This window comes from Dokdonella sp. (genome assembly GCF_035511235.1).
Classification (GTDB): Bacteria; Pseudomonadota; Gammaproteobacteria; order Xanthomonadales; family Rhodanobacteraceae; genus Dokdonella.
The window spans coordinates 1-115343 of sequence record NZ_DATKFQ010000038.1 but is presented as its reverse complement, the minus strand read 5'-3'; the positions used below and the strand labels follow the sequence as shown (position 1 = coordinate 115343).

Genomic DNA, 115343 nt, shown 5'->3' with positions numbered 1-115343 from the left:
TCCGGATCGTCGGCGAAGGCCTTGCGGTCGACGTCGACGCGGCGCACCTCGTGGCGGCCGGTCATGACGACGGTCGCCAGGCCGCCGCCGGCCTGTCCGGTGACCTCGAGCGTCGCCAGTTCGTCCTGTGCGCGCTTGAGCTCTTCCTGCATGCGCTGGGCCTGCTGCATCAGGCCGGCTAGGGGTCCACGCATCGTCGGTCTCCTCGTAGATGGATCAGCTGCCGGACGGACGGATGCTGCTGGGCACCAGCCGTCCGGAGAAATGCTCGATCAGCGACTGCACCTGCGGATCGCTGCGCAGCGCATCCTCGGTTTCGCGCAGCCGCGCCGCTTCGAGGCGCGCGCGGCGTGCCGCCGGGCTCTCCGCGTCGCCGCCCTGCGTCTCGAAGCGCACCCGGACCGGCCGGCCGAGCGCGCCGGACAGGCGGTCCTCGAGCATCTCGACCAGGGATCCGACGGCCAGATGCTCGTGCTCGGCGCGCAAGCCCAGGCGCACCATGCCCTCCTCGATGCCGAGCAGCACCGAGTGCTGCGCGAGCTGGCCGAGCGGGCCGCCGAGCCGGGCGCGCTCGATCAGCGCCTCCCAGGACTCGACCGGTGCGCCGGCGGATGGAGCGAAAGGCTTCATCGCGGGCGCCTCGACCGGCGCCGCTGCGCTCGGCGATGCCGGCGCTGGCGTTGGCGTTGGCGTCGGTGCCGGTGGCTGCCCGGCACGCACCGGCTCGGCCACGGCCGCGGCCGGCCGCGATGCGGCCTCGAACGCAGCGGCGGCCGGCTTCGGCGCCGAGGCGCTGCGCTGCGGCGACGGCGACCCGGCCGGTGCCGGTGCCGCGGACGTCGTGCGCACCGGACCACCGCCGCGCTCGGCCGCGGCCGGCGCGAACGCGAGCATGCGCAGCAGGCACATCTCGAAACCGGTCCGCGGCGTCGGCGCGATCGGCAGATCGCGGCGGCCGCCGATCGCCATCTGGTACCACAGCTGCACGTCCTGCGGATCGAGCCGGTCGGCCAGCGCGGCGGCCGCGGCATCGTCGTCGCCGGCATCGGGCACCAGCTGGCGCAGCTGGATCCGGTGCAGCAGCGCGGCCACCTCGTCGAGCACCTGGCCGAAATCCGGCGCGAACTCGGCGATGCGCCGGATCTCGGCGAGCAGGCCGGCGCCGTCGCCGTCGGCGATCGCCTCGATCAGCACGCGCACGCGGCCGCGCTCGACCGTGCCGAGCATCGCGTGGACGTCGGCCGCGTGCACCGCGCCGCCGCCGTGCGCGATCGCCTGGTCGAGCAGCGACAGGCCGTCGCGCAGCGAACCGTCGGCCGCGCGCGCGAGCGCGTCGATCGCCTCGCCGTCGCCGTCGATCGTCTCGGCGGTCAGGATGTGGCGGATCTGGCCGCCGATCTGCTCGGGCGTCAGCCGCTTCAGATTGAACTTGATGCAGCGCGAGAGCACCGTCACCGGCAGCTTCTGCGGGTCGGTCGTCGCCAGCAGGAACTTGACGTGGCCGGGCGGCTCCTCGAGCGTCTTGAGCAACGCGTTGAACGCCGACTTGGACAGCATGTGCACCTCGTCGATGAGGTACACCTTGTAGCGGCCGCGCGTCGGCGAGTACTGCGCGTTGTCGATCAGCTCGCGCACGTTGTCGATGCCGGTGTTGCTGGCGGCATCGATCTCGAGCAGGTCGACGAAGCGTCCGGCGTCGACCTCGCTGCACACGCCGCACACGCCGCAGGGCTCGGCCGACTGGCCGCGCTCGCAATTGAGCGACTTGGCGAAGATGCGCGCGATCGTGGTCTTGCCGACGCCGCGGGTGCCGGTGAACAGGAACGCATGATGGATGCGGTCGCGGTCCAGCGCGTGCGTGAGCGCCCGCACCACGTGCTCCTGGCCGACCAGTTCGGAAAAGCGGCGGGGCCGCCACTTGCGGGCGAGGGCTTGATACGACATCGGGGGGTCCGCGAAGGGGAGCGCGATTGTGCCACTGCGGCCGGCCGCGGGACAAAGGCGCGATTTCGTTCAGTCTCCTGGCACTTTATGCGCTGCCCCGCATATGAGAGCCTTCGTAGTTCGGAAGGGCCCGGATCGCGCTTCCGAGCGCGCCGTCCGTGCCGAGCGCCCGGACAGGCCTTCTTCTTTCGTCTACGGGGACCACCATGCATTTCGATCAATCCAAGAAGGCGATCTTCGCCTGGCTGGCGTTGCTGCTGTTCGCGATCGGCAGCGCGCACGCCGCCGATACGCGTACCTACTGGCAGGACGCGCAAGCCCGGCCGCTCGCCGCCGAGGCGCCGCAGCCGGCCGCCTACCGCGCGCTGCAGCTCGACGTCGCCGGCCTCAAGGCGGCGCTGGCGGCCTCCGATGCATCGCTGTCGCTGCCGCATCCGGACGGCGGCTTCGCCGACTTCACGCTGACCGACTCGGGCACGCTGCCGGCCGAGCTGGCCGCGCGCTACCCGCAGATCCGCAGCTACGTCGGTGTCGACGGCCGCGGCAACCGCGCGCGCATCGACGTCTCGCCGCTCGGCGTCAACGTCATGGTGTTCGAGCGCAGCAGCGGCAACGGCATCTGGGTGATCCGTCCGGACGTCCCCGGCGACGGCAGCGGCTACCTCAGCTTCTACCGCAAGGAACTGGCCGTGCCCGACGGCATGTTCAGCTGCGGCGTGCACAGCGAGATCGACCCGTCGGGCCAGAATCTGATCGATGCGCCGGCCACGCAGACCGGCGTCGTGCGGCGCACCTATCGCGCTGCCGTGGCCGCCAACCGCCAGTACACCAACGCCGTCGGCGGCGGCACGGTCGCCGGCGGCTTGGCCGCGGTGGTGGTCGCGATGAACCGCGTCAACGAGGTCTACGAGAACGATTTCTCGGTGCACATGACGCTGATCCCGAACAACGACCAGATCATCTACACCGACGCCAATCCGGGTCCGTACAGCAACAGCTCCAGTGCGATCAACCAGAACCAGACCAATCTGGACAGCGTGATCGGCAGCGCCAACTACGACATCGGCCACGTCTTCACGACCGGCAGCGGCGGCGTCGCCGGCCTCGGCGTGGTCTGCCGCGCCAACCAGAAGGCGCGCGGCACGACCGGCCTGGGCAGTCCGCTCGGCGACGTGTTCTACATCGACTACGTCGCGCACGAGATGGGTCACCAGTTCGGCGGCAACCACACCTTCAATGCGACCACCAGCAGCTGCGGCGGCGGCAACCGCGCGGCGTCGGCCGCCTACGAGCCGGGCAGCGGCTCGACGATCCAGGCCTACGCCGGCATCTGCGGCTCGCAGAACCTGCAGTCCAACTCCGATGCGTACTTCCACGCCGAGAGCCTGCGCGAGATGGGCAACTACATCAGCACCGGCGCCGGCGCCGGCTGCGCGGTGACCGCGGCCAATCCGAACACGCCGCCGATCGTGACCACGCATGCCGCGCGCACGATTCCGGCCAATACGCCGTTCGAGCTGACCGGCGCGGCCAGCGGTGGCGGCAGCGGCCTGACCTACACCTGGGAGCAGTACGACCGCGGCGCGGCCAACAACGACTTCAACGTCGATCCGGGCACGGGCCCGATCATCCGCTCGCTGCTGCCGACGACCAGCCCGAACCGCACCGTGCCGCGGATCGACCAGCTGCTGGCCGGCACCCATCTGCGCGGCGAGATCCTGCCGACCACCAACCGCACGCTGACGTTCCGGCTGACCGTGCGCGACAACGCGACCGGCGGCGGCATCACCGAGAGCGCCGACGTCGCGCACACGGTCGTCAACAGTGCCGGTCCGTTCACGGTCACCGGCCCGGCCGGCGGCACGACCTGGAACTACCTGGACGGCGCCGGCACCGGCAGCGTGAGCTGGAACGTCGCCAATACCGACGTGGCGCCGGTCTCGTGCGCCGCGGTCGACGTCAAGCTCTCGCGCGACAGCGGCCTGACCTATCCGGTGACGGTCGCCACCGGCCTGCCGAACACCGGCAGCGCCACGGTGCCGGTGCCCAACGAGATCACCACGCAGGCCCGCGTGCGCGTGCAGTGCGCGGACAACATCTTCTTCAACGTCTCGCCGGGCGATTTCACGATCGCCGGCGGCAGCGACGTGCTGTTCGCCGACGGCTTCGACGGCGCGGGCGGCCCGGTCGCGCCGACGCTGGCCAAGGCCTTCGCTCCGGACACGATCACCGCCGGCGCGACCAGCACGCTGACGATCACGCTCGGCAACGGCAACGCCACGGCGGCGACGCTGAGCGCGGCGCTGACCGACACCTTCCCGGCCGGCCTGGTCGTCGCGGCGACGCCGGCGGCATCGACCACCTGCAGCGGCACGCTGAGCGCGGTGGCCGGCGCCGGCTCGATCAGCCTCGGCAGCGGTGCGGTGATTCCGGCCTCGGGCAGCTGCCAGGTCCAGGTCGACGTCAGCGCGGCCACGGCCGGCAGCTACCTCAACACGCTGGCCGCCGGCGCGCTGCAGACCGACCTCGGCGCCAGTGCCGAGGCGGCGAGCGCGACGCTGACGGTGACCGAAGGCACCGGTGCCTGCCCGGCCCAGCTGATCGAGGACACCAGCTTCGAGGCGACGACCAGCGATGGCGGTGCCAATCCGTTCTGGAACTCGACCACGACGCAGGGCGACTCCACGTTCTGGAGCACCGGCGGCGGCGCCACCGTGCGCACCGGCAGCTGGGCCGCGTGGTTCGGCGGCTACGGCACCGTGACGACCGAGACGCACGAGTTCTCGCAGACCGTGACGATCCCGGATGCCGGCGGCGCCACGCTGAAGTACTGGCGCAACATCGGCCGTACCGGCGCGAACACCAACACCGTCAGCTTCAGCGTCGACGGCACCGTGCTGCGCACCGAGAACCTCAACACGCTCGGCGTGTCGGGCTGGACCGAGCAGAGCCTGGACCTGTCGTCGTTCGCCGACGGTCAGCCGCATCTGATCAAGGTCAGCTACACGCACAGCGGCGGCGGTCAGGACGCGAACTACTTCCTGGACGACATCACGCTCGACTGCAGTCCTTGACCCGGCGGGCCCGCGGGCCCTGACGATCCGCGGCGGCGGCCATCGGCCGCCGCCGCCCGAACCGAAGGCGGGGAACTCCCCGCCTTTTTCGTGCCCGAAACGTCCGTCCGTCGCGAGGCGGCCGCCGTGCTTCGTGCACAATCGCCACCGACCGTTCGAAAGGAGACGTCCGATGCGCATCGCGATCACCCTGGCCCTGCTCTCGCTCGCCGGCTGCGGCGCCCGCCCATCCGGCAATGCGCCCGCCGCCGCCGAATCCGCCACCGAGGCCGCCGGCGCGCCGCGTGCGGTCGCCGCGGCGGCGACCGAATCGATCGCCAGCGAACAGGGCCGCTTCGGTCTGACCGAACTGGTCACCGGTCTCTCGCATCCGTGGAGCCTGGCGTTTCTGCCGGACGGCCGCATGCTGGTGACCGAGCGCCCCGGACGTCTGCGCCTGATCGCCGACGGTGCCGTATCGGCGCCGATCGCCGGCGTGCCGGCGGTCTATACCGAAGGCCAGGGCGGCCTGCTCGACGTCGCGGTCTCGCCGAAGTTCGCCGAGGACGGCTGGATCTATCTCTCCTACGCCGAAGCCGAGGGCGGTCGCGCCGGCACGGCGGTCGCACGCGCCCGCCTGGACGGCCAGAGCCTGCGCGATCTGAGCGTGATCTACCGGCAGACGCCGAAGCTTTCGTCCGGCGCGCATTTCGGCTCGCGCCTCGTGTTCGACGACGCGGGTTTCCTGTTCGTGACCCAGGGCGATCACAACCAGCGGGCGATGGCGCAGGATCTCGACAAGCTGCAGGGCAAGCTGGTGCGCATCCGCCCCGACGGCAGCACGCCGGAGGACAATCCGTTCGTCGGCCGCCCCTATGCTCGCCCGGCGATCTGGTCCTACGGCCACCGCAACATGCAGGGCGCCGCCCTGCATCCGCTCACGCGCGCGCTATGGACCAGCGAGCACGGCCCGCGCGGCGGCGACGAGCTCAACATCCCCCGGCCCGGCAAGAACTACGGCTGGCCGCTGATCACCTACGGCATCAACTATTCGGGGCTGCCGATCCCCGAGGCACGCGGCGAGGCCGCCGACGGGCTCGAGCAGCCGCAGCACTACTGGAAGGTCTCGCCGGGCCTGAGCGGCATGGCGTTCCTGAGCGAACCCGGCTCGCCGTGGAACGGCAACCTGTTTCTCGGCGCGCTGGCTACGCGCGAGCTGATCCGCGTCGAGCTCGACGGCGACCGCGTCGTGCGCGACGAGCGCCTGCTCGGCGATCGCAAATGGCGCATCCGCGACGTGCGCCAGGGACCGGACCGCAAGCTGTATCTGCTGACCGACGAAGACGACGGCCGCCTGCTGCGCGTGGATCCGCCGGGCACCGCCTCGTGACCGTGACGCGAAGCGAGTGCGTTCGCTCGAGGCCGGCTCCGCGCCACGCATGAGTGGCGGTGTGGTGATCGTCGGCGGCGGTCCCGCCGGCCTGATGGCGGCCGAGACCGCAGCCGCGCGCGGCCTGCGCGTGGACGTCTACGAGCGCATGGGCTCGGTCGGACGCAAGTTCCTGCTGGCCGGCAAGGGCGGACTCAACCTGACCCACTCCGATCCGCGCGGCCGCTTCGACGCGCGCTACGGCGCGCGGCAGGCCGAGGTCGGCCGCTGGCTCGACGCATTCGACGCCGATGCGCTGCGCGCCTGGGCAACCGCACTCGGCGTGGAGACCTTCGTCGGCAGCTCCGGGCGCGTCTTTCCGAGCGACCTCAAGGCCGCGCCGCTGCTGCGCGCCTGGCTGCGCCGGCTGCGCGCCGGCGGCGTCGCGTTCCATGTCCACCATCGCTGGCTCGGCTGGAACGCCGACGGCGCGCTGCGCTTCGCGACGTCGGCCGGCGAGGTCGCCGTGTCAAGCGCGGCCACGGTGCTTGCGCTCGGCGGCGGCAGCTGGCCGGTGCTCGGCTCCGACGGCAGCTGGCTGCCGCTGCTGCGCGCGCGCGGCGTCGTCGCGGCCGATCTCGCGCCGGCCAACTGCGGCTTCGACGTCGGCTGGTCGGCGCATTTCGCCGAGCGCCACGCCGGCGCGCCGCTCAAGCCGGTCGCGGTGCTCTGGCACGACGACGACGGCGCCGAACAACGCCTGCAGGGCGAGTGCGTCGTCACCGCGAACGGCATCGAGGGCAGCCTGATCTACGCGATCTCGGCGACGTTGCGCGAGCGCTGGGCCGCGAGCGGCGAGGCGCGCATCGCGCTCGATCTGGCCCCGGGCCGCAGCGAGGAACGCCTCGCGCGCGATCTCGCGCGACCGCGCAACGCCCGCTCGCTCGCCGAGCAGCTGCGCCGGCAGGCCGGCATCGGCGGCGTCAAGGCCGGCCTGCTGCGCGAAGTCCTGGACGCAGCGGCGCTGGCCGATCCGCAGCGGCTCGCCGCGACGATCAAGCACCTGCCGCTGGTGCTGCGGCGGCCGCGCCCGCTCGCCGAGGCGATCAGCACGGCCGGCGGCGTGCGCTTCGATGCGCTGCGCGAAGACCTGATGCTGTCCGCCCTGCCCGGCACGTTCTGCGCCGGCGAGATGATCGACTGGGAAGCGCCGACCGGCGGCTATCTGCTGACCGCGAGCTTCGCGAGCGGCCGCATCGCCGGCGCGGGCGCCGCCGACTGGGTCCGCAGGAGCGATCGCGGCTGACGCGGTTGCGCGGCGCCGGCGCGGCGCTGCACGAGGTGCGACGCCGGACCCGCCCTGCCGCGACGGCACCGGGCGCCCAGGACGGCCACGTCAGATGCGCCGCGCGCCGGCCCTCAGGCCGGTCGCGCCGCGTCAGTAGATCGGCGGTTCGCCGGGCGGGCGCGTCTTGAAGCGCTTGTGGATCCACAGGTACTGCGCCGGCGCCTCGCGCACCATGCGTTCGATCGCCTGATTGATCCGCGCCGTGTCGGCGACCGGATCGGCACTCGGAAAGTCCGCGAGCGGCGCTTCCAGGCGCAAGGCGTAGCCGCCGCCGGGCAGGCGCCGGTGGAAGAACGGAATCACGACCGCGCCGCCGAGCCGCGCCAGATGATGCGTGGCGGTGATCGTCGAGGCCGGCACGCCGAAGAACGGCACGAAGACGCTGTCCTTGCCGCGCATGTCCTGATCCGGCGCGTACCAGATCGTGCCGCCGTCGCGCAGATGGCGCACGGTCTGCCGGATCGCTTCCTTCGTGAACATCGTCACCGCATAGCGCAGGCGCGCGCGCAGCACGGCGCGCTCGAACACCGGGTTGTCCATGACGCGATACATGCCGGCGATGCGCAGCCGCTGCGAGACCAGCCGCGCGCACAGCTCCAGATGCGAGAAATGCGCGCCGACCAGCAGCACGCCGCGCCCGGCGCGATGCGCAGCCTCCAGATGCTCCAGACCGTCCAGCGTCATCGGCACGCGTGCCAGCGCACGATCGGTGCCCATCCAGGCCAGCGTGAACTCGGCCAGCATGCGGCCGCTGTCGCGCAGGTTCTCCTCGAGCAGGTCCGCGCGCGCCTGCTCGCTCAGCTCCGGAAAGCAGATCGCCAGATTGCGCTCGGCGACCCGCCGCCGCGAGCGCAGCGTACGCGCGGCCAGATAGCCGGCCGCGCCGCCGAGCGCGAGCAGGATCCGGTACGGCAGACGCGCCAGCAGCCAGATCGCGGCGACGCCGAGCCAGGACAGCCAGTGGCGCGGATGGGCCAGCGACGGCGGAGATTGGGAAGCGGCAGTCATCCGCGGCGATTATCGCCGCCGCGCGCCACGGCGGATAGCGGGCGCAGACGGTCGCGGTACCGTCCGCGTGTGGCGCGACGCGCCTTGCGCAGGCCGCGGCGAAGGGCCGGCAGCCGATATACTCGCCGTCCGCCGAACGCCTCCGACCCGTGCAACGCTTCTTCTACACGCTCACGATGTACCTGCTGACGCCGGTGATCCTGTACCGGCTGGCGGCGCGCGGCCTGCGCTATCCGTACTACTTCGAGCGCTGGCGCGAGCGCTTCGGCTTCTTTCCGGACCCGGGCATCCGCGACAGCATCTGGATCCACGCGGTGTCGGTCGGCGAGGTCAACGCCGCGGTGCCGCTGATCGAGGCGCTGATGCGCCGTTACGCCGACACCCGCTTCGTGATCACGACGGTCACGCCGACCGGCTCCGAGCGCGTGCAGAACCTGTTCGGCGATCGCGTCTTCCACGTCTACCTGCCCTACGACCTGACCGCCTCGATCGAGCGCTTTCTCGAGCGCGTGCGGCCGCGCATCATCGTGATCATGGAGACCGAGATCTGGCCGAACCTGTTCATGACCTGCAAGGACCACGGCATTCCGATCGTGATCGCCAACGCGCGCCTGTCGGCGCGCAGCCTGCGCGGCTACGGACCGATCCGCGCCCTGGTGCGCAGCGCGATCCGCCACGCGCGCTTCATCGCGGCGCAGTCGGCCACCGACGCCGAGCGGCTGCGCCAGCTCGGCGCCTCGCCGCAGCGCCTGGCGGTGGTGGGCAATCTGAAGTTCGACATGACGGTGCCGGCCGGCGCGCAGGAACAGGGCGCGGCGTTCCGCCGCCACTGGGGACCGGAGCGACCAGTGTGGATCGCGGCCAGCACGCACGAAGGCGAGGAGATGGCCGTGCTCGAGGCGCACACGATCGTGCTGCGCCGCTTCCCTGACGCGCTGCTGCTGATCGCGCCGCGCCATCCGGAGCGCTTCAAGCCGGTCGCGGCCGCCTGCCGCTCGCTCGGCTTCACGACCGCCACACGCAGCGAGAACGGCCAGGCCGACCCGAGCGCGCAGTGCTTCGTCGTCGACACGATGGGCGAGCTGCTGCGCTGCTACGCGGCGGCCGACGTCGCCTTCGTCGGCGGCAGCCTGGTGCCGATCGGCGGCCACAACCTGCTCGAGGCGGCGGCGCTATCCAAGCCGGTGATCGTCGGCCCGCACACGTTCAACTTCGCCGAGGTCACCGAGGGCCTGATCGACGACGGCGCCGCGCTGCGCGTGGAATCGGCCGATGCGCTGGGTCCGGCGATCGTGCGCCTGCTCGCGCACGAGGACGAACGCCGTTCGATGGGTGCCGCCGCCTATGCGGCGATGGAGCGCGAGCGCGGCGCGGTCAAGCGGACGATGGCGATCATCGAGACGATGCTCGCCGAGCGCGAGCCCGCGTCCGGCCGGATCGAGCCGGACGCGGCGCGCTGAATCACTCCAGCAGCGCGTTGACCGCCTCGAGGTCGGACACGTCGATGATGCCGGCGGACTGCTTGAGCAGCAGGCCGTCGAGCACGAAGCCGTGGCGCGCCTGCGAGTAGTTGCTCTGCGCCGACAGCAGCTGCTGCTGGCTGATCAGCACGTCGACGATCGTACGCGTACCGACCTCGTAGCCGGCCTGGGTCGCGTCGAGCGAGCTCTGTGCCGAGATCACCGCCTGACGCGTCGCCTCGACCTGCGCGGCGCCGGCGATGACCGCGCGGTAGCCGTTGCGCGTGTTGCGCTCGACCAGGCGGCGCTGCACTTCGAACTGGTCCTGCGCGTAGTCGCGGTTGTAGATCTGCTGGCGCACGCGCGACTGGGTCGCGCCGCCGGCGAACAGCGGCACGTTGAGCGTCACGCCGACCGTGGTGTTCCACGATTCGCCGTTGGTGTGCAGATTGCTGCCGTCGGGCTGCATGCGGTCGGCCCAGGTCGGCGACTTCAGATAGCTGACCTGCCCGCTCAGCGTCGGCAGATGGCCGGCGCGCGCGGTGTTGATGTTCGCGTTGGCCGCATCGACCTGATACGCGAACGAGCTCAGCGTCGGATTCTCCTTGAGCGCGACGTCGACCCAGGCCTCCGGATTCTCGGGATTGGGCCGATCGAGCGGCAGATTCTCGCGCAGTTTCTTGAGGTCGCCGGCCGGCTTGCCGGTCAGCTGGCGCAGCGCCTCGCGATTGTCGTCGAGCGTGTTCTGCGCGGCGATCACGTTGGACACCGCGGTGTCGTGCTGCGCCTTGGCGTCGTTGACGTCGGTGATCGCCGACAGGCCGACGTCGAAGCGCTGCTGCGCCTGTTCCATCTGGCGGTTCAGCGCCGCCTCGTTGGACTGCGCGAACTTCAACGCATCTTCGGCCGTCAGCACCGCGAAGTAGGCATTGGCGACGCGGATCAAGAGCTCCTGCTGCGCGGCTTCGAGCGTCGCGCTGCCGGCCTGCGCCTGCGCCTTGGTCGCCTTCAGCGCGGTCCAGCGGCTGAGGTCGAGGATGCTCTGATCGAGCGTGCCGCCCCAACTGCGCGAGAACGTCGTGCCCGAGGAGGAGGTCTGCACGATGATCGGATTGCCGGCCGCGTCGTAGGCGAGCTCCGGACCGCGCGAATTGGAATGCTGGCGGCGGTAGCCGTAGGTGCCGTTGAGCTGCGGCAGCAGGGCCGCGCGCGCCTGGTCGACGTTCTCGTCGGTCGCCAGCTTGGTGGCTTCGGCGCCGGCCAGCTGCGGATCGGAACCACGCGCCTCGTGGTAGATCTGCACGAGGTCGTCGGCATGCGCCAGCGGCGCGGCCGCGACCAGTGCGGCAAACAGGGAAAGCGTCAGGGGTCGAATGCGCAGGGTCATCGGTGGGTCTTCCTGGGGGAATCGAGTCGCGCGCCGCGCGCCGCTTCAGAGCGTGAAGCGGCGCGGCGGTGCCGCGTGGGTGAGATACGGAACGTCCGTTTCGAACAGGCTTTCCTCGTTCCAGCGATCGGCGTCCAGCCGCGTCAGCAGGACCGCCTGCATCGCCGGCGATTCGCCGACGATCGCGAACAGGCGGCCGCCGGGCTTGACCCAGGCGCGGAACCGGTCGGGAATCGTGTAGACCGCCCCGGTGACGACGACGGCGTCGAAACTGCCGTCGGGCTCGTAGCCGCGCATCGCATCGGCCACGGCGAGCCTGACGTTGCGCGCGCCGGCCGCATCGAGCCGCGCGGCGGCTGCATCGGAGAGGTCCGCATGCTGCTCGACGCTGACCACCTGCCCCGCCAGCGCGGCCAGGCATGCCGTCACGAAGCCCGATCCGGTACCGATCTCGAGCACGTGCTCGTGCGGCTGCGGCTCGACCGCCTGCAGCAGGCGTCCCTCCACGACCGGCTTCATCATGACCTCGTCATGGCCGATCGGCAGGCTCATATCGGCAAACGCCATCGTCCGGTAGCGCAGCGGTACGAAGTCCTCGCGGCGCACGCGCCCGAGCACGTCCAGTACGCGCAGATCCAGCACGTCCCAGGTTCTGACCTGGTTCTCGACCATGTTGGTCCGGGCAAGCTCGATGTCGGCGCTCATTGCGTTGATTCCATCTCAAGAGGTTCGGGACGCCGGTCGATCGAGTCCTGCCGCGTCGCCGCCGCGCGCTCGCACGCCGCTCGGCGACCGGACCGGGCCATCGTCCGGCAACAGCCCGAAAGCATAGCAGGCAGTGCCAAAGCAAACCTCGTGCCGAACCATCGCTTCACGCATCGAATCGCTCGAAGTGCCGGAAGTCACCGCGCCGCGAAACGGCGTCGCGAACCGATCGAGCGCGGGTCGGACGCGTGCGCGGCGGTGTCAGCCGCAGATGTGCGCGCCGGTGCCGATATCAAGCCACGTCGGCCGTAGCGTAGGCGTTCGGCGCGTCGGCCAGTTCCGCGCGCACCCGCGGCAACTGGCGGCGGACCTGCGCCGCCAGCGCCAGGTCGATACGGGTCAGCGCGGCGAGTGCGCGGCCGCCGAACGGCGCATCCCCGAGCGTCGCCACCTGCAGCGCCCACCAGCGTGCGAGCGTGCGCCGACCGTCCGCGGACAGTGCGGACACTATCCGGCGCAGCGCGCGCGCGTCGGTGGGCACCGATGCCAATCCGGCACGAACGCCGTCGATCAGCTGCGCGGCGGCGCGCTGCGCATACGGCAGCGCCCACTCGGGTCGGCGGCGGACGTCGGGGACCGCCGTCTGCGCAACCGGCGCGTGACGCGGCGCCGCGGCCAACCGGCGCTGGCGCAGATGCCCACCGCTCTGGCAGGACGGACGAACCGGCACTGCCGGGGCGGCCATCGCCAACGAAGCCCAGTCCGGATCCGGCCCATCGGGCATCGTCGCCCGGAACGAGTCGCTGTCGTAGTCGTTGCGCATGGAACCGATCGTCCTCATATAAGGAATCCCTCCGCCGCGCTGCCCAGGGCGGGAGGGAGGGAGGGCAGCGCGGGGAGAGATGAGTGAAATGAAGGATCGAAGCGTGCAGCTGCGCCGTCTGCCGGCGCGACAGGAACGGCGCAGACCGCTACCATCTCCCGCGGCTTGCACCAAACCGCCATCTTCGTTCATGAACTAAACGGTATAGTAAAGTAACATCACGCGTCCGTCCAGTATCCGAGCAATGACTACAGCCATCGCCAAACCCTGCGGTCCCGGCCGCCCCAAGGACCTCGAGAAGCGCGCGGCGATCCTCGCCGCGGCCAAGCAGCTGTTTCCCCAGCACGGCTTCGAGGGCACCAGCATGGATGCCATCGCGTCCACCGCCGGCGTGTCCAAGCTGACCGTCTACAGCCACTTCAGCGACAAGGAAACGCTCTACGTCGAAGCGATCCGCGCCCGCTGCAACGAGCAGCTGCCGGAAGAGCTGTTCGAGGTCGCCGCGCGGGGACCGCTGCGTCAGCAGCTCGAATCGATCGCGCGCGCGTTCTTCGCGCTGATCACGACCGACGAGGCCATGTCGCTGCACCGTCTGCTGACCAGCGGCGCCGGTGCCTCGTCGAAGCTTGCGCAGATGTTCTGGGAACAGGGTCCGAAGCTGATCCATGCGGCGTTCGAGAAGTTCCTGCAGGCGCGCACCGCGGCCGGCGAACTGGAGATCGCCGACGTCCAGCGCGCCTCGTCGCAGTTCTTCGCGCTGCTCAAGGGCGAGCTGCACGCGCGCATGCTGTGCGGCTGCTGCGATCCGATCCGCCAGGAGGAGATCGACGCGCACATCCACGCCACCGTGGACTTCTTCCTGCGCGCCTGCCAGCCGCGCTCGATCGAGGTGCGCCCGGCCGCCTGAGCCGGACCCCGACGCGGCGGGCCGCCGCCCGCACGCGCCCCCGTGCTGCCGCGTGCCGCGGCGGTACGGGACGCCGGTCGTCGCGCTAGGCGTGCGCGTCGAGCCAGGCCGCGAGCGCGGCGGCGTCTTCCGCAAGAATGTCGATGATCCGGAAGCCGGCCCAATAGTGTCCGGGCATGTCGGCGCGGTCGGTCCACTGCTCGTGCACGCCGACCTCGATCGTCCGCAGGCCGCCGCCCGGCAGCGGCAGCGCGAACGCGAACTGGTACAAGGCATCGTTGACGACCGGCCGGTCGACCAGGAGCATCATGCCCTCGATCGACAGGTCGACCACCCGGCCGACCGGCCGTCCGCTGATCGAATCGGTCACCTCGATCACCGACTCGGCACGCCGGCGCGGCGAACGGCGTTTCTCGTGATGCGCATTCATCGGCGCAATCCTCAGTTCGGCGTCAGCTGGGCGGCATCGCCGCCGGGCGCGATGCGCCGCAGCGTCGACTGGATCGTGTCCCAGGCGCGGTCCACGAATGTGCGCCGCTCGCCCGGCACCGGCCACAGCTGGCCGCGCGCCATGTCGCGCGCGATCTGCTCCAGCGTGGAATCGTGCGTGCGCAGGCCGCGCTGATTGACGAACAGGCAGCGGCCGGTCAGCGTCGAGAACCAGGCGAGCTTGCGCCGCACCGTATCGCCCTGCTGATTGGTCCGGAACTCGAACCAGGTGCCGAACGGCAGACCCTTGATCTGTTCGAGCGTCTGCTGCTCGGCCGCGTTGAGCGGCAGCGGCAGCGTGCGCTCCGGCGTCGGCGCGGACGCCGAGGAGCCCGCGGCATCGCTCCCGGGCGCACGGCCCCAGGCGCCGAGCTTGTCGGTGATGTCGGTCAGCGTCGCCGCCGCGGCCCCGTCGCCGCTGGTGGCGGGATCGAACAGCGCGCGCGTGAGCTTGTGCACGTCCTCGCCGTGCATGCCGACCTGGCCGAGCCCGTCCTCGACCTCGCGCCGCAGCGTCTGGTCGACCGGACGGTCGTCGGCGGCGGACCGGCGCAGCAGCTGATCGGCCACCGCGAGGCGGCGGTGATACGCGGCACTGTCCTCGCCCTGGCGCAGCAGCGTCAGCGCGAGCACCGGCGCCCAAGTCCGCTCGAGCATGTCGCGCAGCGGTGCCGGCGGATCGGCGCGCTCGATCATGCGCGTCAGCGCTGCGCGCGAGCGCTGGCGCGCGAGCTCGAGCCGCTCGCGGCCCTTGGCCGCCTCGATCTGGCGCCGCTCGGCGATCTCGGCGCGGCGCGTCAGCACGCCGACGTGACCGGACAGCCCCTTGTGCAGATCCTCCAGCGCATCGAGGTCGGCGACGTCGCCGTGCGCGACCTGCTTGACGACCTGGCGCAGCCGCAGCAGCAGGTCCGCATCCGGATCGGCATCGTCGATCCAGCGCTCGCCGGCCTCGATGACCGCGTTGAGCAGCTTGCGCGCCGGATGATCGGCTTGCGTGAAGAAGGCCGGATCGGCCAGCGCCACGCGCATCAGCGGCAGCTGCAGTTGCGAAAGCAGGCCTTGCGCGGCCGTACCGAGGCCGGCGCTGCGCGTCAGCTGGCCGAACAGCATGCCGACCAGATCGATCGTGTCGCCGTCCTCGCGGCTCAGCGCGAGTGCGCCGCCGGCCTCGCCCATCTGGCGCAGCTGGGCGACCAGATCGCGCTTGAGATGCGTCACGCCGCGCGTCGCGAGCGCCGCATCGCCGCCGGCCTGGCGGGCGATGCGCGACTGCAGCTGCATCAGCGCCTCCTGCACGGCACGGCCGTCGGCGACGCCGTCCGCACTCGCGCCCTGCGCCGGTGCCGACCGCTCTCCCTTGAGCAGGCCGCACAGATGCGTGTACAGGCGCAGCGAATCGGCCGGTGCGCCGGCATCGGCACCGGCCGGCGCCGCAGACGACGCCGACTGTGGCTGTGGCTGTGGCTGTGGCTGTGGCGGGACGGCGGCCGGCTCCGGCGTCGCGGCCGCACCTTCCGCGGCCGCCGCTGCTGGCGCGGCGTCGGGCTCGGTCGCGGGCTTCGCGCTGGCGCCCGCGCCATACCGCGGCGCGACCCGCTTCGGCCGCAGGCCCGGCAGAATGCGCTGCTCGACGAAACCCTCGTTGACGTCGGCGTAGTAGGCGCCGGCCAGCGCCATCGCGACGCGGTCGAACAAGCGGTAGATCATCACGCGATGATCGACGCGCAGACCGAGCGGCTCGATCGCGGCACGCAGCGCGTCGCCAAGCCGGGCCGGACCGATCGGCAGCGCAGCCGGCGTCAGAATCGGCTGCGCAACCAGCACCGCAAAGCGGTGGCCGAGCAGGAACAGCGCCTCGGCGTGGCGCACTTCGCCACGCGTGGCGATGCTCTGCAGCGCGAGCTCCTCTTCGAGCGAGCCCTGATCGACCAGGCTGAGCTCTCCGAGTTGCGGCGCGGCACCGGCGGCCGGTGCCGCGGGCTCGGCGCGCTGCGGCTCGTCCGCGCCGAGCATCGCGAGGCCGGACTCGATCTCGGCCATGAAACGCGCGCTCAGCGCCGCCTGCTCGCGCCGCAGCAGGCCGAGCGTATCGACGATCGCGTTGCGTTCCTCGTTGCTGCGTGCGGTCTCGCCGTGCTGCAACGCCTGGCCGAGCGCATCGAGCGTCGCCTTCAGGCCGTCGCCCATGTGCTGGCCGGTCGAGGCGAGCACGCGCTCCAGCGCGAGCTGCGCGCGCCGCGGGAGCGATCGGCGATCGGCCGGCTTCGCCGGCGGCGGCGCCCCTGCCTGCCCGCGCGTCGGAAAGTCCTGCGGCGAATCCCTCATGTCACATCCATGCCCCAAGCACGACGTCGGGAAGCACGCTCCTGCCCGTTTCCCGATCGAACGGCGCAGGCAGCGCCTGCGCCCTACCGCAAGCGCCGATCACTGACGCGATCGGCGCTCGAACGGTCCGCTCCATGGACCGCGCCCGCGGGCCGCCTCACGCCACTGCGAGGGACGACTCATGGCGGGCATTCTGGCACGCGGCCTCGGCTCCGCGAAAGCCGCGCCGCAGCGGCTCTCGCGGGCTCTCCTCAGCGCTGCGGCTGCCAGATCACCTCGACGAAGCCGGAACGGCCCGGCGTGTTGTAGCCGTGGACCAGCTCGTAGTCGCGGTCGGTCAGGTTCTCGATGCGCGCGGCCAGGCTCCAGGACGGCGACAGCGCGAACGAGCCGCGCAGGTTCAGCAGCGTGTACGAACCGAGCCGCAGGCCGCCGACGTCGTCGCGAGGACCGGCGTAGAGCACTTCGACGCCGGCTTTCGCGCGCGCGCCGAATGCGTGCTCGAGCCGTCCCGTGAATTTCTGCTTGGCGCGACGCAGCAGGCGCGTGTCGGTGTCCTCGTCGCGCGCATCCTGCCAAGTGTAGCCGGCCTGCAGGTACCAGTCGCCGACGCGGCCGTCGTAGGACAGCTCGCTGCCTTCGATCTTGGCGTGCGCCACGTTCTCGGCCTGGAAGTCCGGGCCGGTGAAGCTGATCAGGTCGCGCACCCGGGTCGAGTACAGATTGGCCTTGAGGCGATGCGCCGGGGCCAGCGTGAACTCCAGGCCGGCCTCGGCGCTGCGCGACTTCTCCGGATCGAGATCGGGATTGCCGGCATACAGCCCGCCGAAGCCCGGCGAGTACTGCTCGTTCAAGGTCGGTGCGCGAAAGCCCTGTCCGTAGCTGACGTATGCGCGCAGTGCGTCGCTGAAGCGCCAGCCGAGCGCCGCCGAGCCGGTCGTCGCCGTGCCGAACACACTGTTGTCGTCGTGCCGCGCCGAGGCCTCGGCATCGAGCGCGCCGAAGCCGCCCTGCCAGCCCGCGTAGAGGCCGGTATTGTTGCGGCTTTCGTCGTAGTTCGGCAGGCCGCTGAAGGTATCGCGGTTCTCGCCCTTCTCGTGCACGTAGTCGATGCCGGCGACCACGGTCTGGGTGTCGCTCGGCGTGAACGTGTGCTGCCAGCCCACCGTCTCGCGCCGCGTGCGGTACAGCGCGAAATACGCCGGCGTCTCGTAGTCTTCGCGCGCCGAACCGGCGCTCAGCGTGTGGGTCCAGTTCGTGCCGAGCGCACCGGCCAGCGACAGGTTCAGCGCCTGCTCGGTGAAGTCGGACTTGCCGCCGGCGAACTCGACCTCGCCCTGGCTGCGCAGCACGACGCCGGCGAGCGTCTGGGTGCCGAAGCGCAGATCGCCCTGCGCGGTCAGGTGCTGGTTCTCCAGGCCATGATCCTTCGGCTCGTAGGAGAAGCCGTCGCGGTTCTGGCTCGGGAAGCCGTCGTAGTCGCGCGCGCCGACCTGCACGCTGTAACCGCCGCGATCGCCGCGATCGCCGATGCCGACCGATGCGTTGGCGTCACCGTAGGTGCCGTAGCCGAGTGCCACGCGCGGCGCCTCGAGCTTGCGCGTGAAGATCTGCACGACGCCACCGATCGCGTCCGATCCCCAATAGCTCGCGCGCGGACCGCGCACGATCTCGATGCGGTCGATCGCGGCCAGCGGCATCGTCTCCCAGGTGAAGGCACCGGTGCCGAGGGCGGCCACGCGCACCCCGTCGATCAGCACCAGCACGTGGTTGTTGTTCGTGCCGCGCAGGAAGACCGAGGTCTGGCTGCCCGGACCACCGGTGCGCGCGATGTCGACGCCGGTTTCCAGGCGCAGCAGGTCGCTGAGGTCGCGGGCGACGCTGGCGTCGATCTCCTCGCGCGTGATCACGCTGACGTCGGCCAGCGTGGTGTCGACCGTCCGCGCGACGCGCGAGGCGGTCACGACGACTTCGGGTTGGGTTTCCAGTTCGGCCCGGGCAGGACCGGAGAGGCCGGCCAGCACGGCCAGCGACAAGGGGGTGATACGCAGCATCGGTGATTCCTCCCGCAACGCGCAGATGCAAAAAGCCAGCGCGCGGACGCGGCGAGGACAAGCCGGACGCACGGGTGCGCCCGAGCCCGCCCGTTGCCCGCCGCAACGCTGGAGCCGGGGACGCATCGCGTCCCGCATCGGGCCGGTCTCCGGACTCGCAAGCGATGCGCGATGCATCGATCGGTCCGCCTTCCCGCTGTGCGCAGTGGCCTGTGGACCGCTTTGACTTGCTTACCGTTGCGGGGGCAGTACCGGAATTGCGCGTCGCGTCGCGACGTGCGCACCGGTTTCCCGTTTCATCCCGCATCTGCGGGACACCCAAAGCGGGGCGCAGTGTAGTGGCCGGCCCGCTGCGCCGCAACACGCTTCGGCCCGGCCCGGAAGGCCCGCCTGCCTTGCGCGGCCAGTAGCGGCGCAGACACCGGCACTGCGGATATGCGGGCGCCGCGCCACATCGCCCGCGCGGCGATGCGCACGCGTGCAGACGCGCTAGCCGTTCGCGCCGGCCGGATCGAAACCCGAAGCGAACGCGTTCGCCAAGCCGGTGTCGAGCCGCGATGCGCGCCCGGACCCGGACGCATGCCGCGGCGACACTCGACGCCGTCCATTGGCGCGTCGAGCGGTCCCCGCCGCCGCCGCGTCAGGCCCGGCGGCCGCGCCGAGCCAGCAGCCTCACCAGCAGCGTCTCGAGCTGACGCGGTCCGCGCAGGGCCTGCGCGCCGGCAAGCCGGTGCAGGCGGCCGCTGCGCCAGGCCTCAAACACGCGCGGATCGACGTAGGACTTGCGGCAGACCGCCGGTGTGTTGCGCAGGACCGCGGCGACTTCACGTACGACCGCCGCTTCGACGGCGGCGAGCGCGCGCTCGCTGCCCGGCTCGGGCAGCGGCGTGCGCGCCAGCAGCGCCGTCGCCGCCAGCGTGCCGCCCCAGGTGCGAAAATCCTTCGCGGTGAACTCGGCGCCGGTCGCCTCGCGCAGATAGGCATTGACCTGGCCCGAGTCGATCGGCTGGCAGTGGCCGTCCTCGTCGAGGTACTGGAACAGCTGCTGACCCGGCAGCTGATGGCAGCGCGCGACGATGCGCGTCAGCCGCGCGTCGTCGACGACCACGTCGTGCGCGAGCCCGCTCTTGCCGCGAAAGCGCAGCACCAGCCGTCCGCCGCGCAGGGTCGCGACGTGGCGGTTGCGCAGCGTGGTCAGACCGAACGAGCGGTTCTCGCGCGCATAGGTCTCGTTGCCGACGCGCGCCAGCGTGTCGGCAAGCAGCGAGACGACGACGGCGAGCACCTTCTCGCGCGGCAGGCCCGGCTGTGCGAGATCGCGGCGCAGCCGGCGCCGCAGCTTCGGCAGCGCGAGGCCGAACGCGGCGAGGCGGCCGAACTTGCTGCGGTCGCGCACCAGCCGCCAGCGCGGGTGATAACGGTACTGCTTGCGCCGCCGCGCATCGCGTCCGGTCGCCTGCAGATGACCGCGCGGATCGCGGCAGATCCAGACCTCGGTATACGCCGGCGGCACCGCGAGCTTGCGGATGCGCGCCAGCGCATCCGCGTCGCGGACGCGGCGGCCGTCGGCGTCGACATAGACGAAACCCTTGCCGGCGCGGCGGCGCCGAAAGCCCGGCGTACCGTCGCGGACGTGGACCAGTCCGGCCTCGCGTGCCGCAAGCGCCTCGTCGGCCTGGGTGAGTGTGCGTTCGGAATCGTCGGAGCCCAAGCGACGGGGCCGATTCACGCGTGCGGTCATGGCGCTAGCGTCGCCGACCGACGATGAATGCCGGCCGCGCCGATCGCGGGCTCCACCGCGCGGCTGGACACGCGGTGCCGCAGCGTTCAATTCCGGTATGGGCGCGCGCGGCGCGCGTTCCAGGAACCGATACGGCGCTGGCGCGCTGCGGCGGCATGTATCAACCTCTGTCTGCGCAGGCACTGAAAACTTCAGACGTGCGCAGCGGCACCACTGCCACGGATCCGCCGAGGCGAGCTCGCAGACGCCAGGCGGCATGCGCATACGATCGCGCAGATGCCTGCTCACCGACGCGTGGGATTCAACCCGGCCGATGCATCGCGATTCGCGCGCCGGCGTCCGGGCCCGGCCGCCGCTCGCCGGCGGCGGCCGGGCGAGCGGCGATTCACGCCGCGCGCTTGCGCGTACGTGCCGCCTTCTTCGCGGCTGCCGAACGGCCTGCGGCGCCCTTGGTCCGCGCCGCCTTCTTCGCTGCCGTCGAGCGACTGGCCGCCGTCCGCTTCTTCGCGGCGCTCTGGGCCTGGCGCGACAGCGCCGACGAACTGGCCGCGCGCGTCGGCGCCTTCTTGAGCGCGCGCTTGGTCGCACGCGAACGCGTCTGCGAGGTCTTCTTGGCGGCCGAGCCCTGCTTGCCCTTGGCGCTGTCCTGCTTGGCCTTGCGGCGCGTCGATGCCGACGCCTTCTTCGGCGTACCGACTTTCACGCCGGCACGGCGCGCCTTCGAGAGGCCGATCGCGATCGCCTGCTTCGTCGATTTCGCGCCGTGCTTGCCTTCGCGGACGTGCTCGATCTCCTCGTGCACATAAGCGCCGGCCTGCGTGCTCGGCGACTTGCCCTCCCGCTTGGCGCGCTTGGCACGCGCCGTGGTCTTCTTCTCCGGCATGGTGGCCTCCTGCGGTCAATCGACCCACGTGAGGTTCCGGTACTAGCAGACGGCCGCCAACCGGCAGTGAATGCGCCGATGCGGCGCGTCAGCGAGTCGCCGCACCGAGCTGCTCGATGACGGCCGCCACGGCATCGGCGATCGCGTCGGGCCGGTCCTCGGGAACGTCGTGCGAGGCGCGGTTGACCGTCACGCGCCGTCCGCGCGAGGAGGTCTGCGCAAGCGTCTCGTGGGTCTTGAGCTGCGCCGCTTCCAGCGCGCGGCGCCCGTTCAGCGGCGCGGCGGCGTAGGCATGGCGCGCGGTCAGCACCAGCAGCGGCTTGTCGCCGTGCCGCTCGGCCGGATCGACCGGCTCGGCGAACAGCGCGGCCTTCGCCTCCGACCCGGACACCAGCGTCTGCCAGAACGCCGGCTTGGACTGGTTCGCGCGCAGCGCATCGTTGATGCGCTGGCCGAAGCGCGGATCGGGCGGCCGCAGACAAGCACGCAGATCGCCGGTCGGCCGTGCCAATGCACCGTCCTGCGCGCCGCGCTCGCAGCGCTTGAGCATCTCCAGTGCCTGCGGCATCGCGTCCATCTCCTGCTTCTGGTACGCCGGCGAGAACTCGCCGATGTGCTGCGGCGGCGGCTCGACCAGCACCAGGGCGGCCACCTCACCGCCGTGACGCTGATCGTAGCGGCGCACGATGTTGCTGCCGAACGAATGGCCGACCAGGATCACCGGCGTGGCGATGCCGGCCGCCTCGATCAGCGCATGCAGGTCGGCCACTTCGGCGTCGACCCCGCGCGGCATCGGTCCCGGATCGCTGAAACCGTAACCGGCGCGGTCGTAGGCGCAGACGCGCTGGCGCGCCGCGATCATCGGCTGTACCCGCCACCAGGCCATTGCGTCGGCACCGAAGCCGGCCTCGAGCACGACCGTCGGCGCACCCTCGCCGCTGCAGCGCAGGTTGAGGCTGCGGCCGCCGATGTCCACGCGCCGGCCCGGTTCCGCATAGTCGGGCGCCGGCCGGTTCGGTGCCGCGGCGTGCGCCTCGCCGGTCCCGGGCGGCGCCCCGAGCAGGCCGGCCGACAGCAACAGGGCGAACGGGAGCGGAAGCGATCGAACCATGGACGGCGATACACGAGCGGCGCGGAGCGGCCAGTGCCGATGATAGGCCGCAGGCGTGGGCGGCGGGTGCCGACCGTGCACGGTTCGCCGCGGCGGGCGCCGCATACCGCCGATGGATCGATTCGCCAGCCGCGGCTGGAGCGAAGCGGCAGGGCGGCCACGTCGCCGCCTGGGGGCGACGGACACCGACCGCCCTTGAAATCCCCCGCATGCGCCGCGACAGCAGGCCAACGCGGCGGCGCTTTCCGGCACGCCGATCCTCTTCCCCACCGGAACGCCGATGACCCTGTCCCTGCATCGCCTCACCGTCCCTGCCTATCTGCGCGGCCTGCGCACGCTGACGCGCTACCTCGACCACGCCGCGGCCTACGCGCGCGCGAACGGAACCGATCCCGATGCGCTGGCCGCGGCGCGGCTCGCCCCGGACATGCTGCCGCTGGCCGGCCAGATCCAGCGCGCCAGCGACACTTCGAAGAACGCGATCGCACGCCTGCTCGGGGCCGATCCGCCGCGCTTCGCGGACCAGGAAACCACGCTGGAGGAGCTGCGCGAACGCCTCGTCAAGACGATCGCCTACGTCGAGTCGGCCGACCCGACCGCGGTCGACGCCGGCGCCGCACGCGCGATCACGCTGACGTTCGGCCCGCTCAGCCGCGGCTTCGACGGCGAAAGCTACGTGCTCGAATTCGCGCTGCCGAACTTCTACTTCCATCTCGCGACCGCGCACGCGATCCTGCGGCAGGTCGGCGTGCCGATCGGCAAGCTGGACTATCTCGGCGCCGCCTGACCCGTCACGTCCGGGCCGGCCGCCCGCCGCGCCGGCCCGGGCACATGTCCGCGTCTAGTCGAACGCGTCGGCGAAGATCCGGTCGGCCGGCGCGGGCCGCATCCATGGCGGTCGTTTCGATGTACGCCGCGTCCTGTGCATGGCCGCGCTGACTGCCTGCCGCCGCAACCCGGCTGTCAAAGCGTTCTACGAGCGACTGATCGCCGCCGGCAAGCGCCAAGGTCGCCTTGGTCGCTTGCATGCGCAAGCTCCTGACCATGCTCAATGCCATGATCAGGAGCAGCACGCCTTGGGACTATTCACTTCACAGGGCTTGACTCGGAAGACGGTTACTCAGTCCGCGGGCGCGGTCTCGGCATCCGGGCCGACGAAGAACGGTTCGACCGCGCCCTTGAGCTTGACCGTCATCGGCCGACCGCGCCGATCCAATGCGCGGCCGGCGGCCACGCGGATCCAGCCTTCGCTGATGCAGTACTCCTCGACGTCGTGACGCTCGCGTCCGTTGAAGCGGATGCCGATCGGGCGTTCGAGCAGAGCGGCATCGTGGAACGGGCTGCGCGGATCGACGCTGAGGCGGTCGGGAAACGGTTCGGTCATGACAAAAAGGGCTCGGAGAAAGCGCGAAGGGTAGCGCGCCACGCCGCGCGCGTCGCCTGCCGGCCCCGATGCCGGCGATCGTCGATGCGGTCCACGACGCGCAGCGGCGGCCACCGGTGCGGGCCGGCCGAGCGGCGTGCCGTCCGCTCGCCGCAACGCCGCGCGGCGCGCTACGATCGCCGGCGGGCCGGCCGCACCGTACCGGCCATGCAGCGCCGTCGGCATCGCGGCAGCGGCGCTCGCCGCGCGCCGGCAGATCGCCACGCGGACAGGCGCCGGCGCAGCCTGCGCCCGCATCGTGACGAAGCGGCCGCGCCGGTCCGCACCGCCAGCCGCTGCGAGGCCGGCAGTCCGGCGAGCAATCGCCCGTCGCGCCCTGCCCCGTTTCATGTACGTCCAATCCGGAGACTTCGATGCACGGGATCGGAAAACGCCGCTGGGTCATCGCCGAAGGCTATCTGCCGCCGCCCGACGCCCGCCTCAGCCGGCAGCTGTCGAGCCACGAAACCGCCTGCATGCTCAACGCCGGCGATGCGCCGGCGCAGGTGACGATCACGATCTTCTTCGCCGACCGCGAGCCGGCGGGCCCGTATCGCGTCACGATCGGTCCGCGTCGCACGCTGCATCTGCGCTTCAACGACCTCGCCGATCCGGAGCCGGTCCCGACCGACACCGATTATGCGAGCCTGATCGAATCGGACGTGCCGATCGTCGTTCAGCACACGCGCCTGGACTCGCGCCGCGCCGAACTGGCGCTGATGACGACGACCGCCTACGCCTGCGATTGAGCGGACACGTCGCGGCGCGGCACGTGCATACCGGCCGGTCGCGGCTTCCGCGCAGCAGCGAGTGTCGCTGCGCCGCGATCTCACGCGTACTGCATCTTGACCGTCATGCCGCCGTCGACGACGAAGTTCTGGCCGGTGATGAAGCCGGCCTGCGCGGACAGCAGATGGACCGCCAGCGCGGCGATGTCGGGCGGCTCGCCGACGCGGCCGACCGGATGCTGCGCATGATCGCGGCGGCCGAGCCTGGGGCGCCTGCGCGTGGCCGGCTTGCGCCAGGCGTCGGTGGCGATCCAGCCCGGCAGAATGCCGTTGACGCGCACCGCGGGACCGGCGCTGATCGCCATCGCATGCGTCAGCGCGACCAGGCCGCCCTTGGCCGCGGCATAGGCCTCGCTGTCGCGCTCGGACTGCAGCGCCCGCGTCGAGGCGATCTGCACGATCGCACCGCGCGCCTCGGCCAGCGCCGGCAGCGCGTGCTTGGCGCACAGGAACGCACCGGTCAGGTTGACCGCCAGGTAGCGGTTCCACTCGGCCAGCGGCAACTCGGTCAGCGACCCGCTGTGCGGCGCCGCGATGCCGGCATTGTTGACGAGGCCATCGATGCGCGACCAGCGCGCGAGTGCGGCCTTTGTGAAGCCCTGCACGCTGGCCTCGCGCGCCACGTCCAGGCGCCGGAACGACGCGCGGTCGCCGGCCGACCATTCGGCGAGGCAGGCCCGCCCGGCCTCGACGTCGGTATCGCCGATCAGCACCGCGCCGCCGGCCGCGAGCACCGCCTCGGCGATCGCGCGGCCGATGCCTTGCGCGCCGCCGGTGACGAGGACGACGCGGCCCGCCAGCGGACGGGCGTCGAACGGGGGAATCGGCGGTGGCCGCATGGCGGGCTCCAGCTCGCAAAGCGCCAGCCTACGCGGATCGGGCGGCCGCGGACAGCGGCGGCGGCCCAGCGAATGAATCGATAATTCAGTACAAAGATAATCGTTACTTTCCCATCGGATTGAACTAAAACTTCACCGTCCGCGCATGGACGAGAAGAAGCAGTTCGCCGAGCGCCTGCGGGCCGCGATGCGCGCGGCCGGCTACGAGGCGCGACCGAACGTGCTCGAGCAGCATTTCAACGAGCGCTATTGGGGCCGCTCGGTGAGCTATCAGGGCGCGCGGCGCTGGCTGGTCGGTCTGTCGATCCCCGAGCAGGACAAGCTGCAGGTGCTCGCGCAGTGGCTCGGCGTCGAGCCGCAGACCCTGCGCTTCGGAACGCCCACGCAGGTCACCAACACCCCGCCGCCGTGGCCGGAGGTGGCCGATCCGGCCGACCGCGCCGCGATCAGCGCATTCCTCGCCCTGCCGCCGGACCGGCGCAAGCCGCTGCGCGAGCTGATCGCCCAGCTCGGCACGCCGCCCCGGCGCCGCCGCTAGCGCAGCAGGCTGGCGTGCTGGTTCAGCACGCCGCGTGCGCTGCGCAGCCAGTCCGTGTCGCCCCCGATGCAGAGGTCGTAGGCGGCGCGCATCTGCCGCGCGACGCGCTCGAACGGCATCGCGCCGACGCCGGCGCCGAGCGCCGGACAGGCCAGACTGGCGATCGGCGTGTGATCGCGCGCGTGTGCGCGTACCGCGCGCAGCGCCGCGCGGAACGCCAGGTAGACGTGCGTCGTGCGATCGATCGTCATCGGCACGCGCATCGTCGGCGCGCTGACCATCCACGGAATCGTCCGGTCGCCGGTCGGCACGATCAGCGCCTGGCCGACCGGCAGCTCGCCATCGTGCTCGGCGGCCAGACGTGCGCGCAGCGTGCGCTCCAGATCCTCGCCGAAGTGACGCGCATAGTGCAGATCGAGCCCGCCGTCCATGATGCCGAAGCTGTTGGCGGCGCTGACGACGGCGTCGACCGGCTCGGCGAGGATGTCGCCGGCGCGGATCGACACCGGCGTGCCGGCGAACGCGATGCGCCAGGCTTCGGCCATCGTCGCATCGAGGGTGCACAGATGAATCTGCATCGGCTGGGCTCGTAGCGACCGGGATCGTCACGCTAGCCGACGCGCGGGCCGCCTGCCAGCGCGTCCGCCGCAAGGCCGGCGCCGCACCGCACGGCGATCGCGCCGAGACCGAGGAGGGATCGCGTCCGACCGATCGCGCTTCCGGATGCCAGCTCGACCAGCACGCGCGCCCGGTGCGTCCGCGGCTCCGATGTCGCCGTCCCGGCTTTGCACTTTCGGAAGACGCGGCGTTCGGAGTCTCGCGCACAGCCACTCGAACGGACGAGTCCGACCGCCGGGCCGGTCCCGCCGGCCGGATGCCGCCGATTCGGGCGCCGGCCTAGAATGAGCGCCCGATCGCGACGGAGCCCGACGATGATGACGCTCTACGGACGCCCCGGCTGGGGCTCGACTTTGATCGAGGCGCAGTTGCTGCACTACGGCCTGCCGTTCAGGTTCGAGGAAGTCGGCGATCTGTTCGCCTCGGCCGAGGCGCGGACGGCGCTGGCCGCGGTCAATCCGCTCGCGCAGGTGCCGACGCTGGTGCTCGACGACGGCCGCGTGATGTCCGAAAGCGCGGCGATCACGCTGTATCTGGCCGACCTCACCGGCCGCGACGATCTGGTGCCGGGCCCGCACGAGGCCGAGCGCGCCGCGTTCCTGCGCTGGCTGGTATTCCTGGTCGCCAACCTCTATCCGACCTTCACCTATGCCGACGATCCGCGGCGCTTCGTCGCCGACGCGGCCGCAGCTCAGGCGTTCCGGGCGCGCGTGGACGACTATGCGCTGTCGCTGTGGCGCATCGTCGAGACGGCAGCGGTCGGACCGTGGTTCCTCGGCGAGCGATTCAGCGCGCTCGATCTGTACATCGCGGTCATGACGCACTGGCGGCCGCGCCGCGCCTGGTTCGCCGAAGCCGCGCCGAAGCTGCACGCGATCGCGCAGGCGGTCGACGCCGATTCCGGCTATGCCGGGGTGCTGGCACGCAATTTCGCGAGCTAACTGACGCACCCCGCCCGCCGCACCGCGTGTAGCGCGCCTTTGGCGACCGATCGGCGTCCGACGCGGCGGGCGCGCAGAACGCCCGTCCGCGCATCGGGCCAGCCCGAAGCACGCGCGCGCGGCGCGAGCAGCTGATCGGCCCGCACGCCATGTCCGATCGTGACGGCATCCACCGTATCCCCAGGCAAGGATCGTTCATCGCGATCGCGGCAACGCCGCAGCACCGGAGGCGACGGTCGCCCCGGAAGCGGCCGGCCGGCGTAGGCATGAACGGCAGCGCGACCGGAAACGTCGCGCCTCGCGATCGGCCGGAATCGCCGGCCTTGCCAAGGAGAGCGTCATGTCGTGCCCCTCGTACCGTTTCGTCCCGCGTCTGGCCGCCGCACTGGCCTTCGCGCTGCCGGTCACCGCCGCGCAGGCGCAGACCTGCGGCCTGCCGCTGCCGATCGAAATCCCCGATCCGCTAACGCCCTACGTGCACAGCGGCAACACCTGCATGGCCGGCAACGTCATCGACTCTGTCGAGGGCATCGCACTGCCGCACCGGGACATCGTCTATCAGTTCCGCACCGGCGGCGGCGGCGGCATCGACGCCTCGTTCACGGCTTCGGGCTTTCCGGCGACGATGCTGCTGGTCAAAGGCGACCCGGCGAATGGGTCGAGCACGGTCGTCGACTTCGGAGACGCGACCGTACCGATGACGACTGGCCCGCTCGCCGATGGCGTCTACACGCTGATCGTCACCGGCGATCCCAGCCACGCAACACCGCAGTGCGGAACCTATACGCTGCGGGTCGGCGGTGCCCTGACCGTGCCCGATCCCAATTGCTGAACGCTCGGCGCGCTGCCGGAGGCGTGGGATCTGGCAGCGCGGGCGCGCAGCACGAGGAGCGAAGAGTTCAGCACAAAAAGATGTTGACGAAGTCCCCTTCGGTCTCTATTCTCCGCGCCTCTCTCGGGGCCATAGCTCAGCTGGGAGAGCGCTACAATGGCATTGTAGAGGTCGGCGGTTCGATCCCGCCTGGCTCCACCAGGGTTCTCTATGCGTCCCCATCGTCTAGAGGCCTAGGACACCGCCCTTTCACGGCGGCGACGGGGGTTCGAATCCCCCTGGGGACGCCACGTGTCAGGGGACGAGGCTTCGGTTTCGTCTCGGGTTTTCGGAGGTCTCGAAAGTCCGGCACGTGGAATTGACGTCCTGGGCGTGCGGTTGCAGTCAAAATGCGGAGCGGTAGTTCAGCTGGTTAGAATGCTGGCCTGTCACGCCGGAGGTCGCGGGTTCGAGTCCCGTCCGCTCCGCCACTGCGAGATTCAACGAAAAGCCCTGCGCAAGCGGGGCTTTTTCGTTTCCGCGGTCCGCGCTTGGCATGCCTGTCCCGCATGCGCTGGCCGCCGCCGCGCGATCGGAGGCATCATCGTGTTCTCACGATCCGTGGAGCAGCGCATGGGACAGACGATCAGCATCGGCAGCAGCGGCCTGCAATGCATCGGCGCGTACGTGGCGCGTCCGCAAGGCACGCCCAAGGGTGGCCTGGTGATCGCGCAGGAGATCTTCGGCGTCAACGCGCATATCCGCGGCGTGGCCGACCGTTTCGCCACTCACGGCTACGTCGCGATCGCTCCGGCGTTCTTCGATCGCGTCGAACGCGACGTCGAGCTCGACTACGACGAGGCCGGCTTCCGGCGCGGCCGCGAGCTGATCGCCGAGGTCGGCCTGTCCGCAGCGGTCGAGGACGTCGCCAGCGCCGCCGAGGCGATCGCCTCGGCCGGACCGATCGGCTGCGTCGGCTACTGCTGGGGCGGTACGGTCGCGTTCCTCGCGGCGACGCGGCTCGGCCTGCCGGCGGTCAGCTATTACGGCATGCGCAACGTGCAGTACTTCGACGAGACGCCGCGCGCGCCGCTGATGTTCCACTTCGGCGAGCGCGACGCGTCGATCCCGCCGCAGATGGTGCAACGCCATCGCGACGAACTGCCCGGCGCCGAGGTCTACACCTACCCGGCCGGACACGGCTTCAACCGCGACGTCGGTGCCGACTACGAGCCGGCCAGCGCCGCGCTCGCGCTGCAACGGACGCTCGCGTTCTTCGCGCGTCATCTGGCACCGGCATGAACGCGGCCGCCGACTTCGCGCTCGATCCGCGTCTGGCCGCCGACACCCAGCCGGTCGCCGATCTGCCGCTGTCGCGCCTGCTGCTGATGGACGATGCGCGCTACGGCTGGCTGGTCCTGGTGCCGCGCCGGGCCGGGCTGCGCGAGCTGGCCGATCTGTCGCGCGCCGACCAGCACCGCCTGCTCGACGAGATCGAGATCGCGCGCACGGCACTCGCCGCGCTCGGCCCCTACGACAAGCTCAACCTCGGCGCGCTCGGCAACGTCGTCGAGCAGCTGCACGTACACGTGATCGCGCGGCACCGCGACGATGCGGCCTGGCCGGGCCCGGTCTGGGGTCACAGCCCGCGCCTCGCGCACGCGGCCGGGGCGCTGGCCGAACGGCTGCAGCGTCTGCGCGGCGCGCTGCCGCCGTGAATCCTGCGATCGAGCCGCTCGGCGAGCGGATGCTGCTGCTGCGCTTCGGCGAGCGGATCGACCCGCATCTGAACGCGGAGGTGCATGCGGCCGCCGCGACGCTGCGCGAGGCCGCCCTGCCCGGCGTCGACGAGCTGATCCCGGCCTATGCCACGCTCGGCCTGCGCTATCGTCCCGAGGCCTGGCTCGATGCCGAACGCCCGCCATGGCAGGCCCTGGCTGCGGCGGTGCGCGCGCAGCTCGCCGGTATCGCGGCAGCCGACAGCACGCCGGCGCGCACGGTCGAGATCCCGGTCTGCTACGCACCGCCGTACGCGCCCGATCTCGACCACGTCGCCACGCACGCCGGTCTCGACGCCGATGCGGTCATCGCGCGCCACAGCGGCACCACCTACCGCGTCGCGATGCTCGGCTTCGCGCCGGGCTTCCCGTATCTGCTCGGCCTCGACGCCGCGCTGCACACGCCGCGCCGCGCCGATCCGCGCCTGCGCGTGCCGGCCGGCGCGGTGGCGATCGGCGGTGCGCAGACCGGCATCTATCCGCGCGAGCTGCCAGGCGGCTGGCAGATCATCGGGCGCACGCCGCTGCGGCTGTTCGATCCGGCGTGTTCGCCGGCGGCCCTGCTCGCGCCCGGCGACCAGGTGCGCTTCCGGCCGATCGACGCGGCCGCGTTCGAGGCGGCGACACGATGAGCATGACCGTGCTGCGCGCGGGCCTGCTGAGCTGCATCCAGGATCGCGGCCGCGGCGGGCACGCCGCCGACGGCATCGGCCGCAGCGGGCCGCTCGACGAGGTCGCCGCGCGGCTGGCCAATGCGCTGGCCGGCAATGCAGCGGATGCGGCCGTGCTCGAGATCAGCCTGCACGGCCCGAGCCTGCGCTTCGACGGCGCCGCCACGGTCGCGCTGACCGGCGGCCTCGTCGACGGCCGGCTCGACGGCCGGCCGTTCGCATCGTGGCGGCCGGTCGCGATCGGTGCCGGCAGCGTGCTCGATCTGGGCACGGTCCGGCACGGGGCGCGCGCGTACCTGGCGATCGCCGGCGGCATCGCGGTCGATCCGGTGCTCGGCAGCCGCGCGACCGACCTGCACGCCGGACTCGGCCCGTTCGGCGGCCGTGCGCTGCTCGCCGGCGATCGTCTCGCGAGCGGCCCGGCGCAGCCGCTGCGACTCGACCGGCGCTGGTCGCTCGACCCGCAGCCCTGGCTCGATCCGGCATCCGGCGAGCCGATCGCGCTGATCGGCGGCCGCCATCTCGACGCGCTGACGCCGGCGGCACGCACGGCGCTGTGGTCGACGCGCTGGCGCATCTCGGCCTCGTCCGACCGCGTCGGCTTCCGGCTCGACGGCGCGACCCTGGCGCTGCGTGAGCCGATCGAGGCGGTCAGCGAGCCGGTCGCGCCGGGCACGCTGCAGCTGCCGCCCGGCGGCCGGCCGATCGCGCTGATGGCCGAGCATCCGACCACCGGCGGCTATCCGCGGATCGGCCAGATCGCCGCGGTCGACCTGCCGCGGCTGGCCCAGCTGCGGCCGGGCGATGCGTTCTCGTTCGAGGAAATCGACGTCGACACCGCGCAGGCGCGCTATCTTTGGCGCGAGCGGCGACTGGCCGCGCTGATCGCCGCGATCGGCGAACGCCTGCGATGACCCTTCGCATCGATCTCAATGCCGACATCGGCGAATCCTACGGCGCCTGGCGGATGGGTCACGACGCCGAGGTGCTGCGCGAAGTCAGCTCGGTCAACATCGCCTGCGGCTTCCATGCCGGCGACCCCTCGACGATGCGGGAGACCGTGCGCGCCGCGATCGCGCATGGCGTCGCGATCGGCGCGCATCCGTCGCTGCCGGATCTGCAGGGCTTCGGCCGCCGCGAGATGGCGATCACGCCCGAGGAGGCCTATGCGCTGGTCGTCTACCAGACCGGCGCGCTGGCCGGCTTCGCCGCGGCCGCCGGCGGCCGGCTCGCCCACGTCAAGCCGCACGGTGCGCTCTACAACATGGCCGCACGCGACCCGGCGCTGGCCGACGCGATCGCCACCGCGGTGCACGACGTCGACCGCCGCCTGATCCTGGTCGGCCTGGCTGCCAGCGCTCTGACCGAAGCGGCGGCGCGGGCCGGCATCCCGGTCGCCCACGAGGTGTTCGCCGACCGCCGCTACGAGACCGACGGCTCGCTGACGCCGCGCAGCCATCCCGATGCGGTCATCCGCGATCTGGACATCGCGATCGTGCAGGTGGTCGCGCTGGCGACGCACGGCGAGGTGGCCACGCGCACCGGCGAGCGGCTGCGCCTGGCCGCCGACACGATCTGCCTGCACGGCGACCGGCCCGACGCCGGCCTCGCCGCGCAGCGCATCCGCCGCGCCCTGACCGATGCCGGAGTGACCGTCGCGCCGCTGTAGCGGCATCGCGCGATACGCGCCGCAAGCGATCTGCGGCGCAGGCGCGCAGCCCGCGGTTCAGTCCTGCGACGGAGCCGGCGCCAGCGGCGACACCAGCAGCCGGTCGATGCGGCGGCGGTCCATGTCGACGACCTCGAAGCGCAGCCCGCCCCAGTCGAAACGGTCGCCGACCGACGGAATCCGGCCGAGCCGGTCCAGCACCAGCCCGCCGAGCGTGTGATAGCCCGAGCGCGGATCGGGCGGCGGCGTGCCCGGATAGATCGTCTGCAGGCGCTCGATCGGCAGACCGGCGTCGAGCAGCCAGGAGCCGTCCTCGCGGCGCACGGCCTCGTCTTCCTCGTCGCCCGAGGACGCCCACGGCAGGTCGCCGACGATCGCCTCGAGCAGGTCGCTCAGCGTGACCATGCCCTCCAGGCCGCCGTACTCGTCGACGATCAGCGCGACCGTCGTGCGGCGGCGCCGGAACGTCTCGATCAGCTGCATCGGCGAGATCGACTCGGGCACGAATACGGCCGGATGCACGGCCCTCTCGATGTCGAGTTCAGCGCCTGCCAGCGCGCTGCGCAGCACGTCCTTGGCGTACAGCACGCCGATCACCTGGTCCAGGCCGTCGCGGCAGACCGGCCAGGTCAGATAATGCGCGCTGGCGAGCTTGTCGCGGTTGACCCCGGGCGGGTCGTCGAGGTCGAGGTAGGCGATGTCCGGCCGCGGCGTCATGATCGCGGTCACGCGCACATCGTCGAGCCGGAACACGTTGCCGACCATCGTCTGCTCGGCGCGCTCGAACACGCCGGCCTCGGTGCCCTCCTTGAGCATCGACTTGATCTCCTCCTCGGTCACCGGCGGCTCGCTGGAGTCGCGCGCGCCGAGCAGGCTCAGCAGGAACGTGCTCGACAGGCTGAACAGGCGCACCACCGGATAGGTCAGCCGCGACAGCCCGTGCATCGGCGCGGCGATCAGCGAGGCGATCGTCTCCGGATACTGCAGCGCGAAGCGCTTGGGCACCAGCTCGCCGAGCACGACCGACAGGTAGGTGATGATCGCGACCATCGCCACGGTCGCCAGCGCCTGGCTGTACGGGGCGATCAGCGGGTACTGGTCGAATACCGCGATCAGCCGCTCGGCGATCGCGTTCTCGCCGAAGGCGCCGCTCAGGATGCCGATCGTCGTGATGCCGACCTGCACGGTCGACAGGAAGTTGCCGGGATCCTGCGACAGCTTCAGCGCCATCCGCGCGCCGCCGCTGCCGCCGTCCGCGCGCTGCTGCAGCCGGGCCCGCCGCGAGGACACGATCGCGATCTCGGACATCGCGAACATGCCGTTGACGAGGATCAGGCCGAGCAGGATCAGGAATTCCACAGGGACGCCGGCAGCCGGGGGAAGGTCATCTTAGGGGGCGCGGCGCGGCCTTGTCGCGGCGCAACGAGCGTTTGCCGCCGCCGCGCGGATTGGGCAAGCTACGCCACTGCCCTTCTTTCCGTGAAGACGGTCTCCGTGCCGACTACCCGCTCAGTCCTGTTCCGCGCGCATCCGCTCGCGCTGGCCGTCGCATTCGCCCTGCCCGCGGCCGCCCAGCCGCCCGATGCCGCGCCCGACGCGGTGCCCTCGGCCATCTCGGCCGCGGTCCCGTCCTGCCCGATCGGCGCACTGCACTGCCCGACCCGCAAGGCCGACTGGTCGCTGTGCAAGCCCGGCGACCTGTTCGACTTCTACGTGCCGGACCTGCCGCGCGAGGGCGACCGCAATGCCGCGCCGACCGACATCACCGCGCAGAACAGCCGCTCGGCCGACGGCAACCGGTTCGAGCTGCAGGGCGAGGCGCGCGTGCAGCAGCACGACCAGCTGATCCGTGCCGACGCATTCAGCTACGAGCGCGACACCACGGCCTGGACCGCCGAGGGCCAGGTGCGCTACCAGGACCGCAGCCTGCTGCTGTCGGCCGACCGCGGCAGCGGCCGCACCGAGCCCAGCCAGAGCACGCTGGAGAACGTGCGCTACCAGCTGATCGACGCGCGCGGCAACGGCGCGGCGGCCACCGCGACGATGCCGGACCAGACCCATGCGCATCTGACCCAATCCACGTTCACGACCTGCGATCTCGACGCGCCGCAGTGGCATTTCGCGGTGCGCGACCTGACGCTGGACCAGGACGAGGGCGTCGGCCGCGGCCGCGACGTGACGTTCCACATCGGCGACGTACCGGTGTTCTGGCTGCCGTACGCGCGCTTTCCGCTCGACGACCGCCGCGTGTCGGGTTTCCTGTATCCGACGATCGGCTACAGCAACCAGCGCGGTTTCGACCTGACGCTGCCGTACTACCTCAATCTCGCGCCGAACTACGACGCCACGCTGTACCCGCGCCTGATGACGCACCGCGGCCTGATGCTCGGCGGAGAGTTCCGCTATCTGACCGCCGGCAGCAGCGGCGAGCTCGACTTCACCTACCTGCCCGACGACCGCGACGCCGATCGCGACCGCGGCCTGTTCCACTGGCGCAACGGGACCGTGTTCAACGCCAACTGGGGCGCCAGCATCGACCTCAACCACGCCTCGGACGACCGCTACTTCGAGGACTTCGGGCGCAGCCTCAACATGGCCGCGACCAGCCTGCTGCCGTCCAGCGCCTACCTCAACGGCCGCGGCACCTGGTGGACCGCCAGCTTCGGCGCCGACCGCTACCAGATCACCGATCCGGAGCTGCCCGGCATCGCCGAACCCTATCGGCGCCTGCCGCGCGCGACGTTCGAGGGCGAGAAAGCGCTGTTCGGCGGCCTGGACTGGGGCCTCAAGTCCGAGTTCGTCGCATTCAGCAAGGACGACGCGCTCGACGGCCAGCGTCTGGACCTCTATCCGTATCTGGCCTATCCGATCGAACGCGCCGGCTGGTTCGTGCGGCCCGAGATCGGCTATCGCTACACGAGCTACAACCTGGACCGCGACGCCAACGACACGCCCGACCGCGGCGTGCCGATCTACAGCCTCGATGCCGGCCTGATCTTCGAGCGCGGCTTCACGCTCGGCGACCGCGCCTGGACGCAGACGCTCGAACCGCGCCTGTACTACTTGCGCGTGCCGTACCGCAACCAGGACGAGATCCCGATCTTCGACACGCAGATCGTGCCGTTCACGTTCGGGCAGATGTTCCGCAGCAATGCGTTCGTCGGCGCCGACCGCCAGGCCGACGCGAACAACCTGACGCTGGCGCTGACCACGCGCGTGCTCGACGACGCGACCGGCGACGAGCGGCTGTCGGCCAGCATCGGCCAGATCCGCTACTTCGACGAGCAGCGCGTGCAGCTGCCGGGCGTGGCGCCGACCGACTGGAACGGCTCGGCCTACGTCGGCAACCTGACGCTGAGCCTCGATCAGCGCTGGCGCCTGACGTTCGACCAGCAATGGAACCCCAACAGCGACCGCACCGACCTGTCTGCGGTCGGCGTGCAGCACCGCTTCGGCGCCGAGGGCGTGCTGAACCTGTCGTACCGCTTCCGCCGCGGCTTCATCGAGCAGGCCGACGCCTCGGCGCTGATCCCGATCGGCACGAACTGGCGCATCGTGGCACGCAACAACTACTCGCTCAACGAGAGCAAGACGCTCGAGCGCTTCGTCGGTCTCGAACGCGACAGCTGCTGCACCGCCTGGCGCGTGATCGCGCGCGAGTGGGTGCGCAACGTCGAGGGCGAGCTCGACAAGGCGCTGTTCTTCGAGATCGAGTTCAAGGGCGTCGGCGCGTTCGGCCAGCGCAGCGAGGACTTCCTGACGCGCGCGGTACGCGGCTACCAGTCGCGCTGGTGATCCACCGACGCGGCGGCCTCGCGATCGCCTCAGCCGCTGGCGCGGCGGCCGAGAACGCGCCCGTGCCGTGACCGGCACGGGCGCGTCGGTTCGCTCAGTACGCGTCGAAGCCGTCGCGGAACAGCACCTCGGCCAGGCTGTACAGCGTGGTCGTGCCGCTGATCTCGTTGGCGACCGCGATCATCGCCTCGCCGGTCGGGCTGTCAGCCGCCGGAATGAAGACGATGCCTTCGGGGCCGAGATCGCCGGCCGCGTCCGGTGCGGCGTCCAGATCGACCACGACGCCGAAGTCGCGGTGGTTGACGTAGCCGGCGAACGTCGCCGCATACGGATCGGTCACGTCGAACACGGCGATGCCGCCGATCCGCTCCATGCCGACGAAAGCGTAGGTGCGGCCGTTCGGCAGCGTGCCGACCGCCAGCGCCTCGGGTTCGGGGCCCTTGTTGTCGCTGCGCGAGTCGAAGCTCTGGTTCGCCTCGTTGTCGGCGTTGAAGTCGGCCGGATGGCGCGCCGCGGTGACCTGCTCGAGGAGGTCGCCGGAGTCGAACACGAGATTGCCGTACTGGTCCCAGATCGCCATCGAGCGGCTGCCGAGGATCTGCAGGCGATCGAAATCGCCGTCGCCGTCGAGATCGCCGTCGATCGTCGAGGCGTTGAGCCGGCCGATCTGCGCATTGGCCTGCAGCGCGGCCGCGTCCGGGAACGCGGCCGGGTCCAGATCCAGGGAGGCGATGCGTGCGACCTCGCCGCGATCGTCGCCCTCGCCGGCGCTCGCGTAGAACGTGCGGCCGCCGGCGCTGAACGCGGCGATCGAATCGGCCATGTGCATGCCGTAGACCGGCCAGTGGCGGATGTCGATCGACGGACCGTCGCGGTCGGAGGCGTCCAGGCCCGACGGCGTGTCGAAGCTGACCAGACCGAGCTGGATCGGCGTCGGCTCGGCGTCGAGCGGCACGCTCCCGTCCGGCGGGGTCGGCAGCGGCTGCGGCGCGACGCCGAAGTCGTTGTCGTTGATCAGCGCCAGGCGGCCGTCCGGCAGCGCGGCCAGGCCCTCGAGCTTGTCGCCGAGGTGGTAGCCGAGCGACGGCAGGTTGGCGACCTTGAGCTTGGACACCGCGCGGATGCCGGCCGCGACCAGATCGTCCGCGGTGTGCTGCTCGAGCGTCTTGCCCGGCAGCAGTGCCGGCGCGCCGGCCGCGCGCAGATTGGTCGCACCGGTCAACGTGAACTCGAACAGCATCTTCTTGCCGCTGCGCTCGACCGAGTCGTCGCGCTCGACGATCGCGAAGCGGCCGCCGCCGAGGTACGCCGCATCGCCGATCTTGTCGGTGTTCTGCTCGCGGAACGCGGTCTTGTCGATCAGGTAGACGTACTCGGCGACGGTTTCGCCGCTGGCCGGATCGATGCCGATCATGCGGATCACGTTCGAGGCATTGCTGGCCGCCGTGTTCGGGTTCGCCAGCGGCGTCTGGATGAACGCATAGAGCACGCCGGCATCGGTGTCGAGCGCCATGCCCTCGAAACCCCGGTTCGGACGACGTCTGGCGTACTCGGCCGGCAGCGTCTCGCGGCCGTAATGGCCGACCGGCTGGCCGCCGAGCGCGGCGGTGCCGGCCGGCACCAGGCGGTCGATCAGATGGCCGTCGGCGCCGACGTGATAGATCGCCGGACGGTACTCGTCGACCATCCAGTAGCTGCCGTCCGGCGCGACGACCAGACCCTCGATGTCGGCGCCGAGCGGATCGAGCGGCAGCGGCTGGCCGTTGAGGTCGACCGGCTCCTCGTCGACACCGCCGATGTTCGGCAGGCCGGTCATCGGCGTGACGCCGTCGGCCTGGAACAGCATCAGCTGCTGGCCGAGCGCGATCGCACCGGTCGCCGGGTCGAACGTGAAGCGCACGATGCGCGGCTGGTAGTCCGGCAGCACGAACGGCCGCTCCAGCGCGCCGTCGCCGTCGACGTCGGTCGGCTCGCCGTTCGGGCCGCGGTCCGGCACGGTCACAAACTTCATCAGGCCGGTGGCCGCGTCCGTGCCCTCGAACCACAGGCCCGAGAAGCCGCCGAGGCGGATCGTCTGTCCGGCCGGCGTGGTGCCGAGCACCGGCAGCTGCGGAAAATCATGCGTCTCCACGCGCGGCAGGCCACGGCCATGGTCCTTGAGGCCGGCCGCGACGATGTCGAGCACTTCGGCCTTGGCCAGATCGACCACCGCGAACGCATTGGCTTCCTGCAGCGAGACGAATGCGACGCCGCCCTCGGGCGCGGTCGCGATGTACTCCGGCTCCAGATCGACGCTGGCCGCACGGCCCGGGAACACGCGCACGCCCTTGGCGCGCAGCTCGGCCTCGCGGCCGTCGAACGTGCCGAAGCCGACCGTCGTCGCGGTCGCCTGCGCGACGCCGGCGCCGAGATCGACGATCGTCACCGACCCCGGCGGATCGACCGCCTCGACCGGCTCGCCCTCGTTGGCCGACATCAGATAGCGGCCATCCGGACTGAAGCTGACATGGTCCGGCAGCACGCCGGCTGCAAACGTGCGCAGATGCTGGCCGGTCGTGTCGAACAACGCGATTGCCCCGGTCTGCGTGCCGTCCGCCGCCGGCAGGGCCGCGGCGAGCAGGCCGTTGCGGACCGCGACGCTGGTCAGACCGCCGCCGTACGGCGAAACGTCGATGCTGAAGGCCAGCACCGGCGCATCGGCATCGGCGACGTCGAGCACGTCGATGTGATCGGTCGCGCCGTTGGTCACGAACAGGCGCCGGGTCGCGGCGTCGTAGGCGACGATCTCGGCACCGGCGGTCACGCCGGAGCGGTAGGTGCCGTGCTGGCGCAGTGCGATCGGTTCGGCCGTGGCGACCGAGGCCAGCGGCGGCAGCAGGGCGGCAAGGATCGCCGCGGTCAGACGCGAAGTCGGATGCATGAGTCGGATACCGTCAGGGATAGGAAGACGGCGCAGTAGACCTGCCGAAGTTTTCATCCGTCTTACGATCGGGTGCTGTCGTGCCCCATCGCACGGGCTCGGCCGACCTCAGCGGCCGACGCCTTCGCGCAGCCGCCGCCACGCGTCGAGCAGGCGGCCCGGCAGCGAGGCCGGCGCCGTGCGCGGCACCTCGACCTCGTGCCGGCGCTGCAGACGCGGCGCCGCGCGCAGCTGCGCGTGGCGTTCCAGCGCCGAGATCAGGCAGCGGCGCAGCAGCTCGCGCACCGGCGGATCGAGCAGGAAACGGAAGATCTGGCCCTCGTTGATCAGACCGATCGCGAGCCGGCTGTCGCGGATCGAGGAGACCGCGATCACCAGCATCGCCGGCCGCAGCGCCTTCAGGCGCTTGATCGCGTCGACGACGTCGCCGGTCGCGTCGGTCAGCACGGCGACGACCACCGCCACCTCGCGCCGCGCCAGCTCGCCGAGCGCCTGCTCGACATCGGCGGCACGGCCGACCGCGATCGACGGCGGCAGCAGCGCGCGCACGGTCGCGGCCATCGCCGCGTCGGCGTCGAGCACCAGAACCCGTGCCGCAGCCGGCACCGCATCGAGGACCGGTGCCGGTGGCGCCGCCGCGGCCGCCAGATCCTCGCGCGCGATCTGCGCGGCGCGCAGCACCGTATCGACCAGGTAGGCGCCGTCCCACGGTTTCTCGACGAAGCGGTAGATCTCGCCGTCGTTGACCGAGGCGGTCACCGCGTCCAGGTCGGCGTAGCCGGTCAGCAGGATGCGCATCGTCGCCGGCGAACGCCGCGCGACCTCGCGGAGCACCTCCACGCCGCTGGTCACCGGCATGCGCTGGTCGCTGACGACGACGTGCACCGGGCGCGTGCGCAGCCAGTCGTAGACCTCGGCCGCCGAGGTCGTCGTCAGCACCTCGGCGCGGCCGCGCAGCAGCATCCGCAGCGAGCGCAGGATACGCTCCTCGTCGTCGATGAAGACCACGGTCGGCAGCGTGCTCATGACTGCGCTCCGGCAGGTGCGGCGAGCGGCAGTGCGACGACGAAGCGCGTGCCGATGCCGGGCTTGGACGCGACGCGGATCAGGCCGCCATGCTGCTCGACGATCTGATGCGCGATCGCCAGACCCAGGCCGGTGCCCTGCCCGACCGGCTTGGTCGTGAAGAACGGATCGAAGATCCGCTTCATGTCCTCGGCCGCGATGCCCTTGCCGTTGTCCTCGACCAGGATCAGCAGCCGCTCGCCGAGCACCTGGGTGCGCACGACGATGCGGCCGCGATCGTGCTCGATCGCCTGCGCGGCATTGCCGAGCAGGTTCAGCAGCACCTGGTTGATCTGTGCCGGCGCGCAATCGATCGCCGGCACTTCGGTGACCGAACGCACCACCTCGATGCCGCGCCGGTTGAGGATGTGCTGCACGATGCGCAGCGCGCCGTCGATCAGATGGTTGACGTCGGCCCTTTGCGTGCGCGCCTGGTCGAGCCGGCTGAAATCCTTCAGATGGCCGATCAGCTCGCCGATCTGGGTCAGGCCGTGCAGCGTGTCGTCGAGCAGACCCGACAGATCCGCCAGCGCCGCCGCGTCGACACGCGTGCGCAGCTCGGCCAGTGCGCTCAGGCGTGCCGGCAGGTCGGCCGGCGGTTCGCCGCCGTCGAGCAGGGCGCCGAGCACGACCTCGCCGGCACCGACCAGATCGGTCGCGTCGGCCAGCGCCCCGCGCGTCATCTCGACGTTGTTGCGCACGTAGCCGAGCGGCGTGTTGATCTCGTGCACCAGGCCCGCGACCATCTGGCCGAGCGAGGCCATCTTCTCGGACTGGATCAGCTGCAGCTGCGAGGCGCGCACGCGATCGTAGGCGCCCTGCAGCTCGCGGTTGCGCTGCGCCAGGCGCGCGTCCATCGCGCGCAGCACGTCGAGCACGACGCCGGTGCCGAGGTAGATGCCGTCGGCGTCGGTCAGGATGAAGTCCTCGGTGATCGGGCTGCGCACGTGTTCGGCGATCAGACGCGCCGCGTCCTGGATCGGCGTCGCGACCGGCAGCACCAGCACCTCGCGATTGGCCATCTCGACGATCGGCCGCCGGCCGAAGATCTCGCGCCCGAACGGCATCAGAAAGATGCGCATCAGCGCGTAGCGGCTGATCGCACCGACCGGCCGGCCCTCGTGCACGATCGGCAGCGACAGCAGGCCTTCGTGGCGCGCGTCGAGCATCTGGTCGGCGACCGCTGCGACCGGCGTATCGACGCCGAGCGCGACGGTCGGCCGCAGCAGGGCGGACAGGCCACGCGGCTGCGTGGCTGGCGGCGGCTCGGCCGGCGCGGCCGCGGCATCGTGGGTTGGATGAAGATTGGACGCCATGAAACCGGAGCCACGGGCACTCCGACAACCGGCGTCCCGCTGCCCGCCCCCTGATCGGTCGGTGCGTTGCAGATAAGCAACCGCCAGCATGACCGGCTTGCACGAAAGCTGTATGACAGGCGCGATGGCGCGCCCCCACGCCGGACGATGGACCCCACCGCGCGCGATCGAGCAGCGCCGCGCAGATGGGGCCGCGCCACCGCACGCGCCGCCGCCTTCCGGCGCTTCTATACTGCCGCGGGCCGGGACGACCCGGCGGGGGATGCATGTCGCAACCGGTACGGGACAATCTGGTCTTCGATGCGGTGGTCGTCGATTTCGCCGGCCGCCGCGTCTCGCGCGCCGGCATCGAGCAGCCGCTGGAGCCCAAGGCGTTCGCGGTGCTCGCGCTGCTGACCGGCCAGCCGGGCCGCGCGTTCACGCGCGATGAACTCCTCGACGCGGTCTGGGGCCACCGCCACGTGACCCAGGGCGTGCTCAATCGCGTCATGAGCCTGCTGCGCCAGGCGCTCGGCGAGGACGCACAACATCCGCGCCGGCTGCACACCGTGCACGGCGTCGGTTACCGATTCGAACTGCCCGACGCGGACACCGAAACCGATGCCGGGATCGCGCCGCAGCGCGACCAGAGCGCGGCGGGCGATACCGCGATGAGATCCCCACCGGCACCGGTTGCTGCGCGGCCGGACCGGGCGCGCTGGCCGTGGCTCGTCGCCGCGGCAGCCGTGCTGCTGGCGGTCGCGGCGCTCGCGTGGTGGTCGCGTCACCCCGTCACGCGTACGGCGGCGATCGCCGGCTCGCCGCCGGCATCGCCGCAGCGGCCTTCGCTGGCGGTGCTGCCGTTCGCCGATCTGTCGCAGTCGCGCGATCAGCAGTACCTGGCCGACGGGCTGGCCGAGGACATCCTGCATCGACTGGTGCAGTCGCCGGCGCTGCGCGTGATCGGCCGCACCTCGAGCTTCTCGTTCAAGGATCGCCACGAGGATCTGCGCAGCATCGGCCGCGCGCTCGATGCCGCATATCTGCTCGAGGGCAGCGTCCGCCGCGACGGCGACCGCCTGCGCGTGACCGCTCAGCTGATCCGTGCCGCCGACGGCAGCCATCTGTGGTCGCGGACCTATGCCCGCGAACTGCGCGACGTCTTCGCGGTGCAGGATGAGATCTCCACCGACGTGGCACAGGCCTTGAGCGTCACGCTCGACGTCGCCCGCTTCAGCCGCGAACGGGGCGGCACCACGGATGTGGACGCCTACGAGCGTTTCCTGCGCTGGCGCAGCATCGGCATGCGCGGACAATTCGAAGCCGAGCACGATCGCGAGCGGCTGCGGCTGGCGAGAGAGATGGTCGCGCTCGATCCGCACTGCGCGCTGTGCTGGGACGCCTTGGCGCGCTCGCTGGCGGCCGTCGCGGACGACCTGGACGAAGCGCAGGCCGGGGCGCTGCGTGCCGAGGCCCGCGAGGCCCGCGAACGCATCGCCCGCATCGCGCCTGGCAGCTGGATCGCGCAGCGCGACCGTGCCAATGCATTGTGGCGCGAGGGCCGCCGCGCCGAAGCCCTGGCACTGGCCGGACAGCTCGCGGCCTCCGGCCCGCTGACGCACGAACGCGTCTGGGACTACGCGTTCATGACCTATGCGGTGGGTCACCTCGACGACACCACCGCCCTGGTCGAACAGGTCCGCGCGAACGATCCGATGCTGCTGTACCTGTCGCGCGACCTGCAGTACGACTACACGGCGACCCGCCGCTATGCCGATGCCGAGGCCGAGTACCGGCGCGGCCAGGTGCTCGACGGCAGCCAGCAGTCACCGGATTTCCTCGCGTTCTGCCGCCAGCTGGCCGGCCAGCGGCCCGGCGACGCTGCCGCGTTGCGCGAGCTGCATACGCGTCTGCGGCAGGACGCGCGGTTCGACACGCCGTTCTTCCGCGACCTCGGCACCGCACTCGAGGACCGCGAGGCGATGCGGGAGCTGGTGCGCAGAGCGCTCGCCGACGAGACCTACGGCGGCGGTGCCCGCGCCGCCGACGTGTGGACCGCGATCGCCGACGCACTCGGCGATGCCGACCTCGCCGTCGCCGCGATGCGCAGAACGCTCGAAAACGCGGAAGGCTTCAGCCAGGGCACGATGCCACAGCGCTTCTACGTCGCGCTCTGGAACGCGCCCTATTCGGGCGTGCGTGCGCACCCGGACTTCAAGCGGCTGCTGATCGAGACCGGCGTGGCCGACTACTGGCGGCAGACCGGCCGCTGGGGCGACGGGTGCGAGCCGTTGGGCTCGGAAGACTTTCGTTGCCGCTGACCGAATCGTGCACGGATCGTGATGCATGCGGGCCGTCTACCAAAATTGGTCATATCCAATAAATATTACATATCCTGATAGATTCGCTGATGCGAGGCCGCGTCCGCATGCGCGCGGTGCTCGCCGAATTCCCTCTACCAATAATACTGATATTTGACTTTTATCCGTATAGCGAATAAAAGCGACCTATCAAAATAAATGGTAGGCCGTCATGTCCGCCCGTCAGACCTTGAGGACGCCCGATCAGCTCGGCCTCGTCCTTCAGGCCGCGCGCAAGGCGCGCAAGCTCTCGCAGACCGCGCTGGCCGCCCGCGTCGGCCTCAGCCAATCACGCGTATCGCAGCTGGAACAGCATGCCGGCGCGCTCAGCGTCGACCAGTTGCTGGCCTGGACCGCCGCACTCGATCTGGAGATCACGGTCGGCAGCCGCGACGAGGTCGCCGACCGGCGGCACGTCGCGGAGTGGTGACGTGGGACGCCGCTCGCACAGCCGGCATCTGTCGGTATGGCTCAACGGTCGCCGCGCGGCGACCTGGACGCTGGCCCGGCGCGGCGACACCCAGCTGCAGTACGACGAGGCCTGGGTGCGGTCGCCCTACGGCCGTCCGCTGTCGCTGTCGCTGCCGTTCAATCTGCACAACCGGCCGCTCGACGGCGACCGGGTCCGCCACTATTTCGACAACCTGCTGCCCGACAGCGACGCGATCCGCACGCGCGTCGCCGAGCGCTTCCGCACCGGGTCGGTCGAGCCTTTCGACCTGCTGAAGGCGATCGGCCGCGACTGCGTCGGCGCCGTCCAGTTGCTCGGCGAAGACGAGACGCCCGACGGCTACGACCACATCGAGGGCACGCCGCTCTCCGAGGACGACATCGAGCGCGCGATCGACGACGCGATCACACCCGGCCGATTCGCCGCCGCGCACGATGCCGATTCGGACTTCCGCATCTCGCTGGCCGGTGCGCAGGAGAAGACGGCGCTGTTGTGGTGGAACGGCCGCTGGAGGCGCCCGCTGGGATCGACCCCGACCACGCACATTCTCAAACTGCCGCTCGGCCTGGTCGGCGGCCGGCAGGCCGATTTCACGACCTCGGTCGACAACGAGTGGCTGTGCCTGCGCCTGCTCAAAGCCTACGGACTCGACGTGGCCGATGCCGATATCGCGAGATTCGGCAAGCGGCGCGTGCTGGTGGTCGAGCGCTTCGATCGCCAGGTGTCGAGCGACGGGCACTGGATCCAGCGGCTGCCGCAGGAGGACTTCTGCCAGGTCGAGAACTGTCCGCCGCTGCGCAAGTACGAGAGCGATGGCGGCCCGGGCCTGCGCACGCTGTTCGAACGGCTGCGGCAATCGGAACAGGCCGAGGCCGACGCGCGCACGCTGATGACGGCACAGATCCTGTTCTGGCTGCTGCGCGCGCCGGATGGGCACGCCAAGAACTTCAGCATCCGGCTGCTGCCGGCCGGCCGCTTCCATCTGACGCCGCTCTACGACGTGATGTCGGCCTATCCGGTGCTCGGCGAAGGTCCGAACCTGTGGTCGCCGCGCCGCACGCGTCTGGCGATGGCGCTGCTCGGAAGCAACCGGCACTACCTGATGCACACGATCCAGCGCCGGCACTTCAACAGCACCGCACGCCTCGTCGGCTACGGCGACTCGGCCGAACCGCTGATCGAGGCGATCCTCGCCCGGACGCCTGCAGCGATCGACGAGGTGCAGGCCAGCCTGCCGCCCGGCTTCTCCGCCGAGGTCGCCGATTCGATCCTCGGCGGACTGCGGCGCGCGGCCGGCGCTCTGGCGGCAATGCCGGGCGCATAACGGCGAGGAGCGACCGCACCTCCGCAACGCCGACCCGCTCGCCTTACCGCATCGTCAGGACGTAGACGCCGATCGTGCCGGTCGACTGCGACGTGCTGGCGAAATTGCACGCGCGTATCGTCACCAGACCCGTGCTCGGGACGCGCAGGGGCTGGATCAGGATGTTCTGCGGCAGCGCGGCGGCCGACTGCAGATTGAAGAACACGATGTCGTTGACCTCGGCGCCGCCGACGCTGAGGTCGTAGTCGCGGCAGGTACTGGCGGGAAGATTGAGAGCGATCGCGCCATTGCTGTAACCGCCGGCGATCTTGCCGCGCGTGACGCTGTCGCTGGCGATCGCCGCGGTGACGACGGCCCCATTGGCGATCTTGTCGGCGGTGACCGCATCGTTCGCCAGTTCCGAGGTGCCGACGGCACTCGCGGAGATCTTCGATGAACTGACCGAATCGGCCGCCAGCTTGCTGTTGCTGACGGCACCGAACGCGATCTTCGTGCTGACGACGGCACCGTCGCGCAACGTCGGGTTGGGATAGGTACCCGCCAGATCGCCGCCGGCCGCACCGCCGATGGCCCCGTCCAGCGTGAACTGCGACACCGGCGCAGTCGACACCGCCTGCCGCGGCAGCATCGGCGTGCCCTCGACGGTGACCTGCAGATACAGCTGCGTGCCGGTGAACGCGCCCGGGAAGCTCAACGAGACGCTGAACAGGCCGTGGCTGACCGGGAAGTCCGCCTCGGTGATCGTCGCGCCGACCTGGTTGCCGCCTTCGGGTTCGTCGAACAGCGCGAAGCTCAGATCGAACGCGCCGCTGGCCGGCGCCCCGGACTGCTCCAGCCGCCCCTGATAGACGAAGTCCGGCAGTTGCGGTGCCGCGACGGCCGGACCGGCGATCGCGATCGACACCAGTACGGCCTGGATCCAGGCCAGCGGCAGGCGCCGCACATCGACGAGCCGGTTCATCACGCGCACTCCTGAAAGCCATCGTGAAAGATCGCGTCGCGCGGCGTCGCAGCCGTCGCCGCGGTGAAGCCGGCCGTCACCGCGTAGTCGCCGCCGCTCGCGCGCCCGGCCACCGGCTCGCCCAGCGTCGAATGCAGCGCGAGACAGCCGCCGTCCGAACGACTGACGCCGCCGCCACTGACGATCGCCTGCGCGGTGATCTGCTGACTGCCGGCCTCGGCGGCGAACAGGAGCGCGCCGGCGATGGCCATCGAGCGCGCCATGACGCCGGCGTGATCGCGTCGCCCCGCCCGGCGCCGTCTCGAGAAGATCCAGCTGCTCATTCCCCACCTCCCGGTATGCAGTTCTCGGCGCCGCATCGCCGTGCCCCGCATCGACGCGGCGAGCGACGAATCGACCCGTCTCGGCACAGTACGTAGAACAGCGGCGGGAGGGGCCACGGCCAAGGGCGGTCGCTGACACGCACTGCCAACCTGAGCACTCCGCGCATCGCGTAGCGAGAATGCGTCTGTCGCGGAACTGCTCCCGGATTTCAGTCCATGCCGCGTCCCGAAGGTTGACGAGGCGCGTTCTGCGCGCAGCCGTGGAGCGATGTCCAATCGGTCTTCCCGGTGCACAGGCCAGCGCAAGCGTGACGATGCCGATCGCCACTGCCTTCTGCCTGCAACATTCGCCGGCTACGCTTGGCTGGCTCGATCCTCTCCAACGACGAGTAGCCTTCAGAGCCGCCCCTCGCCGGGCGGCTCTTTTTTTGTTTTCTCCGACCGGATCGGCGCCCGCTACGCGCCGCCGGATCGGTCCGGTGCGCGAACGCTCCGCACGTTGCGCCGCACCATCCGGCCGAAAAACCCGTATAATCGAGCACCTTTGCCCTCCCTCCAACGACGGTCCTCTGGGATCGCCGGGATAGCCCATGTCCATCGAAAACCTCCGCAACATCGCGATCGTGGCCCATGTCGACCACGGCAAGACCACCCTGGTCGACTGTCTCCTCAAGCAGTCCGGCACGTTCAGCGAGCGCACCGTGCTGGCCGAGCGCGTGATGGACTCCAACGACCAGGAGAAGGAACGCGGCATCACAATCCTGTCCAAGAACACCGCGATCACCTGGCGCGAGAACCGCATCAACATCGTCGACACGCCCGGACACGCCGACTTCGGCGGCGAGGTGGAGCGCGTGCTGTCGATGGTCGACACCGTGCTGATCCTGGTCGACGCGATGGACGGCCCGATGCCGCAGACGCGCTTCGTCACGCAGAAGGCGTTCCAGATGGGCTTCAAGCCGATCGTGGTCATCAACAAGATCGACCGCCCGGGCGCGCGTCCGGACTGGGTGCTCAACGCGACGTTCGACCTGTTCGACCGCCTCGGCGCGACCGACGAGCAGCTCGACTTCCCGGTGGTCTACGCCTCGGCCCTGCACGGCTATGCCAGCCTGGATCCGGAAGCGCGCTCGGGCGACATGACGCCGCTGTACGAGGCGATCATGAAGCACGTCTCGCCGCCGCAGGTGGATCCGGACGGTCCGTTCCAGATGCGCATCAGCCAGCTCGACTACAACAACTACGTCGGCCTGATCGGCATCGGCCGCATTCAGCGCGGCAAGATCCGCACCAACATGCCGGTGGCGATCCTCGACCGCGAAGGCAAGAAGCGCAGCGGCAAGGTGCTGCAGGTGCTCGGCTTCATGGGCCTGGAGCGCCGCGAGGTACCCGAGGCGCAGGCCGGCGACATCATCGCGATCAGCGGCATCGAGGGCCTGGGCATCTCCGACACGGTCTGCGCGCCGGACGCGCCGGAGCAGCTGCCGGTGCTGACCGTCGACGAGCCGACGATCAGCATGACCTTCCAGGTCAACAACTCGCCGTTCGCCGGCACCAAGGATCACAGCGGCGGCAAGTTCCTGACCTCGCGCCAGATCCGCGACCGCCTGATGCGCGAGACGCTGCACAACGTCGCGCTGAAGGTCGAGGAGACTGAGGATCCGGACAAGTTCAAGGTGTCCGGCCGCGGCGAGCTGCACCTGTCGGTGCTGATCGAGACGATGCGCCGCGAGGGCTACGAGCTGGCCGTGTCGCGTCCGGAGGTCATCATCAAGGAGATCGACGGCGTGCAGAGCGAGCCGATCGAGCAGCTGGTGGTCGACATGGAAGAGCAGTTCCAGGGCGGCGTCATGGAACGCCTCGGCATGCGCAAGGGCCAGCTCAAGAACATGGAGCCGGATGGCAAGGGCCGCGTGCGTCTGGAATACCTGATCCCGGCGCGCGGCCTGATCGGCTTCCAGACCGAGTTCCGCACGCTGACGGCCGGCACCGGCCTGCTGTTCCACGTCTTCGACCACTACGGCCCGAAGGCCGAAGGCGCAATCGCCAAGCGGCCCAACGGCGTGATGATCTCCAACGGCCAGGGGCCGGCGCCGGGCTATGCGCTGGTCGGCCTGCAGGAGCGCGGCCGTCTGCTGGTCAGCGAGGGCGACGAGATCTACGAGGGCCAGCTGGTCGGCATCCACTCCAAGGACAACGACCTCACCGTCAATGCGCTGCGCGCCAAGCAGCTGACCAACATCCGTGCGGCCGGCAAGGACGACAACGTGCAGCTGACGCCGCCGATCAAGATGTCACTGGAGCAGGCGCTGGAGTTCATCGAGGACGATGAACTGGTCGAGGTCACGCCGAAGTTCATCCGCCTGCGCAAGAAGCACCTGACCGAAAGCGACCGCAAGCGCGCCTCGCGCGCGGCCTGAGACGATCCGGCTGCGCTGCCACCGGCAGCGCAGCCGGAACAGCCCGACGCAGCGCCGCAGACCTCGCCTGGTCCGTCCGCAATCCCGCTCGGGCGCAGGCGACTGGCCAGCGTCGCTGAAGCCGGGCTTCCGTAGAAGGCCATCCGATCCCCGTCACGGCGTGTGCGCCGCGCGCCAGATCCGGTAGCGGGCGAGGAAGGGCGAAGACGGATCGATCACGCCGAGCACCTCGGGCATGGCCTGCAGGGTCCGGGCATTGGGGGCGTTCAAGAAGACGATCACGCCGTCACCGGAGGGCCGGTAGACATAGGCGACGGATTGTTCCGACCAGTCGCTGCCCCCGTGGCCGAGCACGCGGTAGCGGCCGAAATCGGCGACCTCGAAGCCCAGCCCATAGCCCTGCGTATGCGGGCAGGGAGCCTGGGGACGGGGATCGCCGGCGCAATCGACCAGCCGTTCGTCGCCGCGGTCGCTTTGGACCCGGTCGCGCTCGCGCGCCATGGCCGCAGCGTAGCCCGTACCGCGATGCACGTCCGCCAGGAAGCGCGCATAGTCGGGCACGGTCGTCAGCAGGTCATCGGCTGCCGAATAGCTGCCGTCGGGCCGACACCAGCCCTCGGGGCGGCAGTAGACGCCATGCGCCTTGCCGGCCTCGTCCACAGGACGGGCGACGTGCTGCAGCCGGCTGCGGTCGACCGCGATGGCGGTATCGTGCATGCCGACCGGCTCGAGCACGGTGCGACGCACGATGTCGGGGAACGGCTCTCCGAGCTTGTTGGCCAAGGCACGCGCGAGGTACTCGAAACCCTCGCCCGAGTAGCCGTAGCGGCTTCCCGGCGCGTGTTCGAACGCGAGCTTGCGGTCGGAGCGGAAGAAGCGCCAATTGGGGAAGCCGGAAGTATGGTCGAGGACTTGGCGGGCGGTCAGCGCAAGGCGCCGTGGGTCGCCGGCAACGTCGGGGTCGACCCAGTACCGGGCCAGGGGCTCGTCCAAGTCCAGCTCTCCGTCGTCCACGATCCGCAGCACGGTTTCGGCGACCACGGTCTTGGTGATGGAGGCGACGTTGAAGCGGGTCGCCGCATCCGCCGGCACGCCGGCCGATTCCTCGCCGAAATAGTGCGACCAAGCCAGTTCACCATTCCGGATGACGCCGAATCCGGCCGTGATGATCCGGTGCTCGCGCAGGATCGCATCCAGACGCGCTGCGACGGCGGGGCCGGGCACGCGCACGCGCCCGGCGGGCCCACCTTCCGGTTCACGCACGTCACCCGCTGCACACGCCGCCAGGGCCAACAGGGCCACCATCATCAGATGCCGCATTTCCCCACCCCAGGAATGGCTCGCGCCTCGCTGCAGGCTCCGATGCGCCCGGTCGCGCCGGGGTTTAGATCGTTCCGCGCGCCACCGTTCCCAGCTGCGCGCGTCCCTGCCCTTCTCCGCCGCGAGAGGGTGATCACCGCCGGGGAGTCCGCGGGAGGATTGGGCTGATTCGCCGAACGCAGACGGACGCCTGCTTCTGCGCTGATCTGCCAGACGCCTTCGGTCCATGCCGCGTTCCATGTGTTGCCTCGATCATCCGAATCCGCGCGGGATGCCGGACAAAGGCTGCTGAGCTTTCGCGCGACACCGCGGCCGCCTTGCCTCGCACGGGCGAGGCTGTCCGTCACGGATGCTTCTCCGCTTCAGGCCGATTCGGTCCGGCAAAGCCACGCCTATGCCCGCGGCTTGCGCCCCGGCGCGACCGCCTTGCCCGATCGCGTCCGCTGCGCGCCGACGCCGGCCGGCAGCGGAAACGCTTCGCGCAGGTAGTCCGAGGTGTTCTCGAGCAGGAACTGCCGGAACGCGCGCGCAGCCGGCGCCAGCTGCTTGGCGCGCATGTGCACGACGTGCCAGGTGCGCACCACCGGCGTGCCGACCACGTCGAGGATCGCGACCTCCTCGGCGCGACGCTCCAGCGCCAGCGTGTGCAGCGACAGCAGGCTGACGCCCATGCCGGCCATGACAGCCTGCTTCACGGTCTCGTTGCTGCCCATCAGGATCGTGCGTGCCGGCGTGAACAGGTGCTGGCGAAACATCGCCTCCATGACGGTCTGCGTGCCCGAGCCGGTCTCGCGGCTCAGGAAGGTCTCGCGGCGCAGCTCGTGCATGTCGATGCTGCGCGCGCCGGCCAGCGGATGGTCGCGCACGGCGACCAGCACGTGCGGATTGTCGGCGACCGGCTCGGCGACCGCGTCGAGCTTCTCGGGCGGCCGGCCCATCACCGCCAGGTCGATCTCGTTGTCCTCGAGCAGATGCACCAGCGCGTCGCGGTTGCCGACGCTGAAGCGCACGTCGATGCCGGGATGATGCTCGGCGAAGCGCGCGAGCAGGCGCGGTGCGAAGTACTTGGCGGTGCTGACCAGGCCGACGCTGACCAGGCCGCCGTGCAGGCCCTTGAGACTCTGCAGCGCCTGATCGGCATCGGCGATCTCGCCGAGCACGCGCGCGGCGTGATGACGCAGCACGCGGCCGGCCTCGGTCAGCGCGAGGCGCCGGCCGACGCGCTCGAACAGCTCCACGCCGACCGCGCTCTCGAGCTGGCGGATCTGCATCGACACGGCCGGCTGGGTCAGGTGCAGCACGCCGGCGGCGCGCGCGAAGTTCATCTGTCGCGTCGCTTCGAGGAACACCTGCAGCTGGCGCAGCGTGAGATGCAGCATCGCGGATCGGGGCTCCCGCTCGTCGCGCCCGGGCGGATGCCGGCGCCGGCGACTGATCATAAGCTTTCGCTTAAAACAATCAAAGAATCTCTGAATTGTCCTTTCTGATCGCGCTGCCTATCGTCGACGCACATTCGACGGGACGGGAGAGCAAGCATGAATGCAGTCGCCACCGAACAGCGCGTCGTCGGCAATACCAGCGCGCGCTACCAGTCCGGCGTTCTGGCCTACCGCGAGATGGGCTACTGGCAGCCGGACTACGCGCCGCAGGAGACCGACGTGATCGCATTGTTCCGGATCACGCCGCAGGACGGCGTCGATCCGGAAGAAGCGGCAGCGGCCGTCGCCGGCGAGTCCTCGACCGCGACCTGGACCGTGGTCTGGACCGATCGCCTGACCGATTGCGAGAAGTACCGTGCCAAGGCCTACCGCGTCGAGCCGGTGCCGAACACCGGCCCGGGCACCCAGACCGAAGCGCAGTACTTCGCCTACATCGCCTATGAGCTGGACCTGTTCGAGGAAGGCTCGATCGCCAACCTCACCGCGTCGATCATCGGCAACGTGTTCGGCTTCAAGCCGCTCAAGGCACTGCGCCTGGAGGACATGCGCATTCCGGTGGCGTACCTCAAGACGTTCCAGGGTCCGGCGACCGGCATCGTCGTCGAGCGCGAGCGGCTCGACAAGTTCGGCCGGCCGCTGCTCGGCGCGACCACGAAGCCGAAACTGGGCCTGTCCGGCCGCAACTACGGCCGCGTCGTCTACGAGGCGCTCAAGGGCGGGCTCGACTTCGTCAAGGACGACGAGAACATCAACTCGCAGCCGTTCATGCACTGGCGCGACCGGTTCCTGTTCGTGATGGAAGCGGTCAACCGCGCCGCGGCCGAAACCGGCGAGGTCAAGGGCCATTACCTCAACGTCACCGCGGCGACGATGGAGGACATGTACGAGCGCGCCGAATTCGCCAAGGCGCTCGGCTCCAACATCATCATGATCGACCTGGTGATCGGCTACACGGCGATCCAGAGCATGGCCAAGTGGGCGCGGCGCAACGACATGATCCTGCACCTGCACCGCGCCGGCCACGGCACCTATACGCGGCAGAAGAGCCACGGCATCAGCTTTCGCGTGATCTCCAAGTGGATGCGCATGGCCGGCGTCGACCACATCCACGCCGGCACCGTGGTCGGCAAGCTCGAGGGCGATCCGTCGGTGATCGCCGGCATCTACGACACTCTGCGCGAGATGCGCACGCCGCGCAATCTGCAGCACGGCCTGTACTTCGACCAGGACTGGGCCAGCCTGCGCCGCGTGATGCCGGTGGCCTCCGGCGGCATCCATGCCGGCCAGATGCACCAGCTGATCCATTACCTCGGCGAGGACGTGGTGCTGCAGTTCGGCGGCGGCACGATCGGCCATCCGCAGGGCATCCAGGCCGGCGCGACGGCCAACCGCGTCGCGCTCGAAGCGATGATCCAGGCGCGCAACGAGGGCGTGGACCTCTGGAACGAAGGGCCCGAGGTGCTCGCGAAAGCCGCCAAGTGGTGCTCGCCGCTGCGCGCCGCGCTCGATACCTGGAAGGACGTGACCTTCGATTACACGTCCACCGACACGGTCGACTTCGTGCCGACGCCGACCGCGGCCTGACGCGCCCCGCGCAACGACCTGCATCGATTTCCGCCACTCGCCTTCCGACTGGAGACCGCCATGCGCATCACCCAGGGCACGTTCTCGTTTCTTCCCGACCTGACCGACGAGCAGATCCGCGCGCAGGTCGAGTACATCCTGCAACAGGGCTGGGCGCCGTCGATCGAATTCACCGACGACCCGCATCCGCGCAACACCTACTGGGAGCTGTGGGGCCTGCCGATGTTCGACCTCAAGGATGCGGCCGGCGTGCTGATGGAGGTGCGCGCCTGCCGCGCGCAGTACCCGGACCACTACATCAAGGTCAACGCGTTCGACTCGACGCACGGCTTCGAGACGCTGCGCCTGTCGTTCATCGTCAATCGCCCGAACAACGAGAGCGGCTTCCGCCTGATCCGCCAGGAGGTCGACGGCCGCGCGCTGCGCTACACGCTGCAGAGCTACGCCAGCGACCGGCCGCCGGGCAGCCGCTACTGAACGGCGATCGCGACGGAGACCCGCCATGAATGCGCAGCCGATCGACACGCCCGCAGCCGCGACGACCTCGCTGTCCCGGCTCTACGCCGAATCGGGCATGGCCGAGGTGCTGGCCCAGCTCGACGAGGAGCTGGTCGGCCTGGTGCCGGTCAAGACGCGCATCCGCGAGATCGCCTCGCTGCTGATCGTCGAGAAGGCGCGGCGCAACCTCGGCCTCACCGCCGGGGCGCCGAGCCTGCACATGTGCTTCACCGGCAATCCCGGCACCGGCAAGACCACGGTCGCGCTGCGCATGGCCGACATCCTGCATCGCCTGGGCTACGTCCGAAAGAACCATCTGGTCTCGGTGACGCGCGACGATCTGGTCGGCCAGTACATCGGCCACACCGCGCCCAAGACCAAGGAGGTGCTCAAGCGCGCGATGGGCGGCGTGTTGTTCATCGACGAGGCCTACTACCTGTACCGTCCCGAGAACGAACGCGACTACGGCCAGGAGGCGATCGAGATCCTGTTGCAGATCATGGAGAACCAGCGCGAGGACCTGGTCGTGATCCTGGCCGGCTACAAGACGCGCATGGACACGTTCTTCCAGAGCAATCCCGGCATGGCCTCGCGGATCGCGCACCACATCGACTTCCCCGACTACGACGCCGACGAGCTGCTCGCGATCGCCGAGCGGATGACCGCCCGGCTCGACTATCGCCTCGACGTCGGCGCACGCGAGGCGCTGCGCGAGTACATCGCGCTGCGCGTCGCGCGGCCGCATTTCGCCAATGCGCGCTCGATCCGCAACGCGCTCGACCGGGCCCGGCTGCGCCAGGCCGGGCGCCTGTTCGAGGCCGCACTGGCCGCGGGCACCGATACGGAACCGACCGCCGAGCAGCTGACGACGATCGACGCGGCCGATATCCGGGCCAGCCGCCTGTTCACCGAACGGCCCGCAGAGGCCGAATCCGCTCATTGAACCGCGCGGCGGCCGCACCGGCACGCCGACCACGAGTCGTCATCGGGAGGGAGATGCGATGTTCTACCAACGTCCCACGCTGTCGAAGTTCCTGATCGAACACCTGCGCGACACCCCGGACGGCTCGGATCTGTCGGCACTGCTGATCGATGTCGCCGCGGCGGTCAAGACGATCGCCGCGGTGGTCGCCAAGGGCCAGCTGCATTTCCGCGGCACGGCGGCACCGGACCGCGCGACGACCAATGTGCACGGCGAGGTGCAGAAGCCGCTCGACGTGCTGACCCACGAGATCGTGATCGGTCACTGCGAATGGGGCGGCCTGGTCGCCGGCATGGTCTCCGAAGAGCTCGAGGCGCCGTACGAGATTCCGGACGGGCTGCGCCGCGGGCGCCATCTGCTGGTATTCGATCCGCTCGACGGCTCGTCGAACATCGACGTCAACGTCTCGGTCGGCACGATCTTCTCGGTGCTGCGCCACGAGCGCGAGGACGCGCCGAGCGCGCGCGACTACCTGCAAGCGGGCCATCGCCAGATCGCCGCCGGCTACGCGATCTATGGACCGACGACGATGCTGGTGCTGACTGCCGGACGCGGCACGCACGGCTTCACGCTGGACCGCGAGATCGGCAACTTCATCCTCACCCACCCGGACCTGCGCATTCCCGAGACGACCAGCGAGTTCGCGATCAACAGCTCCAACGAGCGCTTCTGGGAGCCGCCGGTGCAGCGCTACGTCGGCGAGTGCAAGGAAGGCCGCAGCGGCATCCGCGAGCGCGACTTCAACATGCGCTGGATCGCCTCGATGGTCGCCGAGGTGCATCGCATCCTGATGCGCGGCGGCGTTTTCCTTTACCCGCGCGACACCAAGGACCCGCGCAAGCCCGGCCGGCTGCGCCTGCTCTACGAGGCCAATCCGATGTCGATGCTGATCGAGCAGGCCGGCGGCCGCGGCAGTACCGGACGCGGTCCGCTGCTCGACGTGGAGCCCGAATCGATCCACCAGCGCATTCCGGTCGTGCTCGGCACCCGCGAGGAGGTCGAGCGCATCGAGCGCTACCACCGCGAGCATGAGGACGGCACCGATCGCCCGTTCGTCTCGCCGCTGTTCAACGAGCGCTCGCTGTTCCGGCCGGAGGCGCTGTGATGTCGGTCAAGCATCCGATCGTCGCGGTGACCGGCTCTTCCGGTGCCGGCACCACCACGGTGCTGCAGAGCTTCCAGCACATCTTCCGGCGCGAGGGCCTCAACGCGCAGATCGTCGAGGGCGACGCGTTCCACCGCTACGACCGCCACGCGATGCGCCAGGCGATGAAGGAGGCCGAAGCGGACGGCAACCGCCACTTCAGCCACTTCGGTCCGTACTCGAACCTGTTCGAGGAACTCGAGGCGCTGTTCGCCGACTACGGCGCGACCGGCGGCGGCCGCACGCGCAAGTATCTGCACGACGACGCCGAGGCGGCGCCGTACGGCCAGCCGCCCGGCACGTTCACCGGCTGGGAGGACGTGCGGCCCGGCACCGATCTGCTGTTCTACGAAGGCCTGCACGGCGCGGTCAAGACCGAGTCGGTCGACATCGCGCGCCATCCGGACCTGCTGGTCGGCGTGGTGCCGATCATCAACCTGGAATGGATCCAGAAGCTGCACCGCGACCAGCGCCAGCGCGGCTATTCGCAGGAGGCCGTCGTCGACACGATCCTGCGGCGCATGCCCGACTACATCAACCACATCATTCCGCAGTTCACTCATACGCACGTGAACTTCCAGCGCGTGCCGACCGTGGACACGTCCAATCCGTTCATCGCGCGCGACATCCCGACGCCGGACGAGAGCTTCGTGGTGATCCGCTTCGCACGGCCCAAGGGTATCGACTTCCCGTACCTGCTGAATATGCTGCACGACTCGTTCATGAGCCGGCCCAATAGCATCGTCGTGCCCGGCGGCAAGATGGGCCTGGCGATGCAGATCATCTTCACGCCGATGATCCTGCAGCTGATGGACCGCAAGCGGAGGGCGCAATGAACGCTGAGCGCCGTCCGTCCGACGCCGCGCCCGCGCCGACGCCGCGCGAGCGCGCCAATGCGATCCGTCTGCTCGCGATCGATGCCGTGCAGCAGGCCGGATCCGGCCATCCCGGCGCGCCGATGGGCATGGCCGACATCGCCGAGGTGCTGTGGGGCCGTCATCTGCGCCACAACCCGTCCAATCCGGCCTGGGTCGACCGCGATCGCTTCGTGCTGTCGAACGGCCACGGCTCGATGCTGCTCTACGCACTGCTGCACCTCACCGGCTACGACCTGCCGGTCGATGCGCTCCGGCGCTTCCGCCAGCTGCACAGCGCGACACCGGGGCATCCGGAAGTCGGCGAGACGCCGGGCGTGGAGACCACGACCGGCCCGCTCGGCCAGGGCATGGCCAATGCGGTCGGCATGGCGCTGGCCGAGCGGCTGCTGGCGGCCGAGTTCAATCGCGGACCGCATGCGATCGTCGACCATCACACCTACGTCTTCGTCGGCGACGGCTGCCTGATGGAAGGCCTCTCGCACGAGGCGGCGTCGCTGGCCGGCACGCTCAGGCTGGGCAAGCTGATCGTGTTCTACGACGCCAACGGCATCTCGATCGACGGCGAGGTCCACGGCTGGTTCACCGACGATACGCCGCGCCGCTTCGGCGCCTACGGCTGGCACGTGATCGACGCGGTCGACGGCCACGACGCGGCCGCGGTCGAGCGCGCCGTCCTCGCTGCGCGCGCGAACACCGACCGCCCGACACTGATCGTCTGCCGCACCGTGATCGGCTACGGCAGTCCGAACAGGGCCGGCACCGAGAGCGTGCACGGCGCGCCGCTCGGCGCGGCCGAAGTCGCCGCGACGCGCGAGGCGCTCGGCTGGACCGCGCCACCGTTCGAGGTTCCCGAGGCGATCGCGCAGGCCTGGGACGCGCGCGCGACCGGCGCGGCGCTCGAGCGCGCCTGGCGCGAGCGCTTTGCGGCCTATGAACGCGACCATCCGGTGCTGGCCGAGACGTTCCGGCGCCGTACCGGCATGGACGGCCATGCGCTGCTGCCGGCCGACTGGATCGGCCGCGCCCATGCGCTGCTCGGCGAGGACCTGGGCGATGCGTCGGTGGCGACGCGCAAGGCCAGCCAGGAGGCGATCGGCCGGCTCGCGCCGCTGCTGCCCGAGCTGCTCGGCGGCTCGGCCGACCTGACCGGATCGAACCTCACGAACTGGGCCGGCTGCCGCGACGTCACGGCGGCGCAGCCCGGCAACTACCTGCACTACGGCGTCCGCGAGTTCGGCATGGCCGCCGCGATGAACGGCATCGCGCTGCACGGCGGCTACCTGCCGTTCGGCGGCACCTTCCTGGTGTTCTCCGATTACGCGCGCAATGCGATCCGCATGGCCGCGCTGATGCGCCAGCGCGTGATCCACGTGCTGACGCACGACTCGATCGGCGTCGGCGAGGACGGGCCGACGCACCAGCCGGTCGAGCACGCGGCGAGCCTACGCCTGATCCCGAACCTCGACGTGTGGCGGCCCTGCGACCGCGCCGAGACCCTGGCCGCCTGGATCAGCGCGGTCGAGCGCATCGGCCACGACGCCGGACCGAGCGCGCTGCTGCTGTCGCGGCAGAACCTGCCGGCGCAGGTGTTCGATCCGCAACTGCGCCTGCGCGTGCGCCGCGGCGGCTACGTGCTGCGCGACGCGCGCGACGCGCGCGCCGTCGTCATTGCGACTGGATCGGAAGTCTCGCTGGCGACCGAGGCTGCCTTGGCACTGGCCGCCGAGGGCATCGCGGTGCGCGTGGTCTCGATGCCGTGCACGGCGTTGTTCGACCGCCAGCCGCGCGCGTACCGCGACACCGTGCTGCCACCGGGTCTGCCGCGCGTCGCGGTCGAGGCCGGCGTCGGCGACTACTGGCGCAAGTACGTCGGCCTCGACGGCGCGGTCGTCGGCCTCGACCGCTTCGGCGCCTCGGCGCCGGCGAGCGAGCTGTATCGCGCGTTCGGCCTGACCGTGGACGCCGTGCAGCAGGCCGTGCTCGAGGTGCTGCGATGAGCGCGTCCCGCCCGCGCATCCGGCAGCGGCGAGCGCCGGCGATCGTTGCGTCCGGACGCGTGCATGCCGCGCTCGCCGAGGGGAAGGGCCGGCCGGTCCGCCGCGCACGACGTCGGACATCGCCGCGCCGCGCCCGCCGGCCCTTCCCCTCGGCGAGTGCCTGGTGTACGCATGCGATCCACCCCGCCCCCTTCCGGAGATCCTGCGTGACGACACCTCTCGACCGACCGATCCGCGGCGTGCTGTTCGACCTGGACGGCACCCTGGTCGATTCGCTGGCCGACATCCACGCCGCGGTCGCCATGACGCTGGCCGAACTCGGCCTGCCGGTACCGGACGCGGCCACCGTGCGCGGCTACATCGGTCACGGCGTGCGTACCCTGCTCGAACGCGCGCTGACCGGCGCGCTCGGCCATGCGCCGGACGCCGCGTTGACGCTGCGCGCCGAAGCCGTATTCGATCCGCACTACGCCGCGCAGAACGGCCGGACCGCGCGGCTGTATCCGGGCGTGCGCGAGGGCCTGGCCGCATTCGCCGCGCGTGGACTGCCGATGGCGGTCGTCACCAACAAGCCGCAGCGCTTCAGCGAAGCGCTACTCGCGAGGCTCGGCGTCGCCGGCCGCTTCGCGACCGTCATCGGCGGCGACGTCGCGGCCCGGCGCAAGCCGCATGCCGATCCGCTGCTGCTGGCCTGTGCGCGGATCGGCGTGGCGCCGGCCGAAGCACTGATGATCGGCGACTCGGCGATCGACGCGGCGGCGGCGGATGCCGCCGGTACCGCGCTGATCCTGGTCGGCTACGGCTACCACCACGAGGCGCCGCTCGACCCGGCCACCTGCATCGTCGATCGGATCGATGCGATTGCCGCCTTGCTCGACGGTCCCGCGCCACGTACCGGCACGGGCTGAACCCTTCTTCCACCTACGCTCCCCGGGAGGGAATGCGTCATGGCGCTGATCGCACTGAGGCAACTGCTCGACCACGCGGCCGAACACGACTACGGCGTGCCGGCGTTCAACATCAACAATCTCGAACAGATCAACGCGATCATGCAGGCGGCCGATGCCTGCGACTCGCCGGTGATCCTGCAGGCCTCGGCCGGCGCGCGCAAATACGCCGGCGAGCCGATGCTGCGGCGAATGGTCGAGGGCGCGGTCGAGATGTATCCGCACGTTCCCATCGTGCTGCATCAGGACCACGGCGCGAGCCCGGCGGTGTGCCAGGCCTCGATCCGCAGCGGCTTCACCAGCGTAATGATGGACGGTTCGCTGCTCGAGGACATGAAGACGCCGTCGGACTACGACTACAACGTGGCGGTCACGCGCCGCGTCGTCGAGATGGCGCATGCGATCGGCGTGTCGGTCGAGGGCGAGCTCGGCTGTCTCGGCTCGCTCGAGACCGGCCAGGCCGGCGAGGAAGACGGCGTCGGCGCCGAGGGCACGCTCGATCACGCGCAGATGCTGACCGACCCGGACCAGGCGGCCGATTTCGTCGCGCGCACCGGCGTCGACGCGCTCGCGATCGCGATCGGCACCTCGCACGGCGCCTACAAGTTCACGCGCCCGCCGACCGGCGAGACGCTGGCGATGGAACAGTTGAAGCGCATCCATGCGCGGCTGCCGAACACGCATCTGGTCATGCACGGCTCGAGCTCGGTACCGCAGGACTGGCTCGAGGTGATCCGCGCCCATGGCGGGCACATCAAGGAAACCTACGGCGTGCCGGTCGAGGAGATCGTGCGCGGCATCCGCCACGGCGTACGCAAGGTCAACATCGACACCGACATCCGCCTGGCGATGACCGGCGCGATGCGCAAGCTGATGGCCGAGCGACCTGAGGAATTCGATCCGCGCGCGTTCCTGAAGGTCGCCACGGCGGCGGCGGCGGATCTGTGCCGGCAACGCTTCGAGGCCTTCGGCAGCGCCGGCCAGGCCGGCCGCATCAAGCCGGTACCGCTCGAGACACTCGCGCGCCGCTATCGCGACGCCGAGAGCGCGCCGCGGGCGCGTGCGGCCTGACGGACCGTCGAGCACTCCTGCAAGCGCGATCCCGACGATGGATCGCCTGCGGATCGACGGCGCAGGCGGTCGACCCGCAGATCAGGTGTCACCGCCCGCCATGACCGTGCCGGCCGAAGCACCGCAGGAAACCCCTTCCTTCCTCTGATGGAGCATCCCGCCATGCTGTCCCCGGTCATCGCCCCGTCGATCCTGTCCGCGGACTTCGCGCGGCTCGGCGAAGAAGTCTCGCGCGTTCTCGCCGACGGCGCGGACTGGATCCACTTCGACGTCATGGACAATCACTACGTGCCGAACCTGACGATCGGCCCGCAGGTCTGCGCGGCGATCGAGCCGTACGCGCGGCGCGACGGTGCACCGGCACCGATCGACGTGCATCTGATGGTCGAGCCGGTCGACGCCCTGGTGCCGCTGTTCGCGAAGGCCGGCGCGACCGGGATCTCGTTCCACCCGGAAGCCTCGCGTCACGTGCACCGCACGATCGCGCTGATCCGCGATCACGGCTGCAGCCCCGGCCTGGTGCTGAATCCGGCGACACCGGCCGAGTGGATCGACGAGGTGCTCGGCGATCTGGACCTGGTGCTGCTGATGTCGGTCAATCCGGGCTTCGGCGGCCAGGCCTTCATCCCGCAGACGCTCGCGAAGATCCGACGCGTGCGCGAACGGCTGGACCGCCACGCCGCCGAGACGGGCCGTCTGGTTCGCCTCGAGGTCGACGGCGGCGTCAACGCCGACAACATCGCATCGATCGCGGCGGCTGGTGCCGATACCTTCGTCGCCGGGTCGGCGGTGTTCGGTCAGCGCGACACCGATGGCGGCTACCGTGGCGCGTTGGAGGCCTTGCGATCGGCGGCTAGGCCGAGCTGATCGGCGTCACTGGCAGAATCGAATCGTTCGCGCGACAACCGGACGCCCGCCGCGGGCGAGCCGGCGCGGGACGGCCACAATGGGTCCGCCCCACGCGCGGCATGCCGCGTTACGGGCAGGTGTTGCTGGTCATCGGTACGCCGCTGCCGGTGAAGGATCCCGCCCGTGTCTGGGCATAGCATCCGGACGTGGCCACGGTACCGGTGTTGAAGTTGCTGTCGAGCAGGATGCCCGCCGCCACGTCGACAGCGCCGTTGCCCTCGGAGAGCACGTTCCGGATCACACCGGCGATATTCATGCCCTCGGAATTGTTGTCCCGCGTCAGCAGCTGATCCACGATACCCGAACCGTAGAAGCCGGTCTGTCCATTGGCCCGCGTGATCACCCGCGACGCGATGTTGTACGGCGACGCCACCACGCCGTAGCCGTCGTTCCAGCTCGCCGAGACCGATTCCAGGTGCGCGTGACCGTCAGTCTGGATGCCGGTGCCGGCGTTATACGACGCATCCACGCGAATGAATCGGTTGCCGTCGCCGAAAGCGGAAATGCCGATGCCGCGATTGCCGATCACGCGCAGATCCTCGAATACCCCGTACATCGCCTCGGTGGGGCTCCCGACGTTCAACGAGATGCCTCCGCCGGGACCGTTGTAGACCACGCCATTCTTGATCGTGATGTTGCGGCCGGTCGCACTGATCAGGACGGGCGAAGCCGTGCTGGCGCAGGTGCTTCCATATCCGGTCGTCGTGTCGGGACTGCAAGGCGGGATCAGAAGGCTCTGCGAGACAGTGAAGCCGTTGAGGTCCAGCGTGACATTGTTGGCAGTGATGACGATCGCGCTCGATGTTGCGGGAGCCAGCATATTCGCGGTCAGGCGATACGAGCCGGACGTCGTGATCGCGAAGGGCCAGCTGCCGGGTGGAGAAACCGGCGTCTGCGCGAACGCCGCGGTCGCGAACGCGCAGGTGCCGAAAGAGATGCAAGCGAGCTTGATGAAGAGACGCTTCATGGCATACCCCTATTGGACGTCCCGACAATGGGACGATCCGACGATCACAAGTGGCCCTCGCGCACTGTGTGACGAGCCGCGCACTTGATCGCAGTTCGGAAATTTCCTACATCGATCGACGGAAATTTCCTACACGGCCGCGACGACTCAACGCCGCGGCGCGGCGTGCAGGCTTCCAGTCGGGTGCCAGGAGACGTTGGTGGCGGACGCCATCGCATGGCGCCGACGCAATCGACTCTTCAGCGGACATCTGCCGTCGCCGCGCACAGCATCGAGTCGCCTCGCCCGCTGGCATCGGAAATGCATTTGTGGACCTCAGCGCGCAAGACGAACCGGCATGCACACCACCAACGACAAGGCGACGATCACGTTCTGGAACAAGCTGGTCGGCGAGATCCGATCACGCGGCAGCGGCCCGATCGAGCTGCGCACGGCCAACGGACCGGTCATCGGGCGGCTCAAGGTCGACCAGCTGCCGCAGCTGCTGCCGGTCGACGGCAGCTTCTGCCGGGCGCCGGTCATCCACGTGATCGTGTCGCCGCATGAGACGCAAATTGTCAACTTCTCGACAATTCTCGGCATCGCGCCGCCGCCGCGTCCGGATCCGGTCGGTCCGCGCAACCGCGAGCGGCCGGCAGCGCCGATGGCAGCGGAGCCGGAGCCGCCTGCGGTGATCGACGAGGACGACGAGGATACCGGCGAACGTCCGCCGCAGATGCGCGACCGCGCTGCCTGACCGATCCGCGCCGGCTCATCGCCGGACGGCGATCCCGACCCGATAGCCGATATCGGGGGCTGGCTGCGATCGGCGCGACGCCCCGCACCGCGGACGGTCGCGCCCCACGTCGAGGCGCCGTCGCGACCACCGATCGTCGAGCCGGCGCCGGCCTCGGCAGGCCCGGGCCCGTTTCGCGACGCGCGCCCAGAGCCGCGGCGAATGCCGACGCGTTCACAGGACCGGCGTGCGGGCGTCGACGATCCGGCCGCGAGCGGCCTCGCAGACGCAGGCGGCGCTTTCGTTTACGGTAGGCGGCCGCATGCGATGGCGCGCCGAGCCCGCGATCCGTGAACGACCGAATGCGATGACCGACGACCCGACCGACGCCTGCACCGCCGCGGCGGTGACCGACACCGCACGCCGTCTGGCGCCGCTGCTGCTCGACGGCCTGCGCAAGCGCGCTCGCCACGAGCGCCTGCGCGTGCGTGCCGGCGAGACGCTGCGCACGACCGCGCTGGTGCACGAGGCCTACCTGCGCCTGCATCGCAGTGCCGGCTGGTACGACGAGACGCACTTCCTGCGCGCGGCAGCACTGGCGATGCGCCAGGCCCTGGTCGACCATGCACGGCACAAGCTCGCCGCCAAGCGCGGCGGCGGCGAGGTCGAAGCGCTCGAGGAGCTGCCGGCCGAACCGTTCTGGCAGAGCGACGAGCGCCTGCTGGCCCTCGACGAGGCGCTGGACCGGCTCGATGCGCTCAATCCGCGGCTGGCACGGATCATCGAATGCCGATTCTTCGCCGGCTATTCCGAGGTCGAGACCGCACGGGTGCTCGGCGTCACCGACCGCACGGTCCGGCGCGACTGGCTCAAGGCGAAAGCCTGGTTGTATCACGCGCTGGGAGAACCGGGCGCGTCCTGACCGCGGAGGCCTGGTCGCGCAGGCGCGCGGCGATGGTGCCAGCCGCGCGCGGCGCCGGCGAGCGCATGCGGCGTGCGGCCCGCGATCAGCCGGTACGGCGCCGCCTCCAACGCGCAGACGTCGGTCGCCGCCGAGAACGGCAGGCGGCCCCTTGCCCGGGCCCCGGCACCGTCCAGCGACAGCGTGTGACCGGCACCGGCCTGCGGATCAGGCGGGCGATGCCGGGATGCTCGAGCAGCGCGACGATCCGGCGCCGTGCGCCAAGCGGGCCCGGGCGTCGGCGCCGGCATCGACGGCCGGCTTGAGCACTGCACGCTGCGCGAACTGGCTGTCAGCCCGCTCGACCTCACAGACCTCGCCCATGCCGCTGCGGCCGATCGCGCACTACGCGCCAGGGACGGCGTGCGCGCCGTCCTGCAGCATGGCGGACTGCGGCCCGGGCGCCGGCCGGAGCGGATCGAGGAAGCCGTCGGCGGCCGGCATCGTCTCGATCAGACGCCGCACCGCGGCGATCACGCCGGCGGATTCGGCCTGTGCATCCAGCCAGGCCCGGCACTGGGACTTCGGGCTGCTCCCAGGCGGCATCGAACAGCGCCTCGATCCGCTCCCGCGCCGCCGCTGCCGCCTCGCCATCGCCATCGCCCTCGCCGTTCGATCGGCTCGATCGGCTCGATCGTGAAAGATGGCCCGACATCCGCCGGCTCGCAAACCGGCCGCGCCGCGATGTCCGGATCGGACGGTCTTTTCCGTAGAGGTCCGCCACGTCCGCTGCTCCGATCGAGTCCCCATGCGCATCCTCCGTATCGCCGCCCTTCTCGTGCTGCCGGCCCTGCTCGGCGGCTGCTCCGATGCGCCGCCGGCGCCCGGCCCCTCGTTCGCCGACGAGGCCGAGCACAACAGGACGGCCGCCGTCGCACTCGCCCGAGAACTGCTGGCGCGGCTCTGACGCCCGCCGACTGCCCCCGAAGCCCGTTCGATCGCCATTTCACCGGAGACACCGATGCCACTGCTGCACCCTCGCGAAAACCCATTTACGAATCGGCCGACCCGCATGTGGCTTTGCCGACCCGCCGCGCCCGCACGCCGCGTCGGCCCTCTGATCGCGGCGCTGCTGTCGCTCGCAGCCGGCGCGGCCCCCGCCGCGACCTTTCTGGTCGATTCCACCGCCGACGGCGGCAGCGGCAGCCTGAGAGCGGCGATCGCGGCCGCCAACGCCAATCCCGCGGCGCCGCACCGCATCGAGTTCTCGCTGGCGCCGGACAGCACGATCACGCTGACCGCGCCGCTGCCGACCACCAGCGCCGCGTTGACGATTGACGGCGGCGCCGTTCCGGGTCTCGTCATCGACGGTGCCGGCGCGGTGCGGCCGTTCACGGCCGGTTTCGGCGTCTCGCTGGGTCTGCGCGCGCTGACCGTGCGCAACGGCCTGGCACCGGACGGACTGGGTGGCTGCGTGAGGACCGATGCCACCCTGGTGCTCGAACAGGTCGTGCTGGAGCGCTGCGTCGCCAGTAGCAGCAGTGTCAGTCCGGCCCGCGGTGGTGCGCTCTGGGTCGGCGGCCTCCTGCTGATGACGGCCTCTACGATCGTCGACAGCCAGGCCGTCAACAGCACCGGTGTCGCCGTCGGCGGCGCGGCCCACGTCAACGGCTCTGCCACGATCGAGCGGTCGACGTTCCGCGGCAATCTCGCCTCGAGCACGACGGTCGCCGTCGGCGGCGCGCTCAATGCCGGCAGCCTGTCGATGACGCGCAGTCAGTTCATCGGCAACCGGTCCGAGAACCCTGCGATACCGGAGGCGGCCTATGCGGGCGCCGTGCGCACCTCCACCGACGGGACCAGCACGATCCGGCAATCGCTGTTCTTCGACAACACGGCCGCGCAGGGCGCGGCCATCGAGGTCAAGCCGCTCAGCGCCGGCGCGACCGTGACGCTGACGCTCAGCAACGTCACCCTGGCCGGCAACCACGGCGGCCCGGCGCTCGCGCTGACCGACGCGGTGGCGCAGCTGAAGAACAACAGCTTCTGGAAGAACGCCTCGCGCGAAACGCTGCCGGCGCATCTGGCGATCGAGGGTCCGGGCATGCGCTTTACGGCCGCGTCGAACAACCTGTTCGCACCGACCGCCGATGCCCGCCTGGCCTGCGCCGCGACCAACGTACCGGCGGACCTCTCCGGCACGCAGTACAACCTGTTCGCGGACCTGAGCTGCGACTTCATCTTCCAGAGCAGCTTCTACGCGCCGGACATCGGCCCGTTCATCCGCGGACTGCGCCGGACCGGCAGCACCTACCACGACATCGCGGTCGTCGATTTCTTCGCCGGCGCCCGCGCCGTCGATGGCGGCCAGGATGCGATCGCGCCTGGCGCCGACTCGCCATTCGCCTGCACCGCCGGCGACGCGCGCGACGAGGACCGCCCGGTCGACGGCGACGCCGACGGCGTCGACCGCTGCGACATCGGCGCGCTCGAACTCCAGCACGAGGCGCCGCTGTTCGCCGACGATCTGGAGGTCATCCTGCTGCGCTGAGCGTCCGGGCGCGCAGCCATTGGGCGGCGCCCGGCGGGCCAGCACCGTCGGCGCGGCGCTGCCGACGGCCGCGAGGGCTGTCCGGATCCACGGCCGTTTTGCGTAGGAGCGCCCATCTTCGTCGCAGGAGCCCTCCATGACCGCCTTTGCCGCCTTCCCGCTCGCCCTGCTGCTGTCGGCCTCCGTCCCGGCCGCGACCGGACAGCCCGCCGCCGTGCTGGTGCTCGACGCATCCGGATCGATGTGGGGCCGCATCGGCGACCGGACCAAGATCGAGATCGCGCGCGAGGCGGTCTCGACGATGCTCGATCGATGGGACGGCGAGACCGAGGTCGGCCTGATCGCCTACGGCCATCGCCGCAAGGGCGACTGCGACGACATCGAACTGCTGCAGCCGCCCGGTCCGCTCGATGCCGCGGCGCTGCGCGCGCGTATCGACGCCGTGCAGCCCAAGGGCATGACGCCGATCGCCGAGTCGGTGCGCCGGGCGGCGGCCGCGCTGCGCTCCACCGAGCGCAAGGCGACGGTGATCCTGGTCAGCGACGGCGAGGAGACCTGCGGCGCCGATCCGTGCGCGCTCGGCGCCGAGCTCGAGGCCGGCGGCGTGGACTTCACCGCGCACGTGATCGGCTTCGATCTCGACGCGCGCGGTCCGGCGCGCGAGCAGCTGGCCTGCCTGGCACGCGCGACCGGCGGGCTGTTCCTCGACGCGGCCGATGCGGCGCAACTGGACAGCGCCTTGCGTCAGGCTGCCGCCGCGGCGGTCGATTCGACACCGCCCGCCACCACCGCGTGCGGCCGTTTCGTCGGCGGCGAACCCTACGCGGAAGGCCTGCAGACCTGGCCGAGCGGCGGCACCGCAGGGAACCTCGAGGAGGCCGACCGACAGCTGTTCGACAGCGTCGAACTGGCAGCCGACGCGAACCCGCGGCAATGCCAGGCCCTGTGCGACCAGGAAGCGCGCTGCGCGGCCTGGTGGTTCGAGCCGATCGGCAGCAATTTCCGCACCCTGCCGGTCTGCTTCCGCTGGGATGCCGCCGTCGCGCTGACGACGCCGCGGCCGGGCCACGAGGGCACCGCGATGGGCATCAAGCCCGGCCATGCGCTGATCGAGATCGAGGCCGGCGCGGCCTGCGCGCCGGCCGAATGAGCCGCACGCCTCGAGCCGGCTTCGGTCATCGCCTGCGATTCGCGAGTCGAGCGCCGGGCCGCGCTCGCCACGCGACCGGCGCCTGACGCGCAATGGTTAGGCCAGCCGCCACCGTCTCGGCGCAGGCCGCCACGCGAAACGCGCGAGCCGGCCATGCAGCGGCCGGCTCGCGCCCGGCCCGTCAGGCCACCGAACGCAAGGCGCGCGGATCTTCCTTGCGCGCGCCGGCGGCCAGATCGGCCGGGTCGAAGTCGTCGACCGAGATGAACTCGAAGCTCGCCACGCGCACGCGCTCGAGCAATGCGCGCTCGGCGGCGTCGATCACGCCGCGCGCCTCGGCGTCGGCGACCTGCGCGGCGAAATCCAGGCCGCTCACCTCGCCGGCCTTGAGCGCCTTGAGGAACTTGCGCTCGACCGGCTCGGCCGCGATGACCTCCGGCAGCAGCGCGTTCATGCGGCCGATCGTGTTGTTCGGCGTCGGCGACAGATAGGTCCATTCGAGCAGGCGCGTGCGCGCTTCGTTCGGCGCGGTCAGCAGCGCGGCGACGCGGCGGCCGAGCCGGTCGGACGGTGGCACCTCGCGGCGGCCGAGCGGGAACACCAGCACGCGCAGCAGCCAGGCTACCGGCCGCACCGGGAAATTGCGCAGCACGCCGTCGAGCGCCATCTGCATGCGCCATACGCACTCGTGGAACGCCCAGGCCAGGAACGGGCGGTCGGCGACCGGACGGCCCTGGTCCTCGTAGCGCTTGAGCAGGCTCGAGGCGATATACAGGTACGACAGCACGTCGCCGAGGCGGCCGGACAGCTTCTCCTTGAACTTGAGCTTGCCGCCGAGCACCAGCATCGAGGTGTCGGCGACCAGCGCCAGCGCGGCCGAGTAGCGGTTGAGCTTGCGGTAGAACCGACGCGTATAGGCATCGCCCGGTACCGAGCCGATGTGCGCATGGGTCAGGCCGAGCACGAAGCTGCGCGCAGCGTTCGAGAAGCCGAAGCCGATGTGCTGGAACAGCACGTGGTCGAACGCGCGCAGGCGCTCGCCGTAGTCCGGCAGCGCGGCGGCCTGCATTTCCTTGAGCACGTACGGATGGCAGCGGATCGCGCCCTGGCCGAAGATCATCAGGCAGCGCGTCATGATGTTGGCGCCTTCGACCGTGATCGCGATCGGCACGCTCTGGTAGCCGCGGCCGAGGTAGTTCTTCGGGCCGAGGATCACGCCCTTGCCGCCATGCACGTCCATCGCGTCGGCCGAGATCGCGCGCGCCCATTCGGTCGCGTGGTACTTGGCGATCGCCGAGGGCACCGCCGGCTTCTCGCCGCGATCGACCGCGGCAGCGGTCGCACGCGACAGCGCGGTCATCGCATAGGTGTAGCCGCCGATCCGCGCGAGCGCTTCCTCGACGCCCTCGAAACGGCCGATCGCCAGACCGAACTGCTTGCGGATGCGCGCATAGGCGCCGGTCGCGGCCGCCGCGGCGCGGCCGGCTCCGCTGGAATTGGACGGCAGCGAGATCGCGCGGCCGACCGACAGGCACTCGACCAGCATGCGCCAGCCCTGCCCGGCCATCTCCGGGCCGCCGATCAGCTGCGCCAGCGGCACGAACAGATCCTTGCCGCGCACCGGACCGTTCTGGAACGGAATGTTCAGCGGGAAATGGCGGCGGCCGATCTCCAGGCCGCGCGTATCGCGCGGAATCAGCGCGAGCGTGATGCCGAGGTCCTTCTCGTCGCCGAGCAGGCCGTCCGGGTCGACCATGCGGAACGCCAGACCGACCAGGGTCGCGACCGGCGCCAGCGTGATGTAGCGCTTGTCGAACGTCAGCCGCACGCCGAGCACGTTGGCGCCGTTCCACTCGCCCTTGCAGACCACGCCATAGTCCGGCAGCGAGGTCGCATCGGAGCCGGCGTAGGGACCGGTCAGCGCGAAGCACGGGATCTCGCGGCCGTCGGCCAGGCGCGGCAGGTAGTAGTCCTTCTGCTCGGGGGTGCCGTAGTGCAGCAGCAGCTCGCCGGGGCCGAGCGAGTTGGGCACCGCCACCGTCGAGGCCAGCGTCGCCGACATGCTCGATAGCTTCTGCAGCACCGCCGAATGCGCCAGCGCCGAGAAGCCCAGGCCGCCGTAGGCCTTCGGGATGATCATGCCGAAGAACTTGTGCTTCTTGACGAATTCCCAGATCTCCGGCGGCAGGTCGGCCAGCTCGTGGGTGATCTGCCAGTCGTCGACCATCGCGCAGAGCTGCTCGACCGGGCCGTCCATGAAGGCCTGCTCCTCGGTCGTCAGCTCCGGCTTCGGCTGGCCGAGCAGTTGCGCCCAGTCCGGCATGCCGGTGAACAGCTCGCCCTCGAAACCGACCGTACCGGCTTCCAGAGCGGTCTGCTCGGTGTCCGACAGCTGCGGCAGCACCTTGCTGAAGACCGACAGCAGCGGCGCGCTAATCTTCCTGCGGCGCAGATCCGGCAGGTTCAGCGGCAGCGCGATCGCCGCGAACACGATCAGGGTCAGCGCGGTCGCCAGCCAGTGCGCGCCGCCGAGCCAGCCGGCGGCGAGGATCGAGACCGCGGTGACCGCGGTCCACACGCGCAGCGACACGCGCAGGTAGGCCGCGGTGATGGATACCAGCAGCGCGGCGATCAGAGGAAGCAGGTGGATCATCGGGGACTCCTCGGCATTAGCCTCGAACCGGACGGGAGGACGGCGCGCCGTCCGGCCGGATCGGCTCCGGCGGCGGCCTCGACGGCAGCGTATTCAGGAACTCTTCCACATGACGCGTGAATCGATCGTTGCGATCGCCGACGACCATGTGCGTGGCGTCGGCCACCGAGACGTGCCGCGCATGCGGCACCAGGGCGAGGAACTCGCCGATCGTCTCGGCCGAGACGACATCGCTGGCACCGCCGCTGACCAGCAGGGTCGGCACACGGATCCGGCGCGCCGCCGCGAACAGGCGCGGCTGGTAGCGCTCGCCCTCGCCGGCGACCGGCCCGAGCATGCGCGGATCCCAGTGCCAGCGCAAACGGCCGTCGGCACCGGCGATCAGCAAGTCGCGCAGGCGTTCCGGCGAACGCCGCTCGCCGCGCTGCGGCAGATACGCGGCGATCGCCGCGGCCGCGGCGTCGAGGTCGGCGAAGCCGTCCGGATGCGCCTGCATGAACGCCAGGATCCGCGCGACACCGGCCGGCTCCCAGCGCGGCGTGATGTCGACCAGCACCAGGGCCGAGAACAGCGGCGCCTGCTCGCCCTCGACGAGCAGGCCGAGCAGGCCGCCCATCGAGGCGCCGACCAGGACCGGTGCCGTGGCGCAGCCGCGCGCGACCGTCAGCAGATCGTCGGCGAACGCCTCGAGGTGGTACTCGCCGTCGGCCGGTCGGCCGCTGCGGCCGTGACCGCGCGCGTCGAAGGCGATGCAGTGCCGCCCCGCGGCCGCGAGCCGGGCCGCGCTGGCGCGCCAGGCCAGGCCGGTCTGGCCGAAACCATGCGCGAACAGCACCGGTGGCGCGTCCGGCGCACCGTAGCGCTCGGCGGCCAGGCGCACGCCGTCGCGCGCAATGAATGCGCAGGCGGCCGGCTCGGGCAGGTCGGGAGAGTCCATACGCAAAAGTATGGAACGCTGCACACCGCTTTTCAATACGCGCACGTATGGTGCGTTGCGGCAATCCGATCAACCGCTTGCGCCCCACGACGGACCGTGCGGCTCTAGGCGCAGGCAACCGCCCTGGTGCACACTGCGCCGATGTCAGTCCCCTCCGAAAAAGCCGTCGGCAGCGAAAACCGCAGCCGACTCTCCGCCGCCGACTGGGAGCGCGCCGCGCTCGACGCGATCGCCGAATACGGCCTGGCCGGCATCGCCGTCGAACCGCTGGCACGCCGCCTCGGCGTCACCAAAGGCAGCTTCTACTGGCATTTCCCGACGCGCGAGGCGCTGCTGAAGGCCGCGCTGGAAAGCTGGGAGCGCCAGGACGAGGAGGAGATCTTCGCCCCGCTCGCCTCGATCGCCGAGCCGCGCGCTCGCTTGCGCGAGCTGTTCGGCCGCATCGCCCACGAGCTGCCGTCGCACGTGATCTTCGCGGCGCTGCTCAAGGCGCTCGATCATCCGCTCGTGCAGCCGGTGATCGAGCGCGTCTCGCAGCGGCGCCTGGACTTCCTGACCGTGGCCTATCGTCAGGCCGGCCTCGACGAGGTCGCCGCGGCGCTGCGCGCCCGGCTGGCGTATACCGCCTACGCGGGGTTCCTGCAGCTGGCGCGCGCCGGCCTGCCGCGGCTCAGCCACGAGGAATTCGAGCGTTACATGGAGCATGTCATGCAGACCCTGCTGCCGGCGCCGAACTGAGCCGAATGCAGCGGTTTCGCGCGGTTTTTCCGCGTGATCGCATTGCTTCGCTGCAACATCTTATTTCCTTGCAATGGCCTGGTGGCGCCGCTAACGTCGGTTGCACCTTCTTATTGCCGAGTGTGCCTCGCGCGCACCTGAGGAACGCATGTCCAGTACGCTGGAAGCCCTGAACCGATGGGTGGACGACGTTGCGCGTCTGACCCGCCCCGACGCGATTCACTGGTGCGACGGATCGGATGCCGAAAACCGGATGCTGACCGATCGGATGCTCGAGCGCGGCGACCTGCTGCCGCTCAACGCGCAGACCCACCCGGGCTGCCATCTGCATCGCTCGCATCCGTCCGACGTCGCGCGCGTCGAGCACCTGACCCTGGTCTGCACGCGCGAGCGCGAGGATGCCGGCCCGAACAACCACTGGATGGCACCAGCCGAGGCGCACGCCAAGATCGACGCGCTGTTCGACGGCTGCATGCAGGGCCGCACGCTCTATGTCGTGCCGTACTGCATGGGCCCGATCGACTCGCCGCTGTCGCGCTGCGGCGTGGAGATCACCGACTCCCCGTACGTGGTCGCCAACATGCGCCTGATGACGCGCATGGGCGCGCCGGCGCTGGCGCGCATCGAGCGCGAGGGCCGCTTCGTCAAGGGCCTGCATTCGACCGGCGATCTCGACCCGGAGCGCCGTTTCATCATGCACTTCCCGGAGGAGCTGACGATCAAGTCGATCGGCTCGGGCTACGGCGGCAACGCGCTGCTCGGCAAGAAGTGCCATGCGCTGCGGATTGCCTCGTGGCAGGCGCGCGAGGAGGGCTGGCTGGCCGAGCACATGCTGATCGTCGGCATCGAGAACCCCGAGGGCGAGCGCCACTACGTCGCCGCCGCGTTCCCGTCGGCCTGCGGCAAGACCAATCTGGCGATGCTGATCCCGCCGGAAGGCTATCGGCGCGACGGCTGGAAGGTCTGGACCATCGGCGACGACATCTGCTGGATGACGCCGGGCGCCGACGGGCGCCTGTGGGCGATCAATCCGGAAGCGGGCTTCTTCGGCGTGGCACCCGGCACCAGCGAGTCGACCAATCCGAATGCGCTGGCGACGATCCAGCGCGACACGATCTTCACCAACGTCGCGGTGACCGCCGACGGCCAACCGTGGTGGGAAGGCCTGCCCGGCCAGCCGGCGATCGACTGGCAGGGCCGGCCGTACGATCCGGCCAACGGCCCGGCCGCGCATCCCAATTCGCGCTTCACGGTCAGCGCGCGCCAGGCGCCGAGCTGGTCGCCGGAGGCCGAGGCCGCCCAGGGTGTGCCGATCTCGGCGATCGTCTTCGGCGGCCGCCGCCCGTCGCTGATCCCGCTGGTGTTCGAGGCGCACGACTGGGCGCACGGCGTGCTGATCGGCGCGGCGATGGGCTCGGAGACGACCGCCGCCGCAACCGGCGCGGTCGGCGTGCTGCGCCGTGACTCGATGGCGATGAAGCCGTTCTGCGGCTACAACTACGGCGACTATTTCGCGCACTGGCTGAGCTTCGACCGGCCCGGCGCGCAATTGCCGAAGATCTTCCACGTCAACTGGTTCCGCAAGGGAGCCGACGGCCGCTTCCTGTGGCCGGGCTACGGCGACAACCTGCGCGTGCTCGAGTGGATCCTCGGCCGCTGCACCGGCCGCAGCGAGGCCAGCGACACGCCGATCGGCTACGTGCCGCGGCCGGGCGACCTGAACCTGGAAGGCCTCGATCTGTCGCGCTCGGCGCTGGCCGACCTGCTCGACGTCGATGCGGCCGCCTGGCTGCCGGAGGTCGAGGCGATCGGCGAATATCTGGCCAGCTTCGGCGCGCGCATGCCGCCGCGCCTGGAAGCCGAACGCCGGCGCATTCTCGACGCGCTCGCGGCTGCCGCGCCGCGGCCGGCGCGCGCGGCGGCAGGCTGAGGGGTTCGACGGGCCGGAACAAGGCGTGCGGCGCCGGCCGCACGCCGCCGCCGCGCGGTGCCGGGCCGGTTCGGGGCTCGGCCGGTCCCGATGATGACGCGGCAACCGGTATAACGCCGAACCCGTGCGAGCATGACGGATCGGGGCCGACGGCGCCCCGGCGAGCACACCTGTACGCAGACGGCGGCAGGACCGCCACATGCCGCCGCACGCGTCCCCGATCGCGGCGCGGCCGCCGCCTCTTCGGCGTGCGACTAAACCCTTCTTGGCGCGACGGCATCTCAAGCGCCATCATGAGCACCGCCTGCCTCGCCATGCCCCTGCCGTCGATGGACGCCTCCCGGAACGAACCCGCGGACGCCGACCTGGTGCGCCGTTCCGTCGCCGGCGACACGCGGGCTTTCGAAACCTTGTACCGCCGCCATGCCGGGCGCGTGCACGGCGCGGTCTGGCGCCTGTCCGGCATGAACGCCGCGCGCGCCGAGGAGCTGACCCAGGAGGCCTTCGTGCGCGCCTGGCAGAAGCTCGACAGCTTCCGCTTCGAGAGCGCGTTCACGACCTGGCTGCACCGCCTGGCCGTCAACGTCGCGTTGATGGAGCTGCGCAGCCGCGATCCGGAAGACGCGCACGAAGCCGACGTGCTCGAGGCGGCCGCCGAACCGGTCCGGCCGTTCTGCGCCGGCGAGCGCGGCGATCTGGAGCAGGCCGTCGCGCGCTTGCCGCCGCGTGCACGCGCGGTGCTGATCCTGCACGATATCGAAGGCTGGAAGCACGAGGAGATCGGCCGCGAACTGGGCATGGCGGTCGGCTCGTCGAAAGCACAACTGCACCGGGCGCGCGGCCTGCTGCGCCGCATGCTGGGAGAACACCATGACTGATTTCGAGATCCAGCGCCGTCTGCGCGATCTGCGCGGACCGGTCGAACCATCGCGCGACCTGTGGCCCGGCATCGCCACGCGGCTGACCGCCGCAGCGGCACCGGCCGTCGCGCCGCCGCGGCGCCGGCTGCCGCTGGCACTGGCCGCCGGCGTGACGCTGACCGCGCTGGCCGGCGTGCTCGCGATCGCACTGCAGCGCCAGCCGGTCGAGCGTCCGCTCGCCGGGACCGATCCGGCCATCCTGCCCGGCGTCGGCCGCGTGCCGCTCGACCAGGTGCCCGGCGGCGATCCGCGCCTGGCCGGCGCGACGCTGGTCATCGACAGCGCCCAGGCGCAGCTCGAAGCGGCGCTGGAGCAGCAGCCGGAGGCCGTGTTCCTGGTCGGCCTGCTCAACCGGACCCATGCCCAGCGCATGAAACTCGAACGCATCGGCGCGCAAGCCGGATGAGCCCCACGAGGACCCCATCGATGAGAACCGCCGCTCTCGCCCTGTCGCTGACCGGAGCCGCCTTACTGACGGTGCCGGCCGCTCCGGCCCTGGCCGCCGCGCGTCCGATCGACCAGACCGTCGCGGTCGACGCCGACGCGCGCATCGACGTGTCCAACATCAAGGGCAGCGTCAGCGTCGTGGTCTGGGATCGCGACGAGGTCGCGATCTCCGGCACGCTCGGCGACGGCAGCAAGGGGCTGACCGTCGAAGGCGGCGGATCGCATCTGACCGTGCGCGTCGAACCGCCCGAGAAGTCCGGCTGGTTCAGCTGGGGCGCCGACTCGCGCATGGGCGAGACCACGCTGCGCCTGTCGGTGCCGCGCCGCGCGGAACTGGAGATCGAAGTCGTCAGCGCCAGCGTCGACGTCGACGGCAGCGCCGGCCGCCGGCTCAGCGTCGAGAGCGTCAGCGGCGCGCTGCGCCTGGCCGGCCAGCCCGGCGAATGCGATCTGAGCAGCGTCAGCGGCCGCATCGAGGTCGGCGGCTGCCGCGAGCGCCTGGACGTGGAGTCGGTATCGGGCAACGTGCGCGTGCGCGACGCCGGCGGCGCGCTCGAGTTCGAGACCGTCTCGGGCGACATCGACGTGGAGACCACGCGCTACCGCACGCTCAGTGCCGGCACCGTGTCCGGCACGATCGCGATCCGCGGCGAACTCGATCCGGACGGACGCGTCGAGATCGAGTCGATGAGCGGCGACGTCGCGCTGCAGATCGGCGCCGACGCCTCGGTCGACCTGCATGCCGAGACCTTCAGCGGCCGCATCCGCAGCGACTTCGGCACAGTCAGGAGCGAGGACCACGGCCCCGGCCGCAGCCTCGACACGAAGATCGGCAGCGGCGCGGCGCGCGTGCGCATCGAGACCTTCAGCGGCGGCATCGCGATCACGCGCCGCTGAACCGTCATGCCGGCGGCGCGAGCGCCGCCGGTCCTGAAGAACCGCCGCGCCTCGCGTAGAATGCGCGCCCCCGGGCCGGCCGGACCCCGCGCCGATCCGCTCTTCAGGGCGTAGCCATGACCGACCACGTCAGCGAAATGCGCCGGCGGCGCACGTTCGCGATCATCTCCCATCCCGACGCGGGCAAGACCACGCTGACCGAGAAGCTGCTGCTGTTCGGCGGCGCAATCCAGATGGCCGGCAGCGTCAAGTCGCGCAAGGCGGCGCGCCACGCGACCTCGGACTGGATGGCGCTCGAGAAGGAGCGCGGCATCTCGGTGACCAGCTCGGTCATGCAGTTCCCGTACGCCGAGCGCATCGTCAACCTGCTCGACACGCCCGGCCACGCCGACTTCTCCGAGGACACCTATCGCGTGCTGACTGCGGTCGACTCGGCGCTGATGGTGATCGACTGCGCCAAGGGCGTGGAGGAGCGCACGATCAAGCTGATGGAGGTGTGCCGGCTGCGCGACACGCCGATCATGACCTTCATCAACAAGCTCGACCGCGAGGGCCGCTCGCCGATCGAGCTGCTCGACGAGGTCGAATCGGTGCTCGGCATCCGCTGCGCGCCGGTGACCTGGCCGATCGGCATGGGCCAGCGCCTCAAGGGCGTCTACCACCTGCTGCTGGACGAGGTGCACATCTTCGAGCCCGGCCGCAATTTCACGCGGCAGGATTCGACGATCTTCCAGGGCCTGGACGCGCCGGGCCTGGCCGAGCGCATCGGCGCCGAGGCCTACCGCGAGCTGCGCGACGAGCTGGAGCTCGTGCTCGGCGCCTCGCATCCGTTCGATCTGGACGCCTACCGGTCCGGTCAGCAGACGCCGGTGTTCTTCGGCTCGGCCGTCAACAACTTCGGCGTGCAGCTGCTGCTCGACTTCTTCGTCGAGCACGCGCCGCCGCCGCAGGCGCGCGCGACGACGACGCGCACCGTGCAGCCCGACGAGGCGAAGCTGTCGGGTTTCGTGTTCAAGATCCAGGCCAACATGGACCCGCAGCATCGCGACCGCGTTGCGTTCATGCGCATCTGCTCGGGCACGTTCAGCGGCGGCATGAAGGCGTTCCACACGCGCACCGGCAAGGACATGAAGCTCGCCAACGCGCTGACGTTCATGGCCTCGGACCGCGAGATCGTCGAGCAGGCGTTCGCCGGCGACGTGATCGGCATCCACAACCACGGCACGATCGCGATCGGCGACACGTTCACCGAGGGCGAGCCGCTCGCGTTCACCGGCATCCCGAACTTCGCGCCGGAGCTGTTCCGCCGCGCGCGGCTCAAGGATCCGCTCAAGATCAAGCAGCTGCAGAAGGGTCTGGCTCAGCTCTCGGAGGAAGGCGCGACCCAGTTCTTCCGGCCGCTGATGTCCAACGACCTGATCCTCGGCGCGGTCGGCGTGCTGCAGTTCGACGTGGTCGCCTACCGCCTGCGCGACGAGTACGGCGTCGAGTCCGCGTTCGAGGCGGTCGGCGTCACCACCGCGCGCTGGATCCACTGCGAGGATCCGAAGAAGCTCGAGGAGTTCCGCGAGCGCAACGCGATGAATCTCGCGCTCGATGCGGCCGGCGAGCTGGTCTATCTGGCACCCTCGCGCGTCAACCTGCAGCTGACGCAGGAGCGCTGGCCGAGCGTGCGCTTCGCGGCGACGCGCGAGCACGCCGCCTCGACGCCGGCGGTCTGACGCGATGAAGACGCCGCGCCGCGCCGCAACCCGCACCCCGCCTCGCACGCACGGCACGGCCGCTGCGCCGCCGATCGAGATCGACGCGCGCCGTCTGCCGCCGCTCGGCATGCCGGCGGCGCGCTTCCTCGCCGACCACTGGCAGCAGCGGCCGCTGCTGATCCGCAACGCATTCGCGGATTTCCGGAGTCCGATCACGCCCGAGGATCTCGCCGGCCTGGCCTGCGAGGAGCTTGCGCTGTCGCGCCTGGTCATGCACGAACGCCGGCGCGATCGCTGGACGCTGCGCAGCGGCCCGTTCGAGGAGACCGATTTCACGTCGCTGCCGGCGGCCGACTGGACGCTGCTGGTGCAGGACGTCGACAAGTGGGACGCCGACGTCGCCGCGCTGCTGGGGCATTTCGATTTCCTGCCGAGCTGGCGCGTCGACGACGTCATGGTCAGCTACGCGGCCGACCGCGGCTCGGTCGGCGCGCACGTCGACCAGTACGACGTGTTCCTGCTGCAGGGCATCGGCCGCCGCCGCTGGCAGATCAGCACCGATCCGGCGGCTTCGCTCGCGTTCCGCGACGATACCGAACTCAAGCTGCTGCAGCGCTTCGAACCCACGCACGAATGGCTGCTCGAGCCGGGCGACATGCTCTATCTGCCGCCCGGCGTGCCGCACCACGGCGTCGCCGAGGGGCCGTGCCTGACGCTGTCGATCGGCATGCGTGCGCCCTCGCGCGCCGAGCTGATCGTCGATCACGCCGAGTTCGTCGCCGAGCGCCTCGCCGAAGCGGACCGCTACCGCGACGCCGGCATGGCGCCGGCGCGCAGGCCCGGCGAGATCGACCCGGCGACGATCGAACGGCTCGCCGGCCTGCTCGGCGGCGCCGCAACCAGCGGACCCGACGGCATCGCCGCCTGGTTCGTCGGCTTCATCACGCGCTACCGCAGCGCGCAGTGGGTGGCGCCGCGACCGCGGCCGCTCGACGACGCAGCGTTCGAGCGGCATCTGGTGCGCGGCGATGCGCTGCTGCGCAATCCGTGGTCGCGCTGCGCCTGGGTGGCCGACGGCCGGCAGACCCTGCTCGGCATCGCCGGCAGCACGCAGCGCTGCTCGCGCGCGTTGGCGCAGCGCCTGTGTGCGCAGGCCGAGCTCGGCGCGGCCGAGGTCCAGCCGCTGAAGCCGGCCGATCGCGCGGTCGTGCTCGCGCTCGTCAACGCCGGCCATTACGCTCTGGTCGGACGCCGCACCCGGAGCCGCCGATGATCGATTCGCGCTTTCGCGTCGAACCTGCCGCCTGGCAGCAGGATCTGGCCGCGTTGCGCGCGGTCCGCGAGGAGGTCTTCATCGTCGAGCAGAACGTACCGGCCGAGGAGGAATGGGATGCGCTCGATCCGCTGTGCTACCACGTGCTCGCACGCGACGAGGCCGACCGACCGATCGGCACCGGCCGGCTGACGCCGGACCGCCACATCGGGCGCATCGCGGTGCTGCGCGAGTGGCGCGGCCGCGGCGTCGGCGCGGCGATCATGCGCGTGCTGATCGAGCGATCGCGCGAGCGCGGCGATCGCGAGGTCGAGCTGCATGCGCAGGACCATGCGATCGCGTTCTACGAATCGCTCGGCTTCGCGGTCGAGGGCGAAGGCTTCCTCGAATGCGAGATTCCGCATCACCGCATGCGGCTGTCGCTGGCGCCGGTCGGGCGCCGCGCCGCGCCGCTGCTCGCCTCGACGCCCGAACCGCGCGCGTACGACTGCATCGAGCGCGGCGATACGCTCGAGGCGATCCGCGACCTGCTCGCCGGCACGCGCCACACGCTCTCGATCCTCACCCGCGACCTCGACCCGCAGCTGCTCGACCAGCCCGACGTGCTCGACGCGATCAAGCGCATCGCGCTGTCCGGACCGCATGCGCGGATCCGCATCGTGATCCAGGACCCGGCCGTGCCGATGGCCGAGGGCCATCGCCTGATCGCACTTGCGCAGCGGCTGTCGAGCGCGATCGCGCTGCGCACGCCGGTCGAGGACATCGACCGCCAGCTGGCGGCTGCATTCGTGCTCAACGACGCGCGCGGCTATCTGTACCGGCCGCTCGCGAGCCGTTACGAAGGCGAAGGCAACCGCTACGCACCGGGCCGCCACGCGCAGCTGACGACGCAGTTCGACGCGCTCTGGGAGCGCAGCGTGCCGGCCGCCGAGCTGCGCCGGCTGTCGCTGTAGGCCGGCATCCGCCACGCGCCGGGTTCGTCTGCGCGCTCGCCCCGGCACTGCGCCAACGCAGCGTGCCGGGACACCACGCGACTGCCGGCGCGCGATCGCGTGCCGGCCGGCTCAGCGGCAGACCGGATCGCTGCCTTCGAAATCGTCCGCGAACACGCGATCGGCCGGCGCACCGACCACACTGACGTCGACGCTCGAGCTGTTGTTCGACGTCGCCGGATCGGGCGTCTGCGCCGAGATCGCCGCGACATTGGTCAGCGTGCCGGCCTTGTCGGGCGCACGCACCGCGATCTCGATCGGACCGGGCGCAGCCGTGTCGGGCGTGCACGCGAGCGAGCCGGGCTCGAGCCGGCACGACCAGTCCGGCGCGCGCACCTCAACGACGCACAGACCCGCCGGCAGCGTGTCGATCACCTCGACGCCGCTCGCGCTGCCGATCGCGCCGCCGGCGAGCAGCCGGTACTCGAACACCTCGCCGGCGCCGATGCTGGCGACGCTTGCGGTCTTGACGATCGACAGGTCCACCGGCGCGACGACCTCGATCGTCGTACTGGCGCCGTTGTCGGCCGGCACCGGATCGGTCTCGTTGGCGCTGACGGTCGCGGCGTTGACGATGGTCGCCGCGACCGACGGCGCCGGCGCGGTGATCGTGACCGGATCGGCGTCGCTGCCGGCCGCCAGCGGCGCGTTCAGCGTGCAGGTCACGGTCTGGCCGGCGATCTGGCAGGTCCAGCCGATGCCGGTCGCCGTCGCCGGCACGGTACCGGCCGGCAGTGTGTCGACGACGGTGACGCCGGTCGCCGACGCCGGCCCGCCGTTCGACGCGAGCAGGCTCCACGACAGCGTGCTGCCGGCCGGTGCGGTCGGCGCCGCGCTCTTGCGCAGCGCGAGATCCGCGCTGATGCCGGCTTCGGCCTGCAAGGCGCCGGTCGCGACCAGCGCATAGGGCTGGCTGCCGCCCATGACGACGCCGACGCCGCGCACGCGCACCGTATAGGTGCCGGCCTCCGGTGCGGCCAGACGGATCTGATGGACGACGTTGCGCTCGTCGTAACCGGAGGTCGCGGTGCTCTGCGTCGGGTTCGGCGTGCCGCTGGCCGGCAGTTTCTGCGTCCAGACCTCGCCGCCCGGCGTCTGCACCTCCAGGCGCAGCCGGTTGACGATGTGCGGCGTCGCGTTGACCGCGGCCGGATAATCGCCCCAGACCAGGGTGATCTTGAGCGGCTCGCTGCTCTGCACGTCGAGCGTGTAGCTGTCGACCGCGCCGGTGGTCAGACCGGCCGCGGCATCGGTCAGCCACAGCCGGCGCACGTCGCCGCTGAAGTACAGCGCGTCGTCCAGGTGCATGCGGCCCCAGCCTTCGGTGATGTTCGGCGTGGCGACCGTCGCGCTGGTACCGCTCATGTCGCGCGCGCCGTTGATCGCCAGCGCCTTGATCAGCGCGCCCGATGGCGCGGCGATCGCGTCGCCGTCGTCGGCCGCGCCGCCCGGATAGTAGCCGCGGCCGAGATACTCGCGGATCAGCGCGACCAGGCCGGCTGCGGTCGGCGTTGCCATCGAGGTGCCGCTCATCGTGCAGGTGCCGCAGGTGGAGGACGGCGGCGTGCCGCCCGAGGCCGAGGACACGATGCCGTCACCCTGGGCCATGATGTCGGGCTTGATGCGGCCGTCGATCGTCGGTCCGCGCGAGGAGAACGCCGCGACGTTCTCGCCGCCGGTGCCGGCGCCCGAGGCGCCGACCGTCAGCGGGCTCTTGGCCAGGCCCGGCGTGCCGATCTGCTTGTTCGTGTTCGCGCAGCACTGGCCGTCGTTGCCGGCGGCGATCGCGACGATCAGGTCCGGATGGTCCCAGGACACGCGGTCGGCGTCGCGCGCGAACTCGTCGTACGGCAGCGTGCAGCCGGACTGGCAGATGAAGCCGAGGAAGCAGCAGCCGCCGCCCCAGGAATTGGAGTGGATGCGCGCGCCGTTGAGATAGGCGGTCTCGGCGGCGTGATAGATCGTGCCGTTGAGCGAGTTGAGGTAGTCCAGGCTCTCGCCCATCTCCTGCGCGATCAGCTTGGCGCCGGGCGCGGTGCCGTCGAGATTGCCGGGCGTACCGCCGAACGTACCGGCCGCACAGTCGACCGTGTTGGCAAAGTTGTTGCCGGTGATCGATCCGGCGACGTGGCTGCCGTGGCCGGCACCGGTGCTCGCATTGCAGGCGGCATCACCGGACGCGTCGCCGCTCGCCGACCACTTGTAGTACAGCGCCAGCTTGCGCTGCTGGAAGTCCGGCGTGCCCGGCGCGCAGCTCTGGCCGGTCGCGCAGTTGCTGATCGGCGGCGTACCGAGCGCCGGATCGCGGAACGCGCAATGGCCGTAGTCTACGCCCGAATCGAGCACGCCGATGATCTGGCCGCAACCGAACAGGCCCTGGTCGAACACCGGCCGCTGGTTCTGCACGCCGCTCTGGTGCAGCCAGCCGGCGCGCGCATTGAGATAGCTCATCTGCTTGCGCAGCGAGACCGAGGCGACCTCGGCGCGCGGCGCGATCGCGCGCACGGCCGACTCGAGCCTGGCACCCTCGACGCTCAGCACGATGCGCTTGTCCGGCGCGCTGGTGACCGCGAACGCATGCGCGACGCCGTCGATCGCCTGCAGCGCGGCCAACGTCGCGTCGACGTCGGCGCCGGCGTTGAGGCCGACGCTGACCGGCAGCGCCGGCGGCCTTGCCGCCGCATCGATCAGCCACTGCGTCAGGCCGCTGTCGATCTTCCATTGCGGCGCCATCGCGCCGATCCAGACCGCGCCGGCGATCCGGCTCTGCGGCGACGGTCCGGCCGGCAGGCGCACGCGATAGGCGTGATGCGGCAGGTAGTCGAGCACCTCGGCGCCGATCGCCTCCAGGCGCGCGCGCTCGGCACGGCCCGGCACGCTCGCGAACTTGACGACCCAGTACGACCAGCCGCCCGCCTCGGTGCGCCCGGCGAGGCCGGCGAGGACGCCGAGGGCCGGCGCCGCGCGCGGCGTGCAGACGTCGAAGACGCCGCTGTCGAACGACAGCTCGCAGCGTTCTTCGGCATGGAGGGCACTGGCGAGCGCCAGCGTCGAACACAGCGTCGCGACACGGAACACGGCCGATGGCATCTGAAGATTTCCCCGTACGATCCCCGAAAGAGCCGTACCCGCGGCACCGACAATGCGACGCGACGGACGGCGGATTCGGCGGCCGCCCATCCCCATCACGCGGCGCGCCTCGGGCCGATGCTAGCAAACCGACCCGCCGCGGCACGCGCGGCCGGTCACGGACACGCATCCGAGTCGGTCACGACAGGACCGCGATGCGCCGGCGTATGGGGTCGGTCAGCGCGCGCAGCCGGGCGACCTCCTCGGCCGGAAACGGCAGCGGATAGTCCGGCACGCTGAGCCGCGGCGCGTGCCGCGCGACGCGGCGCTCGATCTCGGCCTCGTCGAGACCGACGTGCCGGCCGATGCGGCGCAGGCCGTCCTGCGGATCGGCGCACAACGCCTCGTAGCCGACCCACAGGCAGGCATCGCGCAGCGCCGGATCGGCGTCGAGGCGGTCGAGCGCGTGGCCGTACTGCATCGCCCACTGCCGCGCATAGCCTTCGGCGATGCGGCCCTGCGCGAAACAGTCGGTGATCGCCCGCGTCGCCGCCGCATCGCCGACGTTCAAGGCCCGCTTGCCGGGGCCGAACTCGACATGGCCGCTGCGCACCAGATGCCGCCCGACCTCGGGATCCTCGCCGGAGAGCTGCATGAACAGGCGGTCCTGCTTGAGCAGCGAGGCGACCTGCGCGACCGGATCGCGCACCGGCACGACGAAGCGCGCCTGCGGGTAGCGCCGTGCCAGATAGCCCAGCCGCGGCAGCTGCTCGTTGGCCTTGGCCAGATAGCGCTGCGCGCCGCGCACCGCGATCAGCTTGCGCATGTGCGCGTCGAGGAACCGGTCGAACGCGGCATGCTCGGCGTCGCCGCCGATTACCTGGTCGACCGCCGGATCGTGGCGCCCCGGAAAGAAGTGCATCCAGAACACGTCCTCGAACGCTTCGGGACTGTCCGGTCCGACCAGCAGCCGGTCGCGATGCGCGCGTTCGCGCGGCGGCCGCTTCGGCAGTGGCAGCCGCGCGTACAGATGGTTCCACCAGTACGGCGTCCACAGCCACGGATAGTCGCTGTAGCGATGCGTCGCGAACGTCGCGCCATCGGCCAGATATTCCAGCAGCACCGTGCTGCCGGCGCGCGCCATGCCGCAGATCCAGACCGGACGCGCGGTGTCGATCGCGGCCAGCCGATCGCCGAGCACGCGCGTCTCCAGATCGGCCAGGCGCTGCATGAAATGCGCATGCCGCGCGATCCACGCGGCCGGACGACGCTGCGAGAACGGGACGTGATGCACGCGCACGGGCCGTGGCGGTTCCAGGACGGCGTGCGAGCATAGCAAGCCCGTCCGCGGCGATCGCATGGTGCAGCAGGCGGACGGCGATCGGCGGCCGGGCCGCGCCGCGATCGCGCCGATCCCCGAAGGGCAGCCGCGCCGCAGCCGCGCCCGCTCGGCCAGGTTGCGCGCAGGACCGTCGATCGCCGGCCCGTCCGACCGTGCCGATGCCGGCGCGCAGCCGCGGGCCGCGCCGGGCGGCCTGCTAGAATCGCCGGCCCTTTTTTCGCGACGCAGGCCGATGACGATCTTCTCCGCAACGCGTTCCCGGCTCGGCGCGATCGTGCCGACGCTGGTACTGGCGATGCTCGCTTGCCAGGATGCACTCGCCTACATCGGCCCCGGCGCCGGCGTGAGCTTCCTCGGGTCGCTGTGGGCGATCCTGGTCGGCATCGTGCTGGCGCTGGCGGCGATCCTGTTCTGGCCGATCCGCTGGCTGCTGCGCCGCGCACGCCGGCGCACGCCGCCGGGTGGCGGGACGCCAGGTGGCTGACGCGCCGATTCGCCGGTTCGCCGGCGCCCTGCTGCTGGTCTGCGCGGTCGCCGGCTGCCAGCCGGCGCCGCCATCGCAGCCGGCGCGTGCGCGGACGATCGTCATCGGCCTCGACGGCTTCGATCCGGTGCTGGCCGAACGTGCCATGGCCGAAGGACGTCTGCCGAACCTGGCGCGGCTGCGCGAGCACGGCCACTACCAGCGCCTGGAGACGACCAATCCGCCGCAGTCGCCGGTGGCCTGGGCCAGCTTCGCGACCGGTCACGGCCCGGGCGCGCATGGCATCTTCGACTTCCTGCGCCGCAAGCCCGGCTCGTACGCGATCGATTTCTCGATCGCCGAGCAGACGCCGCCGGCCGCACTGACGCTGTTCGGCTGGCGGCTGCCGTTCGGCGACGGCGAGCTGCGCAACCGCCGCGACGGCACGCCGTTCTGGCTGACCGCCGAAGCGGACGGCCGGCGCGCCAACGTGTTCCGCGTGCCGGTTACCTACCCGCCCGATCCGGTCAGCGGCATGATCGCCGGCATGGGCGTGCCGGACCTGCTCGGCAGCCAGGGCACCTATACGGTCCTGGCGACGCGCCCGATCGCCGGCGCCGACAACGGCGGCCGCGTCGTGCTGTCGCCGGTCGAGACCGACGGCAGCGTGCACGCGCAGCTGGAAGGTCCGGCCGACCCGCTGCGGACCGACGGCCGCGCGCTGACGCTGCCGCTGCATCTGGCGCCGGCCGCGGACGGCGCGCAGCTGAGGCTCGGCGATGCGAACGTCGCGCTGCGGACCAGCGTGTGGTCGGACTGGATCCGCGTGCGCTTCGACCTCGGCCTCGCCGGCTCGATCGGCGGCATGCTGCGCGCGCGACTGGCCGAAGGCTTTCCGCGGCCGCTGCTGTACCTGTCGCCGATCCAGGCCGATCCGCGCGATCCGGCCCTGCCGATCAGCGCGCCGCCGTCGTTCGCCGCGGCACTGGCCGGACGCATCGGCGATTTCCACACGCTCGGCATGCCCGAGGAGACCTGGGCGCTCAACCAGGGCCATCTGGACGAGGACGGCTGGCTCGACATGGTCGCCACGACGCTGGCCGAGGGCGAGGCGATGCTCTACGACGCGCTCGACCGCCGCGAGAGCGAACTGGTCATCGAGGTGTTCGTGCAGCCCGACCGCGTCAGCCACATGTTCTGGCACACGCTCGACCCGGCGCATCCGCGCCACGCCGGCAGCAGCGAACGCGCGCGCCATGCGATCGACGGCATCTACGCCGCGTCCGACCGCATCGTCGGCGAGGTGCTCGCGCGGATGACGCCGGACGACCGCCTGATCGTGCTGTCCGACCACGGCTTCGCGTCGTTCCGGCGCGCGGTCCATCTGAACCGCTGGCTGCACGAGCAGGGCTATCTCGCGATCGAGCCCGGCGCCGATCCCGAGCAGCCGCTGTTCGCGGCAGTGGACTGGCCGCGCACGCGCGCGTTCGCGCTCGGCCTCAACGGTCTCTACCTCAACGTGCAGGGCCGCGAGCCGCAGGGCAGCGTCGCGCCGGCCGAGGTGCCGGCGCTCAAGGCCGCGCTGCGCGATGCGCTGCGCAGCCTGCGCGACCCGGCCGACGGGGCGGCGATCGTGCACGAGGTCTACGACGGCGCGGTGCTGTATCCGGGCACGCACGGCGAGGAGGCGCCCGACCTCGTGGTCGGCTACGCGCCGGGCTATCGCGCCTCGTGGCAGACCTCGCTCGGTGCGCTCGGTCCGGCGCTGGTCGAAGAGAACCTGCAGCACTGGAGCGGCGACCACTGCATCGACCCGGCCGCGGTGCCGGGCGTGCTGTTCTCGTCGCAGCCGCTGGAACGGCCGGTCGCCGGCATCGCCGATCTGGCCGCCCTCGTGCTCGGCCGCGGCGCGGCGGCACCGTGACGATGGGCCTGCTCGATCTTCCCGCGCCGCTGCTCGACGCGCTCGACGCCATGCTGGCGGCGATCGGCGTGCCGTCCCTGGTGCGCGTGGCACTGGCCGGCCTCGCCGCCGGCGTCGCCGGCGCCTGGGTCTACCGGCGTGTCTCGCCGCAGGCGCGGCTCGGCACGCTGCGCGCCGAACTCGGCGCCGTGCAGGCCGAGCTGCGAAGCTACGACGGCCCGTTCTCGGGCCTGATGCCGCTGATCCGGCGGCAGTTCGCGCTGAGTCTGCGCCAGCTGCGCATCACCGCCGGCGCGGCCGTGCTGGCCGGTCTGCCGGCGCTGCTGATCCTGCCTTGGCTGTCGAACCGTTACGAGGTCGCGTTTCCGCCACCCGGAACGCCGGTGCGCGTCTGCGCCGAGCCCGCCGGCATCGCGCTGACGACGGACGATCCGGCGCTGAGCACCGACGCGCAGGGCTGTCTCGACCTGCCGTGGCCGGCCGCCGAGGATCCGATCGCGCTGGTCGAGGACGGCCGCGCGCTGATCGCATTGCCGACGCCGCAGCCGTCTCGCATCGTGCACGAGCGGCGCTGGTTCAACGGGTTGATCGGCAATCCGGCCGGCTATCTGCCGGACGGAGCGCGCACGCGCGACCTGCGGCTGTCACTGCCGTCGCGCGAGCTGATCGCGGTCGGGCCGGGCTGGCTGCGCGGCTGGGAAGCGGCCTTCTTCACGGCAGCGCTGTTGAGCTCGCTGTGGCTGCACCGGCGCTGGCGGCTGCACTAGCGCCGCCTCGTCTCAGTCCGGACTGCGATGGACGAACGCACTGACCGCCGCCAGATCGAACGGCCAGTCCAGCTCCTGTGCATCGCGCGCATCGTGCAGCACCGGCACTCGCCAGCCGTAGGTCGCCGCGAGCACCGGATCCTCTTCGATGAAGACGCTGCGGAACTCCGGCGCACGCGCGGCGGCGAGCAGCGCCAGGGCGCTGTCGCACAGACAGCAGTCGTCGGTGACGTAGAGCGTCAGATGCGTCATCGCCCGGTCCGGCCCGCCGCCGGTGTCGCGGCACCCGCGTCGGCCGCCGGCGGCACCGCGGTGCGATCGCCTGCATTGTCCGGGCCGGCCTTGCGCTCGGCCGCCTTGTTCCCGTCGGCCTTCAGGCGGTCGTATTCGGCGCGCGCGGTCTGCGCACGCGCCGGCTCGCCGCCCCGCTCGAGCGCTTCGGCCAGGTTGTACCAGGCCTCGGCGCGGCGCGGCTGCAGCTCCGACAGCGCCGCCCACTGCTCGGCCGCCTCAAGATAATCGCCCTGGCGCATCAGCGCGTCGCCGAGCGCGAAGCGTGCCTCGGCGCGGTGCGGCTCGATCGATACCGAGCGGCGCAGCACCTCGACCGCCTCGCCGGCACGACCCAGCCTGAGCAGAGCCACGCCCGAGCGCAGCAGCGCGTAGCGGTTGTCGGGTTCGCCGGCGAGCACCTCGGTCAGCACGCTCTGCGCATCGGCGAAGCGGTGCTGGCGCAGCAGCGACTCGGCGACCTGCAGGCGCTCCTTGATCTCGATGCGGTCCTTCGGATCGGGGCGGTCGGTCGGCGGCGCCTCGACCGGACTGCCGACGCCGACGTAGCCGAGGCTGCGCAGGCGGTCGATCGCCTTGGGGTCCTCGCCGGTCGCGGCCACGCGCGCCGGCGTTTCCGTGTAGCGCGTCAGCGCCAGATGCAGCCGGTCGCCGGTCGCGACCTCCTCGGCGATCCGGTTCTGCGTTTCGTGCGGATCGGGATCGAGCGCGTAGAGCTCGGGCTTCGGCGCATCGATGTACTTCCAGCCCTGATCGCGCCAGGCCGTCAGCGGCGCCCAGCCGTAGTAGGTCCACGGCAGCCAGGTCTCGATCAGCGCCGGATGCACGGCCAGTTCGCCGCCGGACAGGCCCTGGGCGAGGCTCAGCCCGTCGGTCTGCGGCAGCGGATCGAGCCCGAGCAGGTCCAGGATCGTCGGCGCGACGTCGATCAGCTGCACCGCCTCGTCGCCCTGCCCCGGCGCGATCCGGCCGGGCCAGTGGAAGATCAGCGGCACCAGCATCGTCGAGTCGTAGACGAAATAGCCGTGCGTGACCTCGCGGTGCTCGCCGAGCGCCTCGCCGTGATCGGCGGTCAGCACGATCAGCAGCGGCCGCGAGCCGCTGGCTTCGCGCGCGGTCTCGAGCAGGCGGCCGATCCAGTAGTCGGTGTAGGCCACCTCGCCGTCGTAGGCACCACGCGGACCGGGCTGCCAGAACTCGCGAGGGGGCTCGTATGGATCGTGCGGATCGTAGAAGTGCACCCAGCCGAACCAGGGACGTTCCCGATCCTGCGCGATCCAGGCTGCGGCCGCGGCGCTGGTGCCCTCGGCGCGGCGCTCGACCCAGCCCTCCTCGCCGCTGTCGAGCCGGTCGTCGTAGTGCGCGAAGCCGCGATCGAGGCCGAACAGCGTCTGCAGCGGAAAGCCGCTGACGAAGGCGCCGGTGCGATAGCCGTGGCGGCCGAGCACGTCCTGCAGCAGCGGCAGGTCCAGCGGCACGGTCTGGCCGTTGTCGCGCACGCCGTGATGGCGCGGCAGGCGCCCCGACAGGATCGAGGTATGCGCCGGCAGCGTCAGCGGCACCGGCGAAACCGCGCCGCGGAACGCGCGCCCGCCGCTCGCCAGCGCATCGATCGCCGGCGTGTCGCCGCGCCCGGCGACGAAGCCGAGCGCGTCGGGCCGCAGCGTGTCGACGGTGATCAGCAGCACGTTCGGTGCCGGCTCACGACGCTGGCACCCGGCGGCGGCGAGCAGGCCCAGGACCGCACAGATCGCCGCGAGCGGCAGGCCGGGTCGGATCTTCATCGAACGAGGTCCCGCGGTTCAGGAAAACGGCGAAAGTACAGGCGCATCGGCCACGCGTCACGCAGAATCTGCACCCGGCGGTTGACTTGCCCGCCATCGGCGGCTAGCTTCGACGCGGCTTCAAGCGTTGTCGACGGCACGGTCCGGATGGCCGATGCCGCAGGCTTCTATTCCATTGCCCGGGGAAACAAAAACATGAACAAGTTCCTTGCAGTCGCCGTGTCCGCAGGCCTCGGCCTGTGCTGTACGGCCGCGATCGCGGCCAACCGTTCCGATGCGGGCTGGGTGCGCCCGAACCCGAACATCGAAGTGCCGGCCGGCGGCGGCAGCTGCGCGACGCCGCAGAACGTCGGCACGTTCTCGCCCGGTTCGCCGGCCACCGTCTCCGGCAACAGCTGCGGCGGCGCCAACAACATTTCCAACTACGGCGGCGGCATCTGCGACGCCAGCCTGCCGTTCCCGTACCCGGGTCCGGAAGACGTGTGGCAGGTCACGCTGACCGGCACGCCGAACTCGGTCGCGATCGCGGCCGACCTGACCGGCAGCACCGGCGACCTGGCCGTGTTCGTGCTCGGCACCTGCGGCGACGGCAACAGCTGCATCGCCAGCTCGCAGGACGCGATCGGTGCGGGTGAAGGCCCGGAGGAAGTCGCGCTCGACCCGAACCTGACGCCGGGCGACTACTACATCTACATCGACTCCTACTACGGCACCGGCAGCATCTCCTGCGGCACCTACTCGCTGTCGCTGAGCGGCACGCAACCGGTCTCGCTGACGACGTTCGGCATCGACTGACCGTTTCGGGGGCGCGCCCGGCGCGCCCCCGATCGTCCGATCCGCCGTCCGAATGCGCCTGCCTCTCCTCGCCGGCCTGTCGCTGGCCCTACTCGTTCCTCCTGCCTCCGCCACAGCCGCTTCGCTGACGATTTCGCCTAAGCACGCACGCTTTGCGCCGAGCTATCAATACCAGCAGATCCGCCACGAATACCGCGTCGTCAACGAGGGCGACAAGCCGGTCGTGCTCGATCGCATCGAGGCGCGCTCGGCCGGAAACGGCCGCGCCGTGGATTTTCCGCGCCGGCTCGAGCCCGGCCAGACCGGCACGATCACGATCGAGCAGCCGACCGAGGACTTTCTCGGCAACAGCGGCTTCCGGTTCGCGCTGTTCACCGACGAGGCCGATGTCGACCGCTACCGCTTTTCGCTGAGCGGCTTCATCCAGAGTGCTTACGAACCGGAGCGGCCCGGCATCGACTTCGGCGAACTGCGCCGCGGCTCAGCCGTGACGCGCACGCTGAAACTCGAAAGCCGCGAAGCCGCCGACTGGCGGCTGGTCGAGGTGATCGAGGCCCCGGATTTTCTCAAGATCGCGCTGGACGGACACAGCATCACGGCGACGCTGGCCGAAGACGCCCCGCCCGGCTTCGTCACCGGCAGCGTGCTCGTGAAGACCTCGGTCCCCACACAAGACAGGCTCGCGATCGGACTGCGCGGCTACGTCAGCGGCAGCCTCGTTCCCGAACAGCGCGCGCTCGGCCTGGGTGCCGTCGAGATCGGCGGCGAGGCGCAGGGCACGCTGCGCATCGTCCATCGCGACGGCAAGCCGCTGCCGCAGCGGCTCAAGGTCAGCGCTCCGGCGCCGTGGAAGGCCAGGATCGCGCCGTGCAAGCCGGCCGGACGCAGTTGCGCCGTACTCGAGGTGCGCGGCCCGATCACGGCTCCGGGTCCTTTCGGCGACGTCGCGCAGCTGACCATCTCCGGCGACGACGAGCCGACGCTGCCGATCCGCTTCTTCGGCGTCGGCCTGCGCAAGGGCCAGTCGGTGCGCCAGTTCGCCGCCGAGGAGCAGGCCGAGCAGGCGATACCGGCGCCGTCGCTCGACCACGCGCTCGCCCAGATCACCCGGCCCGACGCTCCGGCGAACGCAACGCCGCCTCCGTCAGCACCGACATCGCCCGCAACCGTCTCGGCCGAAACCCGGACCGTCTCCAGCGGCAGCGGCCCGGCACGCATCCACTGGGAAGCCGACAACGAGCTGCGCACCGCCGGCTACGTGGTCTATCGCGCGAGCGATCGCGCCGGACCGTATGTGCGCGCCTCGGATCTGATCGAAGCGCACCGCGGCGCCGACGCCGGCCGGCGCTACGAGTTCGTCGACGAGCGCGTCAAGGCGGGCCAGACCTACTACTACTACATCGACGCGGTCTCGAACAAAGGCATCAAGACCCGGCTGTCGCCGGTGCTGCGCAAGACGATCGCATCCGGCTGAGTTCGGCGCGCGGCCGCGTCGCTTCGGCCGCTGCACGCTCGGCTACAATCGCGGACGTTTTCCCGGATCCGCAGCGATGGCAGTCAGCGTCTTCGACATCTTCAAGATCGGCATCGGCCCGTCCTCGTCGCATACGGTCGGGCCGATGCGCGCGGCCGCGCGCTTCGCCGAGCGCTGGCTCGACGAGCGCGGCGTGCTCGAGCGCACCTCACGCATCCGCGCCGAGCTGTACGGCTCGCTGGCGCTGACCGGACGCGGCCACGGCACCGACAAGGCCGTGCTGTGCGGCCTCGAGGGCGAATGGCCGGACCGGATCGATCCGGACGTCATCGAGGACAAGCTCGCGCGGATCCGCACCAGCAAGCGGCTGCGCCTGCACGGCCGCCACGAGATCGCGTTCGACGAGAAGACCGACCTGGTCTTCAACAAGCGCCAGAAGCTGCCGTACCACACCAACGGCATGCGCTTCATCGCCTACGACGCGGCCGGCGAGGTGCTGGCCACGCGCGACTACTACTCGGTCGGCGGCGGCTTCGTCGTCAACCACGACGAGGCTGCCGAGGACCGCATCGTCCCGGACACCACGCCGCTGCCGCACCCGTTCCACAGCGGCGACGAGCTGCTCGCGCGCTGCGAGGAATCGGGCTTGTCGATCGCCGGCGTCATGCTCGCCAACGAGCGCGCCTGGCGCAGCGAGGAGGACATCCGCAGCGGCCTGCTGGCGATCTGGCGCGCGATGCAGAGCTGCGTCGCGCGCGGGCTGCGCAGTCCCGGCGTGCTGCCGGGCGGACTCAAGGTGCAGCGCCGCGCGCCGGTCATGTACGACGAGCTGTGCTCGCGCCCTGAGATCGCTTTGCGCGATCCGTTGACGATCCTGGACTGGGTCAACCTCTATGCGCTGGCGGTCAACGAGGAGAACGCCGCCGGCGGCCGCGTCGTCACCGCGCCGACCAACGGCGCCGCCGGCATCGTCCCGGCCGTGCTGCACTACTACGACCGCTTCTGCCCGAGCGCGAACGAGTCCGCCGTGGTCGACTTCCTGCTGACGGCCGGCGCGATCGGCATCCTCTACAAGGAGAACGCCTCGATCTCCGGCGCCGAGGTCGGCTGCCAGGGCGAGGTCGGCGTCGCCTGCTCGATGGCGGCCGGCGGCCTGACCGCCGCGCTCGGCGGCAGCATCTACCAGGTCGAGAACGCCGCCGAGATCGGCATGGAGCACAACCTCGGCCTCACCTGCGATCCGATCGGCGGCCTGGTGCAGATTCCGTGCATCGAGCGCAACGCGATGGGCTCGGTCAAGGCGATCAACGCACAGCGCATGGCGATGCGCGGCGACGGCAAGCACCGCGTCTCGCTCGACAAGGTCATCAAGACGATGCGCGACACCGGGCGCGACATGCAGGACAAGTACAAGGAAACCTCGCGCGGCGGCCTCGCGGTCAACGTGATCGAGTGCTGAGGCGGCAGCCGCCGAATCAGCGGATCCGTCCCGGCCTTGCCGGCAAGAGCGTCCATGCCGCCGCGGCGTATCGCGGAGAACCTGCCGACCGCTATCGCAGCAGCGCCGGACCGCGGCGCAGGCAGGTGCGGGCGACGGTGTGCTAGGCCACGCGCCGTCGCGCGGTAGCGATCTGCCCGGCGGCGCCGTGCCCGCGTTGTGGCGTCGTACGCGTCCTGCGCTGCAGCTCCATGATCGCGAATGCCGCCAGGCCCAGCGTGAGCGGCGCGAGGTAGTGCACACAGCGATACGCGAGCAGCGCGGCCAGCAGCGGAGCCTGACCGAGCCGGCTGCCGAGCGAGGCGATGAAGACCGCTTCGACGACGCCGAGTCCGGCCGGCACGCGCACGACCAGGCCAATCACCGCGCTGCCGAGCAAGGTGATCAGCACCAGTCCGAAATCGGCCGGCGGCAGCAGCGCGTGCAGCGAAGCGGCGCCGAGCAGCCAGACCGGCACCGACAGCGCGAGCTGGACCAGCGCGATCCGCAGCGCCGGCAGCTCGATCGTCAGCCGGCGCCAGCGCCAGGTCCGCCGCCGCGCGCGCGCGCAGGCCCACAGATAGGCCGCGACGATCGCCAGCAAGCCAGCGCCGGTCGCCTGCAGCGCCGTCGCGCCGATCCGCCAGGCCGGCGGCGGCTCGACGCGTAAAAAGAGCAAGGCCGCACCGAGCACCAGCAGATAGCCCGACCAGTTCGTCATTAGATTGAACGCGATCACGCGCGCGACGCAGGCGGCATCGATACCGCGCGCCGTGTACAGGCGCAGCCGCAATCCGAGCGCGCCGAGCATCGCGCCGAGACTGAGGTTGCAGGCATAGCTCGCGAAGCCGATCGCGGCGATCTGCGGCCGCGGCAGCGCGATGCGCGCCTGCCGTGCGGCCAGTAGCTCATAGGCCGCGTACAGGGCATAGCACGCCAGGCTGCAGGCACCCGCGGTCAGGATCGCGCCGACCGGAAGCTTCGCGAACGCGGTCGCGGCCTCGGCCCAGTCGAGCTCGCGGCCGACCGTCCAAAGCATGGCCGCGAGCGCCACGTAGAAGACCGCGAGCACCGCCCGCATCGGCCAGCGCCGCCTCGGTGAGGTCCGCTCAGGCACGACTGCCCCCGCCGGCGGCGTGCGCACGGTCGCCGGCCGCCACGTCCGGCTCCGGCGACGGCGCCGGCGCGACCAGTTCGCCGACCGGCACCGGCGTGGTCGAATCGCGCACGGCGGCGACCTCGGGCTCGCGTACGCGGCCGAGCTGCGGCGCATGCGCCGGCAGCCAGCCGGCGATGCGCGGGAAATGGCGCAGCAGGTGGAACAGCGCGATGCCGAACACCGCGCGAACGCCGCCGATCGCGCGCCGGTCGCCGGCGTCGATCGGCGTGCAGTCGTGGCGCGCGAGGCGCTCCAGATGGGCGTGCAGCGTCTCGTTGAAGGCTTCGTCGCGGATCAGCACGTTGGCTTCGAGATTCAGCCACAGGCTCAGCGGATCGAGGTTGCTCGAGCCGACCGTGGCCCAGTCCTCGTCGACCAGCGCGACCTTGCCGTGGAACGGGCGCCGGCAGTATTCGACGATGCGCACACCGGCCGGCAGCAGATAGTGGTACAGCGAACGCGTCGCCGCGGTGACCCACGGCATGTCCGGATGGCCCTGCAGGATCAGCGTCACCTCGACGCCGCGCCGGGCCGCATCGCGCAGCCCCTTGAGCAGCCGGTAGCCGGGCAGGAAGTAGGCATTGGCGATCACGATGCGGCGGCGCGCGGCGCGGATCGCGACGCGGTAATGCCGTTCGATGTCGTCGGTATGCGCGCCGTTGTCGCGCGTCACGAACGCGACGCGGGCGCCGTCACCCGGCTGTGCCGGCGCGGGCTGACGCGCCCGCCGCCAGCGCATGTCCGGCAGGCGCCAGCGCCGCCGCGGCGGCCCGATCAGCGTCTGCGCGGCGGTGCGGATGTCGGCGACGACCGGGCCGACGATCTCGATCGCATAGTCCTGCTTGGCCTGCGGACCGAAATCGCCGAGGTGATCGGCCGAATAGTTGATGCCGCCGACGAACGCGCGCTCGCCGTCGACGACGACCAGCTTGCGGTGCAGGCGCCGGAACAGGTTGGTGCGCAGACCGAGCAGCGGCCGGCGCGGATCGAAGACGCGCACGCGCACGCCGGCTTCGGCGAGCGCGGCGAGAAACCCCGGAGAGAACGTCGGCGAGCCGTAGCCGTCGACGGTCAGGTCGACCGAGGCGCCGGCGCGTGCCGCGGCGACCAGCGCATCGCGCAGCGCCTCGCCGACGGCATCCTCGAACAGGATGAAGGTCTCGACGATGACCTCGCGCCGCGCGTTGCGGATCGCCTCGAACACGCGCGGGTAGAAGCCCTCGCCGTTCTCGAGCAGGCGCACCTGGTGTCCGTCGTGCCAGCGCGTCTTCACAGGCGCACCTGCGACAGCAGTGGCGCGTGATCGGACAGATGCGACCAGGGCCGCGAGTCGAGCACCGCAGCGTCCTCGATCTGCAGACCGCGCACGTAGATGCGGTCCAGCGGCAGCAGCGGAAAGCGCGCCGGAAACGTCCGAGCCGGCGCCTTGCGGCGCACCGCGAACACTTCGCGCAGACCGATCTGCGCCAGCTCCTCGCCGATGCGGCCGCGCCAGTCGTTGAAGTCGCCGGCCACGATCAGCGGCTCCTCGAGCGGCACGCGGGTCGCGACGTAGTCGATCAGCCGGCCGATCTGCGCGCGCCGCTGGTGTTCGCGCAGACCCAGGTGCACGCAGATCGCATGCAGGCCGAGATCGATGCCGGGCAGCGTCAGCGCGCAGTGCAGCAGGCCGCGGCGCTCGTGCCTGCCGACCGACACGTCGATGTTGTCGTGGCGCGCGATCGGATACTTCGACAGCAGCGCGTTACCGTGGTCGCCCTGCGGATAGACCGCATTGCGCCCGTACGCGAACTGCGGCCACATGCTGTCGGCGAGGAATTCGTACTGTGGCTGGCTCGGCCAGTCGGCGTAGCGTCGCGCATGGCTGGCGTGCGCGCCGAGCACCTCCTGCAGGAACACCAGATCGGCGCCGCTGGCGCGCACCGCCTCGCGCAGCTCGTGCAGCACGAAGCCGCGGTTGAGGAAGCCGAAGCCCTTGTGCGCATTGATCGTGAGCACGCGCAGCGTCAGCGGCAGGTCCAGCTCCGGCGCGGTCCGCGCGGATGTCGAAAGGGCACTCATCATCCGTATCGAGTCTGTCGCCGCCTGCATGAATTGCGAATGTCTCGGCGGCGCCGATGCGGGCACTTCGATGAACGGATACCGCAGTCTCGCCGGCCCGGGTCGGCAATCGCGGTCGGTCACGCACCGATGGAACCGCAGGGACGCGACGACCGCCAACCCGTGTGCAGCTTCGACGATGCCGCCAACGGCCGGCCGCCGCAGCACAACGGGAAACGTGAACATCGGCTGGCACCGCACAAGGCGCATCCGCCGGCTTCATCATCGAGCGAGCGAGCGCCTGCTAGCGTCGATCGCCATCGTCCCCAAGGAGCTACGCCATGGCACGTTGGCTGCCCGCCGCCCTCGTCGGCACCCTGGGCCTGTCCGGCACCGCCGGCGCCCAGCAGAACGATGGAACCGATGTGCGCGTCGCCGCACACGTCTACAAGCCCGCCAAGGTGGCGGCGACACCGCAGCGCATCTCCGCATTGCAGGTGCCGAAGGGATTCGACATCTCGGTCTTCGCCGAGGGCCTGCGCAATCCGCGCATCCTGGCGGTCGCGCCGGACGGCACGGTCTACGTCAGCCGGCGCGATCAGGGCGACGTCCTGATGCTCCGGGATGCCGACGCGGACGGGCGCGCGGACGGAACCCCGGTCGCCGTGCTGCATCGTCCCGGCGCACACGGACTGGCGGTCCACGACGGCAGCCTGTACGTCGCGACCTCGCGCGAGGTGTTCGCCGCGCCGATCCAGCCCGACGGCACGCTCGGGCCGGTGCGGATGATCATCGGCGATCTGCCCGATACCGGTCAGCACCCGAACCGCACGCTCGCGTTCGGCCCGGACGGCATGCTCTACATCAGCGCCGGATCGACCTGCAACGCCTGCAACGAGGCCAATCCGGAATCGGCCGCGCTGCTGCGCGCCTCGCCCGACGGCCGCTCGCGCACGATCTTCGCGACCGGCCTGCGCAACACGATCGGCTTCGCCTGGCATCCGCAGACCGGGGAACTGTGGGGCCTGGATCACGGCATCGACTATCTCGGCGACGACGAGCAGCCCGAGGAACTCAACCGCATCGAACTCGGCAAGCGCTACGGGTGGCCGCACGTCTGGGGCGAAGGCGGACTCAATCCGCAGTCGACGCCGCCGGGCGGGCTGACCAAGGCGCAGTGGAAGGCGATCAGCACGCCGATGGCGCTCGGCTACACCGCGCATGCCGCGCCGATGCAGATGCTGTTCTACACCGGCCAGGCGTTTCCGGCCGAGTACGGTGGCGATGCGTTCGCGGCGATGCGCGGCTCGTGGAACCGCAAGCCGGCGTCAGGCTACGAAATCGTGCGCATCGTGTTCCGCGACGGCCAGCCGCAGCGCATCGAGCCGTTCGTCAGCGGCTTCCTGAGCCGCGACGGCCGCAGCCATTTCGCGCGTCCGGTCGGCCTGGCAATGGCGCGCGACGGCGCCCTGCTGATGGCCGACGACGGCAACGGCGTGATCTACCGGATCGCCTATGCCGGCCGCGAGCGCACCGCAGCCGCAAGCGCCGCGCCGCCGGCCGACGTCATGAACGCGCAGGCCGCGCGCGGCGTCGGGGTGCCGCTGGCGCTGGCGCGGCCCGAAACCGCGACCGACGGCACGTTGCAGGTGACCTCGCCTGCGTTCGCGAACGGCGCACCGATCCCGCCGCGCCACAGCGAGTACGCCGACGGCATCTCGTTCCCGCTGGCATGGACCGCGGTGCCGGAGGCGCGCTCGTACGTGATCATCGTGGAAGATCCCGATGCACGGCCGATCACGCCGTTCGTGCACTGGGTCGCCTGGAACATCCCGACCGGCACGACCTCGCTGCCGGAAGGTCTGCACGAAATCGAACGGCTGACCGCGCCGGAGGGTCTGATGCAGGGGCGGACCTCGCGCGGCTCGCCTGGCTACTTCGGGCCGCGTCCGCCGGTCGGCGATCCGCCGCATCACTATCACGTCCAGGTGCTCGCGCTCGATCGCGAACTCGACCTGCCGGCCGGCTCCGACCGCGACGCAGTATTGGCCGCCACGCAGGGCCACGTACTGGCCAAGGGCGAACTGGTCGGCACCTACGCGCAATCGATCGAACCGCCGCGCTGAGCGGCACACGACGCGGCCGCGTCCGGCTTCGCCCGGGGCGCGGCCGCATGGGGAACGACGATGGATCTGGACTGGGTGCAGTGGCCGGCGATGGCGGTCACCGTGCTGGCGGCGTGGAACGTCGGCGCGCGCCAGAAACAGCAGCGCGGCTGGGGCTTCTGGTGCTTCCTCGCCAGCAACGCGCTGTGGATCGTCTGGGGGCTCTACGCGAAGGCCTACGCCCTGGTCGTGCTGCAGCTGTTCCTGGCCGCGACCAATCTGCGCGGCGCGCGCAAGAACGATGCGCTCTGAGCTTCGCGTGCGGCCAACCTCGACCGGCCGGACAACAAAAACCCGCATCGCTGCGGGCTTTTTCGTATGTCGCGGGACATCGTGGGACGATGTCGTGGAGGCCTGAGTCGGAATCGAACCGGCGTACACGGCTTTGCAGGCCGCTGCCATACTTTAACGATCAATATCTTATGCGACTTGACACGCGTGCGGCTGATGCCCGGCGACAGCTGAGCCATCCCGGTAGCGCATGCTACCGGGATGGCTCAGCTGCGGGAGGTCATGGCTGTGATGGGCGCGGCACGCCCGCTGCCTGCTCGGCAGTGATCGAAGTCCAACTTGAAACTTTTCTGAGCTGCCTTCGCGGCAGTCAAGTCAACGCTAGGGCCTGATGTTCTGAGCTGCTTGTTCGGCAGTTAGGTACAACCGGTCACGCAATTTTCTGAGCTGCATTTCTGCAGTTAGCGCTCCTTCGCCGGCTTGATTCTACGACTCTGCGCGAGCTTCCGCCAGGCGCCCGTTCCACGCTCCGTCGGCAACCCCTGCCGCTTGATCCAGGGGCCGAATTCAGCGGCTAGTGCGGCAATGCGGTCTCGATCTTCTGCGCTCACGTAGCCGCCCGACGCGACGATGGCTTTGATTCGCAGCGCGAAGTCCTTGTCGTCTTCTGACGGCTCTCGCACAACGACATTCGGTCGCGCGGCGCGAACACGATCAACGACCGGATCAGCGAGTCGCGATGACAACTCGGCCGACGCTTCCCGGATCACATCGACCAGCTGCTGCACGCTCATGATCGAGAGATTCATGCGCGCTGGACTCCGAGCCGGTGCAGCAGCAGATGCCACAGCGCGAAGCTCATGCTCTGCCGCGAAGCGGCGCCGTCGCGCGCGGTGTACTTGCGGAAATTCTGCGGCGTCACGCCAACGAGCGCGGCGGCTTTAGCGCCGGACACGCCCGTGAAACTGCCCTCTCCGACGACGTGTCGGATTTCCCAGCTTGTGGGCGGTCGCCATCTTTCGGCTTCGGTCGTCATGACCGAATCCGGCATCAGTCCAGCGGTCCATGCGTTCTCGGGCGCGGAATGTGCCGCGGCAATGCCGGCGAACTGACTCAGCGTTACGTCGCGACAGCGACGGCGATCAGCGCTGCGAATCCAGTATCGGGATCGATCGTCGATCAGCCCTGGTGTCATGCCGCAGTCGCTATCGCTCGCGAAGCTACCGATTGCGTCGCCGGTCTCGAAATCGATCAGATCGATCCGCGCTGGCGCGTGCTCGCGGCGCGCGCGGCTTTCAAATGCACCGCGGTCAACGCCGAACAATCCGATGATATCGGTCTGCGCGGCTTCAGCCGGCGCGGTGCGCTCGCCGAGTTTTTCGCTCTCGTAGCGCATGACCCATGCGCGGTAGGCTTCCCCGGCCACGCGCAGAGCGCGGCCGGGCTCGAAGGTAAAGGGGCCGTATGCGAAAGCGATCATGCACGCGCACTCCGAACAACTTCGCGCGCGATGCGCTCCATTTCTTTCAGCAGCTCCGACATCCATGCGGCCTTGGCTTTCTGCTCTTCCGAGCCGTAGATTCCATCGGCCCTTCCAGCCTGCTCGCGCGCCTCTTTCTCAAGAGACGCCGGGATGTGCGTGACCTCGACGCTGTTCGGCATCGTGAAAGCTACGCTGTCCCCTCCGACAAAGCGGACCGGCAGACTGCGGGCTACTTCAACGGGATTCTTCTTGCTCATCGTCGTTGCCTTCTGGGCAGACAGCGCTGGCGGGATGCCGTGCTGATGGATTAAGTATAGCGCGATCCGCGCTATTGTCAATAGAGACAGAATCGACTAGCTCTACAGCGGGCACCGATCAGATCGGCGGCGGTCGCTCGTCTTAGACGCGTTTGCGCGTCACTGCGCGATCGACCATCTTCCGCAACGCCGAGCACGTCTTGCACGGCGTTGCGGCGCGCGCCCACTGCCGCACCTGGTCGCGCAGCGGCGTGCGCCCCTTGGGCTTTGGTCGCTGGCCGACGCCTCGGATCTGCATCAGGGGTGCGGGTTGCTAAATTCGGCGCACGTCGTCGGCGCGTCCGGGCCCTCGGCATCGAACGTGCCGATCGCCTCCCCGTTGACCGACACCTCAATCCGCAGCGCGCCGCCGAGGTAGACCGCCAGACATGTGCGTCGCGTGCTCGTAACGCCGTCGTCGCCGACGACGTAGTTCCACGCCTCGTACGCGACGGCCGTCCACTGCACCTCAGCATCCTCCGGCAGATTGAGCAGGCCGAGAACGAACATGCGCCCGTCCGACACGCTCACGCAGCCGTCGACGTACAGCGCGACGTCGCCACCACCGCCCGGCGTGCCACCACCGCCGCCGTCGTCGCTTCCGCCAGCGCCTGCCGGCGGCGGAACGACGACGATAACCGAGTTGGCCGTCGCGCCTGGCGCACCGGGTCGCGCTGGAAACCGCTGCGCGCTCATTGGATGATGATCTCAACGACCAGTGTGCTGCCGTCGACCGCGAGGACATCCAGCGTCCACGCCCCCGCCGGCAACAGCGCGGCCGCGATCACGAGACGGCCGGCAGCATCGGTCTGTCCGGACACGCCGAGCTCGCGCACCGTTACGCGTGCGCCGGCGATCGGGCGGCCGTCGACGTCGATCAGCGTGATCGTCCGATCGCTGCCGGCCGTCGCCACGGTGGCGCCGGCGTACTGCAGCGGATCATGCGCCGTCGACTGCTGGACGAGGCGCACGACGGGCGCCTGCCCCACTGGCACATCCAGCTGGACGGCCGTCTCGCCGGCGCCGATGTCGCGATCGCGGCCGAGCACGATGTGGTTGCCGTCGACAGGCAGCGACGGATGCAGAAGCTGCAGCGACTGCCCCGGGTTGATCGCGCGAGGCGTCACGGCGGTGATATGCCAGACCGGCCAAACGCATGCTGCTGCAGGTAGAAAAATCGCGCGGCGCGCTGAATATCCGTGAGCGTCGCTGGCGACGTCTCCTGCAACCACGCGAACACCTGGCGCGACGTCAGCGCCCATTTGAACTGCCGCACGAACTCCTCGAGGTGGTGCTGCACGACGCGGTAGAGATTGACGAGCTCGCCGTTGGCGTCGTTGAGGATCTCCGCACGCGCCGGCTGCGAGCGCAGGAAGAACAGCGCGGCGCCGCCGGCGAAGGCCTCGACGTAGCACTCATGCGGCGGGAAGAGCCGCAGCAGACGGTCGGCGAGACGGCGCTTGCCGCCGATCCACGGGATGATGGGCATGGGTTGATGCATGGCGGGCCTCGCATGTAGGCTCCCCCGGCTCCGCGCGCGGAGTGGCGAGCCTCGGCTGGTCCGCGTGTATGCGCGGTTCGGCGGCCGCCGGGGGTGCTCGTAACACCCGCGGCGGTCGCTCGTCTTAGACGTACTGCGTAACTCCTGGCAGATCCGGCGCCTCGTCTACGATGCGGCCGGCCTCGACAAACACGCCGTCACCCACGCTCCACGACTGCCCCGGCAATGGCCGCGCGCGGATCGTTGCGCCATCAGTCGTTGCGATCGTGCAGCTGCCGTCACCGTTGTTGGCTATCACGTTGCCCTTGACCAGACGTGCCGCGGGCAGCGTGCCGAGCAGGCGCGCCCAGGGGTTGGTGCGCGCAACGCCATCGCCAGCGCCGGCGATCGCATTGCGGCCGCGCTCGAGCTGGACAGACGCCTCGGTGATGAGCGGGTCCACGATCTGCGGCAGCCGGCTACTACCGTCCGTGCCCTCGCGAATGACTGGCGCGGAGACGCCGACCTGATTGCCGCTCACTAGGACGTAGTTGTACGTCGGCTCGGCCGGCGGCGCCTCGAGCTCAAGTGACTGCGTCACGACGAGCACACTGCCGGCACCGGCCGGCTGGCGCACTGCGTTGATGCGCGTCGAGATCGCCATTGCACGCCATGCCTGCGCGGCCGCGAACTGTACGAGATCGAGCGGCAGCACCAGGCCCGGCTTGTCGGCCGCGGAAGCCGGCCAGAGCGGCAGCTCGAGCGAGTACTGCGGCACACCACTGACGCCGCCGCGGTCGGTCACGCGCGGCACCAGGTCGTCGAGGATCGTCACGTCCGGCGCCGCCGTGGGCCACTCCCAGGGCGAGATCGGATAGCGCGGCCGCACCGAAAAGGCATCGTCCCACGGGTGCGCCTCAAGCACGGCGCCCGCGGCCGCCGCCACCGCGCGCATTGCCCCGACCGGCGTCTGCGCATCGTAGGTCCAGGTGCCCGCCGGCACCGACCAGTCGAGGGTATCGTAGGCCGCGACGAACCCCGACAGCTCGAGCTCGTCGTCGACCAGCTGCTGCGCAGTGCGCGTGGCGGTCTGCACGAGCGCACGCGGTGCAACGTAGGGCGCGTCGAGCAACGCCGTGCGGCTGCGCCCGCTGACCGTCACCCGTCGACCGGGGAACTGATGCGTCGTCTGCCAGGTCTCACAGATGCCGGTCCAGACATAGCCGTTGATGTTGATCTCGACGCTACGCGGACCGCCGGCGTCGGGCAGCAACCATGCCAGGAAATCCGGATCTGCAAGCGCGAGTGAGATCGACCAGTGCACATCGTCGACGCCACGGCTGACATCGATTGCCGACACCGGTACCGGCGTGCGCTCCGGCAGACGCACGACGTGAGCGCTATTGAGCACGATGTATCTCCTCGGCCGCGGCCAGGCGAAATAGCACGCGGCACGGCCGAACGGCACGGGCACGCGACTGCCGGGGTGGTCGACCGGCAGTGGTGGGCAAGCGAAGTTGAGAGCGACGCGATTGCCCGCGGGCGGCTCGTACGCCCACGGCGGCTCTTCCGGCGGCTCCTCGATGCCGGGGCTGCCGACGACCCAGCGGACGCGGCCAGCGCGCCCCCAGGGCAGCCAGCGGCGTGCGGCAAGGGTGGTGGGCACGGCCCACGGCGTGTCGACCGCCGCGGACTGTCGCGGAGGCGCGTCCCACGGTAGCGAAACGGCCTCCGCTACACGCATGGGCGCCAGCCAGGGCACCGACGCCCCCATGCACACCACTGGCGGCAGCGACCACGGCAGGGCCACAGAGCGCGTCAGGCGCGGCAGCTGCGCCCACGGCAGCGCAACCGCAGCCGCCGCGCGGTCGGAGACGCTGGACCAGGGCAGCCAGGCGTGCGCCCGGACACGCGGCACCGCCGACCAGGGCAGCTCGATGGACACGCCACACCGCGGCGCCGCGCCCCATGCAACCCACGCGTTGCGGCGACGTTGCGGGGATCGCGCATACGCGGAGGTGGCGTGCCGGCCGCGCCGCGGAGCGGCACGCCACGGCAAGCTCGCCGCACGCCCGACGAAGCGCGTCGGCTCCGGCGGCTCTGGCTCGATGACCGGATCTGCGAGCGCAAGCGCGACTGCGTTGCCGGCGGGAGGCGCGTACGCCTCCGCGAACGCAAGCGCCGCCGAATCCCCGGAAGGTGGGGTGTACGCCATCGGTCACGTGTACTCGACCGGAGTCACGCGCGCGACGATCACGTCGTTGTACGTCTGTGTCAGGTCGCGACCCACGACGTCGTAGACTACGGCAACCTCGAGGCCGTCAAACCGATAGGTGCCTGTCGCCGTGGATCGCGTCGACCGCACCCATGCCCGAGTCGATCGGACGAACAGATCGACGATTGCGACACCAGGAGCAGAGTTGATCGTCACCAGTCCGTCTGGCGCCTCGCCGGCGATGTATCCATAGCCAGGCCAGCGACCGGTGAAGATGATCGGGATCAGCATGGCTCAGCTCCAGGGGAGTGACGTCTCGACCCACATCGCTCCGCGCGTTGTGCCGGATCCGCTGAACAGTGCAGCGACGACGCTGCCGACACCGCCAAAACCATCGCCAGACTTGACGGCGCCCAGCGACAGCGCCTGCAAGTTGGCGAGGGGAATGTAGAGGCCGCGGAGCTTGCCGCGAATAATCGTCGCTGCAGTGATGTAGGCTGGCAGAGCAGCCTCGCCGACGCCATTCGGCGCCGGCCGCGCGGGGAACGATGTGCTACCTACGGTGGCCGCTCCCGTTGACGCGGCTGCATACGGGCGCAACAACCCATGCCACGTAGCGCCGCTGGTGCCGGTGTAGTCACTGCCGAACGAGAAGCCCGATGCGCCCGTTGCGCCAAGACCAGTCGCGCTACTCTGCGCCAGCGCTTCCACTTCCGAGTTGGCGTTAGTTCCATTGGTCCCCCACGCCATGTAGCGGTACGGATCGGATCCGTCGAAGCCGTCACCACCCCCGCTGAAAGAGTGCGCAGACGTAATCGAAGGTCCGTCGGTGTTCGCAAACCAGAAGGTCTTCTCATCCGCGACAAGAATCCAGTTGTTGGGATTCGCCGTTTGCGCTGGCGATCGGTACGCGCTGACGACGTGCGTGCCCGTCACGCCAGTGTCGACGTCGGACATGCTCGCGTACGTCTGCAGCGTGTAGCGCGAGGTCGTCGCTGTAAGGGTGTCCTCGATGCGCGTGTACGCACCCGTCCCGCCAGCCGCGACTGAGTTGCGGAACGCCGCTTTTCCGCTGGTGCTGTACGGCATCGTCCAGCCAGCAGGCGCCTTGCTGCCGTAGCCGTCCACTAGACATGCCTTGATCACGGCAATGGCCGATCCGGCAGCGCCGCGGCTCATAGAGGGGGCGCCGCTATCGGCTGACGTATAGACGCGAGTTGTCGTCATGAGTGTGCGTTTCCATAGGCCTGAATTCGCACGGCATCCTCGGATTCCGTGATTTCACCTTGCCGCGTCGTGCGCGCCGCCCATATCGGCTTGGACGCAGCGATCGTGTTGAATCGCACGAGATTGCCTGCAGCCCAGCCAGTACCCCATCCCTCGACAGCGATCGAAAAGTACGGCTCGCCGCTGACCGGATTGACCGGTGCGATGACTGACGCGATCGACGTCTCGAGGATCACGCCAACGGTCTCGCCGAGCACTTGCACATTGCTCGCGCTCGTGAAGCGGACGGCCCAGCGCTCGTCGATCGACGACTCGTTTGTCACGGCGATCGGATAGACCGTGTCGTTGTACGTGCCCGCGGCCGGAGCACCGACGAGCTCGTCGGACCACTGCCCCGCGACGTAAGTCGCCTGATCGAAAAGATTGGTCACGCGCGCCCGCATGTCACCGTACGCGATCGCGCTAGAGACCATCGAGCCGGGCGGAAAGCTGCGCGGCAGCGGCGCCTGCAGGCCGATCTCGCCAGTGATCTGCACGTCGCTGCACTGCGTGGCGAACTCAATCCGGTCGCGGATGATCGCCGGCAGCGTGTACGCCGAGAGGTTGAGCGGGTTAGCCCACGTGAGCGTGCCGGCCGCCAGATCGAGTGTGTACCAGACGTCCTCGATGGGCTCGCCGGCAGCATCGAACACCTCGATGAGGGCGATCTGCGTACGGCCGAGATTGTGCGTCGCGCCGGCCACCGGTGATGCAATGCTGGTCGTCTGCGTGTGATGCACGATCAGCACGTTGCCGGGCTGATAGACCACGACTCGTCCGTCGATGGGCAGCCGCACCGGATCGATACCGATGATGGCCGGGTCGGCAGGGATCGAGCGGTAGATGACCGTGCCGAAAAACACCGAGCCAGGATCTACCGAGAGCGGTCGCCAGATGTTGCCATCGCCGTCGACGTTGGCCGCGTCATACCACGGCTCGCCCTCATTGCCAGCAGCGACCACGCGCTCGCCGAACACCAGCCGCGCGAGGCCCATCGTCCAATCGATCTGACCGCGGATCTTGCTTGCGTTGATCACGCCATTGACGTCGGCCGTGGCCGTCAGCAGCGTGCCGCCGAGCGTTGTCGCTCGGATGACGAACGAGCCCTCTCGCAGAGGCGATCCCGGTGTCCGGAAGAACGTGCCGGTGATGCCCGGATCGACGGGTCGCGTGAGCAGACTGATCAGCGTCACGGTGTTGCTGCCGGTGCCGTAGTCGGTGAGCGTGGCCGTGTTGGTCGCATAGTCGTACGTGCCGCCGAGCGTGCCCGCATTGGTTGCAGGATCGATTGCGTAGTACAGGTTGCCGCCGCGATCGACATACGTGCGTCCGCGGAACGCGAAGCGCACGCTGCCTGGCACTGCGGGGCCGGCAGCGCCGTTGCCGAGATAGATGCGCACCGGCGGCGCCGCGTGCCCCTCGGTGCGCGCCTCGACACTCGCACCGGCGGTCGCGTAGCTGACCGTCAGCGGCGTCCCGCCGGCGAACGCGTAGAGCGCATCGACGATCGCCTGGTCGTTGGGCAGCGTGGCCGTGCCGACCGGCTCGCCGGCGATCGGCGGGACCACCGGGAACGGTAGCGGGTTGAGCGGAATCGCGAGATTGACAACGCCTGTCGGTCTCGTAGCCATTACTGCACCTGTAGCGCGATCGCGCCCGTTGAGTAGTTGATGGATCCCGCGAGCGGTCCGATGTTGCTGCCGCCCCAGCCGCCGGAGCCGTTATCACGCGTGTCGACGGCGTGGATGACGACCGGCGGTCGATTCCACGCGATCGTCCACTCCGCGCGCACACTGCCGGGCTTGATCGGCGTGTTGGTCAGCGTGATGGCGACGCTGCCGCCAGCGGCCGTCGGCGTGTATACCTCGCTGTGCATCGCATCGGGATCGATCTGGTCGTACGCGTAGGTGATCAGCGTTGCTGGATCCGGCGGATTGGCTGTCATAAACGTCGCAACGCCGGCGACGGGGTCGAGCGTGCCAGTGGCGCCGCCGGTGATCGTTCCGGCGGCGTCGCACGTAGCCGTGCGCGGCGTGCCTCCGCTCGTCCACGCCATCGTCAGCGTCTCGCTGTCGATGCCGGTGTGATCCAGCTGCTGCCGATACGTGATGGCCGGGATCGCGATCTCGCCGCTCGAGTTGCGGCCGCGCAGGTCCGTGCCCCATAGCAGGATCACAGCGCTGTCGACGTCGGGCAGCGCGCCGAGCGTCACGGCGACGCTGCCGCTGGCGTAGTTGATCGTGCCGCTACCCTCGCCGGCCTGGCCGATCAGTTGGCCTGCACCGTTGTCGCTGAGCCGGATCCACTTGCCGAGCGCCCGGAAGTCGACTGCGACCGTACCGGGCGCGGGCTGGCCGGGAATCTGCCACACGTACGTCTGCTGGCGATTGGTTGGCGTGATCACGATTGGCGCGCTGTACGCCTGCTCCGTGATCGCGCCGGCCGGTGTCGCAGCGGCCGTCACGGTGCCCGAGAGGTTGACCGATTCACGGCCGAGAGCGAATGCGCCAGTCGAATAGTCGGCCTCGCCAATCCAGCCGGTGTTGAGCGGATCGGTCGGCACGATCGCGCCCGCACCGTTGTCGCGCAACTCGACGGCACCGACCGTGATGCGCAGACTCTTGCGCGCGTAGGGCGTACCGAAGTACCGCGTAGCAGTTGCGCCGGCGGCGGCGGACATCGCGCCGCTGAACGTCAGCGCCTCCGCAGCACCCGAAGGGATCATTGCGAGGCTGCCCAGTCCTGCAAGCTGATCGACCAGGGGTGTCTCGGCCTGCGCCGCGGGCACGATCGAGACAAACGGATGGCCGACGTTGACAGTCATATCGCCGAGCGCGGCGCTCGTCGTCATGGGCTTGACGCTGTAGTACCGGGCAGCATTGGCAACCGACGTCCCGCGCAGGACAGTTGGCGGCTTGTTGCCGGTGTTGGTACGAGCCGGGTCGTCCACGCCCACGAACTCATGCGCGAGCGCTGTCGTCAACTGCACGATCAACACGTCACGCTGGAAGGGACCGCTCTGGTCCTCGAACGTGGTGGTGACGCGACTCGCCACTTCCTGCACGCGAACGAACTGCTCGACCGGCGTGTACCCTGCCATCTCGACCGACAGGCACAGCACGTCACCGATGTCGGGCGACGGCGTCTCCGCGCGGCAGAACGTCTGGATCGTCATCTGGCCCGGCAACTGCGTGCCGTAGAGGATGTGCTGAGTCTTGGGGCCTTTGACGCGGTACGCCTCGACGTAGTTCTGCGCACCGGCACGCACGTCCGTCGCGCTGCCGGTATTGAACAGCGTGCAGTCGACGAGCGGATCGGCCGGCGGGTCCGTCAGAAAAACGAATGCCCCGAGATACGTGTCCGTGTTCTGGGTGTCGACGTGCAGAAACATTTTGCGCAAGCTGACGCGACCAAGAATGGCATCGAGGTCCGAGCGATCGCCGAACACGTTGTTCATATCGCCGTCGACGATCTCGACGGCGCTCATGCGTCCGCCGCCGTCAGCGAAGTCGGTCATTCGTTGCGACTGGCGGAACTTAATGTCGAGGTTAGTAATAGCCATAGTGGTCAGATCATCATCAGTCGAATGGTCGGGAAGTAGAGGTCGCCCGGCTCGGGCGGGACGATGTGCTTGAGCGGGACCGCGCTGACGGCAGGACCTGCGTCGCGGCGGAACATGACGTCGAACTCGCGACCGTCGGCAAGCGTGATCGCATAGACCGCGCCCGGCACCGCTGCGAGCGCACGCAGATCCTCGACAAGCGAGCGCGGGACCGCGGCAAAGCCCTTGTTGGCCTCGAGCCTGCCCTGCAGCGTGATCGGCCGGCCGGCCTGCTGCGCGCTTGCCTGGATGATCAGCGCGCCCGTCACCGTGACGGTCTGATCGTGCGCGACCAGGTCGGAGCCGTCGTCGTACTCGTCGATCCACTGCAGGTCGCCCGGCAGCGTAAGCGTGTCGAGGATGATGTCGGCCATCAGAGCAAACTCCCGCCACGTCCACTCGCGGCGGCCGCCTGCCGGAGATACTCGATAAGCCGATCAGCGGCTGCGCGATCGCTGGCGAGCAGACTGATAGGCTGACCGGTTGGTAGATGGATGACCAGGGGCTGCCCCGCACCAGTTGAGCCGCCGCCCGATGCTGGCGTTCGGCCATCGGACTGCTGTGCCTGACTTTGCGCGCCGGCGCTCTCATCTGCGCTGGCGCGCCGCTCTTCGCGTTCCGCGCGCGCTCGCTCGCGAATCTCGGCTAAGCGTCGGCGATGCTCCTGTTCTGCGAGGCGCCTTACCTCCGCGGCCTCGCGCTGCGCCGCCGCGCCGCCCGCGGCCTCGAGCTCTTTTATCTCGCGCAGGCGCTCTTCGTATCGCCTCTTCTCGATCGCTTCCTCGTTGCCGGCAGCACGATCAGCATCGTCCTGCAGCTCGGCCCGCATATCGCGCAGCGCTTGCGTAGCACGCTCGGCGGCCTCGATCTGGTCCTCGATGCTCTCCGTTGCGCTAGACATTGCGGCCTGGACTTCCTCCGCGTACTCCTGCGCACTACGCCGACCCGCCATCCAGTCCTGACCAAGCATTCGCAATGCCGATCGCTGCTCTTCGGTGAGCAGGGTGATGTTCGTGATCGACTGGCTGGTGCGATCAGCAGACTCTGCCGCGCGTGCGTTGGCCTCCGCCATTGCTGCGGCGGATGCCGCGGCCGCGTCAATGGCATCGGCAGCCCCGCCCATCGCTGCTGCGGTCATGTCGCCGGCCTGCTTGCCTGCGCTTCCAGCGGCGACCAAAGCGCTCGACAGCCCGAGCGATGCGGCGCGACCCGATAGCAACGTCTCCACGCTTGCCTGCTGCGACGCCGTGGACTGAGCGGCTGCGTCTCGTTCCGCATCGGCCCATGCGTTGAGTGCGCGCACCACATCCTCTCGCGCAGCCTTACCCTCGCGCGCGCCCTCGACGATCGCTTCAAAGGCTTCGCGCGCGGAGTCGCGCACCGCAATCAGCGACGCCTGAGACTTGATGCCAAGAACGTCGAACTCATCGGCGAGCGGATCGATCTCCGCCCGCAGTTCGCGCATCCTCCGCTGCAACGCGAGCGTCGCACGCTCGGTACCCTCGATGCTGATTCGCCCTCTATCACCGGCTGACTCGAGCGCAGCAGCCAGCGCGTCGACCTCTTGTCGAGTCTGCGCGCCACCGAGCGCCGCCTTAAATGCCTCCTCCACCTGCCGACTGGTGGCTTGCGCATTTTCCGCGACAACCCGGAATGTAGCGATCGCGTTCTTGCCGGCGTCCGATATCGCAACCCCGGTGCGCGACACGGATACGCCTAGCCGCTCCATAGCGACCTGCAGTGTCGTCCCGAGCACAACCGCCGCGCGGTCTCCGCTGCGACCGGTCTCGTCGAACGCGGCCGTTGCCGCCATCTGAAACTTTTGCAGATCCTGCCCGCTCAGCTTCGCCAGCTCAGTGGACAGTCCGTCCCTGACACGGTTTGAGGTTGCGTCGCTTTGCTCTCCGATGCTTTGCAGCGCGAGCGCAAGATCGCCCAGCTGCGTGAAATCCATGTTCTCGAAATTTTTGAAGACTTCGCCGAGCCGCTCACGCGCAAGCGAACTCTTCTCGCCGATCGATTCGAGTTCGCCAATCAATTTCTGTGCCGCGGGCGTGACGTCGTTATCGAGCGCAGCGGCCGCTAGCTTCGCGCCCGCGGCGATATCGCCGTACCCTTTCGCGGCGGACGCCAGTCGCTCGCGGAGCGCGTCCAGGTGAGCAAGCCCGTCGGCGTTGAGCGCCTCCGCATCCTTGAGCTGCTCGTAGTATTTGATCTGGAGACGCAGATACTCTTGCAGACCGGCCACGCGCTCGGCATAGCTCGCGCGCTCCGCGTCAGTGAGCTTGGCGACTTCGGCCGCTGTCTTGACCTGGGTCCCGGCAAACTCAGACAAAGCCTCGGACGCGACGCGAAATCGCTCCGACCCAGCGACAATTTCGGCGCGAAGGGCAGCGAGCCTTGCCTCCCATTTCTTGGTCTCAGGGAGGGTGCTGCCGATAGCCTGCCCGAGATCCCGCACATGATCGGCAGCGAGCGCAATGGCGGCGCCCCCGATAACTGCAATCCGAATAGCCGGTATGCCAAGTATCAGCTTCGACAGCAGCTGCACCGCGACCGAAGCCTTTGTTGCCCCGGAGGCGACCCTTGCAAGTCCGTCCAGGACCGCTGATACCTTTAGCAATGCGTACGCTTTTCCAAGCGAGACGATCGCTTGAGAGTAGTTCGCGACGAAACGGATCGTGCCCTCGATGGCGCGCGCTACAGATACGAGCGTGTTGCTGATCGAGCGCGCCCACTCATCAAGGCGACCATCTTCCGCCATGCGTCCGATCGTTGATTGAAGTGCCTCCAGTCGCGATCTCAGGTGGTCGACGAACCCGCTGTTGGCGACGCGTGTGTAGAAGTCTCCGATCCGATCACTGAGACCCTTCCACAGCCCCGCCAGCCGCCCCAGGCGGGCCGCCTGCGCCGCGCCGCCATAGCTCTCGGCCAGCATGTCCATGATGACGGTCTGAGCCTCGGCCGTGCGCCCGGTCGCGACCATCTGCTTGAGCAGGGACTTTTGCCCCTCCTCGAGCCTGAACCCCTGCCGCGCAAGCGTGGTCATTGCCTCGGCCGGCGACTGCAAGGCCTTACCAATGATTTCGGCGGACGACTCCACGCTAATGCCGAGTCGCTGCGCTTGATCGATCGTGATCTGCAGCGCGCGCGGAAACTCTGACCTAAGGATGCTTGTATAGCTGAGGAGGCGCGTCTCCGCGCTGACGATTTGCTCGGTCGAGAAGTTCGAGGTCTCGCGCAGGGAATCAGCCATGCGCAACAGTTCATTTGCGCTCAACCCAGCTTGGGTGCCGGTCGACGCAAGCGCGGCCTCAAGCTGTCCAAGCGCCTGCTCGGAGTTGCTGCTCTCAGTGACGATCGACCGAATGCCGCGAATCAGCGTCGCCACGGAAAACACGCTGAACAGTCCAGCCAGCATTCCCCTCAGTTTTCCAAACACCCCCGTCGCAGCGTTTGTTTCGTCGCTCAGGCTGGCTGTATCTTTCGCCGCAGCCGCTACGCTCTTGCGATGGCGCTCCATTGCGTCTGCCGCCTGTCGCGGCCCGACGCGAACCCTTCGCATCGGGCACCTCTTTGTTCAAACGGCTTCGCACAAGCCCCGCTGGAGCGCCCCGGCCCCCTCAGCGGCCGAGAACGACGGCCTGAGGGATATCTTCCCGCCGCAGCCCCATATGGCGCAACTCGCTGTTGGACAGGTGCGTCAGGTGCTCATACCGCGCAGCCATGCGGCGCGCATCGCGAACCGCGGCAACGAAATCGCTGATCCACGCGCCGAACCGGCCGAACAGGGTGGTCTCACGGGCGCCGTGCGCAATGGTGGTGGTGGCCATGTTTGCCTCCTCGTCCCTTGAACTCTGAGGCCTTACATAAGGGCAACATGTGCACTGCAACATAGCTCATTGTGCATAGCACCTTTGCGCATGCCGTATACCAGGGAGACCCACAAGTTTCCGCGCCTCCCCTCTGGACCGCGAAGCGGAGATTGCGTATAGAGCGCGCCTGCCCGGCGGCGCTGCCACCTCCGGCACCGTTCTTCCCGGCCATCCGGCGCCTTGCGCCTCTGAGCCGAAGAGGATTGGGGGATAGTTCAACGGTAGAACAGCGGACTCTGACTCCGTTAATCTAGGTTCGAATCCTAGTCCCCCAGCCACTCCCGACTATTCTTTAAATTTCAATGGGTTGTACCCGGTGCGCAAGCCCGAACTAGTACACTCATTTAGTACATTCCACAGGGCTTGTGCGTTCTATTTCTCGTCCTGCGACAAGCTGAGAACCCCCTTTCTGCTGACAAGCCCGCACAGAGACCATCTGATCGCCGCCATCAGTGAGGATCGAGCCCTGCCGACGCGGCGTCCCTCTGCCGAGTATCCTTGCCATCCTCCGTGCCCAAAGCCGAACCTTACGGTCCACTCGTGAAACTCGGGGGATTGCCAGGGGAGCCAGACTAGCAGTGACACTTCGCCACGCTCCGACACCTGCACCTGAAACCTCCAATTGGGGAGTAGAAGGCGTGCATTCTCGGAGGCCGCAGTGGCGGCGCGAAGGTTGCGTATCCGAGTCTCCGTTGGGACATTCTTCATCTGCATAACGTCCCTCCTACCGGCCACTGGTGGTGGCAGTGGTATGCAAGAGACTCTCTCCGAGGTGTCCCAGATGGTCGTGCACCAACATGGGAAGTGAGGTTCTCAAGTCCCCTATCTTCGATCCGTTTGGTGTTACTGCCATCCACCCGCTGGACGTGCGGACAAATGCAATGGTGAAGTCATCGGATTGACGGTTCTGCCAGGGCAGCCACGCCAATAGGGACGGCAAGCCGTCAGGTGTCATATCGGCTTCAAACTTCCACTTAGGAAAGGCCCGCGCGATCTCCCGAAC

At 70.2% G+C, this 115343-nt stretch carries 97 protein-coding genes, 4 tRNA genes, 2 pseudogenes and 1 riboswitch (1 of these 104 running past the window's edge); of the genes and pseudogenes, 56 read left to right on the top strand and 47 right to left on the bottom strand.

Annotation, left to right across the window (positions count from 1 at the left end):
- Positions 1 to 194, bottom strand: the 5' portion of a protein-coding gene (locus VMR06_RS16740; protein ID WP_325378428.1) for a YbaB/EbfC family nucleoid-associated protein. 130 nt of this gene lie to the left of the window's left edge; 194 of the gene's 324 nt are visible here — the first part of the coding sequence; the start codon lies at positions 192 to 194; its stop codon lies off the left edge, out of view.
- 22 nt (positions 195 to 216) lie between these two features.
- Positions 217 to 1944, bottom strand: coding sequence for a DNA polymerase III subunit gamma/tau (gene dnaX, locus VMR06_RS16735; protein ID WP_325378426.1), 1728 nt, complete (start codon positions 1942 to 1944; stop codon positions 217 to 219).
- Positions 1945 to 2150: 206 nt separating this feature from the next.
- On the opposite strand from dnaX, the gene VMR06_RS16730 reads away from it, so the two are divergent.
- From VMR06_RS16730 to VMR06_RS16720, 3 genes are all read left to right on the top strand, one after another.
- A complete protein-coding gene (locus VMR06_RS16730) occupies positions 2151 to 5018 on the top strand; it encodes a reprolysin-like metallopeptidase (protein ID WP_325378424.1) in 2868 nt (955 codons plus the stop codon).
- 172 nt (positions 5019 to 5190) lie between these two features.
- Entirely contained in the window at positions 5191 to 6387 is a 1197-nt protein-coding gene (locus VMR06_RS16725; RefSeq protein WP_325378422.1) for a PQQ-dependent sugar dehydrogenase, read from the top strand.
- 49 nt (positions 6388 to 6436) lie between these two features.
- Positions 6437 to 7672: a TIGR03862 family flavoprotein gene (locus VMR06_RS16720; RefSeq protein WP_325378420.1), complete on the top strand. Its 1236-nt coding sequence runs from the start codon at positions 6437 to 6439 to the stop codon at positions 7670 to 7672.
- Between the two features lie 132 nt (positions 7673 to 7804).
- Here the strand turns inward: VMR06_RS16720 and lpxL are convergent, their stop codons facing one another.
- Positions 7805 to 8722: an LpxL/LpxP family Kdo(2)-lipid IV(A) lauroyl/palmitoleoyl acyltransferase gene (gene lpxL / locus VMR06_RS16715; RefSeq protein ID WP_325378418.1), complete on the bottom strand. Its 918-nt coding sequence runs from the start codon at positions 8720 to 8722 to the stop codon at positions 7805 to 7807.
- A 149-nt stretch (positions 8723 to 8871) separates the two neighbouring features.
- On the opposite strand from lpxL, the gene waaA reads away from it, so the two are divergent.
- Positions 8872 to 10182: a lipid IV(A) 3-deoxy-D-manno-octulosonic acid transferase gene (gene waaA / locus VMR06_RS16710; RefSeq protein WP_325378414.1), complete on the top strand. Its 1311-nt coding sequence runs from the start codon at positions 8872 to 8874 to the stop codon at positions 10180 to 10182.
- Between the two features lies 1 nt (position 10183).
- On the opposite strand, the gene VMR06_RS16705 is transcribed toward waaA, so the two are convergent.
- The 3 genes from VMR06_RS16705 to VMR06_RS16695 form a co-directional block, all read right to left on the bottom strand.
- A complete protein-coding gene (locus VMR06_RS16705) occupies positions 10184 to 11569 on the bottom strand; it encodes a TolC family outer membrane protein (protein ID WP_325378412.1) in 1386 nt (461 codons plus the stop codon).
- A 45-nt stretch (positions 11570 to 11614) separates the two neighbouring features.
- Complete coding sequence (locus VMR06_RS16700) at positions 11615 to 12274, bottom strand: protein-L-isoaspartate O-methyltransferase (protein WP_325378408.1); 660 nt, start codon at positions 12272 to 12274, stop codon at positions 11615 to 11617.
- 292 nt (positions 12275 to 12566) lie between these two features.
- On the bottom strand, positions 12567 to 13097 hold the full coding sequence (locus VMR06_RS16695; RefSeq protein ID WP_325378405.1) for a hypothetical protein: 531 nt from the start codon (positions 13095 to 13097) through the stop codon (positions 12567 to 12569).
- Positions 13098 to 13341: 244 nt separating this feature from the next.
- Between VMR06_RS16695 and VMR06_RS16690 the strand changes: the two genes are divergently transcribed.
- Positions 13342 to 14004, top strand: a complete 663-nt coding sequence (locus VMR06_RS16690; RefSeq protein WP_325378403.1) for a TetR/AcrR family transcriptional regulator — start codon at positions 13342 to 13344, stop codon at positions 14002 to 14004.
- Between the two features lie 85 nt (positions 14005 to 14089).
- Here VMR06_RS16690 and VMR06_RS16685 read toward each other — a convergent pair whose 3' ends face one another.
- The 6 genes from VMR06_RS16685 to VMR06_RS16660 all read right to left on the bottom strand — a co-directional run bounded on the left by VMR06_RS16685 (position 14090) and on the right by VMR06_RS16660 (position 22610).
- Positions 14090 to 14434, bottom strand: a complete 345-nt coding sequence (locus VMR06_RS16685; protein ID WP_325378400.1) for a PilZ domain-containing protein — start codon at positions 14432 to 14434, stop codon at positions 14090 to 14092.
- Between the two features lie 11 nt (positions 14435 to 14445).
- The gene (locus VMR06_RS16680) at positions 14446 to 16821 is read right to left on the bottom strand and encodes a DUF1631 family protein (RefSeq protein ID WP_325378398.1); all 2376 of its coding nucleotides are present in this window, start codon (positions 16819 to 16821) and stop codon (positions 14446 to 14448) included.
- A gap of 251 nt (positions 16822 to 17072) precedes the next feature.
- On the bottom strand, positions 17073 to 18875 hold the full coding sequence (locus tag VMR06_RS16675) for a TonB-dependent receptor domain-containing protein (protein WP_325378394.1): 1803 nt from the start codon (positions 18873 to 18875) through the stop codon (positions 17073 to 17075).
- Positions 18876 to 18998: 123 nt separating this feature from the next.
- Positions 18999 to 19212, bottom strand: a riboswitch (cobalamin riboswitch).
- Positions 19213 to 19515: 303 nt separating this feature from the next.
- Positions 19516 to 20604, bottom strand: coding sequence for a DNA topoisomerase IB (locus VMR06_RS16670; protein WP_414648166.1), 1089 nt, complete (start codon positions 20602 to 20604; stop codon positions 19516 to 19518).
- Positions 20605 to 21001: 397 nt separating this feature from the next.
- Entirely contained in the window at positions 21002 to 21499 is a 498-nt protein-coding gene (locus tag VMR06_RS16665) for a DUF6496 domain-containing protein (RefSeq protein ID WP_325378392.1), read from the bottom strand.
- A gap of 88 nt (positions 21500 to 21587) precedes the next feature.
- Complete coding sequence (locus tag VMR06_RS16660) at positions 21588 to 22610, bottom strand: alpha/beta hydrolase (protein WP_325378390.1); 1023 nt, start codon at positions 22608 to 22610, stop codon at positions 21588 to 21590.
- Positions 22611 to 22890: 280 nt separating this feature from the next.
- Between VMR06_RS16660 and VMR06_RS16655 the strand changes: the two genes are divergently transcribed.
- On the top strand, positions 22891 to 23397 hold the full coding sequence (locus VMR06_RS16655; RefSeq protein ID WP_325378388.1) for a DUF1993 domain-containing protein: 507 nt from the start codon (positions 22891 to 22893) through the stop codon (positions 23395 to 23397).
- An 88-nt stretch (positions 23398 to 23485) separates the two neighbouring features.
- Positions 23486 to 23714, top strand: a pseudogene (locus VMR06_RS16650) (IS110 family transposase); the annotation flags it as partial.
- 16 nt (positions 23715 to 23730) lie between these two features.
- Here VMR06_RS16650 and VMR06_RS16645 read toward each other — a convergent pair.
- Positions 23731 to 23994, bottom strand: coding sequence for a DUF3297 family protein (locus VMR06_RS16645; protein ID WP_325378386.1), 264 nt, complete (start codon positions 23992 to 23994; stop codon positions 23731 to 23733).
- Positions 23995 to 24407: 413 nt separating this feature from the next.
- Between VMR06_RS16645 and VMR06_RS16640 the strand changes: the two genes are divergently transcribed.
- Positions 24408 to 24782 (top strand): sensory rhodopsin transducer, encoded by a 375-nt coding sequence (locus VMR06_RS16640; RefSeq protein ID WP_325378384.1) that lies wholly within the window; start codon positions 24408 to 24410, stop codon positions 24780 to 24782.
- 80 nt (positions 24783 to 24862) lie between these two features.
- On the opposite strand, the gene VMR06_RS16635 is transcribed toward VMR06_RS16640, so the two are convergent.
- On the bottom strand, positions 24863 to 25660 hold the full coding sequence (locus tag VMR06_RS16635) for an SDR family oxidoreductase (RefSeq protein ID WP_325378382.1): 798 nt from the start codon (positions 25658 to 25660) through the stop codon (positions 24863 to 24865).
- A gap of 145 nt (positions 25661 to 25805) precedes the next feature.
- On the opposite strand from VMR06_RS16635, the gene VMR06_RS16630 reads away from it, so the two are divergent.
- Positions 25806 to 26198 (top strand): hypothetical protein, encoded by a 393-nt coding sequence (locus VMR06_RS16630; RefSeq protein WP_325378380.1) that lies wholly within the window; start codon positions 25806 to 25808, stop codon positions 26196 to 26198.
- Here VMR06_RS16630 and VMR06_RS16625 read toward each other — a convergent pair.
- A complete protein-coding gene (locus VMR06_RS16625; protein WP_325378378.1) occupies positions 26195 to 26776 on the bottom strand; it encodes a macro domain-containing protein in 582 nt (193 codons plus the stop codon). The two genes, VMR06_RS16630 and VMR06_RS16625, sit on opposite strands and share 4 nt — an antisense overlap.
- 354 nt (positions 26777 to 27130) lie before the next feature.
- Between VMR06_RS16625 and VMR06_RS16620 the strand changes: the two genes are divergently transcribed.
- The 10 genes from VMR06_RS16620 to VMR06_RS16575 all read left to right on the top strand — a co-directional run bounded on the left by VMR06_RS16620 (position 27131) and on the right by VMR06_RS16575 (position 32686).
- Positions 27131 to 27757 (top strand): glutathione S-transferase family protein, encoded by a 627-nt coding sequence (locus VMR06_RS16620; protein WP_325378376.1) that lies wholly within the window; start codon positions 27131 to 27133, stop codon positions 27755 to 27757.
- A 340-nt stretch (positions 27758 to 28097) separates the two neighbouring features.
- Complete coding sequence (locus VMR06_RS16615; RefSeq protein WP_325378374.1) at positions 28098 to 28589, top strand: hypothetical protein; 492 nt, start codon at positions 28098 to 28100, stop codon at positions 28587 to 28589.
- A 125-nt stretch (positions 28590 to 28714) separates the two neighbouring features.
- Positions 28715 to 28790 (top strand) — tRNA-Ala (locus VMR06_RS16610).
- A gap of 13 nt (positions 28791 to 28803) precedes the next feature.
- Positions 28804 to 28879 (top strand) — tRNA-Glu (locus tag VMR06_RS16605).
- A 103-nt stretch (positions 28880 to 28982) separates the two neighbouring features.
- Positions 28983 to 29059 (top strand) — tRNA-Asp (locus VMR06_RS16600).
- A 142-nt stretch (positions 29060 to 29201) separates the two neighbouring features.
- Positions 29202 to 29870: a dienelactone hydrolase family protein gene (locus tag VMR06_RS16595; RefSeq protein WP_422653316.1), complete on the top strand. Its 669-nt coding sequence runs from the start codon at positions 29202 to 29204 to the stop codon at positions 29868 to 29870.
- Complete coding sequence (locus VMR06_RS16590) at positions 29867 to 30286, top strand: HIT family protein (RefSeq protein ID WP_325378370.1); 420 nt, start codon at positions 29867 to 29869, stop codon at positions 30284 to 30286. The genes VMR06_RS16595 and VMR06_RS16590 overlap by 4 nt, the downstream gene beginning before the upstream one ends.
- A complete protein-coding gene (pxpB, locus tag VMR06_RS16585) occupies positions 30283 to 30978 on the top strand; it encodes a 5-oxoprolinase subunit PxpB (RefSeq protein ID WP_325378368.1) in 696 nt (231 codons plus the stop codon). Before VMR06_RS16590 ends, pxpB begins: the two co-directional genes overlap by 4 nt.
- The gene (locus VMR06_RS16580; protein ID WP_325378366.1) at positions 30975 to 31931 is read left to right on the top strand and encodes a biotin-dependent carboxyltransferase family protein; all 957 of its coding nucleotides are present in this window, start codon (positions 30975 to 30977) and stop codon (positions 31929 to 31931) included. The genes pxpB and VMR06_RS16580 overlap by 4 nt, the downstream gene beginning before the upstream one ends.
- The gene (locus tag VMR06_RS16575; RefSeq protein ID WP_325378364.1) at positions 31928 to 32686 is read left to right on the top strand and encodes a 5-oxoprolinase subunit PxpA; all 759 of its coding nucleotides are present in this window, start codon (positions 31928 to 31930) and stop codon (positions 32684 to 32686) included. Before VMR06_RS16580 ends, VMR06_RS16575 begins: the two co-directional genes overlap by 4 nt.
- 57 nt (positions 32687 to 32743) lie before the next feature.
- Here VMR06_RS16575 and VMR06_RS16570 read toward each other — a convergent pair whose 3' ends face one another.
- Positions 32744 to 34045 carry a hemolysin family protein gene (locus tag VMR06_RS16570; RefSeq protein WP_325378362.1) on the bottom strand — a complete coding sequence of 434 codons (1302 nt, stop codon included), beginning with the start codon at positions 34043 to 34045 and terminating at the stop codon, positions 32744 to 32746.
- A gap of 135 nt (positions 34046 to 34180) precedes the next feature.
- Here VMR06_RS16570 and VMR06_RS16565 point away from each other — a divergent pair, with 135 nt between their 5' ends.
- Entirely contained in the window at positions 34181 to 36481 is a 2301-nt protein-coding gene (locus VMR06_RS16565; RefSeq protein WP_325378360.1) for an LPS-assembly protein LptD, read from the top strand.
- 94 nt (positions 36482 to 36575) lie between these two features.
- On the opposite strand, the gene VMR06_RS16560 is transcribed toward VMR06_RS16565, so the two are convergent.
- The 3 genes from VMR06_RS16560 to VMR06_RS16550 form a co-directional block, all read right to left on the bottom strand.
- Complete coding sequence (locus tag VMR06_RS16560) at positions 36576 to 39401, bottom strand: choice-of-anchor I domain-containing protein (RefSeq protein WP_325378359.1); 2826 nt, start codon at positions 39399 to 39401, stop codon at positions 36576 to 36578.
- A gap of 108 nt (positions 39402 to 39509) precedes the next feature.
- Positions 39510 to 40427 (bottom strand): response regulator, encoded by a 918-nt coding sequence (locus VMR06_RS16555; protein WP_325378358.1) that lies wholly within the window; start codon positions 40425 to 40427, stop codon positions 39510 to 39512.
- Positions 40424 to 41782: a sensor histidine kinase gene (locus VMR06_RS16550; RefSeq protein ID WP_325378357.1), complete on the bottom strand. Its 1359-nt coding sequence runs from the start codon at positions 41780 to 41782 to the stop codon at positions 40424 to 40426. Before VMR06_RS16550 ends, VMR06_RS16555 begins: the two co-directional genes overlap by 4 nt.
- A gap of 266 nt (positions 41783 to 42048) precedes the next feature.
- Between VMR06_RS16550 and VMR06_RS16545 the strand changes: the two genes are divergently transcribed.
- From VMR06_RS16545 to VMR06_RS16535, 3 genes are all read left to right on the top strand, one after another.
- A complete protein-coding gene (locus VMR06_RS16545) occupies positions 42049 to 44082 on the top strand; it encodes a winged helix-turn-helix domain-containing protein (RefSeq protein WP_325378355.1) in 2034 nt (677 codons plus the stop codon).
- Positions 44083 to 44293: 211 nt separating this feature from the next.
- Positions 44294 to 44551 (top strand): helix-turn-helix transcriptional regulator, encoded by a 258-nt coding sequence (locus tag VMR06_RS16540; RefSeq protein ID WP_325378353.1) that lies wholly within the window; start codon positions 44294 to 44296, stop codon positions 44549 to 44551.
- A 1-nt stretch (position 44552) separates the two neighbouring features.
- Entirely contained in the window at positions 44553 to 45896 is a 1344-nt protein-coding gene (locus VMR06_RS16535) for a type II toxin-antitoxin system HipA family toxin (RefSeq protein ID WP_325378351.1), read from the top strand.
- 43 nt (positions 45897 to 45939) lie between these two features.
- On the opposite strand, the gene VMR06_RS16530 is transcribed toward VMR06_RS16535, so the two are convergent.
- Both VMR06_RS16530 and VMR06_RS16525 read right to left on the bottom strand, forming a co-directional pair.
- On the bottom strand, positions 45940 to 46857 hold the full coding sequence (locus VMR06_RS16530; RefSeq protein ID WP_325378349.1) for a hypothetical protein: 918 nt from the start codon (positions 46855 to 46857) through the stop codon (positions 45940 to 45942).
- Positions 46857 to 47108, bottom strand: coding sequence for a hypothetical protein (locus VMR06_RS16525; protein WP_325378347.1), 252 nt, complete (start codon positions 47106 to 47108; stop codon positions 46857 to 46859). The genes VMR06_RS16530 and VMR06_RS16525 overlap by 1 nt, the downstream gene beginning before the upstream one ends.
- 662 nt (positions 47109 to 47770) lie before the next feature.
- Here VMR06_RS16525 and typA point away from each other — a divergent pair.
- On the top strand, positions 47771 to 49600 hold the full coding sequence (gene typA, locus VMR06_RS16520; RefSeq protein WP_325378345.1) for a translational GTPase TypA: 1830 nt from the start codon (positions 47771 to 47773) through the stop codon (positions 49598 to 49600).
- A gap of 153 nt (positions 49601 to 49753) precedes the next feature.
- Here the strand turns inward: typA and VMR06_RS16515 are convergent, their stop codons facing one another.
- Both VMR06_RS16515 and VMR06_RS16510 read right to left on the bottom strand, forming a co-directional pair.
- Complete coding sequence (locus tag VMR06_RS16515) at positions 49754 to 50920, bottom strand: serine hydrolase domain-containing protein (RefSeq protein ID WP_325378343.1); 1167 nt, start codon at positions 50918 to 50920, stop codon at positions 49754 to 49756.
- A 392-nt stretch (positions 50921 to 51312) separates the two neighbouring features.
- Positions 51313 to 52299, bottom strand: coding sequence for a LysR family transcriptional regulator (locus VMR06_RS16510; RefSeq protein WP_325378341.1), 987 nt, complete (start codon positions 52297 to 52299; stop codon positions 51313 to 51315).
- Positions 52300 to 52455: 156 nt separating this feature from the next.
- Here VMR06_RS16510 and VMR06_RS16505 point away from each other — a divergent pair, with 156 nt between their 5' ends.
- The 9 genes from VMR06_RS16505 (at position 52456) to rpe (ending at position 62327) form a co-directional block, all read left to right on the top strand.
- Positions 52456 to 53943: a form I ribulose bisphosphate carboxylase large subunit gene (locus tag VMR06_RS16505; RefSeq protein ID WP_325378339.1), complete on the top strand. Its 1488-nt coding sequence runs from the start codon at positions 52456 to 52458 to the stop codon at positions 53941 to 53943.
- Between the two features lie 60 nt (positions 53944 to 54003).
- A complete protein-coding gene (locus tag VMR06_RS16500; RefSeq protein ID WP_325378337.1) occupies positions 54004 to 54420 on the top strand; it encodes a ribulose bisphosphate carboxylase small subunit in 417 nt (138 codons plus the stop codon).
- 25 nt (positions 54421 to 54445) lie between these two features.
- Positions 54446 to 55384, top strand: coding sequence for a CbbX protein (gene cbbX, locus VMR06_RS16495; protein ID WP_325378335.1), 939 nt, complete (start codon positions 54446 to 54448; stop codon positions 55382 to 55384).
- Positions 55385 to 55442: 58 nt separating this feature from the next.
- Complete coding sequence (locus tag VMR06_RS16490; RefSeq protein WP_325378333.1) at positions 55443 to 56528, top strand: class 1 fructose-bisphosphatase; 1086 nt, start codon at positions 55443 to 55445, stop codon at positions 56526 to 56528.
- Positions 56528 to 57403 (top strand): phosphoribulokinase, encoded by an 876-nt coding sequence (locus tag VMR06_RS16485; protein WP_325378331.1) that lies wholly within the window; start codon positions 56528 to 56530, stop codon positions 57401 to 57403. The genes VMR06_RS16490 and VMR06_RS16485 overlap by 1 nt, the downstream gene beginning before the upstream one ends.
- Positions 57400 to 59442: a transketolase gene (tkt, locus tag VMR06_RS16480; protein WP_325378329.1), complete on the top strand. Its 2043-nt coding sequence runs from the start codon at positions 57400 to 57402 to the stop codon at positions 59440 to 59442. The genes VMR06_RS16485 and tkt overlap by 4 nt, the downstream gene beginning before the upstream one ends.
- A gap of 206 nt (positions 59443 to 59648) precedes the next feature.
- Positions 59649 to 60350, top strand: a complete 702-nt coding sequence (gph, locus tag VMR06_RS16475; RefSeq protein WP_325378327.1) for a phosphoglycolate phosphatase — start codon at positions 59649 to 59651, stop codon at positions 60348 to 60350.
- Positions 60351 to 60389: 39 nt separating this feature from the next.
- Positions 60390 to 61460, top strand: coding sequence for a class II fructose-bisphosphate aldolase (gene fba, locus VMR06_RS16470; protein ID WP_325378325.1), 1071 nt, complete (start codon positions 60390 to 60392; stop codon positions 61458 to 61460).
- A 162-nt stretch (positions 61461 to 61622) separates the two neighbouring features.
- Positions 61623 to 62327, top strand: coding sequence for a ribulose-phosphate 3-epimerase (gene rpe / locus VMR06_RS16465; RefSeq protein ID WP_325378323.1), 705 nt, complete (start codon positions 61623 to 61625; stop codon positions 62325 to 62327).
- 109 nt (positions 62328 to 62436) lie between these two features.
- Here the strand turns inward: rpe and VMR06_RS16460 are convergent, their stop codons facing one another.
- Positions 62437 to 63336 (bottom strand): hypothetical protein, encoded by a 900-nt coding sequence (locus tag VMR06_RS16460; RefSeq protein WP_325378321.1) that lies wholly within the window; start codon positions 63334 to 63336, stop codon positions 62437 to 62439.
- 337 nt (positions 63337 to 63673) lie between these two features.
- Here VMR06_RS16460 and VMR06_RS16455 point away from each other — a divergent pair, with 337 nt between their 5' ends.
- The 6 genes from VMR06_RS16455 (at position 63674) to VMR06_RS16430 (ending at position 68653) form a co-directional block, all read left to right on the top strand.
- Positions 63674 to 64072 (top strand): hypothetical protein, encoded by a 399-nt coding sequence (locus tag VMR06_RS16455; RefSeq protein ID WP_325378319.1) that lies wholly within the window; start codon positions 63674 to 63676, stop codon positions 64070 to 64072.
- Positions 64073 to 64418: 346 nt separating this feature from the next.
- Complete coding sequence (locus tag VMR06_RS16450; RefSeq protein WP_325378317.1) at positions 64419 to 64973, top strand: ECF-type sigma factor; 555 nt, start codon at positions 64419 to 64421, stop codon at positions 64971 to 64973.
- 226 nt (positions 64974 to 65199) lie between these two features.
- A complete protein-coding gene (locus VMR06_RS16445) occupies positions 65200 to 65652 on the top strand; it encodes a hypothetical protein (RefSeq protein WP_325378315.1) in 453 nt (150 codons plus the stop codon).
- A gap of 108 nt (positions 65653 to 65760) precedes the next feature.
- A complete protein-coding gene (locus VMR06_RS16440; RefSeq protein ID WP_325378313.1) occupies positions 65761 to 65919 on the top strand; it encodes a hypothetical protein in 159 nt (52 codons plus the stop codon).
- Between the two features lie 105 nt (positions 65920 to 66024).
- Complete coding sequence (locus VMR06_RS16435; protein WP_325378311.1) at positions 66025 to 67503, top strand: hypothetical protein; 1479 nt, start codon at positions 66025 to 66027, stop codon at positions 67501 to 67503.
- Between the two features lie 136 nt (positions 67504 to 67639).
- Positions 67640 to 68653: a vWA domain-containing protein gene (locus tag VMR06_RS16430; RefSeq protein WP_325378309.1), complete on the top strand. Its 1014-nt coding sequence runs from the start codon at positions 67640 to 67642 to the stop codon at positions 68651 to 68653.
- Between the two features lie 181 nt (positions 68654 to 68834).
- On the opposite strand, the gene VMR06_RS16425 is transcribed toward VMR06_RS16430, so the two are convergent.
- Entirely contained in the window at positions 68835 to 71306 is a 2472-nt protein-coding gene (locus tag VMR06_RS16425) for an acyl-CoA dehydrogenase (protein WP_325378307.1), read from the bottom strand.
- Between the two features lie 16 nt (positions 71307 to 71322).
- Positions 71323 to 72243, bottom strand: coding sequence for an alpha/beta hydrolase (locus VMR06_RS16420; RefSeq protein ID WP_325378305.1), 921 nt, complete (start codon positions 72241 to 72243; stop codon positions 71323 to 71325).
- A 126-nt stretch (positions 72244 to 72369) separates the two neighbouring features.
- Here VMR06_RS16420 and VMR06_RS16415 point away from each other — a divergent pair, with 126 nt between their 5' ends.
- The 8 genes from VMR06_RS16415 to VMR06_RS16380 all read left to right on the top strand — a co-directional run bounded on the left by VMR06_RS16415 (position 72370) and on the right by VMR06_RS16380 (position 81104).
- On the top strand, positions 72370 to 72981 hold the full coding sequence (locus VMR06_RS16415) for a TetR/AcrR family transcriptional regulator (RefSeq protein WP_414648165.1): 612 nt from the start codon (positions 72370 to 72372) through the stop codon (positions 72979 to 72981).
- Between the two features lie 148 nt (positions 72982 to 73129).
- Positions 73130 to 74911 (top strand): phosphoenolpyruvate carboxykinase (GTP), encoded by a 1782-nt coding sequence (locus tag VMR06_RS16410; RefSeq protein ID WP_325378302.1) that lies wholly within the window; start codon positions 73130 to 73132, stop codon positions 74909 to 74911.
- Positions 74912 to 75225: 314 nt separating this feature from the next.
- Positions 75226 to 75789, top strand: a complete 564-nt coding sequence (locus VMR06_RS16405; RefSeq protein WP_414648164.1) for an RNA polymerase sigma factor — start codon at positions 75226 to 75228, stop codon at positions 75787 to 75789.
- Complete coding sequence (locus tag VMR06_RS16400; protein WP_325378300.1) at positions 75782 to 76237, top strand: hypothetical protein; 456 nt, start codon at positions 75782 to 75784, stop codon at positions 76235 to 76237. Before VMR06_RS16405 ends, VMR06_RS16400 begins: the two co-directional genes overlap by 8 nt.
- Before the next feature lie 20 nt (positions 76238 to 76257).
- Positions 76258 to 77175 carry a DUF4097 family beta strand repeat-containing protein gene (locus tag VMR06_RS16395; RefSeq protein ID WP_325378298.1) on the top strand — a complete coding sequence of 306 codons (918 nt, stop codon included), beginning with the start codon at positions 76258 to 76260 and terminating at the stop codon, positions 77173 to 77175.
- A gap of 116 nt (positions 77176 to 77291) precedes the next feature.
- On the top strand, positions 77292 to 78896 hold the full coding sequence (locus VMR06_RS16390) for a peptide chain release factor 3 (protein WP_325378295.1): 1605 nt from the start codon (positions 77292 to 77294) through the stop codon (positions 78894 to 78896).
- Positions 78897 to 78900: 4 nt separating this feature from the next.
- Positions 78901 to 80151 (top strand): JmjC domain-containing protein, encoded by a 1251-nt coding sequence (locus tag VMR06_RS16385; RefSeq protein ID WP_414648163.1) that lies wholly within the window; start codon positions 78901 to 78903, stop codon positions 80149 to 80151.
- Positions 80148 to 81104 carry a GNAT family N-acetyltransferase gene (locus VMR06_RS16380; RefSeq protein ID WP_325378293.1) on the top strand — a complete coding sequence of 319 codons (957 nt, stop codon included), beginning with the start codon at positions 80148 to 80150 and terminating at the stop codon, positions 81102 to 81104. Before VMR06_RS16385 ends, VMR06_RS16380 begins: the two co-directional genes overlap by 4 nt.
- Positions 81105 to 81215: 111 nt before the next feature.
- Here VMR06_RS16380 and VMR06_RS16375 read toward each other — a convergent pair whose 3' ends face one another.
- On the bottom strand, positions 81216 to 84233 hold the full coding sequence (locus VMR06_RS16375) for a S8 family serine peptidase (protein WP_325378290.1): 3018 nt from the start codon (positions 84231 to 84233) through the stop codon (positions 81216 to 81218).
- 178 nt (positions 84234 to 84411) lie between these two features.
- A complete protein-coding gene (locus tag VMR06_RS16370; RefSeq protein ID WP_325378287.1) occupies positions 84412 to 85506 on the bottom strand; it encodes a sulfotransferase in 1095 nt (364 codons plus the stop codon).
- Between the two features lie 280 nt (positions 85507 to 85786).
- Between VMR06_RS16370 and VMR06_RS16365 the strand changes: the two genes are divergently transcribed.
- Genes VMR06_RS16365 through VMR06_RS16355 form a run of 3 tightly spaced genes read left to right on the top strand, consistent with a single transcriptional unit; the run spans position 85787 to position 88708 of the window.
- Positions 85787 to 86038, top strand: a complete 252-nt coding sequence (locus VMR06_RS16365; RefSeq protein WP_325378283.1) for a hypothetical protein — start codon at positions 85787 to 85789, stop codon at positions 86036 to 86038.
- On the top strand, positions 86031 to 87941 hold the full coding sequence (locus tag VMR06_RS16360) for an alkaline phosphatase family protein (RefSeq protein WP_325378281.1): 1911 nt from the start codon (positions 86031 to 86033) through the stop codon (positions 87939 to 87941). The genes VMR06_RS16365 and VMR06_RS16360 overlap by 8 nt, the downstream gene beginning before the upstream one ends.
- Positions 87938 to 88708 (top strand): hypothetical protein, encoded by a 771-nt coding sequence (locus VMR06_RS16355; RefSeq protein ID WP_325378279.1) that lies wholly within the window; start codon positions 87938 to 87940, stop codon positions 88706 to 88708. Before VMR06_RS16360 ends, VMR06_RS16355 begins: the two co-directional genes overlap by 4 nt.
- A 12-nt stretch (positions 88709 to 88720) precedes the next feature.
- Here the strand turns inward: VMR06_RS16355 and VMR06_RS16350 are convergent, their stop codons facing one another.
- A complete protein-coding gene (locus VMR06_RS16350) occupies positions 88721 to 88960 on the bottom strand; it encodes a glutaredoxin family protein (RefSeq protein ID WP_325378277.1) in 240 nt (79 codons plus the stop codon).
- On the bottom strand, positions 88957 to 90783 hold the full coding sequence (locus VMR06_RS16345) for a sulfatase-like hydrolase/transferase (RefSeq protein WP_325378275.1): 1827 nt from the start codon (positions 90781 to 90783) through the stop codon (positions 88957 to 88959). The genes VMR06_RS16350 and VMR06_RS16345 overlap by 4 nt, the downstream gene beginning before the upstream one ends.
- 195 nt (positions 90784 to 90978) lie before the next feature.
- Between VMR06_RS16345 and VMR06_RS16340 the strand changes: the two genes are divergently transcribed.
- The 3 genes from VMR06_RS16340 to VMR06_RS16330 all read left to right on the top strand — a co-directional run bounded on the left by VMR06_RS16340 (position 90979) and on the right by VMR06_RS16330 (position 94511).
- Positions 90979 to 91578, top strand: a complete 600-nt coding sequence (locus tag VMR06_RS16340) for a hypothetical protein (RefSeq protein WP_325378273.1) — start codon at positions 90979 to 90981, stop codon at positions 91576 to 91578.
- Between the two features lie 52 nt (positions 91579 to 91630).
- Entirely contained in the window at positions 91631 to 93052 is a 1422-nt protein-coding gene (locus VMR06_RS16335; protein WP_325378271.1) for a hypothetical protein, read from the top strand.
- Between the two features lie 76 nt (positions 93053 to 93128).
- Positions 93129 to 94511: an L-serine ammonia-lyase gene (locus VMR06_RS16330; RefSeq protein WP_325378269.1), complete on the top strand. Its 1383-nt coding sequence runs from the start codon at positions 93129 to 93131 to the stop codon at positions 94509 to 94511.
- Positions 94512 to 94653: 142 nt separating this feature from the next.
- Here VMR06_RS16330 and VMR06_RS16325 read toward each other — a convergent pair whose 3' ends face one another.
- From VMR06_RS16325 to VMR06_RS16315, 3 genes are read right to left on the bottom strand one after another with little or no spacing between them, the layout of a single operon-like run.
- The gene (locus VMR06_RS16325) at positions 94654 to 95610 is read right to left on the bottom strand and encodes a YbhN family protein (protein ID WP_325378267.1); all 957 of its coding nucleotides are present in this window, start codon (positions 95608 to 95610) and stop codon (positions 94654 to 94656) included.
- 28 nt (positions 95611 to 95638) lie between these two features.
- On the bottom strand, positions 95639 to 96961 hold the full coding sequence (gene clsB, locus VMR06_RS16320; RefSeq protein ID WP_325378265.1) for a cardiolipin synthase ClsB: 1323 nt from the start codon (positions 96959 to 96961) through the stop codon (positions 95639 to 95641).
- On the bottom strand, positions 96958 to 97749 hold the full coding sequence (locus tag VMR06_RS16315; protein ID WP_325378263.1) for an endonuclease/exonuclease/phosphatase family protein: 792 nt from the start codon (positions 97747 to 97749) through the stop codon (positions 96958 to 96960). Before VMR06_RS16315 ends, clsB begins: the two co-directional genes overlap by 4 nt.
- A gap of 320 nt (positions 97750 to 98069) precedes the next feature.
- On the opposite strand from VMR06_RS16315, the gene VMR06_RS16310 reads away from it, so the two are divergent.
- Together VMR06_RS16310 and VMR06_RS16305 are read left to right on the top strand one after the other, a co-directional pair.
- Complete coding sequence (locus VMR06_RS16310; RefSeq protein WP_325378261.1) at positions 98070 to 99854, top strand: YbhB/YbcL family Raf kinase inhibitor-like protein; 1785 nt, start codon at positions 98070 to 98072, stop codon at positions 99852 to 99854.
- A gap of 60 nt (positions 99855 to 99914) precedes the next feature.
- The gene (locus VMR06_RS16305) at positions 99915 to 100145 is read left to right on the top strand and encodes a hypothetical protein (RefSeq protein WP_325378259.1); all 231 of its coding nucleotides are present in this window, start codon (positions 99915 to 99917) and stop codon (positions 100143 to 100145) included.
- Positions 100146 to 100585: 440 nt separating this feature from the next.
- On the opposite strand, the gene VMR06_RS16300 is transcribed toward VMR06_RS16305, so the two are convergent.
- From VMR06_RS16300 to VMR06_RS16235, 14 genes and pseudogenes are all read right to left on the bottom strand, one after another.
- Complete coding sequence (locus tag VMR06_RS16300; RefSeq protein WP_325378257.1) at positions 100586 to 100933, bottom strand: hypothetical protein; 348 nt, start codon at positions 100931 to 100933, stop codon at positions 100586 to 100588.
- Positions 100930 to 101604 carry a hypothetical protein gene (locus tag VMR06_RS16295; RefSeq protein WP_325378255.1) on the bottom strand — a complete coding sequence of 225 codons (675 nt, stop codon included), beginning with the start codon at positions 101602 to 101604 and terminating at the stop codon, positions 100930 to 100932. The genes VMR06_RS16300 and VMR06_RS16295 overlap by 4 nt, the downstream gene beginning before the upstream one ends.
- Positions 101601 to 101864: a hypothetical protein gene (locus VMR06_RS16290; protein ID WP_325378253.1), complete on the bottom strand. Its 264-nt coding sequence runs from the start codon at positions 101862 to 101864 to the stop codon at positions 101601 to 101603. Before VMR06_RS16290 ends, VMR06_RS16295 begins: the two co-directional genes overlap by 4 nt.
- A 297-nt stretch (positions 101865 to 102161) precedes the next feature.
- On the bottom strand, positions 102162 to 102599 hold the full coding sequence (locus VMR06_RS16285; RefSeq protein WP_325378251.1) for a hypothetical protein: 438 nt from the start codon (positions 102597 to 102599) through the stop codon (positions 102162 to 102164).
- Positions 102596 to 103030 carry a hypothetical protein gene (locus VMR06_RS16280; protein ID WP_325378249.1) on the bottom strand — a complete coding sequence of 145 codons (435 nt, stop codon included), beginning with the start codon at positions 103028 to 103030 and terminating at the stop codon, positions 102596 to 102598. The genes VMR06_RS16285 and VMR06_RS16280 overlap by 4 nt, the downstream gene beginning before the upstream one ends.
- A 20-nt stretch (positions 103031 to 103050) precedes the next feature.
- Positions 103051 to 103404: pseudogene (locus VMR06_RS16275) on the bottom strand (DNA adenine methylase); the annotation flags it as partial.
- A gap of 124 nt (positions 103405 to 103528) precedes the next feature.
- Positions 103529 to 105598 (bottom strand): hypothetical protein, encoded by a 2070-nt coding sequence (locus tag VMR06_RS16270; RefSeq protein ID WP_325378247.1) that lies wholly within the window; start codon positions 105596 to 105598, stop codon positions 103529 to 103531.
- A gap of 3 nt (positions 105599 to 105601) precedes the next feature.
- Positions 105602 to 105889 (bottom strand): hypothetical protein, encoded by a 288-nt coding sequence (locus VMR06_RS16265; RefSeq protein WP_325378245.1) that lies wholly within the window; start codon positions 105887 to 105889, stop codon positions 105602 to 105604.
- A 3-nt stretch (positions 105890 to 105892) separates the two neighbouring features.
- Positions 105893 to 106825: a hypothetical protein gene (locus tag VMR06_RS16260; RefSeq protein WP_325378243.1), complete on the bottom strand. Its 933-nt coding sequence runs from the start codon at positions 106823 to 106825 to the stop codon at positions 105893 to 105895.
- Positions 106822 to 108495 carry a hypothetical protein gene (locus tag VMR06_RS16255; RefSeq protein ID WP_325378241.1) on the bottom strand — a complete coding sequence of 558 codons (1674 nt, stop codon included), beginning with the start codon at positions 108493 to 108495 and terminating at the stop codon, positions 106822 to 106824. Before VMR06_RS16255 ends, VMR06_RS16260 begins: the two co-directional genes overlap by 4 nt.
- On the bottom strand, positions 108495 to 110426 hold the full coding sequence (locus VMR06_RS16250; protein WP_325378239.1) for a hypothetical protein: 1932 nt from the start codon (positions 110424 to 110426) through the stop codon (positions 108495 to 108497). Before VMR06_RS16250 ends, VMR06_RS16255 begins: the two co-directional genes overlap by 1 nt.
- A gap of 5 nt (positions 110427 to 110431) precedes the next feature.
- Complete coding sequence (locus VMR06_RS16245; protein WP_325378237.1) at positions 110432 to 110839, bottom strand: hypothetical protein; 408 nt, start codon at positions 110837 to 110839, stop codon at positions 110432 to 110434.
- The gene (locus tag VMR06_RS16240) at positions 110839 to 113988 is read right to left on the bottom strand and encodes a phage tail length tape measure family protein (protein WP_325378235.1); all 3150 of its coding nucleotides are present in this window, start codon (positions 113986 to 113988) and stop codon (positions 110839 to 110841) included. Before VMR06_RS16240 ends, VMR06_RS16245 begins: the two co-directional genes overlap by 1 nt.
- Before the next feature lie 100 nt (positions 113989 to 114088).
- Positions 114089 to 114298 carry a hypothetical protein gene (locus VMR06_RS16235; RefSeq protein WP_325378233.1) on the bottom strand — a complete coding sequence of 70 codons (210 nt, stop codon included), beginning with the start codon at positions 114296 to 114298 and terminating at the stop codon, positions 114089 to 114091.
- Between the two features lie 246 nt (positions 114299 to 114544).
- Between VMR06_RS16235 and VMR06_RS16230 the strand changes: the two genes are divergently transcribed.
- Positions 114545 to 114618: transfer RNA gene (locus VMR06_RS16230), tRNA-Gln, on the top strand.
- The last annotated feature ends 725 nt before the right edge of the window (positions 114619 to 115343 follow it).

Coding starts and splice junctions, on each gene's coding strand:
- dnaX (WP_325378426.1), bottom strand. CDS start 1,944: ATGTCGTATCAAGCCCTCGCCCGCAAGTGGCGGCCCCGCCGCTTTTCC.
- VMR06_RS16730 (WP_325378424.1), top strand. CDS start 2,151: ATGCATTTCGATCAATCCAAGAAGGCGATCTTCGCCTGGCTGGCGTTG.
- VMR06_RS16725 (WP_325378422.1), top strand. CDS start 5,191: ATGCGCATCGCGATCACCCTGGCCCTGCTCTCGCTCGCCGGCTGCGGC.
- VMR06_RS16720 (WP_325378420.1), top strand. CDS start 6,437: ATGAGTGGCGGTGTGGTGATCGTCGGCGGCGGTCCCGCCGGCCTGATG.
- lpxL (WP_325378418.1), bottom strand. CDS start 8,722: ATGACTGCCGCTTCCCAATCTCCGCCGTCGCTGGCCCATCCGCGCCAC.
- VMR06_RS16705 (WP_325378412.1), bottom strand. CDS start 11,569: ATGACCCTGCGCATTCGACCCCTGACGCTTTCCCTGTTTGCCGCACTG.
- VMR06_RS16700 (WP_325378408.1), bottom strand. CDS start 12,274: ATGAGCGCCGACATCGAGCTTGCCCGGACCAACATGGTCGAGAACCAG.
- VMR06_RS16695 (WP_325378405.1), bottom strand. CDS start 13,097: ATGCGCAACGACTACGACAGCGACTCGTTCCGGGCGACGATGCCCGAT.
- VMR06_RS16690 (WP_325378403.1), top strand. CDS start 13,342: ATGACTACAGCCATCGCCAAACCCTGCGGTCCCGGCCGCCCCAAGGAC.
- VMR06_RS16685 (WP_325378400.1), bottom strand. CDS start 14,434: ATGAATGCGCATCACGAGAAACGCCGTTCGCCGCGCCGGCGTGCCGAG.
- VMR06_RS16680 (WP_325378398.1), bottom strand. CDS start 16,821: ATGAGGGATTCGCCGCAGGACTTTCCGACGCGCGGGCAGGCAGGGGCG.
- VMR06_RS16675 (WP_325378394.1), bottom strand. CDS start 18,875: ATGCTGCGTATCACCCCCTTGTCGCTGGCCGTGCTGGCCGGCCTCTCC.
- VMR06_RS16665 (WP_325378392.1), bottom strand. CDS start 21,499: ATGCCGGAGAAGAAGACCACGGCGCGTGCCAAGCGCGCCAAGCGGGAG.
- VMR06_RS16660 (WP_325378390.1), bottom strand. CDS start 22,610: ATGGTTCGATCGCTTCCGCTCCCGTTCGCCCTGTTGCTGTCGGCCGGC.
- VMR06_RS16655 (WP_325378388.1), top strand. CDS start 22,891: ATGACCCTGTCCCTGCATCGCCTCACCGTCCCTGCCTATCTGCGCGGC.
- VMR06_RS16645 (WP_325378386.1), bottom strand. CDS start 23,994: ATGACCGAACCGTTTCCCGACCGCCTCAGCGTCGATCCGCGCAGCCCG.
- VMR06_RS16640 (WP_325378384.1), top strand. CDS start 24,408: ATGCACGGGATCGGAAAACGCCGCTGGGTCATCGCCGAAGGCTATCTG.
- VMR06_RS16635 (WP_325378382.1), bottom strand. CDS start 25,660: ATGCGGCCACCGCCGATTCCCCCGTTCGACGCCCGTCCGCTGGCGGGC.
- VMR06_RS16630 (WP_325378380.1), top strand. CDS start 25,806: ATGGACGAGAAGAAGCAGTTCGCCGAGCGCCTGCGGGCCGCGATGCGC.
- VMR06_RS16625 (WP_325378378.1), bottom strand. CDS start 26,776: ATGCAGATTCATCTGTGCACCCTCGATGCGACGATGGCCGAAGCCTGG.
- VMR06_RS16620 (WP_325378376.1), top strand. CDS start 27,131: ATGATGACGCTCTACGGACGCCCCGGCTGGGGCTCGACTTTGATCGAG.
- VMR06_RS16615 (WP_325378374.1), top strand. CDS start 28,098: ATGTCGTGCCCCTCGTACCGTTTCGTCCCGCGTCTGGCCGCCGCACTG.
- VMR06_RS16595 (WP_422653316.1), top strand. CDS start 29,202: ATGGGACAGACGATCAGCATCGGCAGCAGCGGCCTGCAATGCATCGGC.
- VMR06_RS16590 (WP_325378370.1), top strand. CDS start 29,867: ATGAACGCGGCCGCCGACTTCGCGCTCGATCCGCGTCTGGCCGCCGAC.
- VMR06_RS16580 (WP_325378366.1), top strand. CDS start 30,975: ATGAGCATGACCGTGCTGCGCGCGGGCCTGCTGAGCTGCATCCAGGAT.
- VMR06_RS16575 (WP_325378364.1), top strand. CDS start 31,928: ATGACCCTTCGCATCGATCTCAATGCCGACATCGGCGAATCCTACGGC.
- VMR06_RS16560 (WP_325378359.1), bottom strand. CDS start 39,401: ATGCATCCGACTTCGCGTCTGACCGCGGCGATCCTTGCCGCCCTGCTG.
- VMR06_RS16555 (WP_325378358.1), bottom strand. CDS start 40,427: ATGAGCACGCTGCCGACCGTGGTCTTCATCGACGACGAGGAGCGTATC.
- VMR06_RS16550 (WP_325378357.1), bottom strand. CDS start 41,782: ATGGCGTCCAATCTTCATCCAACCCACGATGCCGCGGCCGCGCCGGCC.
- VMR06_RS16545 (WP_325378355.1), top strand. CDS start 42,049: ATGTCGCAACCGGTACGGGACAATCTGGTCTTCGATGCGGTGGTCGTC.
- VMR06_RS16540 (WP_325378353.1), top strand. CDS start 44,294: ATGTCCGCCCGTCAGACCTTGAGGACGCCCGATCAGCTCGGCCTCGTC.
- VMR06_RS16530 (WP_325378349.1), bottom strand. CDS start 46,857: ATGAACCGGCTCGTCGATGTGCGGCGCCTGCCGCTGGCCTGGATCCAG.
- VMR06_RS16525 (WP_325378347.1), bottom strand. CDS start 47,108: ATGGCCATCGCCGGCGCGCTCCTGTTCGCCGCCGAGGCCGGCAGTCAG.
- typA (WP_325378345.1), top strand. CDS start 47,771: ATGTCCATCGAAAACCTCCGCAACATCGCGATCGTGGCCCATGTCGAC.
- VMR06_RS16515 (WP_325378343.1), bottom strand. CDS start 50,920: ATGCGGCATCTGATGATGGTGGCCCTGTTGGCCCTGGCGGCGTGTGCA.
- VMR06_RS16510 (WP_325378341.1), bottom strand. CDS start 52,299: ATGCTGCATCTCACGCTGCGCCAGCTGCAGGTGTTCCTCGAAGCGACG.
- VMR06_RS16505 (WP_325378339.1), top strand. CDS start 52,456: ATGAATGCAGTCGCCACCGAACAGCGCGTCGTCGGCAATACCAGCGCG.
- VMR06_RS16500 (WP_325378337.1), top strand. CDS start 54,004: ATGCGCATCACCCAGGGCACGTTCTCGTTTCTTCCCGACCTGACCGAC.
- cbbX (WP_325378335.1), top strand. CDS start 54,446: ATGAATGCGCAGCCGATCGACACGCCCGCAGCCGCGACGACCTCGCTG.
- VMR06_RS16490 (WP_325378333.1), top strand. CDS start 55,443: ATGTTCTACCAACGTCCCACGCTGTCGAAGTTCCTGATCGAACACCTG.
- VMR06_RS16485 (WP_325378331.1), top strand. CDS start 56,528: ATGTCGGTCAAGCATCCGATCGTCGCGGTGACCGGCTCTTCCGGTGCC.
- tkt (WP_325378329.1), top strand. CDS start 57,400: ATGAACGCTGAGCGCCGTCCGTCCGACGCCGCGCCCGCGCCGACGCCG.
- fba (WP_325378325.1), top strand. CDS start 60,390: ATGGCGCTGATCGCACTGAGGCAACTGCTCGACCACGCGGCCGAACAC.
- rpe (WP_325378323.1), top strand. CDS start 61,623: ATGCTGTCCCCGGTCATCGCCCCGTCGATCCTGTCCGCGGACTTCGCG.
- VMR06_RS16460 (WP_325378321.1), bottom strand. CDS start 63,336: ATGAAGCGTCTCTTCATCAAGCTCGCTTGCATCTCTTTCGGCACCTGC.
- VMR06_RS16455 (WP_325378319.1), top strand. CDS start 63,674: ATGCACACCACCAACGACAAGGCGACGATCACGTTCTGGAACAAGCTG.
- VMR06_RS16450 (WP_325378317.1), top strand. CDS start 64,419: ATGACCGACGACCCGACCGACGCCTGCACCGCCGCGGCGGTGACCGAC.
- VMR06_RS16445 (WP_325378315.1), top strand. CDS start 65,200: ATGCTCGAGCAGCGCGACGATCCGGCGCCGTGCGCCAAGCGGGCCCGG.
- VMR06_RS16440 (WP_325378313.1), top strand. CDS start 65,761: ATGCGCATCCTCCGTATCGCCGCCCTTCTCGTGCTGCCGGCCCTGCTC.
- VMR06_RS16435 (WP_325378311.1), top strand. CDS start 66,025: ATGTGGCTTTGCCGACCCGCCGCGCCCGCACGCCGCGTCGGCCCTCTG.
- VMR06_RS16430 (WP_325378309.1), top strand. CDS start 67,640: ATGACCGCCTTTGCCGCCTTCCCGCTCGCCCTGCTGCTGTCGGCCTCC.
- VMR06_RS16425 (WP_325378307.1), bottom strand. CDS start 71,306: ATGATCCACCTGCTTCCTCTGATCGCCGCGCTGCTGGTATCCATCACC.
- VMR06_RS16420 (WP_325378305.1), bottom strand. CDS start 72,243: ATGGACTCTCCCGACCTGCCCGAGCCGGCCGCCTGCGCATTCATTGCG.
- VMR06_RS16410 (WP_325378302.1), top strand. CDS start 73,130: ATGTCCAGTACGCTGGAAGCCCTGAACCGATGGGTGGACGACGTTGCG.
- VMR06_RS16405 (WP_414648164.1), top strand. CDS start 75,226: ATGCCCCTGCCGTCGATGGACGCCTCCCGGAACGAACCCGCGGACGCC.
- VMR06_RS16400 (WP_325378300.1), top strand. CDS start 75,782: ATGACTGATTTCGAGATCCAGCGCCGTCTGCGCGATCTGCGCGGACCG.
- VMR06_RS16395 (WP_325378298.1), top strand. CDS start 76,258: ATGAGAACCGCCGCTCTCGCCCTGTCGCTGACCGGAGCCGCCTTACTG.
- VMR06_RS16390 (WP_325378295.1), top strand. CDS start 77,292: ATGACCGACCACGTCAGCGAAATGCGCCGGCGGCGCACGTTCGCGATC.
- VMR06_RS16385 (WP_414648163.1), top strand. CDS start 78,901: ATGAAGACGCCGCGCCGCGCCGCAACCCGCACCCCGCCTCGCACGCAC.
- VMR06_RS16380 (WP_325378293.1), top strand. CDS start 80,148: ATGATCGATTCGCGCTTTCGCGTCGAACCTGCCGCCTGGCAGCAGGAT.
- VMR06_RS16375 (WP_325378290.1), bottom strand. CDS start 84,233: ATGCCATCGGCCGTGTTCCGTGTCGCGACGCTGTGTTCGACGCTGGCG.
- VMR06_RS16365 (WP_325378283.1), top strand. CDS start 85,787: ATGACGATCTTCTCCGCAACGCGTTCCCGGCTCGGCGCGATCGTGCCG.
- VMR06_RS16350 (WP_325378277.1), bottom strand. CDS start 88,960: ATGACGCATCTGACGCTCTACGTCACCGACGACTGCTGTCTGTGCGAC.
- VMR06_RS16345 (WP_325378275.1), bottom strand. CDS start 90,783: ATGAAGATCCGACCCGGCCTGCCGCTCGCGGCGATCTGTGCGGTCCTG.
- VMR06_RS16340 (WP_325378273.1), top strand. CDS start 90,979: ATGAACAAGTTCCTTGCAGTCGCCGTGTCCGCAGGCCTCGGCCTGTGC.
- VMR06_RS16335 (WP_325378271.1), top strand. CDS start 91,631: ATGCGCCTGCCTCTCCTCGCCGGCCTGTCGCTGGCCCTACTCGTTCCT.
- VMR06_RS16330 (WP_325378269.1), top strand. CDS start 93,129: ATGGCAGTCAGCGTCTTCGACATCTTCAAGATCGGCATCGGCCCGTCC.
- VMR06_RS16325 (WP_325378267.1), bottom strand. CDS start 95,610: ATGCGGGCGGTGCTCGCGGTCTTCTACGTGGCGCTCGCGGCCATGCTT.
- VMR06_RS16315 (WP_325378263.1), bottom strand. CDS start 97,749: ATGAGTGCCCTTTCGACATCCGCGCGGACCGCGCCGGAGCTGGACCTG.
- VMR06_RS16310 (WP_325378261.1), top strand. CDS start 98,070: ATGGCACGTTGGCTGCCCGCCGCCCTCGTCGGCACCCTGGGCCTGTCC.
- VMR06_RS16305 (WP_325378259.1), top strand. CDS start 99,915: ATGGATCTGGACTGGGTGCAGTGGCCGGCGATGGCGGTCACCGTGCTG.
- VMR06_RS16300 (WP_325378257.1), bottom strand. CDS start 100,933: ATGAATCTCTCGATCATGAGCGTGCAGCAGCTGGTCGATGTGATCCGG.
- VMR06_RS16295 (WP_325378255.1), bottom strand. CDS start 101,604: ATGATCGCTTTCGCATACGGCCCCTTTACCTTCGAGCCCGGCCGCGCT.
- VMR06_RS16290 (WP_325378253.1), bottom strand. CDS start 101,864: ATGAGCAAGAAGAATCCCGTTGAAGTAGCCCGCAGTCTGCCGGTCCGC.
- VMR06_RS16285 (WP_325378251.1), bottom strand. CDS start 102,599: ATGAGCGCGCAGCGGTTTCCAGCGCGACCCGGTGCGCCAGGCGCGACG.
- VMR06_RS16270 (WP_325378247.1), bottom strand. CDS start 105,598: ATGGCGTACACCCCACCTTCCGGGGATTCGGCGGCGCTTGCGTTCGCG.
- VMR06_RS16265 (WP_325378245.1), bottom strand. CDS start 105,889: ATGCTGATCCCGATCATCTTCACCGGTCGCTGGCCTGGCTATGGATAC.
- VMR06_RS16260 (WP_325378243.1), bottom strand. CDS start 106,825: ATGACGACAACTCGCGTCTATACGTCAGCCGATAGCGGCGCCCCCTCT.
- VMR06_RS16255 (WP_325378241.1), bottom strand. CDS start 108,495: ATGGCTACGAGACCGACAGGCGTTGTCAATCTCGCGATTCCGCTCAAC.
- VMR06_RS16250 (WP_325378239.1), bottom strand. CDS start 110,426: ATGGCTATTACTAACCTCGACATTAAGTTCCGCCAGTCGCAACGAATG.
- VMR06_RS16245 (WP_325378237.1), bottom strand. CDS start 110,839: ATGGCCGACATCATCCTCGACACGCTTACGCTGCCGGGCGACCTGCAG.
- VMR06_RS16240 (WP_325378235.1), bottom strand. CDS start 113,988: ATGGAGCGCCATCGCAAGAGCGTAGCGGCTGCGGCGAAAGATACAGCC.
- VMR06_RS16235 (WP_325378233.1), bottom strand. CDS start 114,298: ATGGCCACCACCACCATTGCGCACGGCGCCCGTGAGACCACCCTGTTC.